Annotated in this window: 110 protein-coding genes, 1 tRNA gene, 2 other RNA genes and 1 pseudogene; 56 read left to right on the plus strand and 58 right to left on the minus strand. The window is 67.4% G+C overall.

From position 1 onward, the window contains the following. Nucleotides 1-87 precede the first annotated feature (87 nt). From TPR58_RS20865 to TPR58_RS20895, 7 genes are all read right to left on the minus strand, one after another. Complete coding sequence (locus TPR58_RS20865; protein ID WP_346248700.1) at nt 88-294, minus strand: hypothetical protein; 207 nt, start codon at nt 292-294, stop codon at nt 88-90. Nucleotides 295-704: 410 nt separating this feature from the next. Continuing rightward, complete coding sequence (locus TPR58_RS20870) at nt 705-2273, minus strand: carboxylesterase/lipase family protein (RefSeq protein WP_346248701.1); 1569 nt, start codon at nt 2271-2273, stop codon at nt 705-707. A 46-nt stretch (nt 2274-2319) separates the two neighbouring features. Next, nucleotides 2320-3321: a sugar kinase gene (locus tag TPR58_RS20875; protein ID WP_346248702.1), complete on the minus strand. Its 1002-nt coding sequence runs from the start codon at nt 3319-3321 to the stop codon at nt 2320-2322. After that, nucleotides 3318-4073 carry a 2-dehydro-3-deoxy-D-gluconate 5-dehydrogenase KduD gene (kduD, locus tag TPR58_RS20880; protein ID WP_346248703.1) on the minus strand — a complete coding sequence of 252 codons (756 nt, stop codon included), beginning with the start codon at nt 4071-4073 and terminating at the stop codon, nt 3318-3320. The genes TPR58_RS20875 and kduD overlap by 4 nt, the downstream gene beginning before the upstream one ends. Before the next feature lie 123 nt (nt 4074-4196). Then, nucleotides 4197-5039 carry a 5-dehydro-4-deoxy-D-glucuronate isomerase gene (gene kduI, locus TPR58_RS20885; RefSeq protein WP_346248704.1) on the minus strand — a complete coding sequence of 281 codons (843 nt, stop codon included), beginning with the start codon at nt 5037-5039 and terminating at the stop codon, nt 4197-4199. A 20-nt stretch (nt 5040-5059) separates the two neighbouring features. Then, nucleotides 5060-6514, minus strand: coding sequence for a glucuronate isomerase (gene uxaC, locus TPR58_RS20890; protein ID WP_346248705.1), 1455 nt, complete (start codon nt 6512-6514; stop codon nt 5060-5062). 22 nt (nt 6515-6536) lie between these two features. Next, nucleotides 6537-8135, minus strand: coding sequence for an MFS transporter (locus TPR58_RS20895; RefSeq protein ID WP_346248706.1), 1599 nt, complete (start codon nt 8133-8135; stop codon nt 6537-6539). A gap of 94 nt (nt 8136-8229) precedes the next feature. Between TPR58_RS20895 and TPR58_RS20900 the strand changes: the two genes are divergently transcribed. The 15 genes and pseudogenes from TPR58_RS20900 to TPR58_RS20970 all read left to right on the plus strand — a co-directional run bounded on the left by TPR58_RS20900 (nt 8230) and on the right by TPR58_RS20970 (nt 22216). Further along, complete coding sequence (locus TPR58_RS20900) at nt 8230-8484, plus strand: hypothetical protein (protein ID WP_346248707.1); 255 nt, start codon at nt 8230-8232, stop codon at nt 8482-8484. Between the two features lie 10 nt (nt 8485-8494). Further along, the gene (locus tag TPR58_RS20905; protein ID WP_346248708.1) at nt 8495-9619 is read left to right on the plus strand and encodes an 8-amino-7-oxononanoate synthase; all 1125 of its coding nucleotides are present in this window, start codon (nt 8495-8497) and stop codon (nt 9617-9619) included. Then, nucleotides 9616-10239 carry a dethiobiotin synthase gene (gene bioD / locus TPR58_RS20910; protein ID WP_346248709.1) on the plus strand — a complete coding sequence of 208 codons (624 nt, stop codon included), beginning with the start codon at nt 9616-9618 and terminating at the stop codon, nt 10237-10239. The genes TPR58_RS20905 and bioD overlap by 4 nt, the downstream gene beginning before the upstream one ends. After that, complete coding sequence (locus tag TPR58_RS20915) at nt 10236-11486, plus strand: adenosylmethionine--8-amino-7-oxononanoate transaminase (RefSeq protein ID WP_346248710.1); 1251 nt, start codon at nt 10236-10238, stop codon at nt 11484-11486. Before bioD ends, TPR58_RS20915 begins: the two co-directional genes overlap by 4 nt. Before the next feature lie 77 nt (nt 11487-11563). Continuing rightward, entirely contained in the window at nt 11564-12565 is a 1002-nt protein-coding gene (locus tag TPR58_RS20920; protein ID WP_346248711.1) for an SPFH domain-containing protein, read from the plus strand. Between the two features lie 4 nt (nt 12566-12569). Next, entirely contained in the window at nt 12570-13244 is a 675-nt protein-coding gene (locus TPR58_RS20925) for a DUF4178 domain-containing protein (protein ID WP_346248712.1), read from the plus strand. 7 nt (nt 13245-13251) lie between these two features. Next, nucleotides 13252-14628 (plus strand): DUF4178 domain-containing protein, encoded by a 1377-nt coding sequence (locus TPR58_RS20930; protein ID WP_346248713.1) that lies wholly within the window; start codon nt 13252-13254, stop codon nt 14626-14628. Next, entirely contained in the window at nt 14628-14771 is a 144-nt protein-coding gene (locus TPR58_RS20935; protein ID WP_346248714.1) for a hypothetical protein, read from the plus strand. The genes TPR58_RS20930 and TPR58_RS20935 overlap by 1 nt, the downstream gene beginning before the upstream one ends. A 13-nt stretch (nt 14772-14784) precedes the next feature. Continuing rightward, nucleotides 14785-14997 (plus strand): DUF350 domain-containing protein, encoded by a 213-nt coding sequence (locus tag TPR58_RS20940; protein WP_346248715.1) that lies wholly within the window; start codon nt 14785-14787, stop codon nt 14995-14997. After that, the gene (locus TPR58_RS20945; RefSeq protein WP_346248716.1) at nt 14990-16525 is read left to right on the plus strand and encodes a polyamine aminopropyltransferase; all 1536 of its coding nucleotides are present in this window, start codon (nt 14990-14992) and stop codon (nt 16523-16525) included. Before TPR58_RS20940 ends, TPR58_RS20945 begins: the two co-directional genes overlap by 8 nt. Further along, entirely contained in the window at nt 16515-18122 is a 1608-nt protein-coding gene (locus tag TPR58_RS20950; protein WP_346248717.1) for a flavin monoamine oxidase family protein, read from the plus strand. Before TPR58_RS20945 ends, TPR58_RS20950 begins: the two co-directional genes overlap by 11 nt. After that, a complete protein-coding gene (gene speD, locus TPR58_RS20955) occupies nt 18119-18502 on the plus strand; it encodes an adenosylmethionine decarboxylase (protein WP_346248718.1) in 384 nt (127 codons plus the stop codon). Before TPR58_RS20950 ends, speD begins: the two co-directional genes overlap by 4 nt. A gap of 57 nt (nt 18503-18559) precedes the next feature. Beyond that, entirely contained in the window at nt 18560-20476 is a 1917-nt protein-coding gene (locus TPR58_RS20960; protein ID WP_346248719.1) for an asparagine synthetase B family protein, read from the plus strand. A 313-nt stretch (nt 20477-20789) separates the two neighbouring features. Continuing rightward, a pseudogene (locus TPR58_RS22685) lies at nt 20790-20909 on the plus strand (HprK-related kinase A); the annotation flags it as partial. 482 nt (nt 20910-21391) lie between these two features. Continuing rightward, nucleotides 21392-22216, plus strand: coding sequence for a sulfotransferase domain-containing protein (locus TPR58_RS20970; RefSeq protein ID WP_346248721.1), 825 nt, complete (start codon nt 21392-21394; stop codon nt 22214-22216). A 13-nt stretch (nt 22217-22229) separates the two neighbouring features. Here TPR58_RS20970 and TPR58_RS20975 read toward each other — a convergent pair whose 3' ends face one another. Next, on the minus strand, nt 22230-22514 hold the full coding sequence (locus tag TPR58_RS20975) for a PqqD family protein (protein ID WP_346248722.1): 285 nt from the start codon (nt 22512-22514) through the stop codon (nt 22230-22232). 110 nt (nt 22515-22624) lie between these two features. Here TPR58_RS20975 and TPR58_RS20980 point away from each other — a divergent pair, with 110 nt between their 5' ends. Together TPR58_RS20980 and TPR58_RS20985 are read left to right on the plus strand one after the other, a co-directional pair. Continuing rightward, a complete protein-coding gene (locus TPR58_RS20980; protein WP_346248723.1) occupies nt 22625-24286 on the plus strand; it encodes a tryptophan halogenase family protein in 1662 nt (553 codons plus the stop codon). A 101-nt stretch (nt 24287-24387) separates the two neighbouring features. Next, a complete protein-coding gene (locus tag TPR58_RS20985; RefSeq protein ID WP_346248724.1) occupies nt 24388-24537 on the plus strand; it encodes a hypothetical protein in 150 nt (49 codons plus the stop codon). A gap of 115 nt (nt 24538-24652) precedes the next feature. Here TPR58_RS20985 and TPR58_RS20990 read toward each other — a convergent pair whose 3' ends face one another. Beyond that, nucleotides 24653-25576: a LysR family transcriptional regulator gene (locus TPR58_RS20990; protein WP_346248725.1), complete on the minus strand. Its 924-nt coding sequence runs from the start codon at nt 25574-25576 to the stop codon at nt 24653-24655. Between the two features lie 100 nt (nt 25577-25676). Between TPR58_RS20990 and ilvD the strand changes: the two genes are divergently transcribed. Continuing rightward, a complete protein-coding gene (gene ilvD, locus TPR58_RS20995) occupies nt 25677-27530 on the plus strand; it encodes a dihydroxy-acid dehydratase (RefSeq protein WP_346248726.1) in 1854 nt (617 codons plus the stop codon). A 6-nt stretch (nt 27531-27536) separates the two neighbouring features. Here the strand turns inward: ilvD and TPR58_RS21000 are convergent. Beyond that, nucleotides 27537-27620, minus strand: a tRNA-Leu gene (locus TPR58_RS21000). Between the two features lie 60 nt (nt 27621-27680). Here TPR58_RS21000 and TPR58_RS21005 point away from each other — a divergent pair. Both TPR58_RS21005 and TPR58_RS21010 read left to right on the plus strand, forming a co-directional pair. Continuing rightward, entirely contained in the window at nt 27681-28268 is a 588-nt protein-coding gene (locus TPR58_RS21005; RefSeq protein WP_346248727.1) for a hypothetical protein, read from the plus strand. Between the two features lie 76 nt (nt 28269-28344). Then, nucleotides 28345-28719: an SH3 domain-containing protein gene (locus TPR58_RS21010; RefSeq protein ID WP_346248728.1), complete on the plus strand. Its 375-nt coding sequence runs from the start codon at nt 28345-28347 to the stop codon at nt 28717-28719. Between the two features lie 57 nt (nt 28720-28776). On the opposite strand, the gene TPR58_RS21015 is transcribed toward TPR58_RS21010, so the two are convergent. Together TPR58_RS21015 and mscL are read right to left on the minus strand one after the other, a co-directional pair. Continuing rightward, nucleotides 28777-30285 (minus strand): YifB family Mg chelatase-like AAA ATPase, encoded by a 1509-nt coding sequence (locus tag TPR58_RS21015; protein ID WP_346248729.1) that lies wholly within the window; start codon nt 30283-30285, stop codon nt 28777-28779. A gap of 260 nt (nt 30286-30545) precedes the next feature. Further along, the gene (gene mscL, locus TPR58_RS21020; RefSeq protein ID WP_346248730.1) at nt 30546-30980 is read right to left on the minus strand and encodes a large conductance mechanosensitive channel protein MscL; all 435 of its coding nucleotides are present in this window, start codon (nt 30978-30980) and stop codon (nt 30546-30548) included. A 101-nt stretch (nt 30981-31081) separates the two neighbouring features. Here mscL and TPR58_RS21025 point away from each other — a divergent pair, with 101 nt between their 5' ends. The 6 genes from TPR58_RS21025 to yihA all read left to right on the plus strand — a co-directional run bounded on the left by TPR58_RS21025 (nt 31082) and on the right by yihA (nt 34641). Next, nucleotides 31082-31447: a PGPGW domain-containing protein gene (locus TPR58_RS21025; RefSeq protein ID WP_346248731.1), complete on the plus strand. Its 366-nt coding sequence runs from the start codon at nt 31082-31084 to the stop codon at nt 31445-31447. Nucleotides 31448-31544: 97 nt separating this feature from the next. Next, nucleotides 31545-31679, plus strand: coding sequence for a 50S ribosomal protein L34 (gene rpmH, locus TPR58_RS21030; protein WP_346248732.1), 135 nt, complete (start codon nt 31545-31547; stop codon nt 31677-31679). Between the two features lie 86 nt (nt 31680-31765). Then, nucleotides 31766-32032, plus strand: a complete 267-nt coding sequence (rnpA, locus tag TPR58_RS21035) for a ribonuclease P protein component (protein WP_346248733.1) — start codon at nt 31766-31768, stop codon at nt 32030-32032. Further along, entirely contained in the window at nt 32029-32241 is a 213-nt protein-coding gene (gene yidD, locus TPR58_RS21040; protein WP_346248734.1) for a membrane protein insertion efficiency factor YidD, read from the plus strand. Before rnpA ends, yidD begins: the two co-directional genes overlap by 4 nt. Nucleotides 32242-32269: 28 nt before the next feature. Further along, a complete protein-coding gene (yidC, locus tag TPR58_RS21045) occupies nt 32270-34000 on the plus strand; it encodes a membrane protein insertase YidC (protein WP_346248735.1) in 1731 nt (576 codons plus the stop codon). After that, entirely contained in the window at nt 33997-34641 is a 645-nt protein-coding gene (gene yihA / locus TPR58_RS21050; protein WP_346248736.1) for a ribosome biogenesis GTP-binding protein YihA/YsxC, read from the plus strand. Before yidC ends, yihA begins: the two co-directional genes overlap by 4 nt. 79 nt (nt 34642-34720) lie before the next feature. On the opposite strand, the gene TPR58_RS21055 is transcribed toward yihA, so the two are convergent. Next, nucleotides 34721-35989, minus strand: a complete 1269-nt coding sequence (locus TPR58_RS21055; protein ID WP_346248737.1) for an MFS transporter — start codon at nt 35987-35989, stop codon at nt 34721-34723. A 22-nt stretch (nt 35990-36011) separates the two neighbouring features. Continuing rightward, the gene (locus TPR58_RS21060; protein WP_346248738.1) at nt 36012-36461 is read right to left on the minus strand and encodes a MarR family winged helix-turn-helix transcriptional regulator; all 450 of its coding nucleotides are present in this window, start codon (nt 36459-36461) and stop codon (nt 36012-36014) included. A gap of 1 nt (nt 36462) precedes the next feature. Here TPR58_RS21060 and TPR58_RS21065 point away from each other — a divergent pair, with 1 nt between their 5' ends. After that, nucleotides 36463-36900 (plus strand): gamma-glutamylcyclotransferase family protein, encoded by a 438-nt coding sequence (locus tag TPR58_RS21065; RefSeq protein WP_346248739.1) that lies wholly within the window; start codon nt 36463-36465, stop codon nt 36898-36900. A 189-nt stretch (nt 36901-37089) separates the two neighbouring features. On the opposite strand, the gene TPR58_RS21070 is transcribed toward TPR58_RS21065, so the two are convergent. Next, entirely contained in the window at nt 37090-37650 is a 561-nt protein-coding gene (locus TPR58_RS21070; RefSeq protein ID WP_346248740.1) for a YqgE/AlgH family protein, read from the minus strand. Nucleotides 37651-37748: 98 nt separating this feature from the next. Between TPR58_RS21070 and TPR58_RS21075 the strand changes: the two genes are divergently transcribed. From TPR58_RS21075 to TPR58_RS21085, 3 genes are all read left to right on the plus strand, one after another. Next, the gene (locus TPR58_RS21075; protein WP_346248741.1) at nt 37749-38231 is read left to right on the plus strand and encodes a peroxiredoxin; all 483 of its coding nucleotides are present in this window, start codon (nt 37749-37751) and stop codon (nt 38229-38231) included. Nucleotides 38232-38298: 67 nt separating this feature from the next. Continuing rightward, entirely contained in the window at nt 38299-38586 is a 288-nt protein-coding gene (locus tag TPR58_RS21080) for a hypothetical protein (RefSeq protein WP_346248742.1), read from the plus strand. 100 nt (nt 38587-38686) lie between these two features. Next, nucleotides 38687-40129 (plus strand): AMP nucleosidase, encoded by a 1443-nt coding sequence (locus tag TPR58_RS21085; RefSeq protein ID WP_346248743.1) that lies wholly within the window; start codon nt 38687-38689, stop codon nt 40127-40129. Nucleotides 40130-40182: 53 nt separating this feature from the next. Here TPR58_RS21085 and TPR58_RS21090 read toward each other — a convergent pair whose 3' ends face one another. From TPR58_RS21090 to TPR58_RS21105, 4 genes are all read right to left on the minus strand, one after another. Next, the gene (locus tag TPR58_RS21090) at nt 40183-42051 is read right to left on the minus strand and encodes a M2 family metallopeptidase (protein WP_346248744.1); all 1869 of its coding nucleotides are present in this window, start codon (nt 42049-42051) and stop codon (nt 40183-40185) included. Nucleotides 42052-42111: 60 nt separating this feature from the next. Further along, nucleotides 42112-42873 (minus strand): alpha/beta fold hydrolase, encoded by a 762-nt coding sequence (locus tag TPR58_RS21095; RefSeq protein ID WP_428835747.1) that lies wholly within the window; start codon nt 42871-42873, stop codon nt 42112-42114. A gap of 141 nt (nt 42874-43014) precedes the next feature. Beyond that, nucleotides 43015-44043 (minus strand): aspartate-semialdehyde dehydrogenase, encoded by a 1029-nt coding sequence (locus TPR58_RS21100; RefSeq protein ID WP_346248745.1) that lies wholly within the window; start codon nt 44041-44043, stop codon nt 43015-43017. A gap of 87 nt (nt 44044-44130) precedes the next feature. Further along, nucleotides 44131-45270, minus strand: a complete 1140-nt coding sequence (locus TPR58_RS21105) for a LysR family transcriptional regulator (protein ID WP_346248746.1) — start codon at nt 45268-45270, stop codon at nt 44131-44133. Between the two features lie 109 nt (nt 45271-45379). On the opposite strand from TPR58_RS21105, the gene TPR58_RS21110 reads away from it, so the two are divergent. Both TPR58_RS21110 and TPR58_RS21115 read left to right on the plus strand, forming a co-directional pair. After that, entirely contained in the window at nt 45380-46522 is a 1143-nt protein-coding gene (locus TPR58_RS21110; RefSeq protein WP_346248747.1) for a GNAT family N-acetyltransferase, read from the plus strand. Next, entirely contained in the window at nt 46515-46865 is a 351-nt protein-coding gene (locus tag TPR58_RS21115; protein ID WP_346248748.1) for a transcriptional regulator, read from the plus strand. Before TPR58_RS21110 ends, TPR58_RS21115 begins: the two co-directional genes overlap by 8 nt. Here TPR58_RS21115 and TPR58_RS21120 read toward each other — a convergent pair. From TPR58_RS21120 to soxR, 4 genes are all read right to left on the minus strand, one after another. Then, a complete protein-coding gene (locus TPR58_RS21120; protein ID WP_346248749.1) occupies nt 46840-47019 on the minus strand; it encodes a hypothetical protein in 180 nt (59 codons plus the stop codon). The genes TPR58_RS21115 and TPR58_RS21120 overlap by 26 nt on opposite strands. Before the next feature lie 215 nt (nt 47020-47234). After that, nucleotides 47235-47813: an aspartyl/asparaginyl beta-hydroxylase domain-containing protein gene (locus tag TPR58_RS21125; protein ID WP_346248751.1), complete on the minus strand. Its 579-nt coding sequence runs from the start codon at nt 47811-47813 to the stop codon at nt 47235-47237. 10 nt (nt 47814-47823) lie between these two features. Then, complete coding sequence (locus TPR58_RS21130) at nt 47824-50049, minus strand: S9 family peptidase (RefSeq protein WP_428835748.1); 2226 nt, start codon at nt 50047-50049, stop codon at nt 47824-47826. A gap of 624 nt (nt 50050-50673) precedes the next feature. After that, complete coding sequence (gene soxR, locus TPR58_RS21135; protein WP_346248752.1) at nt 50674-51129, minus strand: redox-sensitive transcriptional activator SoxR; 456 nt, start codon at nt 51127-51129, stop codon at nt 50674-50676. 91 nt (nt 51130-51220) lie between these two features. Between soxR and TPR58_RS21140 the strand changes: the two genes are divergently transcribed. Then, nucleotides 51221-51622: a VOC family protein gene (locus TPR58_RS21140; RefSeq protein WP_346248753.1), complete on the plus strand. Its 402-nt coding sequence runs from the start codon at nt 51221-51223 to the stop codon at nt 51620-51622. A gap of 90 nt (nt 51623-51712) precedes the next feature. On the opposite strand, the gene TPR58_RS21145 is transcribed toward TPR58_RS21140, so the two are convergent. From TPR58_RS21145 to TPR58_RS21170, 6 genes are all read right to left on the minus strand, one after another. Continuing rightward, complete coding sequence (locus TPR58_RS21145) at nt 51713-53329, minus strand: cation:proton antiporter domain-containing protein (protein ID WP_346248754.1); 1617 nt, start codon at nt 53327-53329, stop codon at nt 51713-51715. An 83-nt stretch (nt 53330-53412) separates the two neighbouring features. Further along, the gene (locus tag TPR58_RS21150; RefSeq protein WP_346248755.1) at nt 53413-53541 is read right to left on the minus strand and encodes a hypothetical protein; all 129 of its coding nucleotides are present in this window, start codon (nt 53539-53541) and stop codon (nt 53413-53415) included. A gap of 75 nt (nt 53542-53616) precedes the next feature. Continuing rightward, complete coding sequence (locus TPR58_RS21155) at nt 53617-54006, minus strand: hypothetical protein (RefSeq protein ID WP_346248756.1); 390 nt, start codon at nt 54004-54006, stop codon at nt 53617-53619. 127 nt (nt 54007-54133) lie between these two features. Beyond that, nucleotides 54134-54520 carry a 50S ribosomal protein L19 gene (gene rplS / locus TPR58_RS21160; protein ID WP_346248757.1) on the minus strand — a complete coding sequence of 129 codons (387 nt, stop codon included), beginning with the start codon at nt 54518-54520 and terminating at the stop codon, nt 54134-54136. Between the two features lie 3 nt (nt 54521-54523). After that, on the minus strand, nt 54524-55252 hold the full coding sequence (gene trmD, locus TPR58_RS21165; RefSeq protein ID WP_346248758.1) for a tRNA (guanosine(37)-N1)-methyltransferase TrmD: 729 nt from the start codon (nt 55250-55252) through the stop codon (nt 54524-54526). Between the two features lie 38 nt (nt 55253-55290). Continuing rightward, complete coding sequence (locus TPR58_RS21170) at nt 55291-56835, minus strand: serine hydrolase domain-containing protein (RefSeq protein WP_346248759.1); 1545 nt, start codon at nt 56833-56835, stop codon at nt 55291-55293. A 171-nt stretch (nt 56836-57006) separates the two neighbouring features. Between TPR58_RS21170 and TPR58_RS21175 the strand changes: the two genes are divergently transcribed. After that, nucleotides 57007-58086 carry a suppressor of fused domain protein gene (locus TPR58_RS21175; protein WP_346248760.1) on the plus strand — a complete coding sequence of 360 codons (1080 nt, stop codon included), beginning with the start codon at nt 57007-57009 and terminating at the stop codon, nt 58084-58086. A gap of 2 nt (nt 58087-58088) precedes the next feature. Here the strand turns inward: TPR58_RS21175 and TPR58_RS21180 are convergent, their stop codons facing one another. From TPR58_RS21180 to ffh, 6 genes are read right to left on the minus strand one after another with little or no spacing between them, the layout of a single operon-like run. Then, nucleotides 58089-58937, minus strand: coding sequence for a TIGR04222 domain-containing membrane protein (locus tag TPR58_RS21180; RefSeq protein ID WP_346248761.1), 849 nt, complete (start codon nt 58935-58937; stop codon nt 58089-58091). Next, nucleotides 58934-59518 (minus strand): glycine-rich domain-containing protein, encoded by a 585-nt coding sequence (locus tag TPR58_RS21185; protein WP_346248762.1) that lies wholly within the window; start codon nt 59516-59518, stop codon nt 58934-58936. The genes TPR58_RS21180 and TPR58_RS21185 overlap by 4 nt, the downstream gene beginning before the upstream one ends. 33 nt (nt 59519-59551) lie before the next feature. Then, nucleotides 59552-60121: an AAA family ATPase gene (locus TPR58_RS21190; RefSeq protein ID WP_346248763.1), complete on the minus strand. Its 570-nt coding sequence runs from the start codon at nt 60119-60121 to the stop codon at nt 59552-59554. Then, complete coding sequence (rimM, locus tag TPR58_RS21195) at nt 60102-60581, minus strand: ribosome maturation factor RimM (protein WP_346248764.1); 480 nt, start codon at nt 60579-60581, stop codon at nt 60102-60104. Before rimM ends, TPR58_RS21190 begins: the two co-directional genes overlap by 20 nt. 6 nt (nt 60582-60587) lie before the next feature. After that, on the minus strand, nt 60588-61013 hold the full coding sequence (rpsP, locus tag TPR58_RS21200) for a 30S ribosomal protein S16 (RefSeq protein ID WP_346248765.1): 426 nt from the start codon (nt 61011-61013) through the stop codon (nt 60588-60590). Between the two features lie 47 nt (nt 61014-61060). Beyond that, nucleotides 61061-62551 carry a signal recognition particle protein gene (gene ffh / locus TPR58_RS21205; protein ID WP_346248766.1) on the minus strand — a complete coding sequence of 497 codons (1491 nt, stop codon included), beginning with the start codon at nt 62549-62551 and terminating at the stop codon, nt 61061-61063. A gap of 289 nt (nt 62552-62840) precedes the next feature. Between ffh and TPR58_RS21210 the strand changes: the two genes are divergently transcribed. Beyond that, nucleotides 62841-64472 carry a putative bifunctional diguanylate cyclase/phosphodiesterase gene (locus TPR58_RS21210; protein ID WP_346248767.1) on the plus strand — a complete coding sequence of 544 codons (1632 nt, stop codon included), beginning with the start codon at nt 62841-62843 and terminating at the stop codon, nt 64470-64472. Between the two features lie 3 nt (nt 64473-64475). On the opposite strand, the gene TPR58_RS21215 is transcribed toward TPR58_RS21210, so the two are convergent. Further along, nucleotides 64476-65054, minus strand: a complete 579-nt coding sequence (locus tag TPR58_RS21215) for a DUF924 family protein (protein ID WP_346248768.1) — start codon at nt 65052-65054, stop codon at nt 64476-64478. Between TPR58_RS21215 and mtaB the strand changes: the two genes are divergently transcribed. The 4 genes from mtaB to TPR58_RS21235 are packed head-to-tail and all read left to right on the plus strand — an operon-like array spanning nt 65055 to nt 68843. Next, the gene (mtaB, locus tag TPR58_RS21220) at nt 65055-66287 is read left to right on the plus strand and encodes a tRNA (N(6)-L-threonylcarbamoyladenosine(37)-C(2))-methylthiotransferase MtaB (RefSeq protein ID WP_346248769.1); all 1233 of its coding nucleotides are present in this window, start codon (nt 65055-65057) and stop codon (nt 66285-66287) included. Then, nucleotides 66284-67219: a signal recognition particle-docking protein FtsY gene (gene ftsY / locus TPR58_RS21225; RefSeq protein ID WP_346248770.1), complete on the plus strand. Its 936-nt coding sequence runs from the start codon at nt 66284-66286 to the stop codon at nt 67217-67219. The genes mtaB and ftsY overlap by 4 nt, the downstream gene beginning before the upstream one ends. Next, nucleotides 67209-67829, plus strand: coding sequence for a septation protein A (locus tag TPR58_RS21230; protein ID WP_346248771.1), 621 nt, complete (start codon nt 67209-67211; stop codon nt 67827-67829). The genes ftsY and TPR58_RS21230 overlap by 11 nt, the downstream gene beginning before the upstream one ends. 3 nt (nt 67830-67832) lie before the next feature. Further along, complete coding sequence (locus tag TPR58_RS21235; protein WP_346248773.1) at nt 67833-68843, plus strand: 2-hydroxyacid dehydrogenase; 1011 nt, start codon at nt 67833-67835, stop codon at nt 68841-68843. A 180-nt stretch (nt 68844-69023) separates the two neighbouring features. Here the strand turns inward: TPR58_RS21235 and TPR58_RS21240 are convergent, their stop codons facing one another. Next, on the minus strand, nt 69024-69644 hold the full coding sequence (locus TPR58_RS21240) for a superoxide dismutase (RefSeq protein ID WP_346248774.1): 621 nt from the start codon (nt 69642-69644) through the stop codon (nt 69024-69026). A 133-nt stretch (nt 69645-69777) separates the two neighbouring features. Beyond that, on the minus strand, nt 69778-70818 hold the full coding sequence (pspF, locus tag TPR58_RS21245) for a phage shock protein operon transcriptional activator (protein WP_346248775.1): 1041 nt from the start codon (nt 70816-70818) through the stop codon (nt 69778-69780). A gap of 398 nt (nt 70819-71216) precedes the next feature. Between pspF and pspA the strand changes: the two genes are divergently transcribed. The 10 genes from pspA to TPR58_RS21295 all read left to right on the plus strand — a co-directional run bounded on the left by pspA (nt 71217) and on the right by TPR58_RS21295 (nt 75180). Then, the gene (pspA, locus tag TPR58_RS21250; protein ID WP_346248776.1) at nt 71217-71885 is read left to right on the plus strand and encodes a phage shock protein PspA; all 669 of its coding nucleotides are present in this window, start codon (nt 71217-71219) and stop codon (nt 71883-71885) included. Nucleotides 71886-71889: 4 nt separating this feature from the next. Next, complete coding sequence (gene pspB / locus TPR58_RS21255; RefSeq protein WP_346248777.1) at nt 71890-72162, plus strand: envelope stress response membrane protein PspB; 273 nt, start codon at nt 71890-71892, stop codon at nt 72160-72162. Between the two features lies 1 nt (nt 72163). Then, nucleotides 72164-72541 carry an envelope stress response membrane protein PspC gene (pspC, locus tag TPR58_RS21260; protein ID WP_346248778.1) on the plus strand — a complete coding sequence of 126 codons (378 nt, stop codon included), beginning with the start codon at nt 72164-72166 and terminating at the stop codon, nt 72539-72541. Between the two features lie 31 nt (nt 72542-72572). Continuing rightward, nucleotides 72573-72860 carry a hypothetical protein gene (locus TPR58_RS21265; protein ID WP_346248780.1) on the plus strand — a complete coding sequence of 96 codons (288 nt, stop codon included), beginning with the start codon at nt 72573-72575 and terminating at the stop codon, nt 72858-72860. Nucleotides 72861-72877: 17 nt separating this feature from the next. Continuing rightward, on the plus strand, nt 72878-73201 hold the full coding sequence (locus TPR58_RS21270; RefSeq protein WP_346248811.1) for a hypothetical protein: 324 nt from the start codon (nt 72878-72880) through the stop codon (nt 73199-73201). A gap of 16 nt (nt 73202-73217) precedes the next feature. Next, nucleotides 73218-73481 (plus strand): hypothetical protein, encoded by a 264-nt coding sequence (locus TPR58_RS21275; RefSeq protein WP_346248781.1) that lies wholly within the window; start codon nt 73218-73220, stop codon nt 73479-73481. 195 nt (nt 73482-73676) lie between these two features. After that, nucleotides 73677-73949: a hypothetical protein gene (locus TPR58_RS21280; protein ID WP_346248782.1), complete on the plus strand. Its 273-nt coding sequence runs from the start codon at nt 73677-73679 to the stop codon at nt 73947-73949. Between the two features lie 11 nt (nt 73950-73960). After that, nucleotides 73961-74209, plus strand: a complete 249-nt coding sequence (locus TPR58_RS21285) for a hypothetical protein (protein WP_346248783.1) — start codon at nt 73961-73963, stop codon at nt 74207-74209. A gap of 144 nt (nt 74210-74353) precedes the next feature. Continuing rightward, nucleotides 74354-74758 (plus strand): SufE family protein, encoded by a 405-nt coding sequence (locus tag TPR58_RS21290; RefSeq protein ID WP_346248784.1) that lies wholly within the window; start codon nt 74354-74356, stop codon nt 74756-74758. Continuing rightward, entirely contained in the window at nt 74755-75180 is a 426-nt protein-coding gene (locus TPR58_RS21295; RefSeq protein WP_346248785.1) for a SecDF P1 head subdomain-containing protein, read from the plus strand. The genes TPR58_RS21290 and TPR58_RS21295 overlap by 4 nt, the downstream gene beginning before the upstream one ends. Nucleotide 75181: 1 nt before the next feature. Here TPR58_RS21295 and TPR58_RS21300 read toward each other — a convergent pair whose 3' ends face one another. The 12 genes from TPR58_RS21300 to TPR58_RS21355 form a co-directional block, all read right to left on the minus strand. Further along, entirely contained in the window at nt 75182-75604 is a 423-nt protein-coding gene (locus tag TPR58_RS21300) for a hypothetical protein (protein WP_346248786.1), read from the minus strand. Between the two features lie 72 nt (nt 75605-75676). Continuing rightward, the gene (locus TPR58_RS21305; RefSeq protein WP_346248787.1) at nt 75677-75979 is read right to left on the minus strand and encodes a thioredoxin domain-containing protein; all 303 of its coding nucleotides are present in this window, start codon (nt 75977-75979) and stop codon (nt 75677-75679) included. After that, nucleotides 75976-76512 carry a J domain-containing protein gene (locus TPR58_RS21310; RefSeq protein WP_346248812.1) on the minus strand — a complete coding sequence of 179 codons (537 nt, stop codon included), beginning with the start codon at nt 76510-76512 and terminating at the stop codon, nt 75976-75978. Before TPR58_RS21310 ends, TPR58_RS21305 begins: the two co-directional genes overlap by 4 nt. Nucleotides 76513-76584: 72 nt before the next feature. Then, an RNA gene (gene rnpB / locus TPR58_RS21315) (RNase P RNA component class A) lies at nt 76585-76965 on the minus strand. Between the two features lie 56 nt (nt 76966-77021). Further along, entirely contained in the window at nt 77022-77720 is a 699-nt protein-coding gene (locus TPR58_RS21320; RefSeq protein ID WP_346248788.1) for an N-acetylmuramoyl-L-alanine amidase, read from the minus strand. Between the two features lie 64 nt (nt 77721-77784). Next, nucleotides 77785-78639, minus strand: coding sequence for a CheR family methyltransferase (locus TPR58_RS21325; RefSeq protein WP_346248813.1), 855 nt, complete (start codon nt 78637-78639; stop codon nt 77785-77787). Nucleotides 78640-78644: 5 nt separating this feature from the next. Further along, nucleotides 78645-79703, minus strand: a complete 1059-nt coding sequence (locus tag TPR58_RS21330) for a chemotaxis protein CheB (protein ID WP_346248789.1) — start codon at nt 79701-79703, stop codon at nt 78645-78647. A 29-nt stretch (nt 79704-79732) separates the two neighbouring features. Continuing rightward, complete coding sequence (locus TPR58_RS21335; RefSeq protein ID WP_346248790.1) at nt 79733-80098, minus strand: response regulator; 366 nt, start codon at nt 80096-80098, stop codon at nt 79733-79735. Nucleotides 80099-80179: 81 nt separating this feature from the next. Beyond that, a complete protein-coding gene (locus tag TPR58_RS21340; RefSeq protein ID WP_346248791.1) occupies nt 80180-80605 on the minus strand; it encodes a chemotaxis protein CheW in 426 nt (141 codons plus the stop codon). Beyond that, nucleotides 80602-82926, minus strand: coding sequence for a chemotaxis protein CheA (locus TPR58_RS21345; RefSeq protein ID WP_346248792.1), 2325 nt, complete (start codon nt 82924-82926; stop codon nt 80602-80604). The genes TPR58_RS21340 and TPR58_RS21345 overlap by 4 nt, the downstream gene beginning before the upstream one ends. A gap of 230 nt (nt 82927-83156) precedes the next feature. Then, nucleotides 83157-83798 carry a histidine phosphotransferase family protein gene (locus tag TPR58_RS21350; RefSeq protein ID WP_346248793.1) on the minus strand — a complete coding sequence of 214 codons (642 nt, stop codon included), beginning with the start codon at nt 83796-83798 and terminating at the stop codon, nt 83157-83159. A gap of 108 nt (nt 83799-83906) precedes the next feature. Continuing rightward, nucleotides 83907-84317: a M67 family metallopeptidase gene (locus TPR58_RS21355; protein WP_346248794.1), complete on the minus strand. Its 411-nt coding sequence runs from the start codon at nt 84315-84317 to the stop codon at nt 83907-83909. A 12-nt stretch (nt 84318-84329) separates the two neighbouring features. On the opposite strand from TPR58_RS21355, the gene TPR58_RS21360 reads away from it, so the two are divergent. The 3 genes from TPR58_RS21360 to mtgA all read left to right on the plus strand — a co-directional run bounded on the left by TPR58_RS21360 (nt 84330) and on the right by mtgA (nt 87249). Beyond that, a complete protein-coding gene (locus TPR58_RS21360) occupies nt 84330-85280 on the plus strand; it encodes an RluA family pseudouridine synthase (RefSeq protein ID WP_346248795.1) in 951 nt (316 codons plus the stop codon). Between the two features lie 55 nt (nt 85281-85335). Beyond that, nucleotides 85336-86238 carry an RNA polymerase sigma factor RpoH gene (gene rpoH, locus TPR58_RS21365; RefSeq protein WP_346248796.1) on the plus strand — a complete coding sequence of 301 codons (903 nt, stop codon included), beginning with the start codon at nt 85336-85338 and terminating at the stop codon, nt 86236-86238. 348 nt (nt 86239-86586) lie between these two features. After that, the gene (gene mtgA, locus TPR58_RS21370; RefSeq protein WP_346248814.1) at nt 86587-87249 is read left to right on the plus strand and encodes a monofunctional biosynthetic peptidoglycan transglycosylase; all 663 of its coding nucleotides are present in this window, start codon (nt 86587-86589) and stop codon (nt 87247-87249) included. 70 nt (nt 87250-87319) lie between these two features. Here the strand turns inward: mtgA and TPR58_RS21375 are convergent, their stop codons facing one another. From TPR58_RS21375 to TPR58_RS21410, 8 genes are all read right to left on the minus strand, one after another. After that, complete coding sequence (locus TPR58_RS21375) at nt 87320-87622, minus strand: hypothetical protein (protein WP_346248797.1); 303 nt, start codon at nt 87620-87622, stop codon at nt 87320-87322. A gap of 67 nt (nt 87623-87689) precedes the next feature. Further along, nucleotides 87690-88013 carry a YbaB/EbfC family nucleoid-associated protein gene (locus TPR58_RS21380; RefSeq protein WP_346248798.1) on the minus strand — a complete coding sequence of 108 codons (324 nt, stop codon included), beginning with the start codon at nt 88011-88013 and terminating at the stop codon, nt 87690-87692. A 1-nt stretch (nt 88014) separates the two neighbouring features. Continuing rightward, nucleotides 88015-89676: a DNA polymerase III subunit gamma/tau gene (locus TPR58_RS21385; protein WP_346248799.1), complete on the minus strand. Its 1662-nt coding sequence runs from the start codon at nt 89674-89676 to the stop codon at nt 88015-88017. Between the two features lie 122 nt (nt 89677-89798). Beyond that, nucleotides 89799-89893: signal recognition particle sRNA small type (gene ffs, locus TPR58_RS21390), an RNA gene on the minus strand. A gap of 109 nt (nt 89894-90002) precedes the next feature. Further along, complete coding sequence (locus TPR58_RS21395) at nt 90003-90383, minus strand: hypothetical protein (protein WP_346248800.1); 381 nt, start codon at nt 90381-90383, stop codon at nt 90003-90005. A 113-nt stretch (nt 90384-90496) separates the two neighbouring features. Then, complete coding sequence (locus TPR58_RS21400) at nt 90497-90832, minus strand: 2Fe-2S iron-sulfur cluster-binding protein (protein WP_346248801.1); 336 nt, start codon at nt 90830-90832, stop codon at nt 90497-90499. Next, entirely contained in the window at nt 90829-91920 is a 1092-nt protein-coding gene (locus TPR58_RS21405; protein WP_346248802.1) for a cysteine desulfurase family protein, read from the minus strand. Before TPR58_RS21405 ends, TPR58_RS21400 begins: the two co-directional genes overlap by 4 nt. After that, nucleotides 91917-93002, minus strand: a complete 1086-nt coding sequence (locus tag TPR58_RS21410; RefSeq protein ID WP_346248803.1) for a cysteine desulfurase family protein — start codon at nt 93000-93002, stop codon at nt 91917-91919. Before TPR58_RS21410 ends, TPR58_RS21405 begins: the two co-directional genes overlap by 4 nt. Before the next feature lie 89 nt (nt 93003-93091). Here TPR58_RS21410 and TPR58_RS21415 point away from each other — a divergent pair, with 89 nt between their 5' ends. Genes TPR58_RS21415 through TPR58_RS21430 form a run of 4 tightly spaced genes read left to right on the plus strand, consistent with a single transcriptional unit; the run spans nt 93092 to nt 95444 of the window. Beyond that, on the plus strand, nt 93092-93748 hold the full coding sequence (locus tag TPR58_RS21415; protein ID WP_346248804.1) for an alpha/beta hydrolase: 657 nt from the start codon (nt 93092-93094) through the stop codon (nt 93746-93748). Between the two features lie 4 nt (nt 93749-93752). Beyond that, nucleotides 93753-94220 (plus strand): GFA family protein, encoded by a 468-nt coding sequence (locus tag TPR58_RS21420; protein ID WP_346248805.1) that lies wholly within the window; start codon nt 93753-93755, stop codon nt 94218-94220. Nucleotides 94221-94261: 41 nt separating this feature from the next. Next, nucleotides 94262-94516: a hypothetical protein gene (locus TPR58_RS21425; protein WP_346248806.1), complete on the plus strand. Its 255-nt coding sequence runs from the start codon at nt 94262-94264 to the stop codon at nt 94514-94516. A gap of 4 nt (nt 94517-94520) precedes the next feature. Then, nucleotides 94521-95444: an ADP-ribosylglycohydrolase family protein gene (locus TPR58_RS21430; protein WP_346248807.1), complete on the plus strand. Its 924-nt coding sequence runs from the start codon at nt 94521-94523 to the stop codon at nt 95442-95444. The last annotated feature ends 117 nt before the right edge of the window (nt 95445-95561 follow it).

Below are 95561 nucleotides of genomic sequence, written 5' to 3' on the forward strand. Positions count from 1 at the left end.
CGCGCCGCCCGCCAGTAGCTGGTCGAGAAGCTCGTTCGGGATCGCAGGCTCTTTGCGTCGGGACATAGGGGATCTCCTTCCTAACCATTATGCCCGCCCGCACACGGAAATCCTGACAGGCCCGCCGCTGGCCTCCAGCACCACCAGCGCGTCCTTGCCCGCATGCGTCTCGACGAAGCTGGCCAGCTCGGCGATGCCTTGTGGGCTGTTTGCACATCGACACCTGCGATCCGGCGCGACCCACGCATCCAGCCACGCCTTCGAGCTATCGACTCCGACTTTGGTTTGCGTCACCTTGTACCTGCCTTGTCTGTGCGATTGGCAACCATCCGACTGTTCGGTCGCAGGGCAACAGCAGCGCCGGTCCCAAACTCCCAGCGGTCGCACGACCAAGGGGGACACGGGCGTCGACACTGCAACCACCGGGGGGATGGCCATCCCCCCGGTGGTCCAGGCGATCTTCACCGCCTCACATCCAGATACAAGGGGGACCATGCGAAGCATGGTGGAGAGGGAGTCTCCCCGGGCGGGCCGGACGAAGTTGCAGAGCTGACTACGTTCGTCAAAATCGCGGAATCCGGATCGGGTCGTTCTCAACTCGAGCCAGTCGCTCGCGTATATTCCCTCTCCACCAGCCTGCGGCTGGTCCCCCTCTCCCTCCGGGAGAGGATTTTTACATCCGGATCAACTACTTAAACCCGTCTTCAACTTCCGGGCTGGATATAGGGGACGCGGGCGAACAGCTCGCGCTCCCATTTGCGCGGGTCGTTGACCGCGCGGCTCTCGGTATCGAAGACCATCGTCGCGCGGCCGGGCAGCGTATAGGGGGGCCAGGCCGGCACGCCCTTCCCCGCCGGGCGCCCGGTGCGTGCGACCGCGGCGAAGGCGGCCATCATCTGCCGGCTCAGCCGCTGCGCCGCCGGGCCGGTGCCGCTGATCGATCCTTCCGCGCCCAGCGTGCCGAACACCAGCGGGATGTCGCCGGTGTGCGGCGCGCCGCGCTCGGGCTTTACCGGCGACTGATAGTCGAGCTGATAGACCCAGGTCGCCCTGGCCCCCGCCGCGGCGCGGGCATCGGCCTCGATCACCTGGCCCGGCCAGCTGCGCCCGGCAGTGGTCGCGCGGTAGAAGATCGCCTCGGGCGTGTCCTGCGGGAAGCGGCGGCGATATTCGCCCACCACCCATTCGGGCAGGATGTCCATGCGCAGCTCGGGCGCCATCGTGGCCGCCAGATTGTCCCAGCTCAGCGCCTTGATCCGCGGGGAATCGGGCGAGATGAACGCACGCGTCTCGTCGCGGGTATTGCCGAGGATCATCGGCATCGCGTTCGATTGCGGGTTGGCGTCGGGCCAGAAGGGGTGGCGCGACAGCCATTTCATGTCGAGCACGGGCCCGAAATAGACGCCGCCGCCCAGAATCGGGTCGGTCGCCTCCAGCGCCTCGACCAGCCGCTCCACCGGCAGGTCGAGCAGAGGCGACACGTCGCTCTCGCGCACGCCCAGCTTCGCCAGATAGGCCTGGGCGCGGCGCGTGGCGTTGAGCGGGCCGGAAGCGGTGACCTGCTGGCCGCTCATCGTCGCCGCGGAATGGAACAGGCCCCTGGCCGCGGGCATGCCCATCATCGTCGCGATCTTGGCGCCGCCGCCGGACTGGCCGAACACGAACACCCGGCCCGGATCGCCGCCGAACGCGGCGATATTGTCGCGCACCCATTGCAGCGCGAGGATCAGGTCGAGCTGGCCGACATTGCCGCTGTCGGCGAAGCGCGGATCGAGCCGGGCGAGATAGAGATAGCCGAGCGCATTGAGCCGGTGGTTGACGGTGACGACCACGACATCCTCGCTGGCCGCCAGCACCGCGCCGTCATTCTGGGGATCGGTGACCGATCCGTTCGAATAGGCGCCGCCATGGATATAGAGCATCACCGACTTGCGCGCCCGCGATGGCGCGCCCGGCGTCCAGACGTTCAGGTAGAGGCAGTCCTCGCCCTGAGGGCGATAGGGGCCGCGCTGGGGACAGACCGGGCCGAACGCGTGCGCCGGCCGGCGCAGCCCGGGCGTCGCGAAGGGCAGCGGCGCGCGGAAGCGCGGGCCGCTGCCATAGCGGATGCCGCGGAAGCACCAGACGCCGCCGACCGCATCGCCCTCGAAGACGCCGCTGGGCGCGGTCACCACCGGGGCACCTTGCGCGAACGCAAGCGACGGCACCAGGGTGAGCCCCAGCCCACCAGCGATGCCGCCGGCGAGCACCGTGCGCCGCGAAATCTCGTCCATCATCCTCTCCCGAACTTCAGGCGTACCGGCGAGAGGCCGCCCCTTGCTATCTGCGAACGTCGAGCCCTTCGCCGAATGCGGCAAGGTCGGCGCGGGTGAACAGGCTGGCATCGCCCGGCAGCGAATGCTTCAGGCAGGTCAGCGCCAGGCCGGCCTCGGCCGCCGCCCTGGCATCGCCGCCCTCGAGCAGCCCGTGCAGCACGCCCGCGGCGAACGCGTCGCCCGCACCGATCCGGTCGACGATTCCCGCGACCAGCACCTCGTCGGTCTGGTGCGCGCCGTCACGGGTATCGACCCGCGCAGCGATGCGGTGACTGTCGGCATCGTCGACGTGGCGCGCGGTCGAGGCAATCAGCCGAAGCTTGGGAAAGGCCTGGAACGCAGCCTCCGCAGCTTCCCGTCGGCGGTCGGGACCGTCGCCGGAGAAAGGCTTGCCGAGCAGCAGCGAGACATCGCGGTGATTGCCGAACAGGACATCGGCATGCGCGATGAGCCGGCCGAGCACCGCGCGCGGATCGCTGTCCCACGCCTCCCACAGCTTCGCGCGATAATTGCCGTCAAACGAGACCGGGATGCCGCGCGCGCCGGCAGCCTCGGCAGCGGCGATCGCCGCCTCGGCGGTGTTGGCGCCAAGCGCGGGGGTGATCCCCGACAGGTGCAGCCGGGTTACCCCTTCCAGTGCGGCATCCCAGTCCCAGGCATCTGCAGCCCGCGTCGCGAACACCGAATGGGCCCGGTCATAGACGACCTCCGACGCGCGAAGGCCCGCGCCTGGCGTCAGGAAATAGAGCCCCAGCCGACCCGGTTCGATCGCCACGCTGCCGGTATCGACGCCGCGCCGGCGCAGTTCGCCGATCACGGCGCCCCCCAGCGGATTGTCCGCCACCGCGCTGATCATGCGGACGTCATGCCCGAGGCAGGCGAGCCCCGTGGCCACGTTCGCCTCGGCGCCGCCGACATTCACTTCCAGCTTGGGGGTCTGCAACAGCAGTTCGCGGCCCGGAGGCGACAGCCGCAGCATCACCTCTCCGAAGAATGCGATCGTCATCGTGCCAGCCACCCGCCGTCGACCGCCAGGATATGGCCCTGGACATAATCCGATGCCGATGACGCGAGGAACACCGCGGCGCCGCCCATGTCGTCGGGAGAACCCCAGCGCGCGGCGGGGATGCGGTCGAGGATCGACTTGTTGCGGTCGGCGTCGGCCTGGAGCGCGGCGGTGTTGTTGGTGGCGATATAGCCGGGGGCGATGGCGTTGACGCTGATCCCCTTCGACGCCCATTCATTCGCCAGGATCTTGGTCAGGCCGCCGATGCCCGACTTGGACGCGGTATAGCTGGGCACGCGGATGCCGCCCTGGAAGGTCAGCATCGAGGCGATGTTGATGATCTTGCCGCGGCCCTGCTTCACCATGTGGCGGCCCGCCGCCTGGCACAGGAAGAAGACCGATTTCAGGTTGGTATCGACGACCGCGTCCCAATCCTCCTCGGTGAAGTCGAGGCTGTCGTTGCGTCGGATGATGCCGGCATTGTTGACCAGGATGTCGAGCCCGCCCAACTTGTCCACAGCCTCGTCCACAACCCTGTCCACAGGCTCGATGGTCGACAGGTCGGCAGAGATGATCTCGGCACGGCGGCCCAGCGCGCGTGCCTTTTCGACGGTTTCCTGCGCCGGGGTGCGGCCCACCGCCGCGATGTCGGCACCCGCCGCGGCGAGCGCGAGCGCGATACCCTGGCCGATGCCGGTATTGGCGCCGGTGACGACCGCGACGCGGCCGGTGAGATCGAAGGGGTTGGTCATTAGAACTCCCAAGTCCCCCTCCCGCTTGCGGGAGGGGTCAGGGGAGGGCCTGTCCGATTGGCGTCGTCCTCACGAACGACATGCCCTCCCCCGGCCCCTCCCGCGATGCGGGAGGGGAGAAGATTAAGCCAGCTGGCAGATGTCCAGCACGGTCATGTCGGTATAGTCCTGGTTCTCGCCGGCCATCGCCCAGATGAAGGCATAGGACTTGGTGCCCGAGCCCATATGGATCGACCAGGGCGGGCTGATCACCGCTTCCTCGTTCGCCATGACGATGTGGCGGGTCGCCTCGCCCTCGCCCATATAGTGGAACACGCGGTCCTTCTCGAGATCGTCGAGCTCGAAGTAGAAATAGATTTCACTGCGGCGCTCATGGATGTGCGGCGGCATCGTGTTCCACACCGACCCCGGCTTCAGCACGGTCAGGCCCATCACCAGCTGCGCGCTGTCGCACACGCCGGGGATGACGAGCTGGAAGATCGTGCGCTCGTTCGATTCCTCCAGGCTGCCGCGGTCGAGCGCATTGGCGTCGGCGATCGACAGCTTGCGCGTCTGGAAGCCCTTATGCGCCGGGCACGACGCCAGGTAGAAGCGCGCGCCCTCGCCCGAGAACTGCACGTCCTTGGCGCCCATCGTCACATAGACGCAGTCCTTGTTGCCGAGCGTGAAGACCTCGCCATCGACGGTGACGGTGCCCTCGGTCTTGCCGACATTGACGATCGCCAGTTCGCGGCGCTCGAGAAACGGATGGCCGACCGCGGATGCGGGCTCGGTCTGTGCCGGAAGCGCGACCGGGGTCGAACCGACCTGCACGCCGCCGATCACGAAGCGATCGGCATGGGTGTAGTTCAGCACGCATTCGCCCTCACGGAACAGGTCCGAGATCAGGTAGCGGTCGCGCAGCTCGTCGTTGGAGACGCACTCCATCATGTCGGGGTGCGTGGCGTAATAGGTACGGTCGAACATGGTCTGCTCCGATTGGAAGGTCAGGCCGCGGCCGCGACGGGCGCGGGGGCGGGGGCGGGTTGGTCGAGCTTGTACGCCTTGCGCACCAGCCCGTTGGTGAGATCGTAGGCGAGCTCCGCCGCTTCCCAGTCGAGCATGCGGCCCTCGGCCACCAGTCGCGCGAGGAAGCCGCAGTCGATGCGGCGCGCGACGTCGTGGCGCGCCGGGATCGACAGGAAGGCGCGGGTATCGTCGTTGAAGCCGACGGTGTTGTAGAAACCGGCGGTCTCGGTCGTCATCTCGCGGAAGCGGCGCATGCCCTCCGGGCTGTCGTGGAACCACCAGCTGGGGCCCAGCTTCAGGCACGGATAGTGACCCGCCAGCGGCGCCAGTTCGCGCGAATAGCTGCTCTCGTCGAGGGTGAAGAGGATCACCGACAGCTCGGTCGAGGTGCCGAAGCGATCCAGCAGCGGCTTCAGCGCCGCGACATAATCGGTGCGCAGCGGGATGTCGGCGCCCTTGTCGCGGCCATGGCTGGCGAACAGGCCGCCATTATGGTTGCGGAAGCTGCCCGGATGGATCTGCATGACCATGCCGTCCTCGACGCTCATCGCAGCCATCTCGGTCAGCATCTGCGCCCGGAACAGCTCGGCATCCTGCGGGGTCCAGCGATCCGACAGGATCGTGCGGAACAGCCGCTCGGCCTCGTCATGCGTCAGGTTGGCGGTGCGGGCGGTGACATGGCCGTGATCGGTCGCGGTCGCACCGGCGGCGCGGAACTCGGCGCGGCGCTTGCGGTGCGCGGCCAGATAGCCGTCCCAGCTGTAGACATCCTCGCCGGTCTTCTCGGCGAAGACGCGCATCGCGTCGCCGAACTGCTCATGCTCGACGTCGATCACGGCATCGGGTCGATAGGTGGTGACCACCCGCCCGTTCCAGCCGCTGGCCTGGATGGCGTGATGCGGCGACAGGTCGTCCTGCGGCCCCTCGGTCGTGGCGAGGAAATCGATGTTGAACCGCTCGAACAGCGCGCGGGGCTTGAACGCGTCGCTGGCCAGCTGCTCGTTGATCCGGTCGTAATACAGGTCGGCGGTCGAGGCATCGAGCGCGACGTCGAAGCCGAAGACCTCGCCGAACACATGGCTGAGCCACATGCTGGACGGGGTACCGCGGAACAGATGGATGTTCTCGGCCAGGATCCGCCAGGCCTTGCGCGGGTCGTGCGCCGGCACGCCATTCTTGTCGGGCACGCCCAGATCGGCCAGCGCGATGCCCTGAGAATAGAGCATGCGATAGAGATAATGGTCGGGCGCCAGCAGCAGCTCGGCCGCGTTCGACCAGTTCTCGTTGGTGGAGAACCAGGTCGGATCGGTGTGCCCGTGCGGGCTGACGATCGGCAGCCCGGCGACCTCGCGATAGAGCTCGCGCGCGATGCTGCGCGTGCGCTCTTCCGCGGGGAGAAGCCGGTCGGGATCGAGTTTCAGCGGCCTAGACATGTCTTACTCCATTGACGCCGGGTCAGATCCGGCGGGCCTTGTGGGCCGATAGCGTATTCGCAACGATGCCTGCGACGACCAGCACCGCAAGTGCGATGATTACACTCCAGAAGGTATTGGGCGCCATGCACGCGCCGTTGCCGACCGGACCGGTCCATACCGGGAAGCAACCGGCGGCGGTTGCCTTGCCCGAGGCGAGGAACAGCACCACGGCGCCCACGCCTGCAGCCGCCGATACGATCACCGCCCAGGGCGTCGAGATATGGAACGTCTCGACCCGCGAAAAGCGCGGCGACAGCAGATGGACCGACAGCAGCGAAAGGAAATAGGCGCCGCCCGCCAGGATGAAGATCGGCGTGTAGTTCTGCATCGTGACGCCGAAGATCGTGAAGCTTTCGAGCGACAGGAGGAAACCGGTCATCTTGGCGCTGAGCGCACCGCCGATCGCGCCCACGGTCCCACCGATGCCGATCACCGCCCCCACGGCAAAACGGGGATAGGTGTCGGAGGGGACCGTGAACAGGTTTGCCGAAAAGCCCTGATGCGCGGCTGCGGCGACACCGATGATCAGCACGCTGACCCACAGGTTCGGCACCGAAGTGGCGAAGATGATCGGCAGGACGCAGAAGGCACAGACCAGCATCGTCAGCTTGCGTGCCTTGTTCGCACTCATGCCCGACTTCATCAGCCTGCCGGAGAGCCAGCCCCCCGCGATGCTGCCGACGTCGGAGATCAGATAGATCGCACCGATCGCCAGGACGGCCGTGAACGAGGTCAGCGAACCCCAGTTCGCGAGGTCGAGATCATACTGCTTGCCCAGATAGCCGGGCAGCCAGAAGAGGTAGAACCACCACACCGGATCGATGAAGAACTTGCCGAGCGCGAACGCCCAGGTCTCGCGCTGCGCCAACAGCCGGACCCAGATGCCGGGGGTCTTCACCTCGGGATCGGCCGGGTCCGACGTGATATGCGCCAGTTCCGCTGCACCGACGCGCGAATGCTTGGCGGGGTCGTCGCGATAGATCGACAGCCAGGCGATCAGCCACAAAATGCCGAAAATGCCCGTCACGACGAACACCATGCGCCAGCTGAGGTCCAGCATCGCGATCATGACATAGACGATCAACGGCGTGAGGATCGCGCCGACATTGGTGCCGGCGTTGAAGATGCCGATCGCGAAGGCGCGCTCCTTTGCCGGGAACCAGGTTGCCACCGATTTGACACCGGCGGGGAAATTGCCGGATTCGCCAAGGCCCAGGCCGAAGCGGGCGGCGGCGAACTGGCCGACCGAATAGGCGCCGCCATGGGCGATATGGGCGATGGTCCAGATGACGACTGCCGCAGCATAGCCGAGCCGCGCCCCGATGAGATCGACGATCTTGCCGAACCCGAGATAGCCGACGGCATAGGCGATCGTGAACCAGACGACGACATTGCCATAGGCAACCTCGTCCATGGCGAGCGTGGGGTCCGCCATCAGCGTCGGCTTCAGAAGGCCGATCATCTGCCGATCGATATAGTTGATCACCGTCGCCGCGAACAGCAGCGCGACGATCATCCAGCGATATCGCCCTACGCGCTCCGCGGCGCCCGCGATCATCGCCTCTCGAGTATCGGACATTCCCCTCTCCCTTTCCGTCTTCGTCGGTTCAGCCCTGGCGCGTCACGCCAATGCCGCAGCGCACGCGACATGTCTCGCCCAATTGAGGCTTGGCATGCGCACCGGGTCGAAACCTGCGCCGTCCTTCGGCGCGATGGGGCGCGCCGAACGCCTGCCGCGCGCCCATGGACGCGCAGGCAATCGCATCGACGCCCGCTTTTCCATCACCCAAGATCGACGACCTTTCGAATCGCTCTACCCGGCCTTCGGCCCTTTTCCCGCAAGGGATGCGCCGATAAGCGTCCCTTTGCTACCGGTGTCAGCCGAGCGCGTCAACGCGGCATTCGTCAGCGCGCGGGTTTGGCGCTAGGGGGCACGCCGTGACTCGCCTTGCCCCGCTCCACGCCGACCTTGCCCTGCTGACCGACCAGGGCCGCCGCCGTTCGCTTGCCCCCCGCACGGGAATCGACTTCGCCTCGAACGACTATCTCGCGCTCGCCGGCGACCCGCGGCTGGCCGGAGCGGTTCGCGAGGCGATCGCCCGCGGCGTTCCGATCGGTTCGGGCGGTTCGCGGCTGCTGCGCGGCAATCACGAGGAGCATGAGGCGCTGGAGGCCGAGGCCGCCGCCTTCTTCGGCACGGAAGCGGCCTTGTGGTTCTCCAGCGGCTTCGCCGCCAATGCCGCGCTGCTGGCCACGCTGCCCCAGCGCGGCGACCTGGTGGTGCACGATGCGCTGATCCATGCCAGCGCGCATGAGGGGATGCGACTTGGCCGCGCCGAGCGGGTCGCCGCCGCGCACAATGACGCCCAGGCGTTCGACGATGCGATTCGTGGCTGGCGCGATGCGGGCGGCACGGGGCGGCCCTGGATCGCGGTCGAGAGCCTCTATTCGATGGACGGTGACCGCGCCCCGCTCGACGCGCTGGCCGAGGTGGCGCAGCGGCACGATGCGATGCTGCTGATCGACGAGGCGCACGCGACCGGCGTGTTCGGACCCGATGGCCGCGGCCTGGCCCACGCGCTCGACGGACAGGAGCATGTCGTCAGCTTGCGCACCTGCGGCAAGGCGATGGGGTGCGAGGGTGCGCTGGTCACCGGCGCGGCAGTGGTGCGCGACTTCCTGGTCAATCGCGGGCGCGGCTTCATCTTCTCGACCGCACCGTCGCCGCTGATGGCGAGCGCGGTGCGCGAGAGCTTGCGCATCCTTGCCGAGGAACCGCAGCGGCGCGAGGCGCTGCACGCGCTGATCGCCGAAGCGGAGGCCCTGCTGGCGCCCTGCGGCGTCGCGCCCACCGGCTCGCAGATCCTGCCGCTGATACTGGGCGACGATCGGCGGACCATGGCGGTCGCCGCGGCGGTGCAGGCAGCCGGGTTCGACGTGCGCGGCATCCGCCCGCCGACCGTGCCCGCCGGCACCGCAAGGCTGCGGCTGTCGCTGACGCTGAACGCGACCGCGCGGGATGTCGCGCGGCTGGCGGAAACGCTTCGGGAGGCGCTGGCATGAGCAGGACCTTCGTCGTGACCGGCACCGATACCGATGTCGGCAAGACCGTGTTCGCCGCCGGCCTGACCGCGGCGCTGGGCGCAACCTATTGGAAGCCGGTCCAGGCCGGTACCGAGGCCGGCGGCGACAGCGGCGCGCTGGCCGCGCTGGGCGTCGAGCCGGCGCGCATCCTGCCCGAGGCCTATCGCCTCGCGACGCCCTGCTCGCCCGATCTGGCGGCGGAGATCGACGGCGTGGCGATCGATCCCGACCGGCTGGTGCCGCCGCGCGTCGCGGGGCCGCTGATCGTCGAGGGTGCCGGCGGCGCGCTGGTGCCGGTGACGCGCGACCTGCTCTATGCCGACCTCTTCGCTCGCTGGCAGCATCCTGTAATCCTGGTCGCGCGCACCGCGCTGGGCACGATCAACCACAGCCTGTTGTCGATCGAAGCACTGTGCGCGCGCGGCGTGCCGATCCACGGCATCGCCTTCATCGGCGACGCGGTCGAGCATAGCGAGGCGACGATCGCGCGGATCGGCGGGGTCCGCCGGCTCGGCCGCCTGCCACGGCTTCCCGTGCTCGACGCGCCGGCGCTGGCCGCCGCCTTTGCCGCGGGCTTCGATCTCGGGGATTTCGCATGACTTCGCCGGTCTGGCACCCTTTCACCCAGCACGGGCTGAACGAGCCGATCCCGCTGGTCGAGCGCGCCGAAGGCGCCGCCCTCTACACCGCGGACGGCCGCCGGGTCGTCGATGCGATCTCGTCCTGGTGGGTGACGACGCATGGCCATGCGCATCCCCGGATCATGGCGGCGATCACCGACCAGGCGGCGCGGATGGACCAGATCATCTTTGCCGGCTGGACGCATCAGCCCGCCGAAGACCTGGCGCGCGGGCTGACCGCGATCATGCCGCCGGAGCTGACCCGCGTCTTCTATTCGGATTCGGGATCGACCAGCGTCGAGGTCGCGCTGAAGATGGCGCTCGGATACTGGGCCAATCGCGGCGAGGCGCGCCACCGCATCCTGGTGACGCAGCACAGCTATCATGGCGACACGATCGGGGCGATGTCGGTCGGCGAGCGCGGCGTGTTCAACCAGCCCTATGGCCCGCTGCTGTTCGATGTCGGCACCCTGCCCTTCCCGGCGGCGGGCGCGGAACAGGCGACGCTGGACGCGCTGGAGGCGGCGTGCCGCGAGGCGCCTGCCGCGTTCATCGTCGAGCCCCTGCTGCTGGGCGCAGGCGGAATGCTGATCTATCCGCCGCGGGTGCTGGCCGAGATGGCGGCGATCTGCGCGCGCCACGACGTGCTGTTCATCGCCGACGAGGTGATGACCGGATGGGGCCGCACCGGGACGCTGCTGGCCTGCGAACAGGCGGGCGTCGTGCCCGACCTGCTATGCCTGTCCAAGGGGCTGACCGGGGGCAGCCTGCCGCTGGCGGTGACGATGGCGCGCGAGGCGATCTACGACGCGCATCTGTCGCAGGACCGCGCGCGGATGTTCTTCCATTCGTCCAGCTACACCGCCAACCCGATCGCCTGCGCCGCGGCCAACGCCAATCTGGCGATCTGGCGCGACGAACCGGTGCTGGAGCGGATCGCGGCGCTGGCCGAGCGTCAGGCGGCGCGCCTGTCAGCGCTAAAGGGCGTCCGCAACCCGCGGCAGATCGGCACGGTGACCGCGATGGAGATCGCCGACGACCAGGGCCGCTACCTGTCCGATCGCGGCCCGCGCCTGCTCGCCTTCTTCCGCGATCGCGACCTGTTGCTGCGGCCGCTGGGCAATACGGTCTATGTCATGCCACCCTACTGCATCGACGACGCCGACCTCGATCGCATCTATTCGGCTATCGCCGAAGCCTGTGCGATTCAGGCCGACCCGAATTAAATCGACGCTGTTCATTACGATTTCCATTTCGCCGCGGCTATGATGCCATTATCCTTTCAACCGTAACGGAGGACCGGATGGGCATTCTCGACTTTCTCTCGAAGCAGTTCGTCGACGTCATCGACTGGGTGGAACAGCCCGGCGACCTGGGCATGCGCTATCCGATGAAGGACCGCGAGGTTCAGAACGGTGCGCAGCTGACCGTTCGCGCGGGCCAGATCGCGTTCTTCTACAATGAAGGCGTCATGGCGGATGCGTTTCGGCCCGGCCTGTATACGCTCGAGACCGCGAACCTCCCGCTGCTCACCTCGTTGCGCAACTGGGACAAGGGGTTCGCGTCGCCGTTCAAGACCGACGTCTATTTCTATTCGCAAAAGGAACAGGCCGGCCTGAAATGGGGCACGGCACAGCCGATCACGGTGCGCGACCGCGAATATGGTGCGCTGCGCATCCGCGCCTTTGGCAGCTATTCCTTCCGGGTCGAGGACGTGCCGACTTTCGCGGTCAAGATGATGGGCACGCTGGAAAAGCTGCGCGTCGAGGATATCGAGCCGCAGCTGCGCGGCGCGATCGCCACCGCCATCGCCAGCGCGCTGGGTGGCGGCGACACCGCATTCATCGACCTGGCCGCCGACCAGGCGAAGCTGTCCGAAAAGTTGCTGGCCGCGGTCCAGCCGGCGTTCGCGCAATGGGGCCTGGCCTGCACCAGCTTCTATGTCGAGAGCCTGTCGCTGCCCGAGGAAGTCCAGGCGATGCTCGACAAGGCAAGCTCGATGCGGGTGGTGGGCAATCTCGACCAGTTCGTCCGCTTCCAGAGCGCCGAGGCGATCGAGACCGCCGCTGCCCAGTCGGGCGGCGTCGCCGGGATCGGCGCCGGCGCCGCGGCCGGCATGGCGATCGGCCAGAGCATGGCGGGCGGGATCGGCGGCGCTGCCGCGCCCCAGCCCGCCGCCCCTGCCGCGCCGCCGGAAGATGCGTTCGCGCAGATCGAGAAGCTTCACAAGCTGATGACCGCCGGCGCGATCACCCAGGCCGAGTTCGACGCGAAAAAGGCCGAGCTGCTGGGCAATATCCGCTGACCCGATGAGCCTGACCCTTCCCTGTCCCAATTGCGGCGCGGAAGTCGTCTTCCGCTCGGCGAGCCTGCCGTCGCGGGTGTGCGACTATTGCCGGTCGCTGCTCGTGCGCAGCGATGCGGGCGTCCAGGTCGTCGGCCAGTCGTCGCCGTTGCCGTTCGACATGAGCCCGCTCCAGATCGGTGCGCGCGGACAGCTGGGCGAGCATGGTTTCGAGGTTGCCGGCCGCATCCGCTGGGGCTGGACCGACGGCGCGTGGAACGAATGGCTGTTGCTGGCCGCCAATGGCAAGACCGCCTGGCTGGGCGATGCGATGGGCCAGTTCATGCTGATGCAGGAGCGCGACCTGGCAAGCGTCCGCAGCCGCCAGGTGCAGATGATCGCCGACGGCAGCAATGCGAAGCCGGGCGCCGAGATCCAGATCGACAAGGAGCGGATGACCGTGGTCGATGCGCGCGAGGTCACCTGCCTGTCGGCCGAGGGTGAGCTGCCCTATACGCCCCGGCCGGGCTGGTCGCTGTACAGCGTCGATCTGCGCGGGCGGGACGACGGCTTTGCCAGCGTCCAGCGCGACGACGCCGGCACCAGCTTCTACAAGGGGCGCTATGTCACGCTCGAGGAGCTGAAGTTCCGCGGACTGCGTCGCTTCGAGGGATGGACCCTGCCCGACTATGCAGCCTGAGGCTCCCGTGTCCGACGCCGCGCCGGTCGCTCCGCGCGTCGAGCCCTCGCCCAGCGCGACGGTGCTGACCTGTCCGTCATGCGGCGGCAGCGTGAAGCTGCGCGCCGCCGGCTTCTCGGTCACCGTCGCCTGCGAATATTGCGGATCGCTGCTCGACGTCACCAATCCGAGCGTCAGGCTGCTGGTCGAGGATCATCGCGCCCGCGCCGAACTGGCGATCCCGCTGGGCACGCGCGCGACGCTGCGCGGCAGCGAATGGGAAGTGGTCGGCTATCTGCGCCGCTCGGAGAACGGCGCCTATGGCTGGGAGGAATATCTCCTCTTCAACCCCTATCGCGGCTATCGCTGGCTGATCGCCAATCGCGGCGGCTGGAGCCTGGGCGAGATGCGGACCGACGCGCCAAGCGGCAGCTCGGGCAGCATCGAGATCGACGGCGACGCCTATGAGCCGTTCTTCTCGGGCGGCTCGGCCCAGGTCGATTATGTGCTGGGCGAATTCTACTGGCGCGTGGCGAAGGGCGAGACGGTCGATACCGACGACTGGGTCCGGCCCGGCGTCATGCTCTCGCGCGAGAAGAATGCGCATGAGGTCAGCTGGACCCGGTCCGAATGGCTCGACGCGCGCGAGATCGAGGCCTTCGGCGTGACGCCGGCCAGACGCATCTGGCCGCCGCTGCCGCACCAGCCCTCGCCGCACGGCGCCTGGCTGAAGCGCGGATGGAAGATCGCGCTGGCGGCGATCACCGGACTGATCGTCGCAATGACGGTGTTCGGCGGATCGCGCGAGCTGGCCGACCAGACGCTCACCATCCCGCGTACCGGCAGCGAGGCGACCAGCACGATCGGCCCGATCACGCTGAGCCGCCCCTATCAGAAGGTCGAGATTCGCGCCGATGTGCCCGCGCTGGAAAATGGCTGGGTCGACCTGGACTATCGGCTGGTCAATCGCGCGTCGCAGCAAAGCTACCAGGCCTATGGCGCGGCGGAACGCTATTCCGGCCGCGATTCCGACGGGTCGTGGAGCGAGGGATCGCGCGGCAAGGACGTGTCGGTGGCCAGCGTGCCGGCCGGCACCTACGACCTGGTGGTCGAATACAAGGGCAATCGCTGGAACGATCCCGGCGCGCGCAGCAGTTCGACGCTGAGCATCACCGGCGTCGAGCTGCCACAGACCGGGGTCGGCGGCTGGATGGCCGACGCCGCCGAGCCGCAGCTTCGCATCCGGGTGTTCCAGGGCGCGCTGTTCTTCGGCAATTTCATCATCGCGCTGTTGCTGATCGGCGTGCCGCTGGTGTGGGTGGCGCTGCGCCATCTGAGTTTCGAGACGTCGCGCCGGTCGCAGAGCGACTTCGCCGGCAGCGACGATGACGAGGACGACGACTGATGGGAAAGATGTTCGTCTATCTGCTGTGGTGCGCCGCGGTGATCGGTCTCTATCTCACCTCGGGCGTCTTCGCCTATTCGCCCTTCGCGGATGCCGGCCGTGCCGGCGCGGCGCGGGGCTATTACGGTCCAACTCACAAATAAAGGGGAACAGGAAATGGCTACGACCCTTCCGCAGGTGCTCGCCACGCTCATCTATTCCGGCCTCGGCATGGTCGTGTTCGTCGTCGGTTTCATCATTCTCGACCTGCTGACGCCGGGCAAGCTGTGGGAAGAGATCAAGGACAAGCAGAACCTCGCCGTGGCGGCGTTCGCGGGCATGGTGGCGATCGCGCTCGCCATCATCGTCGCCGCCGCGATCCATGGCTGACGCAGATCCGGCGTCTCCGCGTATCCAGACGTCCGCACCCGCTGCGGCGCTGCTTGCCTCTGCCTTCGTCGTCGCCACCTGTGGCCTGATCTATGAACTGCTGGCCAGCACGCTCGCCAGCTATCTGCTGGGCGACAGCGTCACTCAATTCTCGACCGTCATCGGCAGCTATCTGTTCGCGATGGGAATCGGCAGCTGGTTCTCGCGCTATGTGAAGCGCGACGAGCTGCGGCTGTTCGTCCGGGTCGAGCTGCTGATCGCATTGCTCGGCGGCTGCTCGGCCGCGGCGCTCTTCATGCTGTTCCCGGTCATCGATCATTTCCGGGTCGCGCTGTACGGGCTGGTGCTGGCGATCGGTTTCCTGGTCGGGCTCGAGATCCCGCTGCTGATCCGCATCCTGCGCGGCTACGACTTTCGCGAAGTCGTCTCGAACGTGCTCACCTTCGACTATGTCGGCGCGCTGGCGGCCAGCCTGTTGTTTCCGCTGGTGCTGATGCCGCATCTCGGCATGATCCGCACCGGCTTCCTGTTCGGTATCTTCAACGCCGCGGTCGCGCTGGCGCTGCTGTTCGCGCTGCCGCGCACGAGCCGGTACCGGATGGAGAAGATCGCGTCGGTCCTGCTGCTGATCGGCCTCGGCGCCGGGTTCGTCGCTTCCGAACGCCTGCAGCGCTGGGCCGAGGTGGCCAGCTATGGCGAACCGGTAATCTATGCGGTCAGCTCGAAATTCCAGCGGATCGTGCTGACCCGCCGCGACGACGACCTCAGACTTTATCTCAACGGTAACCTGCAATTCTCGTCGCGCGACGAATATCGCTATCATGAGGCGCTGGTGCATCCGGCACTCGGCCGGGTCGCTGCGCCGCGCAACGTGCTCATCATGGGCGGCGGCGACGGGCTCGCAGCGCGCGAGGTGCTGAAATATCCGAGCGTCCGGAAGCTGACGCTGGTCGATCTCGACGGAGAGATGACCCAGCTCTTCTCGCGCACCGACATGCTGACGCGCCTGAACGGCGGCTCGCTGACCGATCCCAGGATGACGGTGATCAACGCCGACGGCTTTCGCTGGGCGCGCGAGGCGACCGGGCGCTATGACGCGATCGTCATCGATTTCCCCGATCCGGTCGATTACTCGGTCGGCAAGCTCTATACCGAGACCTTCTACCGCTCGGTGCGCAAGCTGCTGGCGCCGGGCGGGATGATCGTGGTCCAGAGCACGTCTCCGCTGGTGGCGCCAAAGGCGTTCTGGACCGTGGCGACCACGCTGGAGGCTGCCGGGTTCCAGACGCGCGGCTACCACGCCTATGTCCCCAGCTTTGGCGAATGGGGCTTCGTCCTCGCCGCGGACGGGCCGATCCCCGACCATGCCCGGATCCTGCCCGGCGGCCGATTCCTGACGCCCGAGATCGCCGACCGGCTGTTCGACTTCCCGCCCGACATGGCGCGCCGGCCGACGCCGGTGAACCGGCTCGACAACCAGGCGCTGGTCCGCGAGTTCGACGAGGCCTGGGGCCGCTATGAAGGCTGACCGCCGCGCGGTGCTGGGGATCGGTGCGGGCGTGGTTGCGGCGACGGGCGCCGGCATCGCCTATGGCTTTAGAGGCCAGCCGCTGCCCGCGGGTGAGCTGTCGGGCGCCGACATGGCGCGCGGCCACCGGCTGCGCGACGGCGGCTTTCCCGCCCCGACCCGGCAGGACGCGGTCGATCTGGTCATCGCCGGCGGCGGAGTCGCGGGCCTGTCGGCCGCCTGGCGGCTCAAGGACGCCGGGTTCGACCGGTTTCGCCTGCTCGAGCTGGAGGATGCGGTAGGCGGCAACGCCCGCAACGGCCGCAATGCCGTGTCCGCCTATCCGCTCGGCGCGCATTATCTTCCCGTCGCCAATCGCGAGGCGGGGGCGCTGCGCCACATGCTGCGCCAGTTCGGGATGATCACCGGCGACCGGGATGGCGTGCCGGTCTATGATCCGGAGCAGCTCTGTGCCGATCTTCAGGAGCGGCTGTTCTGGCAGGGCCGCTGGCAGGAGGGGCTGATCCCGCGCACCGGCCTGTCGAGCCACGACAAGGCCGACCTGACCGCGTTCGAAACCGCGATGCGCGACTTTTCCGCGCGCGTCGGCGGCGACGGCAAGCCCGCCTTCGCGCTGCCCACGGCCTATAGCTCGCGCGACGACGATCTGCGCGCGCTCGACCGGCTGAGCTTCGCTGCCTGGCTGGACCAGCGCGGCTGGCGCTCACCGGTGCTGCGCGGGCATGTCCGCTATGCCATGCGCGACGATTATGGGACCGAGCCGGGCGAGGTCTCGGCCTGGGCGGGCATCCATTATTTCGCCAGCCGCCGCGGCTGGGCCGCCGACGGCGCGGGCGGCAACGAACTGACCTGGCCCGAGGGCAATGGCCGGCTGGTCGCGGCGATGTCCGCCCGATTCCGCGATCGGATCGCGGCGGGCCATATCGTCCACAAGGTGACGCGCGACGGCGATCGGCTGGCGATCGACAGCTATGATGCCGGCGCGAAGACGACGCTGCGCACCACCGCGCGCGCGGCGATCCTTGCCATGCCGCACTTCATTGCCGCGCGGGTCGCGCCGGAGATCGGTTCGGCCAAGGCGCACAGCTATGCCCCGTGGCTGGTCGCCAACGTCACCGTCGATCGCCTGCCCGAGGGGCCCGGCGTGCCGCTTGCCTGGGACAATGTGTCGACCACCAGCAACTCGCTGGGCTATGTCGTTGCGACGCATCAGGGGCCGAATGCGATCGCGCCGGCCAGCGTGCTGACTTGGTATTTGCCGCTGTCCGACATGCCGCCCGCGGCGGCGCGACGGCTCCTCGTCGAGCGGCCGGCCGAGGATTGGAAGCGGATCGTTCGCGACGACCTGCTGGCGATGCACCCCGATATGGACGACGCGATCCGGCGGATCGACCTGTGGCGCTGGGGCCATGCGATGATCCGCCCCACTCCCGGCTTCCTCGCCCGCGCCGATACCGATCGGCCTGCACCGCCCCTCTATCTGGCGCATAGCGACCTGTCGGGCCTGTCGCTGTTCGAGGAAGCGCATTATCAGGGTGTCCGCGCCGCCGAAGCCGCGATGACGCAGCTTGGCCACGCGCATGAGAGTCTGTTGTGAGCCCTCCTCTTTCCTATCAAGGAATCCACCTGATTGCCGACCTGCATGGCGGGCACGGACTGGACGATGCCGAACTGGTCGCGCGCTGCCTGGCAGATGCCGCCGTGGCAGCGGGGGCGACGCTGATCGAGACGCGGCTGCATCATTTCGGGCCCGGGATGGGCGTGACCGGCGTGGCGCTGCTCGCGGAATCGCACATCTCGATCCACAGCTGGCCCGAACATGGCTATGCCGCGGTCGATATCTTCATGTGCGGCGTTGCCAACGACCCCGACGCCGCGCTGGCGCTGATCGCCGACACGCTGGGCGCGCGGATCGAGAATCGGGTCGCGCTGCGCCGCGGCTATGGCGCGCTGGAGCCGGGCCTGATCGATCGCTAGACCCAAGCCGGTTGCGTTCGCGATTGCGTCACTTGCCGATCCGGCTAATGCACCTGCATGAGCGATTTCGCCGGCATCATTCGCAGCGATGGCGGCCCTGTCGACGAGTCGACGGTGGACCGGATGATGCGGTCGCTCGACGGCAGCGGCAAGCCGCGCGCCTGGCGCCCGGACCCGAGCTGCGCCTTTGTCGAGCGTCGCGGATTTCCGAGCCACGACAATGGATCGAAAACCCCGCCGATCCAGCGCAGCGAAGGCCGCATCATCCTGGCCACCGCCTGGCTGTCGGACCCGCGCGGCGTGCGCGACGCCCTTGCCCTGCCTGGCAGCGATATGCCCGATCACCGCAGCCTGCTGGCGCTGGCGACCGATCGCTGGGGCCCGCTCGCAGCGGCGGAGCGGCTGCACGGCAACTTCGCGGTGGCGCAGTGGGACGAGCGCGAACGCCGGCTGACCATCGCCCGTGACGCGCTGGGCTCTCGCCCGGTCTATTACGCAGCCCTGCCCGGCATGATCGTCTTCGCGACGACGCTCCAGGCGATGCTGGCGCTGCCCCAAGTGCCGCGCGACCTGGACGAGGTGATGCTGGCGCACAGCCTGACGCTGGCGATGCAGGACCAGGAACAGACGCTCTATCGCCATATCCGCCGCGTGCCGCCGGGCGGATCGATGACCTGGCAGGACGGCCGGGTCCAGACCGCGCGCTGGTTCACCGCTGATCGGATCAAGCCGGTCCGCTATGCCCGCGACGAGGATTATGTCGAGGCGGCGCGCGAACTGCTCGACCGGTCGGTCGCGGCGCGGCTGTCCGCCGATGGCCGCACCGGCGTGACGCTGTCGGGCGGATTCGATTCGACCGGCGTCGCCGCGACCGCCGCGCGATTGATGGGCGACAATCCCTTGCTGGCGTTCACCCGCGCCGCCGGTGCCGACCATCCGGAGGACGGGATCGACGAGCGGCGGCTGGCCGGGGTGCTGGCCGCGCGATACGCCAATATCGAATGGAATGTGATCGACGACGCGCGCGAGAATCCGCGCGACGTCGAACCCGAGATCGAGATGGGGGCTCTGCTGGTGCCGCGTCGCGGCAGCTTCAACGGCACCTGGTTCGAGAGCCTGTTGATCGAGGTCGATCGGCGCGGCGTCGACGTGCTGCTGAACGGCGGCGTCGGCAACTCCACGCTCTCCTGGGAAGGGAATCCCGATTACGCCGCGCGACTGAAGCGGCTCCAGCTGCGAGGCCTGTACCGCGACCTGCGCGCTATCGGGCGCCAGCACGGCGTGTCACCGGCACGGGTCGCGGCCAGCGCCGCCTGGCTGGCCCACGCCCCGCGCCGCTGGCAGCGCTGGGCGAATAATCGCCGCATCGGCAGCGACAAGCCATGGCTCGACCATTGCCTGGTTTCGCCGGGCTTCCTCGACGAGGTCGATTATGCGGCCGAGGGCGAGCGGCTGGGCCACGACATCCCCTTCCGCCCCGATTATGACAGCCGCGAACTGCGCCTGAGGATGCTGCAGGGCCAGACGGGGCGCGACATGGCATCCTTCGCGCGGCGGCGCTGGGCGGGTGCGCGGCGCGATCCCTATCACGACCGGGCGATGGTGGAATTCACCCTGGGAATACCGGGCGACCAATATTGGCGGAACGGCACGTCGCGCTGGCTGGCGCGCCGCGTCCTGGCGGACCGGGTACCTGCCGAGATCCTGTCGCAGCGTCGCAAGGGTCGCCAGTCGCCCGAATGGTATTTTCTCGCGACCCGTCGGCTCGACCAGACGGCCGAGGCGATCGAGCGGGTGGCGCGCTCCCCGCTCGCCTCGCGCGTGCTCGACATTCCGCGGATGCGCGAGATCGTCGCCACCTGGCCCAAGGATGCGGAGAGCGCGCGCGACCTGCGGGTACTGTACGGCCATGCGCTGAACCGGGCCATCTCGATGGGCGGCTTCCTGCGCTGGCACGAGGGAAGCAATGAGTAACCTGACCTACGATTATTCGCTGTGCGGCTGGCGGCTGGCGAGCGCGATCGCGCTGCCCGAACTCGGCCCGTGGGATGGCGACGACCGCGCGCCGGAGGTCCGCTTCGTCCTCGGCGACGTGCCGGCCAGCCTGGGCGAGACGCTGTTCGAGACGCCGATCGCACAGGTCGGTGCCGATGGCCGCATCCGCTTCGAGATCGAGGGCATCGCCGCCTATCTGGTCGAGGGCGGCAACCACGTCACGATCGCGCCGCAGATGGCCGTGGACGCGCCCGACATCCGGCTGTTCCTGCTGGGCACCGGGCTCGGCTATCTGTGCCATCAGCGCGGGATGGTCCCGATCCACGCCGCAAGCGTCGAGATCGACGGGCGCGCGGTGATGCTCGCCGGATCCTCGGGCGCGGGCAAGTCGACGCTTGCCTCCGCCTTTGCCCGGCGCGGCTTCCCGGTCCTGTCGGACGATGTCGCGCCGCTGACTCTGGCGGGGCCGGCGCGGATCCTGCCCAGCCTGCGCCGCATCCGTCTGTGGCGCGATTCGGCGCATCATGCCGGCTGGTCGGAGGGTGATTTCGAGCCGTGCCGCGAGGATCTGGCCAAGTTCACCCGCGCGCTGGGTGCCGCCCATGCGGATCGCGCGCTCGAGCCGGCGGCACTGTTCCACCTGCATCACACCGAACATGGATCGGACGAGATCCGCTTCGACCGGCTGCGCGGCGCGGTCGCGGTGTCGGCGCTGCGCCAGCAAATCTATCGCTGGCGTGCGCTCGTCGGCCTGAAGACCGCGGCGGGCGCGCTGCGCCGCGCCGGTGCCGCGGCCGAGCGGATCCCCCGCCATTTCGAGATCCGCCGCCCGATCGACTTTCGCCGGCTGGACGACACGATCGACGCGATCGTCGAGACGGTGCGAGCCGAAGCGTGAGCGGGATCCGCTGGCTGGTCTCCTATCCGAGATCGGGCAACACCTGGACGCGGCTGGCGCTGTGGACGATCCGCCACGGCGAGCCCGCCGCGCTCGACCGGCTGGGCGAGTTCGGCCAGATGGCACTCAGCCGCAAGCGGATGGACATGGTGCTCGACTGCGACACCGGGCTGATGACCGCCGACGAGGTCGAGGTGATCCGCCCCCATTTCCACCGCGCCCTGGCCCCGACCGAGCCGCTGGTGAAGGTGCATGACAGCTGGCGGGTGAACCGCAACGGCCGTCCGGTGCACGGTGCCGATGTCACTCACTCCGCGCTCTACCTGATCCGCGATCCGCGCGATGTGGCAGTGTCCTGGGCGCGGTTTCGCCATCGCTCGATCGACTGGGCGATCGACTTCCTCGCCGATACCGGGTCGGCGGTCAGCGGCAGCGCCAGCAAGCTGTTCACCCAGACACCGCAGCATGTCGGAAGCTGGTCGGGGCACGCGACAAGCTGGATCGACCGGAGCGGGCTGCATCCGCTGGTGGTGCGCTATGAGGATCTGGTCGCCGACACCCGCGGCTGGCTGACCGCGATGGCCGAGCGGCTGGCCTGGCCGGCGAGCGATGCCGTCATCGACATGGCGGTCGAGGCGACGCGCTTCGACCGGCTGGCGCGGCTGGAGCGCGAGACCGGCTTTCCCGAGCATCCGCGCGGCACCCACGCCTTTTTCCGCCAGGGCCAGGCGCGCGGCTGGCAGGGCGCACTGACACCCGCCCAGGTCGCGCGGATAGAACGCGACCATGGCGCGGTGATGGAACGCTTCGCCTATCTCTAGGCGCAGCCCGCACTCAGTGGGTGGTAAGCAACCCGCGATCGGACAGCGTGTTGACGAAGGCGAACGCCTCGCGCTCGATCACCGCGTCGTCGCCCTTGAAATGCGCCTTCAGCCCCTCGACCAGGTCGCCGACGCGCACCGGCTCTTGCAGACGGCGCCACACTTCGCTGCCGACCGCGTCGAGCCCGAAGTAACGGCCGGTCGACACCATGATCAGCATGATCTCGCCATCGACATCGCTCATGATCGCGTCGGGAGACGCCGCAATAACGGCGTCGGGTGCCAAGGTCTCGCTCATGGAGTCGAGCCTTAGCAAGCTGCAAGCACTTGTAAATGCGGCATCGTCGCCGGGTTGATCCCGACCGGCGGGTGGCGCATTGCATGACGCAAGGCGCAAGGGGAGCAGCGATGGCCAGGCCGATCCGCAATATCACCATCGTCGGCGGGGGCACCACCGGCTGGCTGGCTGCGGCAGTCCTGAACCACCGCCTGCAATGGGGCTATGCCCATCCTGACGGGGTGTCGATCACCCTGATCGAATCGCCTGACGTTCCGATCATCGGCGTCGGCGAGGCGACGATCCCCGGCATGCGCCACACGCTGAACTCGATCGACGTCGACGAGGCCGAGTTCATCGCCCGCACCAACGGGACCTTCAAGCTGGGGGTCAAGTTCGACGACTGGCACAAGCCGGGCGGCCCGAAGCGACAGAGCTATTTCCACCCGTTCACCGGCGGGCTCCAGGTCGGCGGGCGCAATCCCGCCGCCTCGCTGCTCGCCTATGGCATGCCGGAGGGCGTCAACGAGGACGACCAGCTCGGCAATCTGGTGGGGCATGGCGTCGCCGCCGCGCTGGCGGGCAAGTCGCCCAAGCGCACTGGCGACCGCGCCTATGACGGGATGCTCGGCTACGCCTATCACGTCGATGCGCGGCTGTTCTCCGACTTCCTGCGCGAAGTCGCAGTGGCGCGCGGCGTCGTCCATCTCAGCGACACCGTCCAGTCGGTCGAGAAGGACGAGCGCGGCCATATCTCGACGCTGAACCTGGAAAAGGGCGGGCGGCACGAGATCGAACTGGTGATCGACTGCACCGGCTTTCGCGGCCTGTTGATCAACGAGGCGATGGGCGAGCCGTTCGAGAGCTTCGCCGACTATCTGCCCAATGATCGCGCCGCGGTGGTCCAGATCGCCCACCGCGAGGGGGAGATGCTCGAACCCTTCACAACCTCGACGGCTATGGCGCATGGCTGGCGCTTCCGCATCCCGCTCCAGTCCCGGATCGGGACCGGCTATGTCCATTCGAGCGCCCATGTCGACGAACAGGCCGCGATCGACGAACTGGTCCGCTCGCTGGACGGCGCCGATCGCCTGACCGATCCGCGCGTCATCCGCACCCGCAACGGTCGCTCGCGCCGGTCCTGGGTCGGCAATTGCGTCGCCTTCGGCCTGTCGTCGGGGTTCCTCGAGCCGCTGGAATCGACCGCGATCCAGTTCGTCGACTTCGCCTGCCGCCGGTTCCTGCAATGCCTGCCCAGCAGCGACTTCGAGCCTGCGGCCATCGCCAAGTTCAATGCGCAGATGGCGGGACTGTACGACGATGTCCGCGACTTTCTGGGCCTGCACTTCACCCTGGGCGACCGCGACGACACGCCCTATTGGCGCTCGATCCGCCACGACGTGAAGCGGTCGGACCAGTTGGAGGAATGCCTGGCGCTGTGGCGCGACGCGCTGCCCGATGTCTATGATCCCCGGCCGAACGATGTCTTCACCTTCTGGAGCGTGTCGGCGGTCCTGTTCGGCAAGGGCTTCTACGATCGCCCGCCGCGCGTCGGCACCGACCTGCTGCCGCGCGAGGTATGGGACAATTATGTCCGCCGCTTCCTCAGGCTGCGCCCGCCGCTGCTCGACATCATGCCCGACCATGCCGAGGCGCTGCGTGCGATCTGCGCGACGGCCGAGCCGGGTACCAGTGCGGCGCGCGCACCCCGCGCCAATGTCTCGCCGACCATGGGCTTTGCGCTCGGCCCGCCGGTCCCGGTCATGAGCCCGGACGCCAATGCCGCTGCCTAGCGGGGTTTGATGCCCACCCATGGTTTGACTGCATTCAGTGGATTGATAACTGTCGCGCAAGAAGTATAACTGCGCAACGCCGTCGAACAGGGACCGATATCATGACGAACTCGCCGAACACCGCGGACAACCGCCCCGAATGGCGCACGCCGACGCTGATCGAAGACAATGTCACCGATTCGACCCGGCACCGCTTCACCGCGGACATCGACAATTACGAGGGCGACAACCCCGTAAACTACGGCAGCTGAGCCGTATCCCAGTATAACCGGTTGAGCCGGTGTCCCGCGATGCGGGGCGCCGGCTTTGTCGTGTCTGTCGACGGTCCGCCACGGACAGGATGAGAGCCGCGAGCGCCGGCGCGCGTCACGATCGCGCCATGCTTTCCCCCGGCCGTTCTTCCTCGACCGTCTTCAGAAACGCCGCGAGCGTCGGCGACGGATCGCCGCTGCGCCAGGCGAGACCGGTCTCGAGCACCGGCGCATCCTTTCCCAGCGGCAGATAGCGAACGCCGGTTCGCGCCAGATGCTGGAGCGATCGGGGCACCAGCGCCATCCCCATCCCGGCCGAGACCAGGCTGATGATCGTCTGCATCTGGATCGCCTCCTGCCGGATCAGCGGCTCGCGGCCGCGGGACCGGTAATAGCCGAGCACCAGCGCGTGAAAGTCGGGCGAAACCCGCGGCGGGAAGATCAGCAGCGGCTGGTCCATCCAGCCCTCCCCGCGCAGCATCGGCCCGACCGGACCCAGCCGCCCCTCGGCGATCCACGCCTCCGGCACCGCCGCGACCAGCGGCTCGACGAGCAATGTGCGATAGTCGAGCCCCTCGGGCAGCGCGGGGCGCGTCGGGATCAGGATGCCGGCATCGGTCCTGCCGTTCAGAAGCGCATCGATCTGGACGTCGCTGGTCGCCTCGATCAGGCTGATCTCCACATCGGGAAAGCGGGTCGAGTAAAGCTGCACGAGCAGCGGCAGGACGCTATAGTCGGCGGTACTGACGAACGAGAGGGCAATCCGCCCGGCAGCCCCGGTCCGCAGCCGCCCTGCGATCTCGGGCAGCGCTGCCACTCCGTCCAGCGCCGGCCGGACATGGTCGAGCCACTGGCTGCCGAATGCGGTCAGCGCGACGCTTCGCTTCGTCCGATCGAACAGTGGCGCGCCCACCTCGCGCTCCAGTGCCTGGATCGACTGGCTGAGCGGCGGCTGCGTCATGCCCAGCAGCGCCGCGGCACGGCCGAAATGGAGCGTGTCGGCCACCGTCACGAACTGGCGAAGCTGGCGCAGGTCCATCGATATCTCCTGCGACCTAATAGACCATGAATTATATATTTCACAACTGACCGGATCGGGCGTAGCCAGGCGTGTCATCCAGCAGCGTCAGGACCCGGCCATGCCCCATTATCGTTCCCGCACCAGCACCCATGGCCGCAACATGGCGGGCGCGCGCGGACTGTGGCGCGCGACGGGCATGACCGACGAGGATTTCGGCAAGCCGATCATCGCGATCGCCAACAGCTTCACCCAGTTCGTACCGGGTCATGTCCACCTGAAGGATCTGGGCCAGCTGGTCGCGCGCGAGATCGAGGCGGCGGGCGGCGTGGCCAAGGAATTCAACACCATCGCCGTCGATGACGGGATCGCGATGGGCCATGACGGCATGCTCTATTCGCTGCCCAGCCGCGACCTGATCGCCGACAGCGTCGAATATATGGCCAACGCCCACTGCGCCGATGCGCTGCTGTGCATCTCCAACTGCGACAAGATCACGCCGGGCATGCTGATGGCGGCGATGCGGCTGAACATCCCGGCGATCTTCGTCTCGGGCGGCCCGATGGAGGCCGGCAAGGCCGATATCCGCGGCAAGACGGTCGCGCTCGACCTGGTCGATGCGATGGTCGTCGCCGCCGACGAAAGTTACAGCGACGAGGAAGTCGCCACGATCGAACGCTCGGCCTGCCCGACCTGCGGCTCCTGCTCGGGCATGTTCACTGCCAACAGCATGAACTGCCTGACCGAGGCGCTGGGCCTGTCGCTCCCCGGTAACGGATCGGTGCTGGCCACCCATTCGGACCGCGAGCGGCTGTTCCGCGAGGCGGGGCACACGATCGTCGATCTGGCCAAGCGCTGGTACGAACAGGACGACGCGAGCGCCCTGCCCCGCAACATCGCCAGCTTCGCCGCGTTCGAGAATGCGATGAGCCTCGACATCGCAATGGGCGGGTCGACCAACACCGTGCTCCACCTGCTCGCTGCCGCGCATGAAGGCGGCATCCCCTTCACCATGGCGGACATCGACCGGCTGTCGCGCCGCGTCCCCTGCCTGTGCAAGGTCGCGCCCGCCAAGCAGGACGTCCATATGGAGGACGTCCACCGCGCAGGCGGCATCATGGCGATCCTGGGCGAACTGGAGCGCGCCGGGCTGGTCGATGCCAGCCTGCCGACCGCGCATGCGCCGACACTGGGCGACGCGCTCAATCGCTGGGACATCGGCCGGACCAACAGCGACAGCGTGCGCGAGTTCTTCAAGGCAGCGCCGGGCGGCGTGCGCACCACCCAGGCATTCAGCCAGAGCAACCGCTGGCACGATCTCGACACCGATCGCGCCACCGGCGTGATCCGCGACGTCGACCATCCCTTCTCGAAGGATGGCGGCCTCGCCGTGCTGTACGGCAATCTCGCGCCCGAGGGCTGCATCGTGAAGACCGCCGGCGTCGACGAATCGGTGCTCACCTTCCACGGCACGGCGCGCGTCTATGAAAGCCAGGATGCGGCGGTCGTCGGCATCCTCGGCAACGAGGTAAAGGAAGGCGACGTGGTCGTCATCCGCTACGAGGGTCCCAAGGGTGGCCCGGGCATGCAGGAAATGCTGTACCCGACCAGCTATCTGAAATCGAAGGGCCTGGGGAAGGCGTGCGCGCTGATCACCGACGGGCGCTTCTCCGGCGGCACGTCGGGCCTGTCGATCGGCCATGTCTCGCCCGAAGCGGCAGAGGGCGGGCTGATCGCGCTGGTCCAGACCGGCGACCCGATCGTGATCGACATCCCCAATCGCGGCATCCACCTCGACATCGACGATGCGACGCTCGCCCATCGCCACGAGGAGATGGTCGCACGCGGCAAGAAGGCGTGGAAGCCGTTCGGCCGCAAGCGCAACGTCTCTCCGGCGCTGCGCGCCTATGCCGCGCTCACGACCAACGCCTCGCGCGGTGCGGTGCGCGACGTGAGCCAGGTGGAGCATGACTGAAATGGCTGGTGCGGGCGGTCGGACTCGAACCGACAAGGATCTCTCCGGCGGATTTTGAGTCCGCTGCGTCTACCATTTCGCCACGCCCGCAGCGAAGCGCCGGTGCCTAGCCGAGGCTTCGCCGCTGGGCAACCGGGTCCGGAAAAATCGGTGATGGTGTTGCGCCGGATCGTGGGCGACGCAAGCGGTTCCGGACCTGCGCTCCTCCGCGGCAGCACACGCTTTCGCGCACTACCAGCCATTGTTTCGGCTATGGCCTGCACCTATCGCCAACGCATGGACATACCAATAATTTCGCATCCCCCGTTTCTGCTCTCCCATGAGGTACTCAACGACCGAGGCCTACAGATCACCCTGGAGGAGCGGAGCGGATCAGGGCCGGCAGAAACCAGTCCTTTCGATGATTTCGTTTCGCACGCGATTATCGCGTCTCCCGAAGACAGCATCTACCAAGTGAGTTGGCCGGTGGTCGTCTGCTTCGCAGTCAGAGGCGACCCGTTTCCGACGGGAGGACATGCCACGGCCACGATATCCGAAATCGGCAACAAGACCGCATTCCTCAAATGGGTCAGAAGCGAATCAAACGCGTCGCCGGAATATATTGCCGCGATGAGCGGCGGGTTCGACGAGCCTGCCGAGTTGCGGCACTGGGTGATCAGCTCGATGGAGGCGCGATTCGACGTGGCCGCACCCGCGGCACCGCAGGTGGTTCGCTTGGGCCCAGCTATCGGCAACTAACTGCCAGGGTCGGCCGTTGGGGGTCGCAGTTTCAAGAGCCCCCACGAACCTTGGCCCGACATCATACGGAGGATCCATGCTGGCATTCACCCTCGCACTTGCGCTCGGCACTGCGGCCCAGGCGGCACCCCGCCCCGCGACCCCGATCATGATCGAGGCCGGCGACCTGGACCCGTGCAGCAACGGCGTCGTGCACGGCCTGAAGGCCGCGGGTGATGGCTTCCTGTCGATCCGCAGCACGCCCTCGACCAAGGGCCGCGAACTCGACCGGCTGTATAACGGCGCGGACGTGTACATCTGCGCACAGAAGGGCGACTGGATCGGGATCGTCTATTCGCACAAGGGCGGCAACTGCAACGTCACCTCCCCCTGGCCCAAGACCATGGCTTATACCGGCCCCTGCCGCTCGGGCTGGGCGCACCGCCGCTGGATCGAACTGACGGCGGGATGAGACGCGGGCCTGCGGGTTGCCTGGCCACGAAGACGCTCAGGTTAATTGATCCGGAATTCAGTTGGTCGGTGCCCGGCGGCGATAACTGAGCGCCTCCGCCACGTGAATCCGCGTGACATCCCGCGACCCCGCCAGATCCGCGATCGTCCGCGCCACGCGCAGCACGCGCGTATAGCCGCGGGCGGACATGCGCATCGCCTCCGCTGCCTGGGCCAGCAGCTTGCGGCCCGGTTCGTCGGGGGTCGAGAAGGCGGTCAGCACCTCGCCGTCTGCCTCCGCGTTGGTTCGGGCCGCAACCTCGGCATAGCGCGCCGTCTGGATGGCGCGGGCGGCGGCGACGCGGGCGGCGACTTCAGCCGATCCTTCGACGGGCGGCGGGAGGATCAGGTCGGCGGCGCTGACCGGCTGGACCTCGACATGCAGGTCGATCCGGTCAAGCAGCGGTCCCGACACCTTGGCCTGGTAATCGGCGGCGCAGCGCGGCGCGCGGGCGCAGGCCAGCGCGGGGTCGCCGAGATGGCCGCAGCGGCACGGGTTCATCGCCGCGACCAGCTGGACGCGGGCCGGGAAGGTCACATGGGCGTTGGCGCGGGCGACGCTGACGGTGCCGGTTTCGAGCGGCTGGCGCAGCGAATCGAGCACGGCGCGCTGGAATTCAGGCAGTTCGTCGAGGAACAGCACGCCGAGATGCGCCAGGCTGACCTCGCCCGGCTTCACCTTCAGCCCGCCGCCGACCAGCGCCGCCATCGATGCCGAGTGATGCGGGCTGCGGAACGGCCGCGTGCGCGTCAGCCGGCCGCCGTTCAGCGTGCCTGCGACCGATCCGACCATCGATACCTCCAGCGCCTCGGCCGGGTCGAGCGGCGGCAGGATGCCGGGCAGGCACGAGGCGAGCAGCGACTTGCCCGCGCCCGGCGGGCCGCACATCAGCATGTTGTGCCCGCCGGCCGCGGCGATCTCCAGCGCGCGCTTCGCGACTTCCTGGCCGCGCACTTGGTTCAGGTCCGGGCCGAACACGGCATCCTCCGCCTCGCCCGGCGGTGCGGCGGGGAGCAGCTGGTGTCCCTTGAAATGGTTGACCAGGCCGATCAGGTCGGGCGCCGCGACGACCTCGACCATTCCGGCCCAGGCCGCTTCCGAGCCTTGCGCCGCTGGACAGACCAGCCCCTTCCCGATCTCTCCGGCATGGATCGCGGCCAGCAGGACCCCCGCCGACGGCGCGACGCGTCCGTCGAGCCCCAGTTCGCCGACGACGACATAGCCCGCGATCGTCTCGGCATCGGCGACGCCCATCGCCGCCAGCAGCGCCAGCGCGATCGGCAGATCGAAATGGGATCCCTCCTTGGGCAGGTCGGCGGGCGACAGGTTCACCACGATCCGCTTGGGTGGCAGCGCCAGCCCCATCGCGGCGATCGCACCGCGCACCCGCTCGCGGCTTTCCGCCACCGCCTTGTCGGCCAGCCCGACCACGTTGAACGCGGGCAGCCCGGGGATCAGCTGGACCTGCACCTCGACCGCGCGCGCCTCCAGCCCCAGATAGGCGACCGTCGATACGCTGGCGACCATGAACGCTTCCCCCCGTTTGCAGGGAAGCTTAGCGGGCTTTGCGCGGGCGGGAACCGAACCCCTCCGGAATGGACCAAAGTCCGTTCCAGCGGTGCGGAACATCCAAGAGGCTGTTTGAAAAATCGCGAAAGAGCGATTTTCGAGGCGGCACCGGCCCGCTCCCCCCACCCGGCCACCCATAGAATACTGCCGTTGGATGGTCGGGTGGGGGGAGCGCGCCGGTGCCGCAATGCGCCGACGGGCGCATTCTCAAACGGCTCTCAGTCGCGCCGACGAAGCTCGTCGCGGATCTCGCGCAGCAGCGCGATGTCGGCCGGCTCGGCGGCGGGCTCGGCCGGCTTTTCGTCGGGCTTGGGCATCAGCCGGTTCACCGCGCGCACCAGCAGGAAGATGATGAAGGCCACGATCAGGAAATTGACCGCGACGGTGATGAACGAGCCATAGCCGAGCAGAGGAACGCCGGCCTTCTTCAGCGCGGCATAGTCGCTGGACCCGACAAGGTTGGCGGGCACTTCGCCCAGAACGATGAAGTAGCTGGAAAAGTCGAGCCCGCCCAGGACGCGGCCGATCAGCGGCATGATGATGTCGTCGGTCAACGACGTGACGATGCGGCCGAATGCGGCACCGATGATCACCGCGACGGCCAGGTCGAGCACGTTGCCGCGCGCGATGAACGCCTTGAATTCCTTGAGCATGGTCGGGCTCCTTCACTGAACGGGCACAAGGTCGCACCCTCGCCACCCGGCGTCAACGCAGGGTCGGCGCCGCACCGGGGCCCCGGATGCGACGAACGGAGTTGGCGGAGCGCCCAGCCGTATTGCTCGACCATGACACCCTTCCCACATCGGGCGTCATGAAGGACCAGGCCCGACATCCCGCGCTGCGCATCGCCCTGCTCTGCCTCGGCTTCCTGCTGCTGGCAGTGACGCCGCTGGTGGGGCCGATACCCGGTCCCGGCGGGCTTCTGACCTTTGCCGGGGGCATGATCCTGATCCTGCGCAATTCCAACTGGGCGCGCCGGGTGTTCGCGCGGACCAAGCGCCGCTGGCCGCGCTTCGGCCATTATGCCGATCTGGCGCTGCGCCGGCCAAGCTTCCAGCGGCGCCGCGAGCGGGACAGGCTGGCCCGGGGCGGCGCGGGTTTCGGCGACGCGTCGCGCTGACTCCGCGTTGACTTGAAACGAGTCGCTGTATATGGGCTCCCGACGCGAGGCCGCCCCTGTGGCGGCCCTTTTATATTCTGAATTTCGAGGATGAGCCATGAAGCGGACCTTTCAGCCGAGCAACCTGGTGCGTGCGCGCCGGCACGGCTTCCGCACCCGGATGGCGACCCCGGGTGGCCGCAAGGTGATCCGTGCGCGTCGCGCCCGTGGTCGCGCCAAGCTGTCGGCGTAACTGCCGTAGGCCAGCCGTCTGCAGGGCTTTCGGGCCTGAAGCAGCGCAAGGATTATCTGGCTGCAAATGCCGGGCGTCGCGCGCCGATGCCCGGCTTTGTGCTGCTCGTGCGCGACCGCGCCGACGACACGCAGCAGATGCGGATCGGGATAACCGTATCCAAGAAGGTCGGCAACGCCGTCATCCGCAACCGGATGAAACGGCGCTTCCGCGCGCTTGCGCGCGAAATCCTGCCCGAGTCGGGACTGCCGGGGGCGGACCATGTCCTGATCGGCCGCAATGGCGGTATCGAGCGGGATTATGACGCATTGCGCGCCGAACTGCTCAAGGCGCTGGGACGCGTCCGGCGATGATCGCCCGGCTGTTGATCCTGATCGCGCGCGGCTGGCAACTCGGCCCGTCGCTGATCCTCCCGCCCAGCTGCCGCTATGCGCCCAGTTGTTCGGCCTATGCAATCGAGGCGCTGCGCCGCTATGGCGCAGTGAAGGGCAGCTGGCTCGCCGCTCGGCGAATCGCGCGCTGCCACCCTTGGGGCGGCCACGGCTACGATCCCGTGCCGTGACGCGAACCATCTTTCCGAGGAAGACGTGGTGACAGAAGACAAGCGGAACATGGTCATCTTCGTGGTGCTGGCGGCAATCCTGCTGTTCGCCTGGACGCCATTGGTGAACATGATCTCGCCGCCGGCGAATCCACCGGTCACGAAGATCGAAAAGGGCAAGTCGGTCCCGCTGCCGGCGCCCGATTCCAATCCGGCCGCCAATACACCGCAGGCGCTGCGCGACCGCGCGCTCGTGCTGGCGGAATCGCCGCGCGTCGAGATCGATACGCCCAAGCTGAAGGGCTCGATCAACCTCAAGGGCGCCCGGATCGACGATCTCGAGCTGAAGAGCTACGACGAGACCGTTGCGAAGGACTCGCCGCCGGTCCGCCTGCTCTCGCCGGCCGGCGCCGCCGGCGCCTATGTCGCCCAGTTCGGCTGGAACGCCTCGGGCTTCCAGGCGCCGAACCGCGACACGCTGTGGACCGCCGATGCGCAGACGCTGACTCCGGGCAAGCCGGTTACGCTGACCAGCACCAATTCGACCGGACAGCGCTTCGCGATTACGATCGCAGTCGACAAGGATTACATGTTCACGGTGACCCAGAAGGTCGCCAATGCCGGCGCCGGACCCGTCGTGATCCAGCCGCGCGCTGCCGTGACCCGCGCCGAGCAGACCAAGGACGTCGATCAATGGGCGGCCAGCGTCGGCCCGATGATCGTCCAGAACCGCGCCGCCAACTATCTCGACTACAAGCAGGTCGGAGAGGCAGGCGGGAACGGCCTGAAATACGACAATCGCGGCGGCTGGGCCGGCTTCACCGACCATTACTGGCTGACCGCGGTCATCCCGAACCAGAATGCCGATGTCGAGCTGCGCCAGGTCCAGAATCCCGACAAGAGCTACCAGGCCGAATATGCGCTGAAGACCCCGGTCAGCCTCGAGCCCGGCAAGCAGACGACCTACACCAGCCACTTCTTCGCCGGTGCGAAGGAAGTGAAGGTGCTCGACGCCTATGAGGCGGACCTGGGCATCTCGAAGTTCGGCTATGCGATCGACTGGGGCTGGTTCGGCATCATCGAGCAGCCGATCTTCTACTATCTCGACTGGCTGTTCCGCCTCGTCGGCAATTTCGGCCTGGCGATCATCCTGCTGACCTTCACCATCCGCCTGCTGCTGTTCCCGATCGCGCAGAAGCAGTTCGCGTCGATGGCGGCGATGCGCGTCCTCCAGCCCAAGATGAAGGCGCTGCAGGAACGCTACAAGGACGACAAGCCGAAGCAGCAGCAGGAGATCATGAAGCTGTACAAGGAGGAGAAGGTCAATCCGCTCGCGGGCTGCCTCCCCATCCTGCTTCAGATCCCGATCATGTTCGCGCTGTACAAGGTCCTGTTGCTGACGATCGAGATGCGGCACCAGCCGTTCGTGCTGTGGATCAAGGATCTCAGCGCACCCGATCCGGCCAATCTGGTTGCCCTGGCGAGCATGTGGAATCTCCATCTCCCCGCCTTCCTTGCGCTTGGCGTGGTGCCGGTGCTGCTGGGCGTGTCGATGTACTTCCAGATCAAGCTGAACCCGGCGCCGATGGACGAGATGCAGAAGCAGATCTTCTCGCTGATGCCGTGGATGCTGATGTTCCTGATGGCGCCGTTCGCGGTCGGCCTGCAGGTCTACTGGATCACGTCGAACATCGTGACGATCGCGCAACAATGGTGGCTGTACCAGAAGCACCCGGTGCTGTCGCAAAAGCCCGACAAGCCCGAAAAGGCAGCCAAGTGAGCGAAGACCTGTTCGATCCCGAGCTGGTGGAGGCGGCGCGAAAGATCTTCGCGGGTCCCGTCGCCTTCCTCAAATCGGCGCCCGAACTGCGCCATTTGCCCCCGCCCGACGTGGCCGAGGTCGCCTTTGCCGGCCGCTCGAACGTCGGCAAGTCGTCGCTGCTCAACGCGCTCACCAACCGCAACGGCCTGGCGCGCACCTCGGTCACGCCGGGGCGCACGCAGGAGCTGAACTTCTTCGACGTGGGCGACCCGCTGCGCTTCCGGCTGGTCGACATGCCCGGCTACGGCTTTGCCAAGGCGCCCAAGGATGTCGTCAAGAAGTGGCGCTTCCTGGTGAACGACTATCTGCGCGGGCGCGACGTGCTGAAGCGCGCGCTGGTGCTGATCGACAGCCGCCACGGCATCAAGGATGTCGACCGCGAGGTGCTCGAAATGCTCGACACCGCCGCGGTCAGCTATCGCATCGTCCTGACCAAGGCCGACAAGATCAAGGCGACCGAGCTCGCCGAGGTCGAGGAACGGACCGCGGAAGAGGCGCGCAAGCGTCCGGCGGCGCATCCCCAGATCCTGACGACGTCCAGCGAAAAGGGCATGGGCATCGCCGAACTGCGCGCCGCGGTGTTCGAAGCGGTCAGCTGATCCGGCCGGCCGCGGCCGGTGGGACCACGCACGTCCTCATGATCCGCACCGGAACTCGCATCGCGGGCTCGGGGCCGGCTCAGGCGATTGCGTAGGCGGGACCGCGCCGGACCCAGTTGCCGACGATCGCCCCCGCGGCGAACAATGCGAAGATGCCGGCGATGACGAACGCCGGCGCATAGCTGCCCGCCGCCTCGCGGATCGCCCCTGCCCCGAATGCCGCCGCCGCAGCACCGATCTGGTGGCCCGCCATGATCCAGCCGAACACGATCGGCGCCTCGTTCGGGCCGAACGCCTCGTTTGCCAGCTTCACCGTCGGCGGCACCGTCGCGATCCAGTCCAGCCCGTAGAAGATGGCGAAGATCGCCAGGCTGGCCGGACCGAAGTCGAGAAACGGAAGCGCGATCAGCGACAGGCCGCGAAACGCATAATAGACGAACAACAGCCGACGCGGATCATAGCGGTCGGTCAGCCAGCCCGACGCCGTCGTGCCGATCAGGTCGAAGAACCCCATCATCGACAACAGCCCCGCCGCCGCGACCGGCGCGATGCCATGGTCCCCGCAAAAGGCGATCAGATGGGTGCCGACCAGACCGTTGGTCGTCAGCCCGCAGACGAAGAAGGTACCGAACAACAGCCAGAAGATCGGCGTGCGTGCCGCGCGGAACAGCGCGGTGAACGCCAGCCCGATCGTCGCCGCCTGTTTCAGCGGCGCGGGCGGCGGCGTCGCGTCGTCTTCCCCGAACCGGCGAACTCCGACATCCTGGGGCCGCTCGGGCATCAACAGCCAGACGATCGGGATCAGGACCGCGGTGGCGACGCTGACGCTCAGCGCGACCGGCGCCCACGCACCGGTGCGCGACAGCCAGGCGAGAAACGGAAGGAACACCAGCGCGCCCGTCGCGGTGCTGGCGGTCAGCATCCCCATCACCAGCCCCTGGCGCGTCGCGAACCAGCGATTGACCACCGCCGCGCCCAGCACCGAGGCGACCGCGCCGCTGCCGATGCCGGAGATCACGCCCCAGCTGAGCACATAATGCCAGGGCTCGGTCATCCACAGGCTGGCGAAGGTGGCCGACGCCATCAGCGCGAGGCCGGCCAGCATCGTCCGCTTGATCCCGAACGACATCATCAGCGCCGCGGCGAACGGCCCGACCATGCCGTACAGGAAGATGCCGACCGCCGCCGAGGCCGAGATCGTCGCCCGGTCCCAGCCGAAATGCAGCTCGAGCGGAATCATCATCACGCCCGGCGCCGATCGCAGCCCGGCGGACACCAGCAGGGCGACGAAGGTCACCGCGACCGCCAGCATGGCATAGGTTCGGGCGGATCGGGCAATCAACGGCATGATCGGGCTCCGGAATATCGGCTCAGGCGTGCCGGGCAAGGTCGGTGAGCGCGCGCAGCGCAACCTCGAGGTCGGACCATTGGCGCTCGCCCATTGCCCCGACGATGCGGCGCTGGACCTCGGCCCAGCCCGCCTCGGCGCTGGTCATCGCGTCGCGTCCCGATCCGGTCAGGCTCGCCAGCCTGGCCTTGCCAGGTCCCGGCTGGATCGTCAGCCAGCCCTGTCTTTCGATCGGCGCGAGCGCGCGGTACAGCGAGGTTCGATCCATCACCAGCCTTTCGGCCAGTCGCGACAGCGGCACGGGCTCGGCGCGCGCGACATGGCGAAGGATCGCGAATTGTGCGGTCGTCATCCCGAACCCTGCCAGCGCCTCATCATAGACCCGCCCGACCGCGCGCGACGCCTTGCGAAGCGTGGTACAGGCGCAAGAAGCGGAGGGGGCGGCGGGCGACATGGCATGATGCATATACATCATGATGTCGTGTCGCAATCCCGCTCTGGCGTCGGGGCGGGGCGATGCGGTAGGCGGTGGCGCGGCAGATCAGGTCGATGCCGCCCAGACCGGAGCCGAGCCGATGAACCACCGGGTATTTTCCTATGGCACGCTCCAGCTTCCAGGGGTTCAGCAGACGCTGTTCGGCGGACCGGTCGCGATGCGCGACGATGTCCTGACCGGGTTCCAGACCGTGACCATCACCATCACCGATCCCGACGTGCTGAACGCCAGCGGGATCGAAACGCATCTGGCGCTGATCGCCTCGGCCGATCCGTCCGCGGCGATCCCAGGCCGCACGCTGGAACTCGACGATGCCCAGCTGGATGCGGTCGATGCCTATGAAGGCGACAATTACCGCCGGACCGAAGTCACGCTGGCATCGGGGATGCGCGCCTGGGTCTATGTAAAGGCCTGAACCGCCAGGACCGCCCCCTGCCCGCCCGGCGGCTCAGAGACTGTTTGGAAAATCGCGAAAGAGCGATTTTCAACGCGGCACCGGCCCGCACCCCCACCCGACCACCCAACGGCAGTATTCTGTGGGTGGTCGGGTGGGGGAGCGGGCCGGCACCGCAATGCGCCAACAGGCGCATTTCAAAACGGTCTCTCAGGCGGTGCCGGTACTGCTGGCCAGCATTCGCGGATCGATGCCGGCGGTGGCGAAGCCGGTCTGCCAGCGCGCTTCGGTCTCGACCGAATAGATCAGGTCGGTCTCGCCGCGCATGTTGAACCAGCCATGGCGGGTCATTTCCTCGTCCAGCTGGCCCTCGCCCCAGCCGGCATAGCCGAGCGCGACCAGCCAGTCGCGCGGGCCGGTGCCCTCGGCGATCGCGCGCAGCACGTCGATCGTGCCCGACAGGGCCCACAGGCCGGCGACATCGATCGTGTCCTGGCCCTGCCAGTCGGTCGAATGGAGCACGAAGCCGCGCCGCGGCTCGACCGGGCCGCCGAAATGCACCGGGACGTCGGGGGCGTCGCCCGGCTCGATCTCGAACTGGTGCAGCAGGTCGTGCAGCCCGACTCCGTCGATCGTGGCGCCGATGCCGATGCCCATCGCCCCCTCCTCGTCATGCGCACATACCGCGATGATCGCGCGTTCGAACTGGGGATCGCCGATTCCCGGCATCGCGAGCAGGAACTGGCCGGTGAGAAATGGGGTAGAGTCCATGCCGGCTCAACATATCGCCGTCATTTCGGGTCCGCTACGCTTGAAAAAGATGCGGCAGATGCGATGGGTGCCGCACATCATCTGACAGGAGAGTTTCCATGACCATCAAGGTAGGCGACCGCGTTCCCAGCACTTCCTTCGTGAAGGTGACCGCCGACGGCCCCGAGCCGGTCGAGTCGGAGTCCTTCTTCGCCGGTCGCCGTGTCGCGCTCTTCTCGGTTCCCGGGGCATTCACCCCGACCTGCTCCGCCAAGCACCTGCCTGGCTTCGTCGAGAAGGCGGACGCGCTGAAGGCCAAGGGCATCGACGAGGTCGCCTGCACCGCGGTGAACGACGCGTTCGTGATGGGCGCCTGGGGCCAGTCGAGCGGCGTCGAGGGCAAGGTCACGATGCTGGCGGACGGCAACGCCGCGTTCCCCAAGGCGGTCGGCCTCGACATGGACGGCACCCGGTTCGGGATGGGCGTTCGCGGCCAGCGCTTCTCGATGGTCGTCAATGACGGCGTGGTCGAGCAGCTGAACGTCGAGGCACCCGGCGAGTTCAAGGTGAGCTCGGCCGAGCACATGCTGGAGACGCTCTGACCGACATCGCGGAACCGGGTCGGCCGGGCTGAGTTGTGCGGGGGTCCAGTTTAACAAAGGATCCCCCATGGCTACCGAACCCAACGCGAACGATACCGCCGGCACTTCGGCGACCGAGGAATCCAAGACGCTGCTCGAGCAGGCCCAGACCGTACTCGGCACCGCCCAGGAAAAGATCGGCGAAGCCTTCGAGTCGACCGTCGGGGCAGTGAAGGAGCATCCCGTCGCCGCAGCCGCGATCGCGGCAGGCGCAGTCGCGGCAGTCGGCGCTGCCGCCTATGGCATCACCCAGCTGGGCGGTGCCGAGGAAGACAGCGGCAAGGCCGCCAAGGGCGGCAAGACCAGCAAGAAGTAAGCGGCCACGGCTCCTTCGCCCGACCGGGCGAAGGAGCTCGCCACGCCTGCAGCGTTGCGCACGTCTTGCCAGCGTCATCTTTGGGCATTAGCCGCATAAGATGACTCAAGCAGAAATGATCGTCGCCGAACTGGATCGGCTCTATCGCGGCTCTGTCGAGCGACTCCAGGCCGCGCTTCATCGCTATCTCCAGGACGGCACCCCGCCCGACCCCAAGAGCCGCACCGACGGCTCGTTCGCCTATCCCGAGATCCGCGTGATCTATCGCGGCGGAAAGGACCGCCCCGCCCCGCCCCGCTCGTTCGGACGGCTGGTCGATGCGGGAGACTATCGGATCAGCGTGACCAAGCCGGCGATGTTCCGCGATTACCTGATCGAGCAATTGACCTTCCTGATCGAGGATTTCGACGTCCAGGTCGAAGCCAACTCGGGCACGCAGGAGATCCCCTTCCCCTATGTGCTCGATCCCAGCCATGCGTTGAACCTCGACCAGGTCTCCGCGTCCGAGCTGGCGCGCCATTTCCCGGCGACCGAGCTGGCGCATATCGGCGACGAGATCGCCGACGGGCTGTGGCGCGTCGACGAGGTCGATCCGATCCGTCCGCTGGCCTTCTTCGACGGACTGCGCACCGATTTCTCGCTTGCCCGGCTGCGCCACTATACCGGCACCCCGGTCGAGCATGTGCAGCAATATATCCTGTTCACCAACTATCACCGCTATGTCGACGAGTTCGTCCAGTGGGCGTGCGCCCAGCTCGGTGAAGGCAGCCGCTTCACCGGCGTGTCGGGCGCCGGCGGCATCGTGATCGAGAGTGCCGAGGACAAGGAGCGACTGGTCACCGACAGCGCATGGCGCCGTCACCAGATGCCTGCCTATCACCTGATGGCGCCGGGCAATACCGGCATCACCCTGGTCAATATCGGCGTCGGCCCCTCCAATGCGAAGACGATCACCGACCATCTGGCGGTGCTGCGGCCCGAGGCGTGGCTGATGATCGGCCATTGCGGCGGTCTGCGCCCCAGCCAGCGGATCGGCGACTATGTCCTCGCCCACGCCTATCTGCGCGACGATCACATCATGGACGACGTGCTGCCGCCCGAAATCCCGATTCCCGCAATCGCCGAGGTCCAGCTGGCGCTGGCCAAGGCGGCCGAGACGGTGTCGGGCCAGTCGGGCGACGAGCTGAAGCAGCGGCTTCGCACCGGCACGATCGTCACCACCGACGACCGCAACTGGGAACTGCGCTATTCCCAGTCCGCGCTGCGCTTCTCGCTGAGCCGCGCGGTCGGCGTCGACATGGAGTCCGCCACGCTGGCGGCGCAGGGCTATCGCTTCCGCGTTCCCTACGGCACCTTGCTGTGCGTGTCGGACAAGCCGCTCCACGGCGAGCTCAAGCTGCCCGGCCAGGCCAACCGCTTCTACGAGCGCGCCATCGCCGAGCATCTCAAGATCGGCATCGAGACGGTCGAACAGCTCCGCCGCGAAGGCGCCAAGCTCCACAGCCGCAAGCTGCGCGCCTTCAACGAACCGCCGTTTAGGTAAGGGCACCCCCTTCTCCTCCCCAGGAGCCTGCGGCTCCGGGGGAGGAAAGCTGATCACCAGCCCGGGGTCTGGCCCTTGTTCTGCTCGTCGAGCCAGGTCTTGAGCGGCGCGAAATATTCCATCATCGCCGCGCCCGAGATTTCACGCGTTCCCGTGAACGCCTCCAGCGCATCGGGCCAGGGCTTGGACGCACCCATTTCGAGCATCTTGTTCAGCCGCGCCCCGACTTCCTTGTTGCCGTAGAAGCTGCAGCGGTGCAGCGGCCCCTTCCAGCCGGCCTGGTCGCATGCCGCCTTGTAGAACTGGAACTGGAGCAGCCGCGCGAGGAAATAGCGGGCATAGGGCGTGCTGGCCGGGATATGGTATTTCGCGCCCGGGTCGAACTTGTCCTCGCCGCGCGGCACCGGCGGCACCACGCCCTGATATTGCAGGCGCAGCGCGTTCCACGATGCCTGGTAATTCTCCGGCTTGGTCTCGCCCGAGAAGACGCCCCAGCGCCATTTGTCCATCAGCAGGCCGAAGGGAAGGAACGCGACCTTGTCCATCGCCTGGCGCAGCAGCAGGCCGGTGTCCTTGTCCGCGCTCGGCACCTTCGACTGGTCGAGCAGGCCGATCTGGACGAGATAGTCGGGCGTGATCGACAGCGCGACGAAGTCGCCGATCGCCTCGTGGAAGCCGTCATTGGCGCCGTTGCGATACAGCATCGGCTGGTCCTTGTAGGCGCGCTGATAGTAGTTATGGCCCAGCTCGTGGTGGATGGTGACGAAATCGTCGGCATTCACCTTGATGCACATCTTGATGCGCAGATCGTCCTTGTCGTCCAGGTCCCAGGCCGAGGCATGGCACTGGACCTCGCGGTCGGCCGGCTTCACGAATTGCGAGCGCTGCCAGAAGGTCTCGGGCAGCGGCGCGAAGCCGATCGAGGAATAGAAATTCTCGCCGCCCTTGACCATCTTGAGCGGGTCATAGCCCTTGGCCTTCAGCAGGTCGCCGACATCATAGCCGAGATCCCCCGCCCCCGGCGGCGCGACCACGTCATAGATATTGCCCCATTCCTGAGCCCACATATTGCCGAGCAGGTCGGCGCGGATCGGCCCGGTGCGCGGCTGGACGGCATCGCCATATTTCTTGTTCAGCTGGGTGCGGACATAGGTGTGCAGCGATTCATAGAGCGGCCGCACGTCGGTCCACAATTTGTCGACCAGCCTGGCGAACTCCTCGGGCGGCATGTCGTAGTTCGACCGCCACATCGCGCCGGTATCGGCAAAGCCCAGCTCGTTCGAGCCTTCGTTCGCCAGCGTGACGATCTTGGCATAGTCCTGCCGCATCGGCGCGCCGACAGTGTCGTGCCAGCTGACCCACATCTCCTTCAGCTCTTCGGGGTTGCGGTTGCTCCCCATCTCGGCCTCGATGTCGCTGCCGCTGATCGGCTTGCCCTTCAGCATGCCCTTGCCCTTGCCATAGGCGGACGAGATGCGGGTCGAGAGCTCGGACAGTTCGGCAGCCGCGCCGGCGCGGGTCGGCGCCGGCAGCACGATCGCGCTGCGCAGGATGTCGAGCATCCGCTTGCTGTCGGGCGACAGGCCCTTGGCCTTCGAGAAATGCGCCGCCTCCAGCGCGAAGCGGACCGCCATCTCGGTCCCGCGCGCGCCATAGTCGGAAACCAGCGCGTCGGTGTCGTCGGTAATGAAGGTCGCGTTGATCCAGGCGACGCGGCTCGCCATCAGGTTGAACGCGGCATATTCGCTCTGCGCACGGGCGAGGAAGGCATCGGCCTCGGCCGCGGTCGGGACCGCCGTCGGCTTGGCCTGGGCGGCGGGCTTGGCGGCTGGCCTGGCGCGGGTGCTGGTCTGGGCGGAAAGCTGTGACGGTGCGGCAAGGATCGCGGCGAGCGCGAGAATGGACAGGCCGGAGCGGATCATGATGCTGCTTTCGAACGTTTTATGGGATGGCGCGGACACTGCGCGCCACCCCTGCCCCGGTCAAGCCGCGAGGAACGCCGCGATGGCCCTGCCCAATTCCGGGCGCGTGACCGCACTCATGTGATTGCCGGGCACCTCGACCAGCGTACCCGCGGGAAGCAGATCGGCCAGTTCGCCCGCCGGGCCGTTATCCTCGTCCTCGACACCCGACAGCACCAGGGTCGGCTGCGCGATCGCCGCCACGTCCTCGCGCGGCGTGTCGACGAACGTGTCGAGGATGCGCAGCAGCGCCTCCGCATCGCCCTCGGTCGTCTTCAGGAACGCCTCGGTCAGCCATTCGGGCGTCCCGCGCTCGAAACTGCCGAGATTGGTCAGCACCCGGCGGAAATAGCCGCCGCGCCCCTGCGTGTCGGTCAGCCCGCGCAGGCCCATGCCGGAGATGACCACCCGCCGCGGGCTCGCGCCGTTCGCCAGCATCCGCACCGTCGTCCGCCCGCCCAGCGAATAGCCACCCATATCGTAATCGCCCAGACCCAGATGCTCGATCAGCGCGAGCCCGTCGCGCATCAGCACATCGGCCGGATAGGAGGCGGCATCGTGCGGCCGCGCGCTCTGCCCATGGCCGCGCAGGTCGGGCATGATCACCCGGAAGCCCTGCTCGGCGACCTTCTCGGCATGGCCGTAGCGGATCCAGTTGACGAAGGCGGTCGAGAAATAGCCGTGGATCAGCACCACCGGCCGCCCCTCGCCCATCTCGTGCCAGGCAAGCTTCGTGCCGTCGAAGCTGTTGAAATGATGGGTTTCGGTCGGGATGTTCGCCACTTCGGGTCCAGTCTGTCGGGGTGCCGCGCCTGTTTAGGTAGCCACCGCCGTACCCGCAACCGATCGCGCCGCGGTCAGCGCATGGCGGCAGCGAAGACGGGCCGGCCCGGCGATGCGCCGGGCCAGCCGCTATCTCCAGCCTCAGTTGGCCTTCTTCAGGTGGCGACGGCCGAGCAGTTCGGCGATCTGCACCGCGTTCAGCGCCGCACCCTTGCGCAGATTGTCGCTGACGCACCACAGCGCCAGGCCGTTCTCGACGGTCGAATCCTCGCGGACGCGGCTGACGAAGGTGGCGAACTCGCCGACGCACTCGACCGGGGTGACGTAACCGCCATCCTCGCGCTTATCGATCAGCATCACGCCCGGCGCCTCGCGCAGGATGTTCTGCGCATCCTCGGCGGACAATTCGTTCGCCAGTTCGATGTGGATCGCTTCGGAATGGCCGACGAACACCGGAACGCGCACGCAGGTCGCGACGACCTTTACCTTGGGATCGAGGATCTTCTTGGTCTCGACCACCATCTTCCACTCTTCCTTGGTCGAACCGTCGTCGAGGAAGGAATCGATGTGCGGGATCACGTTGAACGCGATCTGCTTGGTGAACTTCTTCGGCTCGGCGGGATCGCCGACGAAGATGTTGCGCGACTGTTCGAACAGCTCGTCCATGCCGCTCTTGCCCGCGCCGGACACCGACTGATAGGTCGCCACCACGACGCGGGTGATCGTCGCCGCGTCGTGCAGCGGCTTCAGCGCCACCACCATCTGCGCGGTCGAGCAGTTGGGATTCGCGATGATGTTCTTCTTCGTATAGCCGTCGATCGCGTCGGGATTCACCTCCGGCACGATCAGCGGCACGTCCGGGTCCATCCGGTACAGCGACGAATTGTCGATCACGACGCAGCCCGCCGCGGCGAACTTCGGCGCGTAGATCTTGGTCGCGTCGGATCCGATCGCGAACAGCGCCATGTCCCAACCCGTCGGGTCGAAATGCTCGATGTTCTGAATCTTGTACTGTTTACCGGTCTCTCCGAAATCGACCATGTCACCGGTCGAACGCGACGAGGCGAGCACCGCCAGATCGTCAATCGGAAACTCGCGCTCGGCGAGGATGTTCAGCATTTCACGCCCGACATTGCCGGTGGCGCCTGCGACCACGACACGGTAGCCCATTTCAATTCCCTATTCAGCATGCGGCGGGGATGCGCCGCCGCGTGCGGCAATGGTCTGCCGCAAGCCCCCCGTAAAGGGCCTTTTGCTTTATCCTTTATTAGCCTCGCTGCGGCGGGGTGCCACCGGGCGGTCGCCCGGGCGGACATCGACGCGGGTCGCCAGATCCTCGAACAACTCGACCACGTCGGCACGGCGCCGCTGCGTGCCCGGAAATTCCTCGGGATGGACGAACTCGTCGGCGAACCAGGGATAGCGCTCGCCGTCGAACGCCTCCTTCACCCAGTCGACCGTCGCCCGGACCGCCGGCGAATTGCGCGCCGATTCATGATAATAGATCCACAGGTCGAAGCGCAGCTGGAACGGCAGCGTCAGCGGGATCATGTCGCGCGTGATCGCGCGGACATAGGTGGGGAAGGCCGCGATCCCCGCCCCGTTCATGACAGCCCAATAGACCGACATGGACGAGTTTGACCGGATCGGCACGAAGCCGGGCGGCCGCTCGGTCCCGAAGAAGAAGTCGACCAGGCTGGCGTTCAGCCCCGCCCCCGCCTGTTCGATGAAGCGGTGATTGCGGCGCAGGTCCGGAAAGGAGGTCGGCTGGCCGAACTCGCGCAGATAGCCCTGCGAGGCGAACAGCATGAAGTGCAGCGCGCCGATGCGCGCGCGCACCAGTTCGGGGTTCTGAGGCTCGCTGAAGGTAATGCCGACATCGATCTCGCGGCTGCGCTCGGTCCCGGCATCATAGCTGTGCTGCAGCGAGATGGTCAGCTCGGGCACCTGCTCGTTCAGGTCCATCAGCCGCGGCGTCAGCCAGACGCTGCCCAGTGCCTCGGTACAGCCGATGCGGATCTCCCCCGGCTTGATCAGCACGTCGCCGCGATGGTCCGACTCATGCGCGGTCGAGCTGTGCATCTCGCGCGCGACCGCGGCGACATCCTCGCCCGCGTCGGTCAGCGTGACGCCCTGGATGTCGCGACGGAGCAACGTCGCGCCCGCTTCCTCCTCCAGCCGTTCCACCCGGCGGCGCAGCGTATTGACCGACAGCCCGCTGGCAACCGCCGCTGCGCGGAAGCTCAGCGCGTCGCATACTGCCAGGAACGCCTTCAGATCGTCCCACCGCACACGCTGGGCAAAGGCCCGTGCGCGATGGGCGTTCCACACCGGAACGGCCCGTTCCGAACTTGGGATCACCTGCTTTTCCGCCACGGCCGATATGCTCCCGTTCATCGCCATCTTCCGTCCAACCCGGAATGGAGCCCGAAAAATGCGACCCGATGTTATCGCTAAACCCTGTCCTAATCTTGGACGGATTCGCTTCTCTGAACAAGCCGAACGGTTGCTTGAAGGTTTCAGGCATCTTCAGGAAGATCGCCGCGTCGCGACCTGGGCGGAAATTGAAGCGCTTTTGGCCGGCGCGCCGACCGATTTCGAGATTGCGAACATCGAAAGCGTTCGCCGCATCTGGGAAAAGAATCCGGGTGCCTTCTGGCGCTTCGGTACCGAGCAATGCGAACGGCCCGGTGCTTTCTGCTATCTTCCGCTCAATGCGCAGGGCGCCGCGGCGATGGTCGCCGGCACGCTCGACGGGCTGGATCCCGACCCCGCGCTGATCGCGCCGCAGGGCGAGGATCCGGTCGCGATCTATTTCTGGCTGACGATCACGCCCGGCAAGTTCGCCAAATGCCTTCCGGCGCTCGCGCGCTGCCTCGAGGATGCATCGTCGGAGGCGGTCCCGATCTTCTCGCGCGCGGTCAACGATCATGCCGCCAACCTCAATCGCGGGCTGGGTTTCGTCCAGGCATCGACCATCTATCCGAACGCGCCCGACTGGCTGCTGGTGATCCTGCCCGAGGGCAAGGCGCCCCAGGCCGTCAGCCCCAGCAAGATCTCGGTCCGGATGGTTCGCAATTTCGAGGACATGGCGATGATCTATGCCATCCGTTCCTCGACCTATCTCGCCGAACAATTCTGCCTGTATTCGGAAGAATTCGACGGCAACGACTTCTGCTCGACCCAGTTCATCGGGTTCGTCGACGGGGATCCGGCCGGCTGCATCCGGATGCGCTATTTCGGCGATTTCGTGAAGCTGGAACGGCTGGCGGTGCGCCGCGAATATCGCCACACCCGCCTCGCCTTCCGGCTGGTGCGCGAGGCCGGCGCCCTGGCGCGACGCAAGGGGTTCACCAAGGCCTATGGCCATGCCCGCGAGGACCTGGTCCCCTTCTGGCGGATGTTCGGCGGACGGGAAATGGACCGGCCGGTCTTCCGCTTCGCCGACTTCAACTATCGCGAGATGATGTTCGACCTGGGGGAGGCCGGCGACGACGCCATCCGCCTCGGTGTCGATCCGCTCGTCTCGATCCGTCCGGAGGGCGAATGGGACCGGTTGGGACCGCTCGAACTGTCGAACCAGCGCCCCAGCCGGGCGCAGCTCATCAAGCAGCACACCAAGACCATCGGGGGAACCTCGAATGCCTGAGACCACGGCCGAACTGTCGCCCCTGCAGCGCGCCCAGGCGCTGTACGACCTGCGGCGTGCGCGGGAACCCTTTTTCGGTCAGAATGCCGACCTGTTCGGCGAGCCGGCCTGGGATATCCTGCTCGATCTCTACATCGCGCAGGAACGCGGCATCGATACCTGCGTCAGCGACGCGTGCATCGGCGCCTGCGTCCCGTCATCGACGGGCATCCGGTGGCTGGCGATCCTGGAGGAACGTGGCCTGATCGAACGCGAGTCCGACCGGTTCGATGCCCGCCGGCGCTCGGTACGACTGACCAGGCGCGCCCGCGAAGTGCTTACGGCCTATCTGTTGAGCTGTTGACCGTCGTATCGATGGCCGACGCATGAGTGCGAAGGATCTCGAGGCCGGTATGAATATGCACGCTGGCCAGCGACTGGCCGGCGGCATCGCTCAGCGCAAGGACTTCCTGACCCAGCGTGACTGCCCGGTCCAGCATCTCTTTTTCGTTAAGCACTTGATCACTCCTTTTAGTTGTGGCGACCCGTCGTTGCGGGATCGCCTCATTGACTGGAGTGCATTCTAAGCGCGAGGCATATCTGGCCCGTTTCGGCAGCATTAAATCGCCGTCATCTGATGAATCGCCCGTAAACCAAAGTATCGGCTCGACTAAATTCTATTGATGCAGAACCGTGAATTTTCCGCATCTTGAGCGAGGTTAAGCCGGATCTTTCAAATTATGATATCGATTGCAGGCTCAGGGAGCGATCGTTCCGCCGGCAGCACGTTGCAGATCAGGTGAACCCGGCGCGAGTCGCCCATGTTGACCACCGCATGACGCCGCAGATTGTCGAATTCATAGACCTGCCCCGCGGCGAAATGGAAACTCTCGTCCCCGACTTCGAACCGCACCCGCGGGTTGGTGACCACCGCCAGGTGACAGCGATGGGTATGGGTCAGCAGGTCGCCGGCGTCGACATGGCGCGGAATCGCGGTGTCGGGGGCCATCTCGGTCAGCATCAGCCGGGCGACGCGCCCGCCATGATGCCCGGCGATCGCCTCGCCGCAGGCGAGCACCGCCGCCTGCAGCTCTGGCGAGGCATCGTCGACCCGCTCGATCGCCGGCGCGACGCCGGGCTCGAGCGACTCGAGCCAGATGAAGCGGATCGTCCGGGTGCTGCGATGCGCGGGAAACCGCTCCTGCCGTCGCGACCACAGCTCCCAGAGCGGATCCTCCTCGCCCGGCAGCGCCGCCAGGATCGCATCGAGCGGCCAGCTGAACAGCGGGACGACCGCCTGAGGCAATCGCATCGCCCTGCCCCTATTGCTGCGCCGGGGCGGCGCGGTCGAGGAAGTCGAGGATCGTGTTCCACAGATGCTCGCCGACGCCCGGTCCACCGACGCGGTGCGTCTGGCCCGGATAGAGCATCAGTTCGAACGGAACCGCCGCCGCCTGCATCTTCGCCATCATCACCGTCGAATGGTCGAGCACGACATTGTCGTCGGCCATGCCGTGGATCAGCAGCAGCGGATCGCGGATCTTCGTCGCCTCCTGCACCGTATCGGACATCTTGTAGGCGTCCGGCACGACGCGCGGGTCGCCCATGTAGCGCTCGGTATAATGGGTGTCGTACAACTCCCACTTGCTCACCGGCGCGCCCGACACGCCCGCAGCGAACACGCCCGGTGCCGCCTCCAGCATCTTCAGCGTCATGTAGCCGCCATAGGACCAGCCATAGGTGACGATCCGCTTCGGGTCGACCTGAGGCAGGGTCTTCAGATAATCGGCGCCGGCGACCTGGTCGCGCACCTCGATCGATCCCATCGCCTGGTAGATCGCATCCTCGAACGCCTTGCCGCGATTGGCCGAGCCGCGATTGTCGATCTGGAACCAGATATAGCCGCGATCGACGATCGCCTGCTGCAGCGCCCCGCCCCAGGCGCGAGAGACGGTCTGCGAATGCGGGCCGCCATAATGCTGGAAGAACACCGGATAACGCTTTCCGGCTTCTATCGGCGGGGTGATCATCTCCCACTGCAGCGTCGCGCCATCCTCGGTCTTCAGCGTGCCGAAGCTGCGCTGGCGATGGTTGGCGAGATAGCTGTTATACGGATGTGCAACATCCTTGACCGAATTCTCGTTGACCCATGCGACCCGCTTTCCGGCAGGATCGGCGAGATAGACCTGGGGCGGCTGGTCGGGGTTGGAGCGCGTGACGATCACCCGCGTCGCGGCCTTGTCCATCGTCGCCATGTTCCACCAGCCCGGCTCGGTCAGGCGCGTGGGTGCACCGCCCTTGAGGCTCATCGAATAGAGATGGCGCTCCAGCACGCCGTCCTTGTTGCCGAGGAAGAAGATGCGGCCGGTCTTGTCGTCGACGCCCGCGACCGAGAAGACTTCCCAGTCCCCCTTGGTCAGCTGCGTGAACTTGCCCTTGGCCCAGCGGTAGAGATGGCCGTGACCGTCGCGTTCCGACCACCAGATCAGGCTGCCGTCGCCCAGCGGGGTGAAGGCGTTGGACAGGTTGACCCAGCTCTTCTCGGCCGCCTTTTCGGTGAACACGACGCGCGATGCACCGGTCGAGGGATCGACCGCGAGCAGGTCCAGCGTCTTCTGGTCGCGGCTCTGGCGCTGGACATACAGCGTCTTCGCATCGGGCGCCCATTTGACGCGGGCGAGATAGATGTCGCGTTCGGCGCCCAGATCGACCTTCACCTTGTTGCCGCCGTCCGGGCCCATCAGCCACAGCTCGACCAGGACGTTGTAGGTCCCCGCCTTGGGATAGCGCTGCTGATAGATGCTGGTGCCGTCGGCACCGATCGCGGCGCGGGTGACGATGCCGACCGGGCTCTCGTCGAACCGCTCGACGGCGATGCGGCTGTCGTTCGGCGCCCACCAGTAACCGGTGAAGCGATCCATTTCCTCCTGCGCGACGAACTCGGCCTCGCCCCAGTGGATCGTGCCCTTGCCGTCGCTGTCGGTCAGCACGCGCGGCGCTCCGCCCTTCATCGGCAGCACCGCGAAATTCTGGTCGCGGACATAGCTGACATAGCCGCCCGCCGGGCTGACCGCCGCGTTCAGCTTGGCGCCCGCCGCTGCCGGCAGCTTGCGCACCTGCCCATCGAGCGAGGCGAGGAACAGCTCGCCCTCCAGCGGCACCAGGATCGACTGGGCATCGGGCGACCAGTCATAGGAGACGATGCCCCTGGTCCCGCCGATGCGGGCGCGCTCCATCTGCATCTTCTCGGCCTCGGACGCCTCGGCGCCCGATCCGACCTTCTTCGAATCGACGAGCATCCGCCACTCACCGGTGCGGGTGTCCATCGCCCACAGGTCGAACCGCTCCTTCTCGTCGGCGCGGTTGCGCAACAGCGTCAGATAGCGGCCATCGGGCGACAGCTTCATCGCGCGCGGCTGGGTCCCGGCAAGATCGGGGCTGGCGAAGACGCGCTTGAGGCTCAGCGCCGGGGCGGCTTCCTGCGCCTCAACCTGCATCGACATGCCCCCGGCCGCAAGCAACGCCACACCGATCAACCATTTCCGCATTCTCGCAAAACCTCTGGGGGAATATGTCCCGCAACCCACGGGGATCGCTCGCCTAACACGCCCCGGCGCGCAAAGGCAAAGCGGGGTAGCGCCTCCGGCCGAGTTTAGCCGCTGAATGTCTGCCGCAGCGCCATCTTCCATTCCGCATCCAACGAGGCTGCACTTGTCCCAGCCAAGGGAGCTTGTGTTGCGGATCTGCTTTAGTCCCTTAGTGCGCCGATAAGGTTGATTGAAGCGGACGGGCACCTCTGTGCGCGAGACTCCGCTTAGGCCAATCGCTCCATTCGCCCGTTCGAGAAATAACCGACGTTCTTCCCGCCAAGCTCCCGTTGCGCGCGCGATGCAAGAGCGAGACCCTCTTCGTCCAACGCTGCTACTGCGTCTACGGGAAATCCCGAAAAATGGGCGTCCTCATACTTTCGTTGCCAAGCAGCCAAATCCGCGACCAGTGGCGCCGACAGACCTATGGCACCGGGCAAAACGTACCCGCCCGCGATCGCATCACGCATGCCAGTACCCGAAAGCATTCCATCAATAAGGAGGTCGGCTATCATCGACCAAAGCTAGCGCCCACGCTGCGGCATCCGCAACACCAGCCTCGCGTTTTAAATAACCCGGCGAGTCTCAATCACCCTGCGCACCGATCGTGTAGCGCGGTCCCGCCCCGCTCAACCCCGCGCGGTCGCCCGGATTATAGAGTGCGCAGCGGTCGAGCGACAGACAGCCGCAGCCGATGCAGCCGTCCAGCGTCTCGCGGGTGCGCTCCAGCGCGGCGATGCGCCGGTCGATCAGCGCGCGGATGCCGCTGCTGATCCGTTTCCAGTCGGCCGCGGTCGGCGTGCGTCCCTCGGGCAGCTTCGCCAGTTCCGCGGCGATCTGCGGCAGGGTCAGCCCCAGTTGCTGCGCGATCAGTGCGAAGGACAGGCGGCGGATCGCCGAGCGGAAGAAGCGGCGCTGTCCGCCGCCGGTACGGAACGAGGCGACCAGCCCCTTTTCCTCGTAGAAGCGGATCGCCGAAACCGTCAGGCCGGTCCGCCGCGCCAGGTCGCCGATCGTCAGCACATCCTGCGAATTGGCCACGCCGTACCTCCCGCGATTTTAGGCCTTGATCTCAACTTAGGTTGAGGTTGTAGCTGCCTCAGGCATGGCAACCACCACAAGAGGAAATTCCATGCTTTCAACCCCCACTCCTTCCGCCGCGCCGTTTATCGAGCATCTCAATTTGACGGTCCGTGATCCCGAGCGGTCGGCGCAGCTGATGACCGACCTGTTCGGCTGGTATGTCCGCTGGTCCGGCCCTTCGGCGCTGGGCGGACGGTCGATCCATGTCGGCGACGATCGCTGCTATGTGGCGCTGTACACCCGTGACGGCGCCGGCACACCGGACGACGTGTTCCGCAAGGGCAATCCGCTCAACCATATCGGCATCCAGGTCGAGGATATCGACGAGGTCGAACGCCGGGTGATCGCGGCGGGCCTGACGCCCTTCATGCACGGCGATTACGAGCCGGGCCGGCGCTTCTATTTCCTCGACCCCGACGGGACCGAATATGAGATCGTCAGCTACGCCTGAGCTTGCGGGCTAATCGGGGAATGCCGGAATGTGCCCCCAGACCGGCATTCCCCGCCCATCGTCCGATCGGCCGACGGGATCTCGTGTCGCTCAGCAGTTGCAGAGGCTGAGCATGCGTGCAGCGATCTCGCGTTCGCCCATCACCACCTCCGGCACGCCTGCCTTTTCGAGGAAGGCGACCTCCGCATCCGAATGGGCGCGGGCAACGATCTGCAGGCCGGGATGGAGCGCCTGGGCGCGTTCGGCGATGGCGCCGCCTTCGAACCCTTCCGGAATCGCGATCAGCAGCCGTCCCGCGTCGCGGATGCCGGCGGCCAGCAGCGTCTCGTTCTCGATGGCGTTGCCGTGCACGACGTCATGCCCGGCGGCCTGGGCCTCGCGCATCATGTCGGGCTGGTCCTCGATCACGATCACCGGCTTGCCGCGCTTCTTCAGTTCGCCCGCGATCAGCTTGCCGACGCGGCCATAGCCGATCAGCACGACATGGCCCTTGTGCGCGCGCGGCTTCGGCGCTTCGGGCACGATGTCGGGCGTCTCCTGCCGCTTGGGTACCAGCGAGAAGATGAAGGGATTGAGGAAGATCGACAGGATCGCGCCCGCCAGGATCAGGTCCCGCCCCTCGGACGGCAGGATCGCGAGGCTGGTGCCGAGCGAGGCGAGGATGAACGAGAATTCGCCGATCTGCGCCAGGCTGGCCGCGACGGTCAGCGCGGTGCGGCTGTTGTGGCCCAGCATGCGGACGATGGCATAGGCGGCCAGCGACTTGCCGACCACGATGATGCCGACGGTCGCGATCAACTGGAGCGGCTGATCGATCACCACTGCCGGATTGAACAACATGCCGACCGACACGAAGAACAGCACCGCGAACGCGTCGCGCAGCGGCAGTGTCTCTTCGGTCGCCTGCCGGCTGAGCGGCGTCTCGCCCAGGATCATGCCGGCAAAGAAGGCGCCGAGCGCGAACGAGACCTGGAAGACGAAGGCGGCGCCGAACGCGACGCCCAGTGCGATCGCCAGCACCGCAAGGCGGAACAGCTCGCGCGAGCCGGTATGCACGACCCAGTGCAGCGCCCAGGGGATCACCTTGCGCCCCACCAGCAGCATGAGCACGACGAAGCCGGCGACCTTGAAGATCGTGCCCGCGATCGGCGCGATCAGTTCGGATGCGGCCGCGTCGGGGCTGTTCATCACCTTCGCCAGCACCGGCAGCATCACCAGCGCCAGCACCATCACCAGATCCTCGACGATCAGCCAGCCGACCGCGATGCGGCCGCGCTCGGTCTGGACCAGATTATGCCCTTGCAGCGCGCGCAGCAGCACCACCGTGCTGGCGACCGACAATGCCAGGCCGAAGACGAAGCCCGCCAGCAGGTTCCAGCCCAGGGTCCAGGACAGCAGCATGCCCATCAGCGTGGCGACCGCGATCTGCCCGACCGCGCCGGGCACCGCGATCTTGCGGACCGCCAGCAGGTCCTTGAGCGAGAAATGGAGGCCGACGCCGAACATCAGCAGGATTACGCCGATCTCGGCGAGTTCGCTGGCCAGTCCGGCATCGGCGACGAAGCCGGGGGTAAAGGGTCCGACGACGACGCCGGCGATCAGATAGCCGGCGATCGGCGACACCCGCAGCCGGTGCGCCAGGGCACCGAAGGCGAAGGCGATCACCAGTCCGGCCACGATCGTGGCGATGAGAGGCGTGTGGTGCATGTATGTCCTTGTTCGGTCGCCGCACTCCGCGGCGTGCGCTGGGCCGGATCAGCGTCCGGCCCGGTCGGTCCTCAATCGATGCGCTATTCGGCAGTCGCGCCCAGGATGGCGGCCAGCGCCGCGGCCGATCCGGCGATGCCGGACCAGACCGCGGTGATGAACCACCAGGGCGGGCGCTTCTGCTTTTCCTCGCGAACGTCGTCGATGTTCATTGGCTTTCCTCGATAAGGGGGTCCGCTCAGGACCCGCGATGTCGAAAGCGCGGCCAGCGAGGCCGCAGCGGAAAGTCAGGCGATCGGAGGTGCGCGCGGCCAGGCCGACGCGTCGGGGACGGCCCCCTTCAGCCTCGGGTCGGGCGCGGGCCAGTCGGCATGGCCGGTGTCGAGCGACACGGGCACCGCGACAGTCTGCACCACCAGCCGATCGGGCAAATCGATGCCGAGATCGGCGCGCGTGGGATCGTCGTCACGCACGCTGGCGGCAGCACGCGCCTTCGGCGTCGTAGCGTTCAGCGCGACCAGGGTGGTGGAGGGATTGAACGCCGAACCCAGCGGGGTGGTCAGCGGTGCGCCGACCGGCACCAGCGCGCAGAACAGCGCGACGACCATCGACATCCACAGCGACGCGACATGCAGCCGAAGCTGCGTCGCGCGCGAGGGATGAAGGGTCGGGGTCATGGGCGGCATCCTACCGGAGTGCGCCCGATTCGGCAAAGTTTCAGGAGCGAAACGCTGGCTTTCCGAACGCGAGCGGGGCGCGGAAGCAATGCCTCCGCGCCCCGCACTGATCGCGTTGCCCGCGCGCTTATTCGGCGGCAGTCGCCGTCGGACGCGTGTCGCGGCGCTCGGCGATACGTGCCGACTTGCCGGTGCGGCCACGCAGATAATAGAGCTTGGCGCGACGCACGACACCGCGGCGCACGACCTCGATAGTATCGACGTTCGGCGAATAGAGCGGGAAGACGCGCTCGACGCCCTCGCCGAACGAGATCTTGCGGACGGTGAAGTTCGAGCCCATGCCCTTGTTCGAACGCGCGATGCACACGCCTTCGAAATTCTGGACGCGGGTGCGCTCGCCTTCGACGACCTTCACGCCGACGCGCAGCGTGTCGCCAGGACGGAATTCCGGAATCTTCTTCGCCTCGTTGAACTTGGCGATCTGCTCGGCTTCGAGCTGCTGGATGAGGTTCATTGGTCAGTCCTCGTTACGTCGCCGCGCGCCAGAGGGAGACTGGACCCGAGCGCCGTCGTGGCGCTCCCAAAGATCCGGCCTCCGTGACCGTGTATCGCTCTCGGCCCTGGCTCGACGCCATGCCTCGATCTTCGCATGATCCCCCGATCGCAGCACTTCGGGGATCGTGCGCCCTTCCCATTCAGCGGGCCGGGTATATTGCGGATATTCGAGCAGCCCCGTTTCGAAGCTCTCGTCCATGCCGCTGGAAGGCGCGCCCATTACTCCGGGAATCAGGCGAATGCAAGCGTCGAGCAGCGTCAGCGCCGCCATCTCGCCGCCCGACAGGATATAGTCCCCGATCGATACCTGTTCGATGCCGCGCGCCTCGAACAGGCGCTCGTCCATCCCCTCGAACCGGCCGCACAGGATCACCGCGCCGGGTCCGCCGGCCAGCGCCCGCACCCGCGCCTGCGTCAGCGTGGCGCCGCGCGGCGTCATCGCCAGCACCGGCCGGCCGGGATCGACGCTGTCCAGCGCGCGTGCCAGCACGTCGGCGCGCATCACCATCCCCGCCCCGCCGCCCGCCGGGGTATCGTCGACCGAACGATGCCTGTCGGTGGCGAAGTCGCGGATCTGTACCGCCTCCATCCGCCACAGCGCCTCGCGCAGCGCACGCCCGGCGATCGACACGCCGAGCGGGCCGGGGAACATCTCCGGATAGAGGGTCAGCACGGTCGCGTGGAAGGTCATCGCCGCGCCTTTCGGGGCTTCGTCCGCACTTGGCAAGCTCAGGGCTGTTTCTGAACCACGGCGAAGCGCAGCGCCTGCACCGTCGCGGGCGTCGTCGGGGCCAGCAGGATCTGGCCGTCCAGCGCGCCCTTCTCGCAGGTCCAGCGGATCGTGGCGCTCAGCGCGCCGGTAGCGGTCAGCGGCTCGGCACGCGGGCAGTCGCCCACCAGCCCGCGCAGCCGCGCGAACTCGGTCCGCCAGTTGGCGGCCGAGCGATCCATCAGGAAATTCATCGCCAGCGGCAGCCCGGAGACATCGCCCGAGGCATAGGCGGCCCGCGCCTGGTCGTGGATCGCCGTCAGCGCGGGCGTCACCGGGATCGGGCGGGACGTGAAGGCACCGGCATCGTTGAGCAGGAACGCGGCATCCCAGGCGATCTCTGCCGCACCGGTATAGGTTCGGTTGGTGAAGACGAAGATGCCGACGCCGTAATCGGGGAGCAGCAGCACATGGCTGCCATAGCCGGGATAGCCGCCGCCATGGTGCATCATCCGGCCCAGCTGACAGTCCTGTGCAACGCGGAAGCCCATGCCATAGGCCTCGGACTGGACGCAGCCGCTCTGCGCGGTCGAGCCGAAGCGGCGGCGCGTGCGCGAGAAGTTCGAGCCTTGCGCCATCTCACGAAGCGTCGCCCGGCGGACGGGACCGCGGTCGGCATCGTCACGGGCCGGCGTGCCCGACAGGAGGAACGCGACCCATTTGGCATAGTCGTTGGCGCTGACCTGAAGCCCGCCCATAGCGCCGAACGCGCCATGCTTCATCGTCGGTTCTTCCAGCCAGGCGTCATTCTCCCAGCGATAGCCGATCGCCCGTCGCGCCAGCGGCGATTCGCCGACTTCATAGCCACTCGACGTCATGCCCAGCGGCTTCAGGATCGTCCGCTCGACATAGGTGCGATAGGGCATGCCCGAGACATTGGCGACGATCCGCCCCAGCAACGCATAGCCGAAATTGGAATATTCCATCGCGATGCCCGGCGCCCGGGTGAAGGGCACGCCGGCGCGGATCATCTTCGTGAACTCCGCCTCGGGCAGAAGCTGCTGGCGATCGCCCCAGGGATCGTCGGTCACGAAGCCGGCCGTGTGGTTGAGCAGGTCGCGCACGCGGATCCGCGGAGAATCCGACGTCGGATATTTCCAGCCGCGCGTCTCGGGCACGTACTTCTCGGCCAGGTCGTCGAGCGACAGCTTGCCGGCATCGCGCAGCGACAGGATCGACAGCGCGGTGAACGCCTTGGTCATCGACGCGATGCGGAACAGGCTGTCCGCGGTGACCGGCCGCTTCTCGGCCATGTCCTGCACGCCGAAGCCGCGGACATGGACCAGCTTGCCGTTGGCGACGATGCCATAGACCAGGCCGGGGGTCGGATTCTGTTTCTGGAAATTCTCGAACAGCGCGTCGATCCGGGGGATCGCCGAACGGATCACCGCGTCATCGGCGGGCGCGGTGCTGGCCGTCGTCTGCGCGGCCGCCGGAAGCGCGCAAATGGTTGCAGTTGCAAGTATCACGGAGGCGATGCGGCCGATGATCTTCCCGTTGCGCATATGCTTGCCCCTTTTCCGCGGATCCACCGGCTGGTTAGCCGAGCTTGCGGGCCGCGATAACCCCTGCCCTGCCGCGCGGTTCGTCACGCCGCCCACTCCGCTCGTCGAGCAGCGGTTTCGGCCGGTCCCCGCGCGTGGCTAGCTGGCGTGCATGCAGGACAGGACCGGCAGATGAGCGACCAGAGCGATACCGACGACGCGGCACCGGGCTGGGACGCGATCGATGCTGCGTTTGACCGGCTCTATCCCGGGCGGGCACCCCTTCACTTCGGATCGGTCGTTCCCGCCTTCCTGGGCGGCAACGATCCGCTGAACGGAATCAGCGCCTGGAAGCGGCTGGACCCGGTGCCGCACTGGCATTTCGTGACCTATGGCTTCTCCGAGCTTTACGAGAAGGAAAGCGAGGATCCCGAGGAGAGCGGCTTCGGGTTCGAGCTGACGATGCGCGTAGCCTGCACGCCCGATGCGGAGACGCCGCCGCCCTGGGTGATGAACATGCTGCAGAATCTGGCGCGCTATGTGTTCAAGAGCGGCAACCGCTTTGCCGACGGGCATTGGCTGAATACCAATGGTCCGATCGCGCTGGAGACGGGTACGCAGCTCTGCTCGATCGCGTTCATCGCTGATCCCGAGCTGCCGACGATCGACACGCCCAATGGGCGCGTCGCCTTCCTCCAGGTCGTGGGCCTGACGCTGGACGAGGAAGCGGCGATCAAGCGGTGGAATGCGCGCAAGCTGCTCGAGACGCTCGCGCCGCTTATGCCGTTGTGGATCACCGACCTCGATCGCACGTCGCTGCTCTCCGACCCCGACACCGCTCGTCAGGTCGAGGAAGGATCGCGGCGCGAAGGATCGTCGACCGGGATGATCTTCCTCGAGAAACTCGACTGGACGGTGCGCAAGCCGCTGCTGCGCAAGCCGGTGACCGAGGTCACGCTGGGCGCGAACCATGTCGCGAACCTGACCGACATGCTTGGCCTGAGACTGCCGTTCGGCAACGACGTGACGCTGATGGGGACGCAGCCCGGACGGATGGTGCGGATCGTACCGGGGCACGCGAATCAGGTCACCGAGCGGGACGAGACGCATTTGACGATCACGCTGACCGGGGCGACCGTCGATGCATTGGCCGGCGCACTCAACCCGGTCGCGGGGCGCTATCCCGTGCCGGGGTTCGATGCGCTGGCGTTGCAGATCGAACCGACGCTTATCCGCAACCAGCAAGGCGAGGTGGTGAAGACGGTCGGCTGATCTCAGCTTCCGCAGCCGCCACACCCGCCGCCGCCACAGCCGCCCCCGCCGCCGCTGTCGCCGCTGCTCCCCCCGTCGCTCGAACTGGTGCCGCCGTCGCCTGAACCGCCATTGTCCGTGCGCATGCGGTGATAGTCGCCCCAGATCGTGGCCGTGAGCACCGTGGTCCCGAACAGCGCGACGGCGAGACCGGTCTCATCGCGGGTGGGTGCACGGCGCAGCCGGTCCAGACGGCTGCGGGCTTCGTCGATCACGGCCTTGCCCGCCCGGGTGCGGCGATCGACGACGCAGAAGCGGATCAGCGAGAGGATCGCCGTCACCACCAGCAGCACGGTCAGATACCCTACGGGACGCTCGCGCGCCGTGCCGACTTCCCATTTGATCGCGCCGAACACGAGCAGCAGGATGTAGGGCGCGGTCTGCCAGAAGCGCAGCGCGAGCACCGAGCGCTCGGTCATCAGCTTCCCGCCCCGGATCAGGCGCTGCCGCACCGGCCAGGCATGCGGCTCCAGCGCGGCGGCGATGGCGCGCCATTTCGCCGGTCCGCCGACCGCCAGCACGCTGCGCTCCGCGTCCGAGCGCGCGGGATGGCGCGGATCGGGCTGGAACTTGCCGCCGGTCTCCAAGGTGATCGCATGGGCAGCGAACAGCCGCGCCATGACCGAGTCCTCGAACCGTCGGGTGCCGCCCGCCAGATAGGCGAGTTCGTCGGGATCGGTGACCGTGACGGCGCTGCCATGGGGCCGCAGCCGGGCGGGAATGGCAAGTCCTGCGTAGAGTACGAGCAGCAGCAGGCTGCAATAGAGGATCAGGAAAGGGCCGCCGGTCCAGTCGAAGGGGCCGTAACTCATAGAGGCGTTTCACTCCACAGGTTGAGGATGAGGGCAAGCGCCGCGGCCAGGGCGAGGATCGCCGCGATCCGCCAGAGGCGCCGCCGCGACAGGATGACATGGTCGCGCGGGTGGACGCGCACCGCACGGGGATCGTCGAGCAGGCGGCGCGCGGCATCGGGCCAGAGATCGGCCGGCGGCGCGCCGAACGCCGCCTCATAGCTTTTCAGCGTCGCGGCATATTGTTCGAAATAGCGTTGCTGCTCGCCGCTTCCCCCGGCGGTGGGCCCGTGATGCAGCGCCCGGCCGAGAATATCGGGGCAGAAACGTTCCCAATAGTCGCGGGTGTAGGTCAAGTGCAGGTGCCAGGCCTGGTCGACCGCATCCGATGGAGTGACCGGATGTCCGGCAGCGACGGCGAGGTAACAGAAGCGGCGATATTCGCCGACGACGCGGCGGGCCTCAGCGAGGCTCCAGCCATTCTCGCGCGCCAGGCGCTGTTCGAAGCTCAGCGCGGCGTCGGCGGGACCGATCGGGTAATCGAGGATCCGGTCCCAGAGCCCTGGGTCGGCGAGGCAGGAAGCAGCTTCCGGTTTGCCCATCTGAATTCCGATTAACCCGGGGGAGTTACAACATCATGACAGACTCTGTGTACCCTGGCGGCCCCCGAGACAATCCAGGACGAAGGCCAGGCGAGCCTCGACCGAGGCGAGCGGCAACTCGATCAGGTCATAGCCCGCTCGCGCATAGACTATCCGCATCGCGTCACAGGTGCGGCAGGCTTCGGCGAAATCCTGTCTGCGTTCGGCGTCCTGCACGAAGATCTCGCGCCAGGGCGGGGCGATGAAGATCGTCCCGGCATAGCGGCAGGTGCGCACCGCCGCGTCGACCTCCGCCAGCGGCGCCTCGCCGATCAGGTGCAGATAGCCCTGAATGTCGGGAATGCCCCGGTCGAAAAAGGTCTCGCCTTCGGCATCGCGAAAGGCCGCGAGGTCGCGCGCCAGCATCGCCCGCGCAAAGGCGACCCGGTCCATCCAGGGCAGCGCGTCCCCGCCGGCAGCACCTTGTTCGCGGATGACCGCCCTGCCCGCTTCGGCGACCACCGCATGGCCGGCGGCGCGCAACGCATCGATCAGGGTCGACTTGCCCGATCCCGGGCCGCCGGTGATGACGTGGAACCGGGGTTCAGGCGTCGGCGAAATCATCGGCGACGACGAGCCGATCGGCATCCCATTCGGGCACGGCGTGCGGTTGCATCGGCAGCATGAAGCGCTTGCCGTCGGGGCGCTCGATCTCGATCACGTCGCCCGCGCCGTAATTGTCGATCGCGATGACGCGGCCGAGGTCGGCGCCGCTGGCGCTGACGGCGGGCAGGCCGAGCAGGTCGACATGATAATATTCGCCCTCGCCCAGCGGCGGCAGGGCGGAGCGCGGCACGGTCAATTCGGTGCCGCGCATCGCCTCGGCCGCATTGCGGTCGGCAATCTCGGCAAAGCGGGCGATCGCGCCGTTAGAGCCCTTGCGGAGCGACCTGAGGGTCAGCGCACCGGCGTTGAACGCCTGGTGCGCCGACAGATCCTCGGCAAAGACCTTCAGGCGAACCTCTCCCGTCACGCCGTGCGCGCCGATGACGACGGCCAAGGTGACGGGACGGTCCACCGACATCGAGCCTCAGCCCTCTGCCTGTTCCTCGGTGGCTTCGGCGGCCGGAGCCTCCTCGGCCGGAGCGGCGGCTGCTGCTGCGGCTGCTTCCTCGGCTGCCTTGGCCTTCTCGGCACGCTCTTCGACGCGCTCCTTGGCCTTCTCGCCCGGCTCGGCCTTCTTCGGGTTGTTGCGCGCTGCGCGCTCCTTCAGGCCGGCGGCATCGAGGAAGCGGGCGACGCGGTCGGTCGGCTGCGCGCCGACGCTCAGCCAATGCTTGGCGCGGTCACCGTCCAGCTTGATGCGCTCGGGCGAATCCTTGGCGAGCAGCGGGTTGTAGGTGCCGATCTTCTCGATGAACTTGCCGTCGCGCGGGCTGCGCGCATCGGCGATCACGATGCGGTAATAGGGACGCTTCTTAGAACCGCCGCGCGAGAGACGCATGGAGAGAGCCATTACTTCACTTCCTTAGTTGATCTGAACTGTTGAAACGGAAAACGAACTTACTTTTTCTTCAGGAAATTCTGGAAACCTGGGGGCAACTTGGGCATGTCGCCGCCGCCCGGCAGCCCGGGAAGGCCGCCGGGACCGCCCATCTTGCCCATCACGTCGCCCAGCTCGGGCCCGCCCATCGCGTTGCCCAGGCCACCCATGCCGCCCTTGCCGAGCATCGACATCATGCCCTTGAGGCCGCCCATCTTCTTGAGCCGCTTCATTGCGGTCTGCATCTCCTGATGCATCTTCATGAGCTTGTTGACGTCCTGCACGGTCGTGCCGCTGCCCTTGGCGATGCGGATCTTACGCTTGGCGTTGATCAGCTCGGGCTTGGCGCGCTCCCTGGGCGTCATCGAGGTGATCATCGCGTCCATGCGCAGCAGGATGCGTTCGTCGACATTGCCCGCAGCCATCGCCGACTGCGCCTTCTTCATGCCGGGGATCATCCCCGCCAGCGCGCCGATGCCGCCCATCTTGCGCATCTGCGCCAGCTGGCTGCGCAGGTCGTTCATGTCAAACTGGCCCTTGGCCAGCCGCGACGCCATCTTCTCGGCATCTTCATGCTCGATCGCCTGCGCGGCGCGTTCGACCAGCGACACGACATCGCCCATGCCCAGGATACGGCCGGCGACCCGCTTGGGATGGAACGGCTCGATCTGGTCGAGCTTCTCGCCCATGCCGGCGAACTTGATCGGCTTGCCGGTGACCGAGCGCATCGATAGCGCGGCGCCGCCGCGCGCGTCGCCGTCCATGCGGGTCAGCACCACGCCGGTCAGCGGCACCTGGCTGCCGAAGCTGCTGGCGACGTTGACCGCGTCCTGGCCGGTCAGCGAGTCGACGACGAGCAGGATTTCCTGCGGCTTCGCGATGTCGGCGACCGCCTTCATCTCGTCCATCAGCGCCTGGTCGACATGGAGTCGGCCGGCGGTGTCGAGCATGATCACGTCGAAGCCCTGAAGCTTCGCCGAGGAAAGGGCGCGCTGCGCGATCTCGACCGGCTGCTGACCCTGCACGATCGGGAGCGTCGCAACCTCGGTCTGGGTGCCGAGCACCGCAAGCTGTTCCTGCGCCGCCGGGCGATTGACGTCGAGCGACGCCATCATCACCTTCTTGCCCTGCGTCTTGCTGATCAGCTTGGCGAGCTTGGCAGTGGTGGTGGTCTTGCCCGAGCCCTGGAGGCCGACGAGCATGATGACCGCGGGCGGGGTGACGCCCAGGTTGAGCTCGGCCGTGTCGGGGCCCAGCATCTCGACCAGCGCGTCATGAACGATCTTGACGACCTGCTGACCCGGGGTGATCGAGCGCAGCACCTGCTGGCCGACCGCCTGTTCGGTCACCTTGTCGACGAACTCGCGCGCCACCGGAAGCGCGACATCGGCCTCCAGCAGGGCGATGCGGACTTCGCGCATGGCGGTGCGGACGTCGGCCTCGACGAGCGCGCCACGACCCTTCAGGCGATCGAATACGCCGCCAAGCCGTTCGCTCAGACTCTCGAACATGAGACTCGTTTCACTCCAAATTCCGCCCTGGTTCCGCCAAACGCAAAACACGCCGGCGGACGAAACCTCGTCGGCCGGCGTCGTCCCGTGGGACGATGGATGTTGCGCGTTCCGTGGAACGGTCGATCGGGCTCATAACCGCGAGATGGGAAAAGTGCAACCCGATGCAAGTCCTGTCCGCCGGTCGGCCGGCCCGACCGATTTATTGCCGCACCGCACGGCCGCTTAACCGCTTCTATACCCCGCCCATGTGAGATCCGCCCCCTGATGAATTGGGGAGACGTCCGGCATGGCGCTGGATCTCGACGACGAGACGCATGACGACGGCAAGAAGGGCAGCGATATCGTGACCGGGGCGATCAGCGTCGCCGCGATCCTGTTGTTCGTGGGAACGGGCAGCTCGGTGCTGTCCAAGACGCTGCAGCATTGGTTCGAGGGCGGCGAGCCGGTGGATCGCACGCTGGTGATCGCGTTGCTGCTGAACGTGGCGCTGATCCTGTTCGGCTGGCGTCGCCACCATGCACTGCGTCAGGAAGTGCGCGAGCGGGCCGCGGCCGAGGAGCGGGCGCATCTGCTCGCCAGCCGCGATCCGCTGACCGGATTCCTCAACCGCCGCAGCCTGGGCGAGGAAGGCGCGGCGATGTTCGTGCGCGCCCAGCGCCGTCGCAAGGCGATGGTGCTGATGATGCTCGACCTGGATCATTTCAAGGCGATCAACGACATGCACGGCCACGCCGTGGGCGACGCGCTGCTGCGCGCCGTGGCCGCCGAAATCCGCTCGGCAGTGCCCAGCGCCGCGCTGACCGCGCGACTGGGCGGCGACGAATTCTCGTGCGGGTTCCTGTTCGATCCTGGCCAGCCGGAAATGGTCGAGCGGATCGGCGAGCGGCTGGTCAGCCGGATGGCCCAGCCCTTCGACATCGAGGGGCTGCGCCTGCACATTTCCTGTTCGCTGGGCGTGGCGCGATCCGATTTCGAATGCACCAGCATCGATGCGCTGATGCGGTCGGCCGACATCGCCATGTACCAGTCGAAGAAATCGGGCCGCAATCGCCTCGCCTGGTTCGACCAGTCGATGGAGCGCGAGCTCCAGACGCGCAACGAACTGGAAGCGGGACTGCGCATGGCGATCCCGCGCCAGGAAATCGTCCCCTATTTCGAGCAGCAGATCGACCTGGCCAGCGGCCGGCTGGACGGGTTCGAGGTGCTGGCGCGCTGGGAACATCCGCTGCGCGGGCTGCTGAGCCCTTCCCTGTTCATCCCGATCGCCGAGGAAACCGGCATGATCGCCGAGCTGTCGCTGTCGATCATGCGCCAGTCCTTCCTGGCCGCGCGCGACTGGGACCCGGCGCTGAGCCTGTCGGTCAACCTGTCGCCCTGGCAGCTGCGCGACGCGTGGCTGGCGCAGAAGATCATCAAGGTGCTGACCGAGACAGGCTTTCCGGCGCACCGGCTGGAAATCGAGATCACCGAAAGCGCGCTGTTCGACAACCTGGCGCTTGCCCAGTCGATCGTCGGTAGCCTGAAGAACCAGGGGGTGCGCATCGCGCTCGACGATTTCGGGACGGGCTATTCCTCGCTGGCCCATCTGCGTGCTCTGCCCTTCGACCGGATCAAGATCGACCGCAGCTTCGTCATGACGATCAACGACAATGCGGATTCGGCGGCGATCGTGAACGCGATCGCCAAGCTGGGCGAGAGCCTGAACCTGCCGGTCACCGCCGAGGGGGTCGAGGACGCGGCGATCGAGCAGCGGCTGCGCGCGGTCGGCTGCGCCAAGGCGCAGGGCTGGCTCTATGGCAGGCCGCTGTCGGTCACCGGGGTGCGTCGCCTGCTGGCGGAACGACGGTTGCTGGTCCAGCAGCTCGCCGCGCCACCCGCAACCCTGACCGAGGTGCCCGGCCACCGCCTGGCCGGCTGAGCCTCACCAATCGACCGGGTCGCTCGCCAGCCAGTCTCGCTCCGCCGCGGTCGACTCGCGGCCGAGCGCGGCGTTGCGCGTGGGAAAGCGGCCGAAGCGCTCGACGACCTCGGCATGTTCGCGGGCGAACTCCAGCGAGTCGGCCTTGCCCAGTTTCTCGAAGCAGCGCACGCTGAGCGCCTGGATCTCGGGGTCCTCGGCATGCATCAGCGGCATGTAGAGGAACTGGCGGCGATCCTCGGCCATGCCCTCGTCCCAGCCCGCAACCAGCGCGAGCGCAGTCAGCTCCTGGGCGAGCGGGTCCGCCGCGAACGCCTCGGCAGTGCCGCGATGGAGGTTGCGACTGAACTGGTCGAGTAGGATGACCGCCGCCAGCAGCGTATCGGGATCGTCTCGCCACCCGGCAGCGCCGCTGCCCAGGACCAGGTCGCGCAAGGGGCCGAACAGCTCGCGGATCTCGGCATCCAGCGCATCCGATTGGGCAAACCATTGTTCGGGCATCACCAGATCGAACCAGAAGCCGAGCACCTCCTGCGCCTTCGCGTGGACATCGAGGTCCGCCAACCCTAGATCGTCCGCCAAATGCCGTTCTCCTCACCACATGTCGTCAGCCTCGGATGTCGATTGAACCTCGCCGAAAGCGAAACGATCCGTTCGCTTCTGACAGGGCGAGACACCGTCGTGGTGAACAGTTGCGCGGTGACCAACGAAGCGGTCAAGCAGACCCGCCAGGCGATCCGCCGCGCGCGGCGCGAACGGCCTGACGCCGAACTGGTCGTGACCGGGTGCGCGGCACAGATCGATCCGCAGGCCTTTGCCGCGATGCCCGAGGTCGACCGCGTCATCGGCAATGCCGAAAAGCTGCGCGCCGACGCCTGGGCCCCGGGCGAGGCGGTGGTCGTGCAGGACATCATGGCGGTGCGCGACACCGCGCCGCATCTGGCCGCCAGCTTCTCGACCCATGCCCGCGCGTTCGTCGAGGTGCAGAATGGCTGCGACCATCGCTGTACCTTCTGCGCGATCCCGTTCGGGCGGGGCAACAGCCGGTCGGTCGGCGCCGGCGCGGTGATCGACCGCGTCACCGAGCTTGCCGAGCGTCATGCCGAGGTCGTGCTGACCGGGGTCGACCTGACCAGTTACGGCCACGACCTGCCCGGCAAGCCGAGCCTGGGCCAGCTGGTCGAGCGGGTGCTGCGCCATGTGCCGCAGCTGCGCCGGTTGCGACTCTCGTCGCTCGACGGGATCGAGATCGACGATCGGCTGTTCGACCTGCTGACGCAGGAGAGCCGGGTGATGCCGCATGTCCATCTGTCGCTCCAGGCGGGCGACGACATGGTGCTGAAGCGGATGAAGCGCCGTCATGGCCGGGCGCAGTCGGTCGCGCTGGTCGAGCGGCTGAAGGCGGCGCGGCCCGATATCGCGATCGGCGCCGACCTGATCGCCGGCTTCCCGACCGAGGACGAGGCGATGTTCGCCAATAGCCTTGCGCTGATCGACGATTGCGACGTGGTGCACGCGCATATCTTCCCCTACAGCCCGAGGGCCGGCACCCCGGCGGCGCGAATGCCGCAGGTCCAGCCGGACGTCGTGAAGGCGCGCGCCGCGAAGCTGCGCGCGGCGGCGGAGCGGCGGCGATCGGCCTGGCTGCAGAGCCTGGTCGGCAGCACGCAGGAAATTCTGGTAGAGCGACCCGGAGACCGGGGCCATGCGGGCAATTTCGCCGAAGTGCGGCACGGCCCGAGTGAAGTTGGAGCGATTGTGCGGTTGAAGATCGAACGCGTCGAGAACGGCAAGCTGATGGGCGTGGACGCATGAGCGGGAGCTGGCATGATCGCCTGCTCGGCGGGTTCAAGCGCACGTCGGACCGGTTGCTCGGCAATCTGGCGGGGCTGAAGCTCGGCCGGCTGGACGATGCGACGCTCGACGAGATCGAGGAGGCGCTGATCGCGTCCGACCTGGGCCCGGCGACGGCGGCGCGCGTTCGCCAGCGCCTGGCCGAGGGCCAGTTCGAGACCGGCATGGAAGAGCTCGGCATCCGCCTGATCGTGGCGGAGGAGATCGAGAAGGTCCTGACCCCCGTCGCCCGGCGGCTGGAGATCGAGGCCTTTCCCCGTCCGCAGGTGATCCTGGTGATCGGCGTCAACGGATCGGGCAAGACTACCACCATCGCCAAGCTGGCGAACCTGCTGATCGAGCAGGATTACGGCGTGATGCTGGCGGCGGGCGACACGTTCCGCGCCGCCGCGATCGGCCAGTTGCGCACCTGGGCCGAGCGGATCGGCGTGCCGATCGTGTCGGGGCCCGAGGGCGGCGACGCCGCGGGCATCGTGTTCGAGGCGGTCAAGCAGGCGACCGAGACGGGCATCGACGTGCTGATCGTCGACACCGCCGGTCGCCTCCAGAACAAGCGCGAGCTGATGGACGAACTGGCCAAGATCCGCCGCGTGCTGGGCCGGATCAACCCGGCCTCGCCGCATGACGTGGTGCTGGTGCTCGACGCGACCACCGGCCAGAATGCGCTGAACCAGATCGAGGTGTTCAAGGAAGTCGCCGGGGTCACCGGGCTGGTGATGACCAAGCTGGACGGCACCGCGCGCGGCGGCGTCCTGGTCGCGGCGGCGGAGAAATACGGCCTGCCGATCCACGCGATCGGCGTGGGCGAAAAGGTTGACGATCTGCGTCCGTTCGATCCCAGACAGGTCGCGCGGATCATCGCCGGCGTCGAGGAGCTGAGCAATGGCCGCTGAAACCCGCACTCCCGTCTCGCCCGGCCTGCGGATGCTGATCGATTTCGGTCCGCTGGTGATCTTCTTCGCCACCAACTGGCTGGCGCCGGGCGCCCAGATCGCCAAGATCCTGGCGGCGACCGCCGCGTTCATGGTCGCGATGGGCCTGGCAATGGCGCTGTCCTGGTGGAAGACGCGCCACATCTCGCCAATGCTGTGGATCTCGGGCATGCTCGTGCTCGTGTTCGGCGGGCTGACGCTGTACTTCCACGACCAGACCTTCATCCAGATCAAGCCGACCATCGTCTATTCGATGTTCGCTGTGATCCTCGCCTATGGCCTGGTGACGGGCAAGCCGCTGCTCCAGGCGCTGCTGGAAAGCGCCTATCCGGGCCTGTCCGCCAAGGGATGGCGGTTACTGACGATCAACTGGACCGGCTTCTTCGTCGTCATGGCGGTGCTGAACGAGGTCGTGCGGCACCTGGTCGATTGGGACCAGTGGCTGACCTTCAAGACCTGGGCGGTGATCCCGATGACGCTGGTCTTCGCGATGCTCAACATCCCGATGCTGCTGAAGCACGGGCTTCAGCTGGAAAAGCCGGCCGACGCGCCGATCCCGCCCGAGGGCTGAGCGGTGCGCGTCGCGGTCTTCGGTGCGCGGTCCTATGACCGCCGGTTCCTGGACAAGGCCAATGCGGCGCATGGCCATGAGCTGCGGTTCCTGGACCCGGGCCTGAGCGCGGACACCGTCGCGCTGGCGCAGGGAAGCGACGCGGTCTGCGTGTTCGTCAACGACCGGCTCGACCGGCCGGTGATCGAGGCGCTGGCGGCGATGGGCGTCCGGCTGGTCGCGCTGCGCTGTGCCGGGTTCAACAATGTCGATCTAGAGGCGGCCGAGGCGCTGGGCCTGCCGGTGGTGCGCGTCCCGGCCTATTCGCCGCATGCGGTGTCCGAATTCACGATCGCGTTGCTGCTGGCGCTCGACCGGCGCATCCACCGCGCCTGGTCGCGCACGCGCGAGAACAACTTTGCCCTCGACGGGCTGGTCGGCCGCAACCTGCATGGGCGGGTGGCCGGGGTCGTCGGCACCGGCAAGATCGGCGCGCTGGTCGCCCGCGCGCTGCGCGCCGGCTTCGGCTGCGAGGTGCTGGCCAGCGATCCGGTCGAGGATCCCGATCTGACCGCGATCGGGGTCCGCTATGTCTCGCGCGACCAGTTGCTGCGCGACAGCGACATCGTCACCCTCCACTGCCCGCTGACGCCGGAGACGCGTCACCTGATCGACGCGGCAATGCTCGCGGCGGCGCGGCCGGGTCTGGTGCTGGTCAACACCAGCCGCGGCGCGCTGGTCGACACCCAGGCGCTGATCGATGCGCTGAAGCGTGGCGGCATCGGCGGGGTGGCGCTGGACGTGTACGAGCAGGAAGCCGACCTGTTCTTCAAGGACCTGTCGGGCGAGATCGTCCAGGACGATGTCCTGCAACGGCTGCTGACCTTCCCCAACGTCCTGCTGACCGGGCATCAGGCGTTCCTGACGGAGGAAGCGCTGATCGCGATCGCCGAGACGACCCTGACCAGCATTTCCGATGCCGAGGCGGGGCGACCGCTCACCAATCAGGTTACGACCGACCGGCTGAGGGGATGACGCCCTTTCCTGCCCCGGAGCCCGGGTTCCTTGGGCGGAGAGGCTTATGCGCAGGGGCACGCGACAGCCTAGAGAAGCCCCCCATTGTGCCGATCTGGTTCGCACTCCCTCAGTCGTCGGGCAACGAAAAGGGCGCCGAACTCTCGCCCGGCGCCCCCTGTCGATCGGTCGGTCGGGCGATCAGCCCTGGTCGGCGCGGCTCACGCCCTGGCCGTCGAGATTCTGCGCCACGAATTCCCAGTTGATCAGGTTCGCGCTCAGCACGTCGAGATACTTCGGGCGGGCGTTGCGATAGTCGATATAATAGGCGTGCTCCCACACATCGATCGTCAGCAGCGGCTTCATGCCGTCATAGACCACCGGCGTGTCGGCGTCGTGCAGCGAGGTCACCTTCAGCGCGTCGCCGTCCAGCACCAGCCAGCCCCAGCCGCTGGCGAAGTGATTGGTCGATTCCTCGACCAGCTTCTTCACCAGTTCGTCGGCCGAACCGAAGCTGTCGTTGATCATGTCGGCCAGCTTGCCGGTCGGCGCCTGCTTCTCGGGCGACAGGCACTGCCAGAAGAAGCTGTGGTTCCAGATCTGGGCCGAATTGTTGAACAGGCCTTTGTTGCCCTGGTCCTTGGCCGCCTTGATCACCTGCGACAGGCTGGCATCGGCCAGGTCGGTGCCCGCGATCAGGCCGTTGGTCTTGTCGACATAGGCCTTGTGATGCTTGCCGTGGTGGAACTCCAGCGTCTCGGCGGACATGTGCGGAGCCAGTGCGTCGGCTGCATAGGGAAGGGCTGGAAGTTCGAAGGCCATGATATTCTCCGTTGCTGGCAAATCGCGGGGAGAACGAACACCCGCGCGTTCCGGTCCCTCCTAGGCCAAGTCTTGCGGTGAAGCACCGAAAAATCGTTGCAGAGCGCAAACGAAATCTGGCGACGGACCCGCCTCAACTGCCTGCGCTGAGCAGTTCGTGGCGCTTCAGAGCATGGCGAAGCTGGTCGTAGGTCAGCCCCAGCACCTCCGCCGTCGCACGCTGGTTGTAGCGGCATTCGGACAGCGCACGCAGCAGCAGGTCGCGCTCGAACCGCGCCACGCGCAGTTTGAAGTCGCGGATGTCCTCCTCGGGCTCGGGCTGGGGCGGCGCGGTCGTCTCGACGGCCTCGAGCTGCGGCACCATGACCGGCACCGCGGCGGAATGCGCCATCGGGCGGGGGCGGAAGGGCGACTGGAACGGATCGATCTCGATCGAATCGATCGGCCCTTCGCGTTCCCAGCGATAGACCGCGCGCTCGACGACGTTGCGCAGCTCGCGGACATTGCCCGGCCAGTCATAGCGTTCGAGCTCGTCGCTGGCGCGGGCGCCGAAGCCGGGCCAGTCCTCCCAGCCCATTTCCGACGCCATGCGCCGGCCATAGAATTCGGCCAACACCATCACGTCGCCAGCGCGCGCGCGCAGCGGCGGAAGCGTCACCACCTCGAAGCTGAGCCGGTCGAGCAGGTCGGCGCGGAACTTTCCCTGCTCCACCCGCGCGGGCAGATGCTCGTTGGTCGCCGCAACGATGCGGACATCGACATGGAGCGGGCGCGACGAGCCGATACGGGTGATCTCGCCATATTCGACCGCGCGCAGCAGCCGGTCCTGCGCCGCCATCGACAGCGTGCCGAGCTCGTCGAGGAACAGGGTACCGCGATGCGCTTCCTCGAACCGCCCCGCCCGCGCCTTGGTCGCGCCGGTGAAAGCGCCCGCCTCGTGACCGAACAGCTCCGCCTCGATCAGCGTTTCGGGAAGGGCCGCGCAGTTCATCACCACCAGCGGCTGGTCCCAGCGCGGCGACAGGCGGTGGAGACGTTCCGCCACCAGTTCCTTGCCGGTGCCGCGCTCGCCGATCACCAGCACCGGACGGTCCAGCGCCGCGGCGCGGCTGGCGCGTTCCAGCGCGTCGAGGAAGGACGAGGACTGACCGATAACGGTGGTTGCGCGCTCCATGCCGAATGCTTGGCGAAAATTCCCAACTTTTGGCAAGTGAAAAATCCTGATCTTGCCGCCCACCTCGCTGGAAATGGCGGAAAAGCGTGGGTTTCAGCACTTGGCACGCATCCTGCTAAGTACCAGACAAGCCCGGCAACGGGCCTGAGACACAGACTTCAGGTTCAGGGAAACGACAATGACCTACCAGCCCAACTATTATCGCAACGCCTTCGCGGCAGTCGTCTGCACCCTCTTCACCGGCATCGTCCTGATGGCATCGGTGGTCGGTCCGGCAGCCACTGCGCTGGCATAATCAATCGCTTCGCTCGCCGACCCCTATCGGCGAGCGATCCCTCCGGCGGGAGGGAGGCCCCCTACTCCCTCCCGCCGGTACGACGTTTCGAAGGAGCAAGCATATGGGTATCTTTTCGCGAACCCGGGACATCATCGCCGCCAACGTCACCGACCTGCTCGACAAGGCCGAAGACCCGGCCAAGATGATCCGCATGATCATCCTCGAGATGGAGGAAACCCTGGTCGAGGTTCGCGCCAGCGCCGCCCGCACCATCGCCGACCAGAAGGAAATGCGCCGCCACATCGCCCGCCTGGACAAGCTCCAGGAAAGCTGGACCGAAAAGGCCGAGCTGGCGCTGTCGAAGGATCGCGAGGACCTGGCCAAGGCGGCTCTGGTCGAGCGCCAGAAGGCAGCCGACATGTGCGACCAGCTGGCGCAGGAAATCTCGGTGCTCGACGAAGCGCTGCAGGCGGCCGAAGCCGATATCCAGAAGCTTCAGACGAAGCTGCGCGAGGCCCGCACCCGGCAGAGCTCGATCACGGCCCGCCTGGAGAGCGCCAACAACCGCGTCCGCCTGCGGGAAGTGACCAACGGGCCGCGGGTCCAGGACGCCTTCTCGCGCTTCGACATCCTGGAGCGCCGGGTGGACATGGCCGAGGGCCGCGCCGACGCGCTGGGCCTGGGCGCCGAGCCGAAGACGCTGGAGGAAGAGATTGCCGAGTTGCGCTCGTCCGAAAAGGTCGACGCCGAACTGGCAGCCCTGAAACAGCGCCTCGCAAACAAGGACTGAGCCGATGGAAGATGTTTTAGTCCCCATCGTCGCTGTCGCAACGCTCTTCCTCGGGCTTCCCTGGGTGATCTTCCACTATATCACCAAGTGGAAGACCGCCGCGACGATCACCGGCGAGGACGAGAAGCTGCTCGACGAGCTCCACTATCTCGCCCGCCAGCTCGAGGAACGGCTCCAGACGGTCGAGCGGATCATCGCCGCCGACAATCCGGAATTCCGCGCCCTTCCCCGCACCGGCTCCGAGAACGAGCCCTACGACTTCAGCAGGAGGAATTGAGATGTCCGCCAGCCGTACCAAATTCTACCTCGACAAGCAGAACGGCAAGCTGTTCGGGGTCTGCTCCGGCCTCGCCGACTATACCGGGATCGAGACGCTCTGGCTCCGGATCGGCATCATCCTGCTGACCATGATGAGCTGGGGCACGGTCGTGGTCGCCTATTTCCTGATCGCGATGATGGCGCCGACCAGGCCGCGCGACCTGTACGAGGATCGGGAAGACCAGAAATTCTGGCAGGGCGTGCGCTCCAACCCGCGCCGCTCCACCGCCGAGGTCCGGTCCAAGTTCCGCGACATCGATCGCCGCCTGGCCGACATCGAGATGTACTATACGAGCCGCAACACGCGCCTCGCCGACGAAATCGACAGCCTGCGCTGAGACGCAGCAGCGGCTGACAGGGAGAAGAACAATGAACGGCGGACAGGCAATGGTTCTGGGGATCGTGCTGATCTCCACCATGGGCTGGCTGATCTCGAGCTGGATCCGGGCGAAGCACGGCTACCCCATCGAGAATGAATGGACCGGCACGACCAGCAAGACCGGCCCGGATGCGGATCGCAAGATCGAGCTGCTGAGCCGCGAGAACGAGCGGCTGACCGGGCAGATCTCCCGGCTCGAGGAGCGGATCGCGGTGCTGGAGCGGATCGTCACCGATCCCGCCGAGCGCACCGCCCGCGAAATCGACAGCCTGCGCTGAAGGAAGGGACCATGGAAATGACCGAGAAGCTCGTATTCATCCAGGGCCTGTTCCCCCTGATCGCCGTCATCGTCTCGGTGGCGATCGCCGGATGGGTCGTCACCACCTGGCTGCGGATCAAGAACGGATATCCGCTCGACGGCAGCTGGGGCCAGGCGCTCTATCCCAAGAACAACGACGAGACGGTCGAGCGGGTGAAGCTGCTGAGCCAGGAAAATGCCCAGCTGCGTGCCGAGCTCGGCTCGATCAAGGACCGGCTCGCCAATGTCGAGCGGATCGTGACCGACAGCAGCCACGTGCTGGACCGCGAGATCGAACAGCTTCGCGGCACCCGCAACTGATCAGACGGAGGACGTCATGCCTACATCTGTCCTGTTCTTCTTCATGATCGTCGTCGGCGTTCCGATCATCGGCGCCATGAGCGTCGGGGCCTTCAAGCACTGGCTGGAGCACAAGGAGAAGATGAGCCAGCTGATCGCCGCCCAGACCGCCGAAAAGGCCGCCCAATATGCGGCCCAGACCGAGCGGCTGGAGCAGCGGGTCCAGGTGCTGGAGCGGATCGTGACCGACAAGGGCCTGGAACTTTCCGACGAGACGAACGGCTGCGCGATCAGCCGCTGAACTGAACCCAAGCGGGACCGATGTCCCGAAATCGAGGATAGCAACATGATCGTCGTCTTTGGTGTGCTCGCCGCGATGTGCGGCGGGATGATCTGGCTCGCCGAGAGCCGGGACCGCCCCCGCCGCCGCGCCGAGCGCGAAGCCGCCCTGCAGCCCGCCGAATAACCGGGCAGGACCCAGAAGAGGACCACTGCAATGAACCCGTTCGAAATGGTCATCGGCATCGTGCTGATCGTATCGATCGCAAACGTGCTCAAGGCACGGTACGGCGTGGGCAAGGGCAAGGGGGGCAACGAGCATCACCCCGACGCCGCACGCGACGACGCCGAGAGCCGCAGGCTTCGCGACGAGATCCGCTCGCTCCGGGAGCGCATCCAGGTGCTCGAGCGGGTCATCACCGACAATGAAACCGATGCCAGCCGCCTCGACCGCGAGATCGAGCAGCTGCGCGACAAGAACCGCGTCTGACGGAGGACCTCATGACCACCGACGCCAACCTGTACATGACCCTCGCCGCCTCGGGCCTTGCCGGCCTGGGCATGATCACCGCCGCCGGGCTTTCGGGCTGGCGCAGCTGGCTCTCGCTGAAGCGCGACGAGCTGCACGAGCGCCATGCCGCCGACGCAAGCGCCAGCGGCGCCCCCTCGGCCGGATCGCGGATCGAGATCGCCGACCTCAAGGAACGGCTGCGCAAGCTCGAGGCGATCGCCGCCGGCGTCGACCTCTGACCCAATCGCGTCACCCCGGCCACGGGCCGGGAACCGCGGCGTGGAGCACCGGGCGCCTATCCCGGCCCGACTGCCTCCACGCCGCGGTTGCCCAGAGCCAGGTCGGGCATTGGACGGGCCGCCGCCCGGCGCTATAGGCCCGGCATGCCGAGCCTGACCGACATCCAGGAAGAATATGAGTTTCTGGACTCCGACGACCGCTACCGCCTGCTGATCGACCTGGGTCGCGCGCTGGAGCCGATGCCCGATCCGCTGAAGACCGATGCGACCCTGGTGCGCGGATGTTCGGCGGCGGTGTGGGTCTATCCGACCCGGGCCGATGACGGGACGCTGCATTTCCTCGCGGACTCCAACGCAGCGATCACCAAGGGGATCATCGCGCTGGTGCTGACCACGGTGCAGGACCGCAGCTCGGCGGAGATCGCCGCGACCGATATCGAAGGCGCGCTCGCGCCGTTCGACCTGCGCAACCAGCTCAGCTCCAACCGGACACAGGGCATTCCCAACATGATCGCCCTGATCCGCGAGACCGCTGCGCGTTACGCATGAGCGGCTCCCTGCTCCTTCCGCTGGCGCTGCTGGCGATGGCGCCGCAGGACCCGCCCTGCCCGACTGCTCCCGCAGCCGCGAATGACCTGGCGTCCGACGACCCCAGGCTTGCCGAGGCCAGCGGGCCGGGCCTCTGGATCGGGGGGACGCAGATCGCATCCACCGAGATCGTCTCGGCCGGCGTGAGGGAAGCGGTAGGCGACCAATGGGCAGTGGACCTGACCCTGTCTTCCCAAGCCGCAGCGCGCCTCGCCTGGCTGACCGGTTGCCGCCTCGACCACCCGATCGAGATCAGCGTCGACGGCAAGCTCATCACCCGTCCCGTCGTCCGCGAGCCGATCCGCGGCAGCCGGGTGTCGATCGCGGGCGCGCTGGACAAGGATGCGGCGACGCGCATCGCACGGTCGCTGTCGCCGCGCTGACCTACTTCCCGAACGCCTTCACCGCGAAGGCGCAGCTTTCGGCGCCGCACTGCTTCATCTCGACGCGGATCCGGTAGGTGCCCGGCGCGTCGATCGTCAGCACCGGCAGCGGATCGTCATTGTCGTCCGCGTCGACCGGCTTGCGCTTCGAATCGGTGGCATAGAGGTTGAGGTCGTCGCAGCGCGCGTCGCAGGCGCCGATGATGCTGAAGCTGGTCGCCTTGTTCAGCTTGACCGTAACTTCCTGGCTGGCGCCGCGGGCAAGCGTGCCGCGCGTTTCCCAGCCGGTCGCGGTCTGGCCGGTCCCGACCAGATTGGCTTCGGCATCGGCAAGGCGTTCGGCGACACCATCGCCCTGGGCCGCCGCAGGTACGGCAACGAACAGCAGCGACGCGGCAAGGCCTGCCTGAGCAAGCATCTTCATCCTGGGAACACTCCATCAAACGGAGATCGTGATGTCGGGTGCCGACCCCGCCCCGTCAATGGCGGCGGGCAGCTATCGCGTCAGGCCGAGTTCGCCCGCCACCTCGTCCAGATCCGCGCCTTCCGGCACCAGCAGCCATTCGCGGCTGGCGGCGCCGTTCACCACGGTCACCGCACCGCGCGGACACACGCCCAGGCACTTTACCTCGACGATGCCCTCATCCGCCTTGCGCCCCTTTTTCAGCTTGAGGTGCTTGCGCAGCGCCTTGGCCAGCGGCGCCTTGCCCTTGGGGCCGAAGCCGCCGTCCAGCTTCTTCGAGCATTTGGCGCAGACCAGAACGGCGTTCGACCAGTTGGCGCGGACCTGGGTCTTCACTCCGGCTTCCAGGTGCGGCGCTCCTCCGCCGCCTTGAGCACGTCATAGGCGGCCTGGATCGCCTGGAACCGCTTGGCGGCCTCGGCATCGCCGGGCTTCACGTCGGGATGGTTCGACTTGGCAAGACGGCGCCATGCGAGGCGGACCGCATCGAAATCGGCGTCGACCTCGAGTTCCAGCACTTCGAGCGAGCGCAGTTCGTCGCGCGAGCGGCTGCCGTCGCCCGGCCCGGCCCAGCCATTATGCCTGGATTCCGCAAAGCCCGACGCGTCGCGCCGCTCGTCCGCCTCGCGCTGCGCCGCTTCCTCCGCGGTCAGGCCCTCGAAATAATTCCAGTTGCGATTGTATTCCGCGGCATGGGTTTCGCAGAAATACCAGCGCTCCGGGCTGTTGGGCGATTTGGGCGCGGGGCAGTTGCCGGGCTCGTCGCAGCCATGACGGTCGCACAGACGCACCTTCGCCGCCTCGCGCTCGGCGCCATAGCTGCGCCAGCGGGGAAAGCCCCAGTCGGAAGATCGCGTCGGACGTGCCATTGCTTCGCAGATAGACATTCGTCCCGCCCGCGCAACCCGCGCAGGCCGTGCGACGGGCCTGTCGCGGGGTAAAACGCCAGAGGGCCTGTAAGCCGGGTTCTGTCCACCCCCGAAGGGGATAGGCGACCATTCCTCTAGGCGACGGATCGCTCCGCCGCTCAAGCAACCAACCCGGGCACCGGGCCGGAACTGGCCCATGTGGCGCCCCTATTCGGTCTTGCTCCCGGTGGGGTTTACCATGCCGCTTCCGTTACCGGTCGCGCGGTGCGCTCTTGCCGCACCCTTTCACCCTTGCCCTTACCCTTGCCCGAAAGCCGGGGCAGCGAGCGGTCTGCTCTCTGTGGCACTTTCCCTGGGGTCACCCCCGGCGGGCATTACCCGCCACCGTCGTTCCGTGGAGCCCGGACTTTCCTCGCGCACCCGATGGGTACCCGCGGCCGCCCGGCCCTCTGGCGCGACCCAGATAGCGGGAAACGCGCAGGATGGAAGCCCCGGCGTCCGGCTTCGGCTCAATCCTCGCCCTGGGGCCTGGGAAGCAGCAGCGCCAGCAACAGGCAGCGGCATTCCATGTCGATCTCGCCATCGACCATCTCGGGCCGGAAGCGGCGCTGGAAGGCGGTGACCGCGGCGCGCGCATCGGCCACGTCATAGCCGAAGCGTTCGAGCGCGAGCATGAACCCCGCATCGCTCCATCCGGGATCGACCAGGTTGCGCGTCGGCCGGGGCAGCGCCAGCCGCAGACGCGCCAGCGCGTGCCAGTTGAACAGCTCGCCGGGATCCTGCTTGCGCGCCGGAGCCACGTCGGAATGCCCGACGACATTGCCGCGGGTGATGCCGTAACGTTCCTTGATTTCGGCAACGAGCGGGATCAGCGACGACATCTGCGCGTCCGGAAACGGACGATAGCCATGCTCATGTCCGGGATTGACCAGTTCGATGCCGATGGATGCCGAATTGACGTTCGCGACGTCGCGCCAGTGCGACTTGCCGGAATGCCAGGCGCGATGTTCCTCCGCGACCAGCCGGTGGATCGTCCCATCCTCGTCGATCAGATAATGGGCGGACACTTCGGATGCGGGATCGGTCAGCCGGGCCAGTGCCGCCTCGGCGCTTTCCATGCCGGTATAGTGCAGCACGATCAGGCTGACATCGGCGTCGCGCGCATTGAAGTTGGGCGACGGGGTATCGATGATGTCCAGGGCGCTCATCGTCGGTCACGCTACCGGGGTCGGGCGCCCGATGCCAGCGGCGATTATGCCTCCGGCCTTCGGCTCATCCTGCCTTGCGAAGCGCCTCGTCCCGCAGCCGCACCGGCTGGTAGAAGCCGCGAAACATGTCGCTCGGCACGAACTGGTCGGTCTGGCCGATCACCGTCTCGCCGGCGCCCAGCACCAGCAGCCCGCCGGGGCGAAGCGCGCGGGCCAGCGTCTCGAACACCTGCCGGCGCAGTGCCGCGGAGAAATAGAGGAGCACGTTGCGGCACAGCACGATGTCGAACAGGCCGGGCGGGGGCGCGTCGGTCGTCAGATTCTGCGGCCGGAACTGCACCCGGCGCAGCAGTTCGGGCGCGGCGGTCCAGTCGGCGCCCTGCCCCTCGAACCAGCGCATCATCCGGCGCACCGACAGGCCGCGCTGGATCTCGAACTGGGTGTAGCGCCCCGCCTTTGCCCGGGCGAGCGCGCCGGTCGAGACGTCGGTCGCGACGATCTCGGGCAGTTGGCCATGGGCAAGCTCGCGCTCGGCGAACAGCATCGCGAGGCTCAGCGGTTCCTGCCCGGTCGAGCAGCCCGCCGACCAGATGCGCAGCCGCTTGTGCGGCGCCTCGCGCCGAAGCTCGCGCGCGGCCTCCGCCACCATGTCGAGCACCGCCGCATCCCGGAAGAAGCTGGTTTCCTGGTTCAGCAACGCATCCACCACCCTGTCCGAGAGTTCGCCGGTCCGCGCGAGGACCAGCTGGGTGATCAGCTCGTCCAGCGTGGTCAGTTCGAGCTGGCGCAGCAGCGGCTTCAGCGCGGTCTCGATCCGCCAGGCCCGGGTCGCATCGATCTGCTGGCCGCTGCGCTGTTCCAGCAGGTGGGCGATCATGCTGTTGGCACTGGAGCCGCAGCCCAGCCCGGCGCGGGGCATCGCGATCAATTCGCCCTCCGCCGGCTGGCGACCAGCCGACCGATCTCGTCGGGCGGCAGGACGGCGCTAGCCCGGCCGGCAGCGGCGATCGCCCCCGGCATTCCCCAGATGACCGAGCTTGCTTGGTCCTGCACGACGATCTGCGCGCCCGCGGCGGCCAGATCGCACGCGCCCTCGCTGCCGTCGCGGCCCATGCCGGACAGCACGATCGCCAGCGCACGCGGGCCGAACACCCGGGCGATCGACTGGAACATCGGGTCGACCGAGGGCATGCAGCCGCTGGCCGACCGTTCGCGGGTCAGCCGCACCGCGATGCCGACGCTGGTGCGCACCACGCGCAGATGCGCCTCGCCCGGCGCGACGATGATCCGTCCCGAACGGATGCGCATCGAATCGGTGGCGATGTCGCACGGGCGACCGGAGACCGAAGCGAGCTGCGTCGCGAAATAGCCCATGAAGCTGGACGGCAGGTGCTGCGTGACCAGGATCGGCAGCGGGAAGCTGGCCGGGATCGCGCCGAGCAGTTGGCTGAGCGCGTGGATTCCCCCGGTCGAGGCGCCGATCGCGACGATGTCGTAGTCCTCGGCAAGGCCCTGTCGCACGAAGGGCTGGCTGGCCAGGTCCGGCGCAGGCTCGAACAGGCGGCGAAGCTTGTCCTCCAGCACTTCGGCAAAGCGACCGCCGAACGCGCCGATGCCCGGCTTCACCAGCGTGTCGGCGGCCCCCAGCGCCAGTGCCTGGATCGCCGCCGCCGCACCTTCGTCGGCGGCATGCGAGCAGACGAGGATCTTGGCCCCCCGCCCCGCCGCCAGGATGTCGGGAAGCGCGGTCAGGCCGTCGACGCCGGGCATCTCGATGTCCAGCAGGACGACATCGACCGGGTTGCGCCCCAGATAGTCGATCGCCGCGCGCGCATCGGGCACGGCGCCGACCACCATGAAGCGCCGGGTGCCGTCGATCATCCGTGCCAGCACCGATCGCGCGACGACCGAGTCGTCGACGATCAGCACGCGGGCCGGCGCGCCCTCCACGGCGCATCTGCGAATGTCGAACTGCTGGCCCATCCGTGGCGCCCTTTCCGGAAGCCGCGCGGTCAGGCGACGCCGACGATCTGCAGCTTGCTTTCCAGCGTCTCGCGATCGAACGGCTTCATCACATATTCGTCGGCCCCCGCCTCGATCGCGGCGCGGATATAGGCCATGCCGTTCTCGGTCGTGCAGAACACCACCTTCGGCTTGTTCACGATGTCGCTGGCCGTCAGCGCGCGCAGGAAGTCCATCCCGCTCATCACCGGCATGTTCCAGTCGAGCAGCACGACGTCGGGCACCGCCGTCAGGCAGCTGTCGAGCGCCTCGCGCCCGTCACCGGCCTCGCGCACCTCGAAATCGAGGGTCTCGAGGATATGCCGCGCCACCTTGCGGATGACCTTGGAGTCGTCGACGACGAGACATGTCTTCATAACCATCATTCCCTGTTGGGATTTGCCCGCCGCATCCTTGCCGGGAAAGCGTAAGCGCCCCGTTAATCGGCCGGATCGCGGCTAGTGGCCGGACTGGCCCGGCACGAGGCAGGCCAGGTCGATCGCGAGGATCGGTTCACCGTCGCGCTCGATCATGCCGCGACCGGCCCGGCCCCATGTCCGGTCCAGCGCCACCCCGCTGGCAAGCGGCATCAGGTCGAACGGGGCGACATCGTCCAGCGCGTCGACCAGCATCGCATAATGGTGGCCGTCGACCCGGGTGATGACCGCGCGCCCGGAATCGCCGCCGGGCGAGGCAAGTCCGAGCGCCGCCTGGGTATCGACGACGGTCACAACCCGGCTGCGCAGTGCCGCCAGGCCGCGGACGTGATCCGCCGCGCGCGGGATCGCGGTCACCTTCCCGATATCGACGACCGATTCGACCTGGGCGGAATCGATCGCGACCGGACGCCCGGCGATCCGGGCGATGAGGAAGAGATGGGTCATGCGCGGGCTCCCGTGCGGGCTGCGAGCGCGGACAGCAGGGCCGACCGATCATAGCGATAGATGCTGTCGTCGCCGGCCCTCGCCGCCCGGCTTCGCCGCAATCGGACGACCGGCGCGACCGTCGCAGGCGGCGCGTGATCGTCCGCTGCAAGCACGACCGTAGCGGTCTCCCCCGCCGTCAGACCGGACGTGACGCGGTAGCCCGCCCCCTCCAGGATCGGCGTCAGGAAGGACGCCATCCAGCCGTCGCCGTCGCCCGCCAGCAGACAGATCGGCGCCGATCCGGGCTCGCCCTCGTCCCGGCCATGTTCGCCGAACAGCCAATAGCCGTCGAGCAGCTCGACCTGCTCGTCGTCCAGCAGGGCAACCCCGGCGACAATCCCCGGCTCGCACGCCGGCGCGATCTCGCCGTGCAGGACGACGATGTCGATCGCCTCGTCGATGGCATAGGCGAGTTCGCTCTCCCCGTCCTTGAGCCGCAGGATGCTGGGCCTGGCGCCGAGCACGTCCGACTGGGCGACCAGCGGCAGGATGCGGCCGTCGATCGTCAGCCGGTGGCGGCCCGCGGCAAAGCGGATCGAGGCCGGATCGACCTGCTCGACCCGGTCGACGATCGCGAGCGGCGCCGCCCGCCGCACCCCGTCCAGGTCGCGGAACAGCAGCGCCGGCAGCCCCGGCGCCGCCGCCGATTCTTCGGGCGGCTCGTCGTCCTGGCGCTGGGCATCGCGGTTGAAGTCCAGCCCTGCTGCGCTCGCCAGCCCGGCGCAGTCGAGCATCAGCATCGGCAGCCCGCTGTCGGGCAAGGTCTGTCCCGCATAGATGCCGGTGCACATCACCGCAGGCGATGCCGGCTTGATCACCAGCTCCTCGTTGTCGAGCACCGTGTCGACGGCGAGCGCATAGCTTCCCATGCCGATATTGATGATCGCCAGCATCATGCCAGGCGCGTCGGCAGCGCCGTGCTCGCGCTGCAGCCCCAGCAGGTCGGCAAGGCCGATCAGCGGCATGCGGCGATTGCGCACGCTCGCCATCCGGCTGTCGCCGATCGTGTCGATCCGGATCGCCTCGCCGCGATCGGTGACGATCTCCTCGATCGCCTGGCGCGGGATCGCGAATCGCTGGGAACCGACGCCGACGACGATCGCGGAGATGATCGACAGCGTCAGGGGAACATGGATGGCGATGCACAGCCCCTTGCCCGGCACGCTGTCCAGCTCGACCCGCCCGCCGATCTGCTCGATCGAGGACCGCACCACGTCCATGCCGACGCCCCTGCCCGAGACCTCGCTGACCTCGTCCTTGCTCGACAGGCCCGGTTCGAACACCAGCGCCAGCTTCGCCTTGTCGGACAGTGCGTGCAGGTCGCGTTCGTGGCCCGCGCCGGTGGCGGCCAGCTTCCGGATCAGCGCATCGGTATCGACGCCGCGGCCGTCGTCGACGATCTCGATGATGATCTGGTTGCCCGACTGCCGCGCCGAGACGATCAGTCGCCCGGTCTCGCGCTTGCCGCTGCGGCGGCGATCGGCCGGCGCCTCGATCCCGTGATCGATCGAGTTGCGCACGATATGGACCAGCGGATCGCGCATGACCTCTATCATCTCGCGGTCCAGCTCGACATCCGCCCCCTCGACCTGGAGCTGGACCGACTTGCCGAGCCCCGCCGCCGTGTCGCGGACGATGCGCGGCAAGGCCGAGAACAGTGCATCGACCTTCTGCATGCGGGTGCGGGTCACGGTGTCGCGCATCTCGCCGACCGTCAGCGACAGCCGCTCCAGCGCGGCCTCCGCCGCCGGATCGATCTCGCCCTGGCGCAGCCGCCGTGCCAGCTCGTTGCGCGCCAGCACCATGTCCGACATGCCCGACATCATCCGGTCGAGCAGCTCGACGTTGAGCCGGACCGAACGCGCCGGCGTGCGCGGGGTCGCGGCGGCCGGCGCCGAGGCGATTTCCTGAGAGCCTTGTACCAGGGCCGCCATCAGCAGGTCGTCACCCTTCGCATCGACGCTGGTGCCCGAATCGATCGCCTCGACCAGCTCGCCGATGCGATCGACGATCGCCAGAACGGCGTTGACCATCGCCCGGTCGGGGGTCCGCTCGCCGCTGCGCGCCTGGGCAAGCACGTCCTCGGCGGCGTGGCTCAATCGGCCGAGACGGGGCAGGTCGAGAAAGCCGCAGCTTCCCTTCACCGTGTGGACGAAGCGGAAGATGGCGTCGAGGCGGCCGCGGTCGCCGGGGCTCGCTTCCCAAGCGACGATCTCGCCCGACAGGGCCTCCAGCGTCTCGCGCGTCTCCGCGATGAATTCTTGAAGCAGGTCGTCCATGGGGCCCCGGGCAATTGCGCCCGCCGACCATGGCCGCAGAGGGTTAATCGGTGGTTAGTGGGAGTCCCTTCCTGTCAAGTCTCGCGGCCGAGGCAAGAAGGGGATCGCGTCGCGTTTCGACGAGGCGTGCTCGACGAAAGCCCCGCTGCCTGAAAAGACATTCCGCAGCCAGGTCTGGGCAGAAACGCTCTCGGTACGCCCTCCGCGGGCAGTTGGGCCTGGCTGAGGCGTCAGGCGACGTCGAACGCCGCGCCGAACAGGAGCACGTCTGCGTCGGGATCGCTGACCTGCAATTCGCCGCCGCCCTGGGTCACCAGCGCGTGGACGAGATGCGCGGCAGCCGCGCGCGGCGTGATCGAGGCGTCGCCCTGGCCGACGAGCGCACTGCGCAGTTCGGGGTCGAGGACGATGCGCGGCCCGTCGGCGCGAACCACGATCTCGACCTGGCCCTCGACCACCTCGGCACCGATGTCGAGCTGACCGCCGCGGATCAGCGCGTCGCCGGCGATCAGCGCGAGGTTCAGCAGCACCTTGATCGCCTGCTTCGCCATGACCGGCTCGTCGACCATCCAGCCGATATGGATCCGGTGATTGTCGCCGAACAGGCCGATGATCGCCGCCTGCGCCTCTCGCGTGTCGACCGTCTCGCCGAATCCGCCGGCCGCCCCGAAAGCGAGGCGGAAGAATTTCAGCTTGTTGGCGCTGGCGCGGGCGCTCTCGTTGAGCAGCTCGAGGCAGCGCTGGCGCATTTCCGGATCCTGTTCGTCCGCAAGCAGTTCCAGGCCGTTGTTCAGTGCTCCGACCGGACTGAGCAGGTCGTGGCACAGCCTCGAACAGAGCAGGCTCGCGAAGTCGGTCGGGCTGATGTTCAAAGGGTTAAGGCTCCAGTCTTTATACTCCTTTGGAGCAGTGTCCCCGCGCCCGCAACCCGCCGGTGCGCCGAGAAGTGCAAAACGCCCGATCCGCGATCGCCGCCGGCGTCAGGTCTCCAGCGCGGGCGCCGGATCGAACCGTCCGTGAAGGGTGCCTTGTGCCACTGCCCGGTGCAGCGAATAGCCCGCGCTTCCGAGGATCAGCCACAGCTTGCCGTCCGGTTCGGCCATCGCCGCATCGGTCGCCGACGGAGTCGGATCGCCGCCGGGGTGCGAATGCCAATAGCCGATGACGCGCGGTCCTCCCGCGCGTTCGGCCCGCAGCGCAGCGAACAGGGTGCGCGGATCGATCTCGAAGCGACGCTCGGGCGCATCGGCGACATTGCCGGCCGTCCGGAACCCGGTGATCTCCTCTGCGTTTCCGAACAACAGACCACAGGCTTCCGCCGGCGACGCGGCCGCGGATTCCCGCTGCAGCGCGTCAAGCACGCCCCTTGAAATTCGGACCCTCATTCCCATCTTGCATAAAACATGAGCCGGGGGGGTTCCATCATCGAAGCGCGCATTTCGGACCTGGCCGATGGCTGGCGTCTCGACCGTGCGCTTGCCGATGCCCTGCCCACCTTGTCCCGCGAGCGGGTCAAGGCGCTGATCTCCACCGGACAGGTCACCGGACCTGCCGGGCTGATCCGCGATCCGGCGCGCAAGGCGGCGGGCGGTTCGATGTTCACCATCGTCGTCCCCGATCCGGAACCTGCGCATAACGAGGCGCAGGACATTCCGCTGGTGGTGGTGTTCGAGGACGAGCATCTGATCGTCATCGACAAGCCCGCCGGCCTGGTCGTCCACCCCGCCGCCGGCAATCTGGACGGCACGCTGGTCAACGCGCTGCTGCACCATTGCCAGGGCAGCCTGTCGGGGATTGGCGGCGTCGCGCGGCCGGGGATCGTCCACCGGATCGACAAGGATACGTCGGGCCTGATGATCGCCGCGAAGACCGACCGGGCGCATATCGGGCTGGCGTCGCAGTTCAAGGCGCACAGCATCGACCGGCGGTACAAGGCGATCGTCAGCGGCATCCCGGCGGCGGAAGGCACGGTCGATGCCCGGCTCGCCCGGTCGCCGGTCAACCGCAAGAAGGTCGCGGTCGTCGGCGAGGGCGTGGGCAAGCATGCGATCACCCACTGGCGCAAGATCCGCCAGTTGCGCGACGCCGCGCTGGTCGAATGCCGGCTGGAGACGGGACGGACGCACCAGGTGCGCGTTCATATGGCGTCCATCGGCCATGCGCTATTGGGCGACCCGGTCTATGGCAGCACGAGGAAGTCGCACCGTGCCTTATTGGAAACCCTGGATTTCCGGCGGCAGGCCTTGCACGCGGCCCGTCTGGGGTTCATCCATCCGGTGAAAAGCCACGCTTTGTCGTTCGAAAGCGAAATGCCTGCCGACATGCAGGAACTGTTCGATAACCTCATCGTATGATTTTGGCGCCCTGCCCGGTGTGGCAGGTGTGGCCCAGTGAAAGGGAGAAGTGATCATGGCTAGCGGAAGCAACGTCCCGGCGACGATTCCCGCACTTGGCGGGGAGGCCAGCCTCAACCGCTATCTGGCCGAGATCAAGAAGTTTCCGATTCTCGCGCCCGAGCAGGAATATATGCTCGCCAAGCGATTCCAGGAGCATCAGGATCCGGAAGCCGCAGCGCAGCTCGTCACCTCGCACCTTCGCCTCGTGGCGAAGATCGCGATGGGCTATCGCGGCTATGGTCTGCCGGTCTCGGAACTGATCTCGGAGGGCAATATCGGCCTGATGCAGGGCGTGAAGAAGTTCGAGCCCGATCGGGGGTTCCGTCTGGCGACCTATGCGATGTGGTGGATCCGCGCATCCATCCAGGAATTCATCCTGCGCAGCTGGTCGCTGGTGAAGATGGGCACCACCGCGGCGCAGAAGAAGCTGTTCTTCAACCTGCGCCGGATGAAGGCGAAGCTCGACGCGTTCGAGGACGGCGATCTGCGCCCCGAGGACGTGGCGAAGATCGCGACCGACCTGGGCGTGACCGAGGACGAGGTCGTCTCGATGAACCGTCGCATGGCGATGGGCGGCGACACCTCGCTGAACGTCTCGATGCGCGAGGACGGCGAAGGCCAGTGGCAGGATTGGCTGGCGGACGATGCGCCGCTGCAGGATCAGGTCACGGCCGAGACTCAGGAAGCCGAGGTCCGGCACGAGATGCTGGTGAGCGCGATGGACGATCTGAACGATCGCGAGCGCCACATCCTGACCGAGCGTCGCCTGACCGACGATCCCAAGACGCTGGAGGAACTCTCCCAGGTGTATGGCGTGTCGCGCGAGCGGGTGCGCCAGATCGAGGTCCGGGCATTCGAGAAGCTGCAAAAGGCGATGATGCGCCTGGCCGGCGAGAAGCGCCTGATCACCGCCTGAGCCGATGACGACGACAAATGCGAACGGCAGCTGCTCTCCGGGCGGTTGCCGTTTCGCTTATGCAACGGCATTGACGATCGGATGAGCGACCGCCGCGACGATCCGGGCACCGGCCCTTCCAGCGTGCCGCGGCCCGACTGGCACCGGCCCTCGCTCGACCCGCTGCCGTTGCCAGCCGGCGACGATCCGGTCGATCCGGAGGAAGCGGCTGCAGCCGCCGCCTCGCATCGTCGGGCGACACCTCCCGCCTCCCCTTCCCTTTCCCGAGATCCGATCGTGCCCGTGCCCAAGGATGCCAGACCACCGAAGACGCCGCGCAAGCGCCGGTCCTGGCCGCGCCGGATCGCGATGTGGATCGTGACGGGCATCCTCGGCTTCATCCTGCTGTCGCTGGTGATGGTGGCGATCTTCCGCTTCGTGCCGCCGCCGATCACCTGGACGATGATCGGGGACGTTTTCGCCGGGCACGGCGTGCGCAAGAGCTGGATGCCGCTCAGCCGGATCTCGCCCAACATGGCGCGCGCCGCGATCGCCGCGGAGGATGCGCGATTCTGCGAGCATGGCGGGTTCGACTATCGCGCGATCGCGGCCGCGGCGGCGCGCAACGCGACCGGCAAGAAGCTGATCCGCGGCGGATCGACGATCAGCCAGCAGACCGCCAAGAACGTCTTCCTGTGGCAGGGCGGCGGCTATTTCCGCAAGGGCCTGGAGGCGTGGTTCACGCTGCTGATCGAGAAGATCTGGGGCAAGCGGCGGATCATGGAAGTCTACCTTAACGTCGCGGAGACCGGTATCGGCACCTATGGCGTCAACGCCGGTGCGCAGCGATATTTCAAGCACGACGCCTCGACGCTGACGCCGCGCGAGGCGGCCCAGATCGCGGCCGTCCTTCCGCTTCCCAAGAAGCGGGCGGGAATCGATCCGAAGGGCTTCACCCGCCGCTATGGCAGGTCGATCAGCGCGCGGATCGGCGTCGTGCTGAACGACGGGCTCGACACCTGCCTGCGCTGACACCCATCCCGCCGCATCGTCGGCCGGGATGAATCGAGGCGGTCGCCCATCGGACGACCGCCTCGTCTCGTTACTTCTTCTCGTCGCCGACCACGGCGTCGCCTGCCTTCTCGGCAGCGGCGCCCACCTTCTCGGCCCCGCGCTCGACACTCTTGGCGGCGCCGGTCACCGCATCGGTGCGGATCGCGTCATTCTGGCTCTGATTGAACAGATACACCGCGCCGATCGCCACCGCGACCAGCAGGATCACGCCGATCAGCACGGCAAATCCGCCGCCGCCGCGACGCTCGACCACGACGGTACGATCGCCGCCGGTCTCGGTCACGCGCTCCGCAGTGACGCCGTCACTGCGCTCGGTTACTCGCTCGACCATCTCCAAACCCTCCTGTTTGTTATTGCCGCAGCAACAGCGAAGGACGGGAGATGGTTCCGCAGGCGGCTCAGAACGGCAGCTTGAAGCCCGGCGGCAGCGGCATGCCCGCGGTCATCTTGCTCATCGCTTCCTGAGAGGCGGCGTCGGCCTTGGCGCGGGCGTCGTTGAACGCCGCGGCCAGCAGATCCTCCAGCACGCCCTTCTCGCCGGGGTTCAGCAGCGAATCGTCGATGTCCATGCCGATGATCCGGCCCTTGGCGGTCGCGCGGATCTTGATCAGCCCGCCGCCCGAGGCGCCCTCGACCTCGATCGTGTCGAGATTGGCCTGTGCCTTGGTCAGTTCGGCCTGGACGTTCTGCGCCATGGCCATGATGTCTTCGAGACTCTTCATTTCACGTTCCTGTCTTGGACCAGCCGAGCAGCTCGGCATCGGGAAAGGCCTGCATCGCCGCAGCCACCAGCGGCGACCGCAGCACGGCGTCGCGTTCCGCATTGGCCAGGTCGGCCTCCCGCTCACGCAACGTCTGTCCCCCCGTGTCCGATCCCGTCAGCAATTTCCAGTTGATGCCGGTGATCTCGCGCAGCGCCGCGGAAAGCTCGCGGACGAAATCCTGCGGCAGCGGGCGCGACGACGAGAATTCGACCTCCGTCCCCTCGAACCGGATCGGGCGCAGCAGGTGGCGGACCTGCTCGGCCAGCTGGTAGCGGCGATTCGTTTCCAGGAACTCGGCCAGTTCGGCCAGGTCGCGCGGCAGCCCCGCGACAGCGCCCTCGGGCGCGGCGCTTGCCGCCGGTGCTTCGCCCGCGGCGGGGGGCGCGGCCGGCGCGCCGGTCACGTTGACGCTGATCGATCCGCTCGCGATCTGCCGCGCCAGATCGCCCGGGTCGGGAAGCTGCGAGGCGTGGACCACGCGAAGCAGCGCCATCTCCGCCGCCTCGATCGGCAGCACCGCCCTGGCGACTTCGTCATGCCCACGCAGGATCAGCTGCCACAGCCGGTGCAGCATCGGGAAGCTCAGCCCCGCGGCCCAGCGTTCGAGCGCCTTCACTTCCTCGACCGACTGGGCCGGGTTCGCCTCGGTCCCCAGCTTGATCAGCGTGGTGGCGTGCACCGTCTCGAGCAGCGTGCGCAGCACCGCCTGCGGATCGACGCCCAAATCATATTGCCCGCGCAGCGCATTCAGCGCGCCGGGCGCATCGCCCGCCAGCAACAGGCCGAACAGGTCGCGGATCGCGCCGCGGTCGGACAGGCCGAGCATCGCCCGAACCGCCTCGGCCCGCACCATGTCCCCTTCGATCCCGGCATGGGCGATCGCCTGATCCAGGATCGACAGGCCGTCGCGCGCCGACCCCTCGGCGGCACGCGCGACCAGCATCAGCGCCTCGGGCTCCGCCTCGACACCCTCGGCATCGCAGACGCGCGCGAAATGGGCGGCAAGCTTGTCGGCCGGGATGCGGCGCAGGTCGAATCGCTGGCAGCGCGACAGCACCGTGACCGGCACCTTGTTCACCTCGGTTGTGGCGAACAGGAACTTCACATGCGCCGGCGGCTCCTCCAGAGTCTTCAGCAGGCCGTTGAACGCGGCCTTGGACAGCATATGGACTTCGTCGATGATGTAGATCTTGTAGCGCGCGGACACCGCCGAATAGCGCGACGCCTCGATGATCTCGCGGACGTCGTCGATGCCGGTATGGCTGGCGGCGTCCATCTCGATCACGTCGATATGGCGGCCCTCGGCAATTGCGCGGCACGGTTCGCACACGCCGCACGGGTCGATCGTCGGCCCGCCCTGCCCGTCCGGCCCGATGCAGTTCAGCGCCTTGGCGATCAGCCGCGCGGTCGAGGTCTTGCCGACCCCGCGAACGCCGGTGAGCAGAAAGGCATGCGCCAGCCGGTCGCGCCGGATCGCATTGCCCAGCGTCGTGACCATCGCATCCTGACCGATCAGTTCGCTGAAGGTCTGGGGCCGGTATTTGCGGGCAAGGACGCGATAGGCCTCGGGCTTTTGCGGCTGAGGCGGCTCTTCGAGGCCAAGGAAGGAGTCGTCGGACATCGCGATCCTGTTAGCCGCTCGGATCGAGGATGTCGAAGCCGGAACGCGCTGCGGGCGCGTCATCGACGCGTACGGCGGGGATCCCCGAAACCGGGATCCATCGAAGCGAATGGCATGTAATTGAGGTGGGAGCCGGACGACCCGATACGAAATCGTTGCGGCTGCTTCCTTCCGGACCTGACCGGGTTGGCGACGGCACCGTCCGCCCGACTCCCGCGGCGCATATGGGCGAAGCCGCCGGATCGCGCAAGAGGGCGGCCCGTGGCAGGCCGCCCCCTCGTTTTCAGCACCACTCGCTGGTGTGAGTGTTGTCGGCGTACAGGGTGTTAGCGCCAGCGACGGACGCGCTGGCAGTCGCGATAGCTGCGGCCATAGCGCCAGACATTGCGGCATTCGCGCGCCCAGTAGGAGCGGCGGCCGTCGCGATACCCGCGACGGTCGTTGCGGTAATAGCGACCGCGATTGGCGTAGCGGCGATCCCGATAATAACGGCCGCGATTGGCATAGCGGCGATCGCGGTTATAGCGGCGGCCGCGATCGTAGCGACGCTCCCGACGGTCGCGCCAATCCTGGCTGGCAAGCGCGGAAGTACCCGCTACTGCATTCACCGCGGAAACGGCGCCGACCGATGATGTGTTGGCGGTAGCCGTTCCGGGGACTGCGAAGGCGGCCAGTACGGCTGCCGCCGCAAGGGACAACATCTTCATACTATACTCTCCTGTACACGCGGGTCTCACATCCGCCCGCTATGGACGCGGAAACCCGTACTTAGGTTCCGTGCAACATGTTTCCGTCGAATGTCAGGGAGAGCGGCAGGCGTTCAGCGACCCTGCATGTCGCGATGTTCGGGCGGCATCCGCACGGTCATCCCGTCGAGTTCGGGCACCAGCACGATCTGGCACGCCAGCCGGCTGGTGCGGGTCGCGCCGGTCGCGAGATCGAGCATGTCCTCCTCCTCCTCGCGAGCGGGCGGAAGGCGCGCAAAATCGTCGGCAGCGACGATGACGTGGCAGGTCGAGCAGGCCATCTGACCCTCGCACGTTCCTTCCAGCGGCTGGCCGTCGGCCTGCGCGACCTCGAGCAGCCGGTCGCCCTCGGCCGCGGCGACCTCGCGCGTGTCGGCACCGTCGGCGCTGACGAAGCGGACGCGGATCATCCGGATATCCGCTGCGCGCGGGCGGCGGCGTCGATGTGATCAAGAGCTTCCATCAACGCCTCTTCGCCGGTGTCGCGGCCAAAGCCAAGCCGGATACTCGACCGTGCCTGCAGGTCGGTCAGCCCGATGGCCCGCAGCACATGGCTCGACCGCCCCGATCCGCTGGCACATGCCGAGCCGGCGGAGAAGGCGATGTCGCGCAGCTCCGACATCAGCCGCGCCACGTCGAGCCCCTCGTGCCGCAGGTTGAGATTGCCGCGATAGCGGCGATCGACACTGCCGTTGACGACCCAGCCTGCGCCCAGCCGCGCCACCGCCAGGCCGAACAATCGCTCGACATGGGCACGATCCGCCGCTCCACGCCCGGCCGCCACGCGCGCCGCGGCACCGAACCCGGCACATAGTGCGGGCGAAAGCGTGCCCGAGCGTCCTGCCGCCTCCTGCCCGCCGCCATGCATCAGCGGGTCCAAGGTCACGCCCTCGCGCATCCACAATGCGCCGATCCCCTTCGGCCCGTGGATCTTGTGGGCCGACACCGCGATCAGGTCGCAGCAGTCGGGGATATCGACCCGGCCATAGCCCTGCACCGCATCGCACAGGAACAGGCCGCCCGCATCATGCGCCAGCGCCGCCAGCGCCTCGATCGGCTGGATCACGCCGATCTCGTTATTGACCAGCATCGCCGCCACCAGCCCGGTGCCGGACCCGATCGCCGCGCGCGCGGCCTCCGGATCGACCAGGCCGTCGCCGCCGACCGGCAGCACCGTCACCGGCCGCCCTGCCCGCCCCGCGGCCTCGACCGTGTCGAGCACCGCGGCATGTTCGGTTGCCAGGGTCACGATCGCGCCGCTCGTGCCCTTGATCGCCCAGTTCAGCGCCTCGGTCGCGCCGCTGGTGAAGCTCACGCTTCCTCCGGGCGGCAGCAGGGCGGCGACCTGATCGCGCGCCACCTCGACCGCCGCCCGCGCCTTGCGGCCCGCGGCATGCGGCGAATGCGGATTGGCAAACCCGTCCTTCAGCCAGGGAAGCATCGCGTCGAACGCCTCGGGCGCCAGCGGGGTGGTCGCCTGATAATCGAGATAGATCATGCCGCGCGTGACCCGGCCTCTGCGGAAATCATCTCCCAGGCGTCGGCGAAGCGGCGCAACTCGTCCGGGGTGGTGCTCCATCCCGTGCTGACGCGGATCGTATGCGAGGCCATTTCGGGCGCCACCCCGAATGCCTTGAGCACCCGGCTCTCCTTCAGCGTGCCCGACGAACAGGCGCTGCCGGCCGAAACGGCAAAGCCCTTCATGTCGAACCGCATCAGCTGAGCCGCGGCGCTCAGCCCCGGCATCGCCACCGCCAAGATATGCCCAGCGAAATCGCCATGCCCGCCGACCGCGATCCCGCCCGCATCGCAGATCCGCCGCCGCATCTGGAAATCGGCATCGTGCAGCGCCAGGTCCGGTTCCGCCGGCGCCATCAGCGCCTCGATGGCCGCGGCGAAGCCCAGTGCCGCGGGCAGGTTCTCGGTGCCGCCGCGATAGCCATATTCCTGACCGCCCGTCGGTTCGAGCTGGCCCAGGTCGCGCACCAGCAGCGCACCGATACCGGGCGGTCCGCCGATCTTGTGCGCCGAGATCACGATCATGTCGGCCTGGGGCAGGAAGATCCGCCCGCCCCATTGCACGCAGTCGCTGACCAGGATGCCGCCGCCCTCGCGGATGGCATGATCGAACCGTTCGATCGGCTGGACCTTGCCGGTCTCCGGATTGACCCGCTGGATCGCCACCACCGGCGTTCCGCCGCCCGCCAGCACCTCCGCGACCGCCTGTTCGTCGACATCCCCCGCGACATCGACCGGCAGGATTCCCGCATCGGGCGCCGCCCGGAACACCGCGTCATGCTCGACCGCCGAGATCCAGCGCCGCCCGCCGCGGACCCGCTGAAGCGCGAGTGACAGCGCCTCGCTCGCGCCGCTGGTGAAGATCAGCGTGTGCTCCCAGCCCAGCGCCGCCTTGATCCGGGCGCGCGCATCCTCCAGCGCCGCGCGCGCCGCGCGCCCCTCGGCATGGGGCGAGCTGGCATTGGCCCAGTGCAGCATCCCCTCGATCATCGCCTCGCGCGCTTCGGGGCGCATCGGCGAGGTCGCGGCATGGTCCAGATAGGTGCGCTCGGCCAAGTTCATCGTTCCAATTGCGTAAAGAGGGGTGCTGCCTATATAGCGCGCAACTTCCCGCGCTCCACCGGCGCACCAGAATTCAAGCAGGTCCCTCGATGCCCGAAGTCATTTTCCCCGGTCCCGAAGGCCGCCTCGAAGGCCGTTTCGCCCCCGCGCCGAAGCCGCGCGCGCCGGTCGCGATGATCCTCCACCCGCATCCCAATGCCGGCGGCACGATGAACAACCACATCGTCCAGGAGCTCTACAAGACGTTCCAGCGCCGCGGCTTCGCGACGCTGCGCTTCAATTTCCGCGGCGTGGGCAAGAGCCAGGGCGTATTCGACAACGGGATCGGCGAACTGTCCGACGCCGCCTCGGCGCTCGACTGGGTCCAGAGCTTCCACCCGGAAGCGTCGACCACCTGGGTCGCCGGCTTCGGCTTCGGCGCCTGGATCGGCATGCAGCTGCTGATGCGCCGTCCGGAGATCCGCGGCTTCATCTCGGTCGCGCCGCCGGCGAACATGTTCGACTTCTCGTTCCTCGCCCCCTGCCCCTCGTCGGGCATCATCATCCAGGGCGAGAATGACGAGGTCGTCACGCCCAGCGCGGTCCAGAAGCTGGTCGACAAGCTGCGCACCCAGCGTCACATCACCATCCATCACGACACCATCCCGGGCGCGAACCATTTCTTCGAGCACGAGATGCGCGAGCTGATGGGCAGCGTCGACCGCTATCTCGACATGCGGCTCGACCCGAATTCGCCCATCCGCTGATCGGATGACGCGACGCGACGTCACGGTGACGGGCGGCTGCCAATGCGGCGCCGTCCGCTACCGGGCCGACGCGATGCTAGACAATGCGCATCTGTGCCATTGCCGGATGTGCCAGAAGGCGAGCGGCGGGCTGTTCGCGCCGCTGGTCGCCGCGCCGGACGACGCGCTCCACTGGACGCGCGGTCACCCGTCGATCTTCATGAGCTCCGAGCGGGTCGAGCGCGGCTTCTGCGCGGCGTGCGGCACGCCGATCTTCTACCATTCGCTCGACACCGGGCGGACCAATCTCATGATCGGGACGCTCGACGATCCCGCCGCCTTTGCGCCGAAGGTCCAGATGGGCAGCGAGGCGCGCATGCCTTGGTTCGACACGCTGCCGGCTTTGGCCGACGAGGGCGAGACCGGGGCCGACGATCCCGACTGGGCCGAGGGGATCCGCCGCAGCAATCGCCAGCATCCCGATCACGATTGAGCGCGATTGAGCCGGCCGACGCGATCGGTTAGGCTGTGCCCATGGACGATCCGAACAAGCCGCTGTTCCGCTATACCCAGGGCAATTCGATCCTCAGTGCGCGACCGCTGACCGGCGCTGCCTGGGGAATCGCCGCGCTGCTCCTGCTGGGGCCGATCGTCGCGATGTTCGTGGCGGGGGCGCTGACCCCGGGCCAGGGCGCCGGCTGGCCGCTGCTGACGATCGTCGTCACCGGCACCATCGCCTGGATGATCGCCAAGCAAATCCTGAAGACCCGCAGCGTACCCGCGCGCTGATCGGGTGACCGATCCGGCGCTGATCGATCGCGCGATCGGCGCGTTGATGGGGCTGGCCGCGGGCGATGCGGTCGGCACCACGCTGGAGTTCAGCCTGCGCGATCAGGCACCTGCCCTGACCGACATGGTCGGCGGCGGGCCCTTCGCGCTGAAACCCGGCCAGTGGACCGACGATACCGCCATGGCGTTGGCGCTGGGCAACAGCCTGGCGGATCGTGGCGGCTTCGATCCCGTCGACTGCATGTCGCGCTTCGTGAACTGGTATCGCTGGGGCGCCTATAGCTGCACCGGGACCTGTTTCGATATCGGCATCGCCACCCGCGCCGCGCTCGAGCGATTCGAAGACAGCGGTGATCCCGTCGCCGGCTCGGTCGATCCGCGCAGCGCGGGCAACGGATCGCTGATGCGGCTTTCGCCGGTGGCGATCTTCGGTGCGTTGCGCAGCGAGGCGGAGACGGCGCGGATCGCGCGCGAGCAGAGCCGGCTGACCCACGGCGCCGATGAATGCCTGGCGGCGTGCGAGGCCTATGCCCTGCTTACCCGTCGCGCGATCCTGGGTGCGGACCGCAACGCCGTGCTGGCGCCTCAGGCGTCGGACGGACCGGAGCGCATCGCCGCGATCCTTGGCGGCGGATGGCGCGGCAAGTCCCGCGATCGCATCTCGTCCAGCGGCTATGTCGTCGACAGTCTGGAGGCGGCGTCATGGTGCGTCGGCACGACCGAAAGCTTCGAGGAAGCGATATTGCTGGCCGCCAACCTCGCCGACGATGCCGACACCGTGGCCGCGATCACCGGTCAGCTGGCGGGCGCCCTGTACGGGGCAAGCGCGATCCCGGCGGGCTGGCGCGCGAAGCTTGCCTGGGCCGACGAGATCGAGGCGCTGGCGCGTCGACTGCTCGGCGCGCCCGTGGCGGATGTCGCCGCCTAGCACTACTTTGGCACTTTAGGTTCGGCCGGCGTGCCGAGTGAGCGCTGACAGTGCGGGCATCGGGAGGGTGGTGGTCGTGCGAAGAGGTCGAGGATGGCCTGCCTAACGGCCGGCATG

Source organism: Sphingomonas rustica (genome assembly GCF_039652585.1).
Lineage (GTDB): Bacteria > Pseudomonadota > Alphaproteobacteria > Sphingomonadales > Sphingomonadaceae > Sphingomonas > Sphingomonas rustica.

Bases quoted from the DNA above. Each gene is read 5' to 3' on its own strand.
- TPR58_RS20870 (WP_346248701.1), bottom strand. From the start codon at position 2,273: ATGGACGAGATTTCGCGGCGCACGGTGCTCGCCGGCGGCATCGCTGGT.
- TPR58_RS20875 (WP_346248702.1), bottom strand. From the start codon at position 3,321: ATGACGATCGCATTCTTCGGAGAGGTGATGCTGCGGCTGTCGCCTCCG.
- kduD (WP_346248703.1), bottom strand. From the start codon at position 4,073: ATGACCAACCCCTTCGATCTCACCGGCCGCGTCGCGGTCGTCACCGGC.
- kduI (WP_346248704.1), bottom strand. From the start codon at position 5,039: ATGTTCGACCGTACCTATTACGCCACGCACCCCGACATGATGGAGTGC.
- uxaC (WP_346248705.1), bottom strand. From the start codon at position 6,514: ATGTCTAGGCCGCTGAAACTCGATCCCGACCGGCTTCTCCCCGCGGAA.
- TPR58_RS20895 (WP_346248706.1), bottom strand. From the start codon at position 8,135: ATGTCCGATACTCGAGAGGCGATGATCGCGGGCGCCGCGGAGCGCGTA.
- TPR58_RS20900 (WP_346248707.1), top strand. From the start codon at position 8,230: ATGCGCACCGGGTCGAAACCTGCGCCGTCCTTCGGCGCGATGGGGCGC.
- bioD (WP_346248709.1), top strand. From the start codon at position 9,616: ATGAGCAGGACCTTCGTCGTGACCGGCACCGATACCGATGTCGGCAAG.
- TPR58_RS20915 (WP_346248710.1), top strand. From the start codon at position 10,236: ATGACTTCGCCGGTCTGGCACCCTTTCACCCAGCACGGGCTGAACGAG.
- TPR58_RS20920 (WP_346248711.1), top strand. From the start codon at position 11,564: ATGGGCATTCTCGACTTTCTCTCGAAGCAGTTCGTCGACGTCATCGAC.
- TPR58_RS20925 (WP_346248712.1), top strand. From the start codon at position 12,570: ATGAGCCTGACCCTTCCCTGTCCCAATTGCGGCGCGGAAGTCGTCTTC.
- TPR58_RS20935 (WP_346248714.1), top strand. From the start codon at position 14,628: ATGGGAAAGATGTTCGTCTATCTGCTGTGGTGCGCCGCGGTGATCGGT.
- TPR58_RS20940 (WP_346248715.1), top strand. From the start codon at position 14,785: ATGGCTACGACCCTTCCGCAGGTGCTCGCCACGCTCATCTATTCCGGC.
- TPR58_RS20945 (WP_346248716.1), top strand. From the start codon at position 14,990: ATGGCTGACGCAGATCCGGCGTCTCCGCGTATCCAGACGTCCGCACCC.
- TPR58_RS20950 (WP_346248717.1), top strand. From the start codon at position 16,515: ATGAAGGCTGACCGCCGCGCGGTGCTGGGGATCGGTGCGGGCGTGGTT.
- TPR58_RS20960 (WP_346248719.1), top strand. From the start codon at position 18,560: ATGAGCGATTTCGCCGGCATCATTCGCAGCGATGGCGGCCCTGTCGAC.
- TPR58_RS20975 (WP_346248722.1), bottom strand. From the start codon at position 22,514: ATGAGCGAGACCTTGGCACCCGACGCCGTTATTGCGGCGTCTCCCGAC.
- TPR58_RS20980 (WP_346248723.1), top strand. From the start codon at position 22,625: ATGGCCAGGCCGATCCGCAATATCACCATCGTCGGCGGGGGCACCACC.
- TPR58_RS20985 (WP_346248724.1), top strand. From the start codon at position 24,388: ATGACGAACTCGCCGAACACCGCGGACAACCGCCCCGAATGGCGCACG.
- TPR58_RS20990 (WP_346248725.1), bottom strand. From the start codon at position 25,576: ATGGACCTGCGCCAGCTTCGCCAGTTCGTGACGGTGGCCGACACGCTC.
- ilvD (WP_346248726.1), top strand. From the start codon at position 25,677: ATGCCCCATTATCGTTCCCGCACCAGCACCCATGGCCGCAACATGGCG.
- TPR58_RS21010 (WP_346248728.1), top strand. From the start codon at position 28,345: ATGCTGGCATTCACCCTCGCACTTGCGCTCGGCACTGCGGCCCAGGCG.
- TPR58_RS21015 (WP_346248729.1), bottom strand. From the start codon at position 30,285: ATGGTCGCCAGCGTATCGACGGTCGCCTATCTGGGGCTGGAGGCGCGC.
- mscL (WP_346248730.1), bottom strand. From the start codon at position 30,980: ATGCTCAAGGAATTCAAGGCGTTCATCGCGCGCGGCAACGTGCTCGAC.
- rpmH (WP_346248732.1), top strand. From the start codon at position 31,545: ATGAAGCGGACCTTTCAGCCGAGCAACCTGGTGCGTGCGCGCCGGCAC.
- rnpA (WP_346248733.1), top strand. From the start codon at position 31,766: ATGCCCGGCTTTGTGCTGCTCGTGCGCGACCGCGCCGACGACACGCAG.
- yidD (WP_346248734.1), top strand. From the start codon at position 32,029: ATGATCGCCCGGCTGTTGATCCTGATCGCGCGCGGCTGGCAACTCGGC.
- TPR58_RS21055 (WP_346248737.1), bottom strand. From the start codon at position 35,989: ATGCCGTTGATTGCCCGATCCGCCCGAACCTATGCCATGCTGGCGGTC.
- TPR58_RS21060 (WP_346248738.1), bottom strand. From the start codon at position 36,461: ATGTATATGCATCATGCCATGTCGCCCGCCGCCCCCTCCGCTTCTTGC.
- TPR58_RS21065 (WP_346248739.1), top strand. From the start codon at position 36,463: ATGATGTCGTGTCGCAATCCCGCTCTGGCGTCGGGGCGGGGCGATGCG.
- TPR58_RS21070 (WP_346248740.1), bottom strand. From the start codon at position 37,650: ATGGACTCTACCCCATTTCTCACCGGCCAGTTCCTGCTCGCGATGCCG.
- TPR58_RS21075 (WP_346248741.1), top strand. From the start codon at position 37,749: ATGACCATCAAGGTAGGCGACCGCGTTCCCAGCACTTCCTTCGTGAAG.
- TPR58_RS21080 (WP_346248742.1), top strand. From the start codon at position 38,299: ATGGCTACCGAACCCAACGCGAACGATACCGCCGGCACTTCGGCGACC.
- TPR58_RS21085 (WP_346248743.1), top strand. From the start codon at position 38,687: ATGACTCAAGCAGAAATGATCGTCGCCGAACTGGATCGGCTCTATCGC.
- TPR58_RS21090 (WP_346248744.1), bottom strand. From the start codon at position 42,051: ATGATCCGCTCCGGCCTGTCCATTCTCGCGCTCGCCGCGATCCTTGCC.
- TPR58_RS21100 (WP_346248745.1), bottom strand. From the start codon at position 44,043: ATGGGCTACCGTGTCGTGGTCGCAGGCGCCACCGGCAATGTCGGGCGT.
- TPR58_RS21105 (WP_346248746.1), bottom strand. From the start codon at position 45,270: ATGAACGGGAGCATATCGGCCGTGGCGGAAAAGCAGGTGATCCCAAGT.
- TPR58_RS21115 (WP_346248748.1), top strand. From the start codon at position 46,515: ATGCCTGAGACCACGGCCGAACTGTCGCCCCTGCAGCGCGCCCAGGCG.
- TPR58_RS21125 (WP_346248751.1), bottom strand. From the start codon at position 47,813: ATGCGATTGCCTCAGGCGGTCGTCCCGCTGTTCAGCTGGCCGCTCGAT.
- TPR58_RS21130 (WP_428835748.1), bottom strand. From the start codon at position 50,049: ATGCGGAAATGGTTGATCGGTGTGGCGTTGCTTGCGGCCGGGGGCATG.
- TPR58_RS21140 (WP_346248753.1), top strand. From the start codon at position 51,221: ATGCTTTCAACCCCCACTCCTTCCGCCGCGCCGTTTATCGAGCATCTC.
- TPR58_RS21145 (WP_346248754.1), bottom strand. From the start codon at position 53,329: ATGCACCACACGCCTCTCATCGCCACGATCGTGGCCGGACTGGTGATC.
- TPR58_RS21150 (WP_346248755.1), bottom strand. From the start codon at position 53,541: ATGAACATCGACGACGTTCGCGAGGAAAAGCAGAAGCGCCCGCCCTGG.
- TPR58_RS21155 (WP_346248756.1), bottom strand. From the start codon at position 54,006: ATGACCCCGACCCTTCATCCCTCGCGCGCGACGCAGCTTCGGCTGCAT.
- rplS (WP_346248757.1), bottom strand. From the start codon at position 54,520: ATGAACCTCATCCAGCAGCTCGAAGCCGAGCAGATCGCCAAGTTCAAC.
- trmD (WP_346248758.1), bottom strand. From the start codon at position 55,252: ATGACCTTCCACGCGACCGTGCTGACCCTCTATCCGGAGATGTTCCCC.
- TPR58_RS21170 (WP_346248759.1), bottom strand. From the start codon at position 56,835: ATGCGCAACGGGAAGATCATCGGCCGCATCGCCTCCGTGATACTTGCA.
- TPR58_RS21175 (WP_346248760.1), top strand. From the start codon at position 57,007: ATGAGCGACCAGAGCGATACCGACGACGCGGCACCGGGCTGGGACGCG.
- TPR58_RS21180 (WP_346248761.1), bottom strand. From the start codon at position 58,937: ATGAGTTACGGCCCCTTCGACTGGACCGGCGGCCCTTTCCTGATCCTC.
- TPR58_RS21185 (WP_346248762.1), bottom strand. From the start codon at position 59,518: ATGGGCAAACCGGAAGCTGCTTCCTGCCTCGCCGACCCAGGGCTCTGG.
- TPR58_RS21190 (WP_346248763.1), bottom strand. From the start codon at position 60,121: ATGATTTCGCCGACGCCTGAACCCCGGTTCCACGTCATCACCGGCGGC.
- rimM (WP_346248764.1), bottom strand. From the start codon at position 60,581: ATGTCGGTGGACCGTCCCGTCACCTTGGCCGTCGTCATCGGCGCGCAC.
- rpsP (WP_346248765.1), bottom strand. From the start codon at position 61,013: ATGGCTCTCTCCATGCGTCTCTCGCGCGGCGGTTCTAAGAAGCGTCCC.
- ffh (WP_346248766.1), bottom strand. From the start codon at position 62,551: ATGTTCGAGAGTCTGAGCGAACGGCTTGGCGGCGTATTCGATCGCCTG.
- TPR58_RS21210 (WP_346248767.1), top strand. From the start codon at position 62,841: ATGGCGCTGGATCTCGACGACGAGACGCATGACGACGGCAAGAAGGGC.
- mtaB (WP_346248769.1), top strand. From the start codon at position 65,055: ATGCCGTTCTCCTCACCACATGTCGTCAGCCTCGGATGTCGATTGAAC.
- ftsY (WP_346248770.1), top strand. From the start codon at position 66,284: ATGAGCGGGAGCTGGCATGATCGCCTGCTCGGCGGGTTCAAGCGCACG.
- TPR58_RS21230 (WP_346248771.1), top strand. From the start codon at position 67,209: ATGGCCGCTGAAACCCGCACTCCCGTCTCGCCCGGCCTGCGGATGCTG.
- TPR58_RS21240 (WP_346248774.1), bottom strand. From the start codon at position 69,644: ATGGCCTTCGAACTTCCAGCCCTTCCCTATGCAGCCGACGCACTGGCT.
- pspF (WP_346248775.1), bottom strand. From the start codon at position 70,818: ATGGAGCGCGCAACCACCGTTATCGGTCAGTCCTCGTCCTTCCTCGAC.
- pspA (WP_346248776.1), top strand. From the start codon at position 71,217: ATGGGTATCTTTTCGCGAACCCGGGACATCATCGCCGCCAACGTCACC.
- pspB (WP_346248777.1), top strand. From the start codon at position 71,890: ATGGAAGATGTTTTAGTCCCCATCGTCGCTGTCGCAACGCTCTTCCTC.
- pspC (WP_346248778.1), top strand. From the start codon at position 72,164: ATGTCCGCCAGCCGTACCAAATTCTACCTCGACAAGCAGAACGGCAAG.
- TPR58_RS21265 (WP_346248780.1), top strand. From the start codon at position 72,573: ATGAACGGCGGACAGGCAATGGTTCTGGGGATCGTGCTGATCTCCACC.
- TPR58_RS21270 (WP_346248811.1), top strand. From the start codon at position 72,878: ATGACCGAGAAGCTCGTATTCATCCAGGGCCTGTTCCCCCTGATCGCC.
- TPR58_RS21275 (WP_346248781.1), top strand. From the start codon at position 73,218: ATGCCTACATCTGTCCTGTTCTTCTTCATGATCGTCGTCGGCGTTCCG.
- TPR58_RS21280 (WP_346248782.1), top strand. From the start codon at position 73,677: ATGAACCCGTTCGAAATGGTCATCGGCATCGTGCTGATCGTATCGATC.
- TPR58_RS21285 (WP_346248783.1), top strand. From the start codon at position 73,961: ATGACCACCGACGCCAACCTGTACATGACCCTCGCCGCCTCGGGCCTT.
- TPR58_RS21290 (WP_346248784.1), top strand. From the start codon at position 74,354: ATGCCGAGCCTGACCGACATCCAGGAAGAATATGAGTTTCTGGACTCC.
- TPR58_RS21295 (WP_346248785.1), top strand. From the start codon at position 74,755: ATGAGCGGCTCCCTGCTCCTTCCGCTGGCGCTGCTGGCGATGGCGCCG.
- TPR58_RS21300 (WP_346248786.1), bottom strand. From the start codon at position 75,604: ATGAAGATGCTTGCTCAGGCAGGCCTTGCCGCGTCGCTGCTGTTCGTT.
- TPR58_RS21310 (WP_346248812.1), bottom strand. From the start codon at position 76,512: ATGGCACGTCCGACGCGATCTTCCGACTGGGGCTTTCCCCGCTGGCGC.
- TPR58_RS21320 (WP_346248788.1), bottom strand. From the start codon at position 77,720: ATGAGCGCCCTGGACATCATCGATACCCCGTCGCCCAACTTCAATGCG.
- TPR58_RS21325 (WP_346248813.1), bottom strand. From the start codon at position 78,639: ATGCCCCGCGCCGGGCTGGGCTGCGGCTCCAGTGCCAACAGCATGATC.
- TPR58_RS21330 (WP_346248789.1), bottom strand. From the start codon at position 79,703: ATGGGCCAGCAGTTCGACATTCGCAGATGCGCCGTGGAGGGCGCGCCG.
- TPR58_RS21335 (WP_346248790.1), bottom strand. From the start codon at position 80,098: ATGAAGACATGTCTCGTCGTCGACGACTCCAAGGTCATCCGCAAGGTG.
- TPR58_RS21340 (WP_346248791.1), bottom strand. From the start codon at position 80,605: ATGACCCATCTCTTCCTCATCGCCCGGATCGCCGGGCGTCCGGTCGCG.
- TPR58_RS21345 (WP_346248792.1), bottom strand. From the start codon at position 82,926: ATGGACGACCTGCTTCAAGAATTCATCGCGGAGACGCGCGAGACGCTG.
- TPR58_RS21355 (WP_346248794.1), bottom strand. From the start codon at position 84,317: ATGGGAATGAGGGTCCGAATTTCAAGGGGCGTGCTTGACGCGCTGCAG.
- TPR58_RS21360 (WP_346248795.1), top strand. From the start codon at position 84,330: ATGAGCCGGGGGGGTTCCATCATCGAAGCGCGCATTTCGGACCTGGCC.
- rpoH (WP_346248796.1), top strand. From the start codon at position 85,336: ATGGCTAGCGGAAGCAACGTCCCGGCGACGATTCCCGCACTTGGCGGG.
- mtgA (WP_346248814.1), top strand. From the start codon at position 86,587: ATGTGGATCGTGACGGGCATCCTCGGCTTCATCCTGCTGTCGCTGGTG.
- TPR58_RS21375 (WP_346248797.1), bottom strand. From the start codon at position 87,622: ATGGTCGAGCGAGTAACCGAGCGCAGTGACGGCGTCACTGCGGAGCGC.
- TPR58_RS21380 (WP_346248798.1), bottom strand. From the start codon at position 88,013: ATGAAGAGTCTCGAAGACATCATGGCCATGGCGCAGAACGTCCAGGCC.
- TPR58_RS21385 (WP_346248799.1), bottom strand. From the start codon at position 89,676: ATGTCCGACGACTCCTTCCTTGGCCTCGAAGAGCCGCCTCAGCCGCAA.
- TPR58_RS21395 (WP_346248800.1), bottom strand. From the start codon at position 90,383: ATGAAGATGTTGTCCCTTGCGGCGGCAGCCGTACTGGCCGCCTTCGCA.
- TPR58_RS21400 (WP_346248801.1), bottom strand. From the start codon at position 90,832: ATGATCCGCGTCCGCTTCGTCAGCGCCGACGGTGCCGACACGCGCGAG.
- TPR58_RS21405 (WP_346248802.1), bottom strand. From the start codon at position 91,920: ATGATCTATCTCGATTATCAGGCGACCACCCCGCTGGCGCCCGAGGCG.
- TPR58_RS21410 (WP_346248803.1), bottom strand. From the start codon at position 93,002: ATGAACTTGGCCGAGCGCACCTATCTGGACCATGCCGCGACCTCGCCG.
- TPR58_RS21415 (WP_346248804.1), top strand. From the start codon at position 93,092: ATGCCCGAAGTCATTTTCCCCGGTCCCGAAGGCCGCCTCGAAGGCCGT.
- TPR58_RS21420 (WP_346248805.1), top strand. From the start codon at position 93,753: ATGACGCGACGCGACGTCACGGTGACGGGCGGCTGCCAATGCGGCGCC.
- TPR58_RS21425 (WP_346248806.1), top strand. From the start codon at position 94,262: ATGGACGATCCGAACAAGCCGCTGTTCCGCTATACCCAGGGCAATTCG.